The organism is Acidovorax sp. IB03, assembly GCF_016406015.1.
Taxonomy (GTDB): Bacteria; Pseudomonadota; Gammaproteobacteria; order Burkholderiales; family Burkholderiaceae_C; genus Acidovorax; species Acidovorax temperans.
Window position 1 is genome coordinate 1 of record NZ_JAEFCH010000009.1, and the last position, 111382, is coordinate 111382.

Consider the following 111382-nt stretch of genomic DNA (forward strand, 5'->3'; position numbering starts at 1 on the left):
CCGCTTTGAGCGGCTCACATCCCGAATGCCCCCGGCTTTGCCGGGGGATGGTTACTCCACCCAGCATAGCCGTGTCGATAGCGACGATCACGCCTACTTTTACTTCGGCTGCAGCAATCCAACCAAGATTGCGCTCCAACACCCACTGCGCCGTTTGTAGACGCTCATTTTCTGTACTCACACTGATATCCTCAAAATTCTCTGCGAAAGCGTTTTGGTTGATGTGACCGCACCCTGATCATGTTGCAGAAGCCGCCAAAGCCCTTGCGTTCTGAAATCCACCTCTTCTTGAACGGACACGCCGTCCGCTGCAGATAGCCTGACGCGAACTGGCGCGAACGCTCTGCGAAAGGCATGGGTGGAGCCCACGAGCTTGCCGCTCTTGCCCAGCCTAACTATCAGCAACGCGAGAAACGATGAAGCCTGGTCAGGATCATGCATCTCGTCGTGCATGTTCCGAAGGTCAGGCGGGCTGGGCAGTGCCAGAAAGCTGGGATGTGAGTGCCACTCACCCAGGTAGTTGAAGCGCTCGGGATTGTTGCCCGTGAGCAGGCGGAAGCGCCTCATGAATTTGCGATGCTGCAACGGGTCGCGCACAAACGAAGTTGGGGTGCCGTTGCGCTGCACCGAAAGGTCCCTGACCACAAACTGACCGTCGGCGATCTGCTCAGCGGCCATCACGCCGCCAATCTCGTTGCGCCCCGCAATTTTTAACTCCCTCTTGAGCTTGCGCACACACCTAGCGCTAAGAATGACGTCGATCACGCCGCAGCCGCAGGTTGTAGAAGTTCTGGCAAGTCGGTAATGGGCGCCGATCGGCCGGCGTCAATCCCATCCATGGCCAGCGGCGCCTTGAGCAAGATTGGGAATGTCTGAAAAGGCTCTGCGAAGATCCACTCTGCACGCAGCCCGATGACATAGGCCGAATTCGGGTAATCCGACTCGGTGGCTGGAAGCAATGCATCAAGGGCCAAGCGTGTCAAATGTGCGGCGATAACTGACACATCTGCATCATCAGCAATCATGCTCGGCTGGTCGTCAGGCTCGACTCCATAGTCGATGTCGCTGTCTTTGGGCGGCTTTGGGAAGTCTGGATTGGTCATCCAGGTGTATATCTCATGTCGTACATCAAGCGCATTTGCTTCAAGGCCAGGCCGACTGCGTGCAACATAGCCGCCATATCCTCCTCCGAATACGCGCCCCCAAACCATTGGGATGCAATCCATAGTCGCAACCTGGGCAGCCATGCCGAAACCTTGGCCGCTCGCTGTGGTCTCCACGATGAGATCACACCCCGCCAGCTTGCCTAAACATGTGACCAGGTTTGCTGTGGAAAATTGGCCGCCAAGGTTACCTATCCAGCCATCGACTTCGATGCCCGGGTTGATTGCCTGCAAGCGCTCCGTCACACCTTCCACTTTGTGGGCGCCGACTGCTGTCCAGTCGAGATCGTTGCGCACCACGTTGGCAATCTTCATGACATCGCCATCGACAAGGTAGAAGTCTGTGACCCCCGAACGCGCAAGACTAGCGGCGACCTTGCTTCCCATTGAGCCACACCCCACGATGGCCACACGTTTGTCGGCTATCGCCTTGTTGCGCCCCGGTGCTCGTTGTTGATTGTCCATAGGAACCTTGGCAATATCGTAGGCCTTATCTCCCAGCCATTTGGCTAGCACCTGGCCATCCAACAAGCCAACGACGATGCCGTACCCAGAGTACGCTATGGGAGAAAACTGGGCCCAAACCTCCCCGGGAGAGAGACTCTTGTCGACCATTGCGAGATGGCGCGCATCGTCTTTTTGCATCACCGTGATTCGCGCGATCCGATCCGCCTTGGCTCGCAAATGCAGAGGGATCCCCACATCCACCCAGGCGCCATGCTCTGCCGAACCAACTAGTCCAACGGCAAAAAACACGACGCAACCAGCATGATCGATGGCCTTGAGGTCCAGTCCATGGACTTCACCTCCCCGCCGGATGACTTCGGCAATCAAGGCGTCACTGATGACGAGACGCACACCTTTCAAATTCAACAACTGCGCCTGAGTGAACTGATGGATTGCTGGCACCCGCCTTGCATTGCCGGCACTATCCACTTGCGCTTCGGTGCCCAGCAGCTTGCGCGCGCTGAGCAGCATGTCAGCCCCGTTGAAGTCTACGTGCCAGTTGTCTGCGCGCATCTCCAAACACAGTTCCCCGCTGGGCCACTGGTGGGTCGACCAACGTTCCCCTCTCGCCCGCGGCATCACTTGCAAAGGGCAGAAGGGATATACAAACGGATAGACGAGTTGAGCCTCTCGAAGCTTGCCACCCGCTTCAAAATCGACCTCAGCTGATACAGTGCCCGCTGACTCGTCGACTGACCAAACTACTTGCTTCACCCATCCTTGAGCGAGCAGTTCCCCGAGTGCTTGCTTCTCCTGCTCCAGACGGTCCGGAAATCGCTGAAACCAGTTCAAGCAAAGCCTCGTTGGCTATTTGAGGGTTGCGCCGCGACCTTGCCAAAGGAGAAGCCGGCAGCTGCTGCAGTGCCCGTGGCGGGCTGGAGAAGCCCCCCGCTGATTGAGGTTGCCTTCTTCGACTCGGTTTTGGGGGCAAGCGCCTCTTCGGCCGCCGCATAGTCGAAGTCTGCGCGGCGCCGGGTGACACCGAAGAGAGTCTGCAGTGGCTCAGGAACATGCTTGTAGAGTTCTGGCCCCATGGCGGTCTGGCGGCCATTGCACCGCTTCTGCTCGCCCTCGGAGGCGAGTACAGAGCGGCTGATGCAGCACCTGGTGCGCTCACCTTTAATGCCAAGCCGGGTGAGCGACATGATTCCGTGCTCCAAGCCGATCGCCAAGCCGAGATCGCCTGCGTCGATCTCTGCCAACTTCAGTTCGCTCATCGCAAGGTTGAAGCTGCTGCGCATTGCCGCAGCGCACAACAGCGCGTTCTTGGCTGTCTCGGCGTCATCGGTAGTTTGAGCGGTTCCCTCTACCAAGATGCCGTGGATGCAGTCTCCGATGAAGCGGATCTTCCGGCCCGCGAAATCGTCGTAGAGCACCGAATCAAGTTCGCCACGCAGTACGTGTAGGGTCTTAACCACACTTGCTGCACTTTCGTCTTCGTCAATTCGATCGGTGATGTAGCGCGTGAAATTGTCGATGTCGGCGTACACGGATGTACTCTCCTGGCGACGCGAGTTGCCAGGCGTCAACGTCTCCAAGTCGATGCCCTTGAACGGAGGGGTATGGCGAGAGAAATCAAACGACGCGATCGGGTTCTTGGCCAAGTCGGCTTCCCAGTTCTTGACGACGCTGTCGACGCTCACCGAGAGGCTTGCTGCCTTCTGAGCCTCCTCCACCTGCGCTTGGGTCACTGCAGTTGCATCCACATCGATGACTTCGTCCCACCCAAGCACAACACGCGCAGTGTTGGTCATGTAGGTGCCCTCAACCTCGCCGCCTGCTCGCTTAGCAGCCTGATTGGCGGGGTTGCCAAGAAACAGAGGCTCGCGGCTTGAGCGTCGGCCATTGTTCACGGCAAGGGCTGTACCGGAGTCGATGCCGACCCGGGTCTTTGCCGCGGGCAAGGGGTCGTCACCACCTTCCCCAGTCTGGGTAAGAACGTCACGGATCAATTGAGCGGTGGCCACTGCTTTGAGGATGCGGGCTTTCTCATCGCCATATGGCTTTGCAAAGACCGCATGCAGTCGCTGGTTGTGGAAGTCGACCTCAATTGCATCCACATCCAACAGGATATCTCGAACGGCGCGGTAGTGGAGGTTCAGGAATCTGAGGGTACGGCGATGGCTCGTTGTGCCCTCAAAGTCCGTGACATTGAGCATGTCGCCGATGTTCAGGATGTCGACGTACAGGTGCACGCCGTGCACCCGATAGGCTACCCCGTTGCCTATCCCTTGCAGGTCGGTGGTTCGCACGTACTCCTTGATGGTCACCGTCTTCACCTCGGCCATCCGCGCTGCAATGCGCTTTTTCGCCGCATCTGCGCTCCAACTCCGTTTCGCCATGATCGCTCCAACTGGTTGAATGTTCGCCCAACGCGCTTGCCGCCAGGCCGCTCTCCTCGAAGTCGGACATAGGGGCCGTTTTCGCAACTTCAAGTCCGGCGCAAACAAATCGCTGCGGTGGAGCGCATAAGGCGGCACGCGCCGTTGTAGCCCCCATGCACACGAATTGGCATGCTGCCTCTTTCGGGCAGTGCCGATTGAATCAAATTCGCGCGGATCTGCAAAGGGGCGACACGTCAGCCACCTTGTGGCCTCGCTCAGTGATCTGCTTGACCGCTTCGGTCTTGAATTCTTCTGGGTATCGCTGCTTGCTCATGGCACCTCCTATGGGGCCTCAGGTTTGAGGCTCAGAGATGTCTAGAAAACCCGGGGCGATTTGAAGAGGCCCGCGCAGCACTCCTCAAGGGCTGCTCGTAAAGGGCAAAATTTGGGGCGGTTAGGCAGAGGCTGCTGATCAAGATTTGGATTTTTCATCATGTTCTTGTGGCAGCTTCGGCTGCGCCTGAAAGGTATACAGGCGGCGCATCAGTTCCGCTGTTAGCTGCTGGCGCGCAGCATCCGCCGCAGTAGTCGCGGCGAGCAACGCGATCTCCATTCGAGGGCAAGCCAGGATTCGGCAAGTTTTGACTCTTAAGCCTTTTGGTTATTAAAGAATGGTCGTTTATTTCTTCTTGTATTGATGCGTCACCCTTGACTCGTCAGAAGCCTGATCACTTGACCTCTGGCGCTTCACCACCACGCTTTTTACGAGAAGATTTCTGCTTCGGTCTGAACTGCTCCACCAGTTCACGCAAGGTGCCAGCTTCCGCCTTGTGCTGTGCAACTGCCTGAAGAGCTTGCTGTAGCTCGGCCGATTGCGCCTGGTGCGCCCTGGTGATTTCGGCCAAGGAGGCGCGAGCACCGTCTGTTTCTGCTGCCAACCTGCTCTGTGCAGCATTGGCTTCGAGTAGTTTGGCGTGACAGTCGCGTTCGGTCTCTGCTAGCTTGCCTCGCAATTGCTCCAATTGCTTTTCCGCTTGGGCACGCACGGTTCGCTCTCGGTCAATTTCCCGAAGCGCCCGGTGCTCCGCTTCGATAGATCGCTGGGCGGCTTCATCAATAGCTGCACGTCCTTTTTCCAACTCGGCGCTGAAATGCTGCCTGCTCTTCGATTGCTCCTGCTTCAGCTCATCCACCTGCCTGGACAGCGCCTCACCTCTCGCTGTGCTCGCAGCGTGCGCACGCCGTTCTTGCTCAAGCTCTGCAGCAAGGGCCTGAGCTCGGGTCTCCAGTTCGGTGACTTTGGTCTGTGCGGTCTGTATCTGGGTCTCCAGGACGGCGCTTCGCTGCAGAGCCTCCTGCAGGCCTGCCTGTGCACTCTGGGCCTCTGCGTGTGCCTCGACGCGCAGGACAGCTAGCTCCTCGCGCGCCAACTCCGTTGCCTGGGTCCACATCACGCTGACTGTCTGGCCTGCAGCTTGTTTCAACGCGTCCGGAAGGTCCGGGTGGTCAATTTCCACCCGAGCTTTGCCGCGTAGGTCCTCCCAAAATTTGGCCAATGCTTCGGCCGGCGCGCTCATGGAGCCTTTTCGCACGTGCTGATACAGCTTGCTCGCGGTGGGCGTGATGCCGTACCGGAAAAACAGCAACGCGCAAACCTCGCGGTACAACGCTTTCGTGTCGCTGAAACGCTCCCGCAGGGCCTCGACTTCAGCTTGGATTTCTGATTCTTCGCTCATTCTCAAATAATACAACGTATAACGTATAAATCAACGATATTATTTCCAATCTATGGACATAATTACTCTAATGTCCATAGAATTTGGCTCATGAGCAGTTTGATCGTCGCACCGGCCGTTTTGGCGCATCTTGAGCCCTTGGACGGCTTGGTGCTACCCGTTCATCTTTCCGGAGAGCGTGGCCGAAATCGGGCACAGGGCCTGCCCCAGGTTGCGGCCAATGACGATCGCTCTGCAGTTTTGGCTTGGCTGGCGCGCTACAAGGATTCAACAGCCACGTTGGCCAGCTATCGCAAGGAGGCGGAAAGGCTGTTGCTCTGGTGTGTGCACCAGCACGGTAAGGCCCTGTCCGATCTGACCCACGAGGACTTCCTGGCCTACGAGTCCTTTTTGGAAAATCCCCAACCGGTTGATCGATGGGTCATGCAGGTCGCGCAGAAGGCACCGAGGTCCTCGCCACACTGGCGTCCGTTCGCCAAGCCTCTGGATCGGCAGAGCCAGCGCCAGGCACTCTCGATCCTCAACAGCCTCTTCAACTGGCTAGTTCAAGCCGGGTATCTGGCGGGCAACCCCTTAGCTCTGCGCCGTCGCAAATCTGTGGCGCGACCAGCCAAGACCAGCAGGTTCCTGCCACACGAGCACTGGGCGCAAGTACGCGCAACGATTGAGTCCCTTCCCACTGGCACGCCTCGCCTCGCTCTCCAAGCGGCCCGATATCGGTGGCTCTTCTCGCTCCTCTACATCGGTGGCCTGCGGATTTCTGAGGTCTGCAACAACTCGATGGGAGATTTTTACTGGCGCCGAGGAGCTGACGGACGAGAACGCTGGTGGCTGGAGGTTCGTGGCAAGGGAGAAAAAACCAGAGTGATCCCCGCGACAGACGAGTTGGTCTCAGAGCTGATGCGCTACCGAAAGTCGAATGACCTGGGACCTCTACCTCGTGAGGGCGATTCCGCCCCACTGCTCCTGCCGTTGATTGGTGGGTCTAAACCTATGGGACGCAGCGCGGTGCACGAGCTGGTCAAGAATATCTTCCGTGAAACCGCAGCCCGCCTGCGAGCGCTAGGTCCTGACCATGAGGCCGCCGCCTCTCATGTGGAGAAGGCCTCCGCCCACTGGATGAGACATACGGCGGGCACCCATCAGAGCGACAACATGGACCTCAAGGCTGTGCGTGACAACCTTGGTCACGCGAATATTTCCACCACAAGCATTTATGTGCATACAGAAGATGATGCGCGCCATGACCAGACCACAAAAGCTCACAAACTCGGCTGGTCAGTTTGATGGCGAAACAGCGAGCCTGTGAGTCAATTGCGTGAGTGTCCACCGCAATATGGCGCTTGATAACCGAGACTTTCTTGCCCGCGTCATAGCCCTTCAAGGCCGCTGTGTCCGTGTTCTTCACTCTCTGCGCATCCACGATCAAGAACGCGCTTGAGGCGCTGCGCCCTCGATCCAGAGGGAAGCTTACCTAGCTGGGCGCCCCCACCTATCTTCGCAACACTGCCCCTTCACCGCCCCTTCACCGCATTCGTCAGCGCCTGCGTGTTGTGGCGCATCATCGTGATGTAGGTTGCCGCAGTACCGCCGGGCGCCGAGAGCGAGTCGGAATACAACGACCCGGATGGCTTGACGCCTGTTTCCCGGCCAATCTGCTCGATCAAGCGTGCATCGGCGATGTTCTCCACAAACAAGGCCTTGATCTGCTCAGCCTTGATCTGGCGCACCAAGCGGGCGATACCCTGGGCAGAAGCTTGAGCGTCGGTGCTGGTGCCCTGTGCGGCGAGGAACCGCACCTGGTGGTCTCGGGCATAGTACGCAAAAGCGTCGTGCGAGGTGATGACCTTGCGGCTTGCCACCGGGATGGCTGCCCACGCTGTCGCAATGTCGGCATCGAGCCGGGTCAGTTCCGCGCTGTAGTTTTTGGCATTTTGTTTGTACATGTCGCAGCCTTGTGCATCCACCTTGCACAAGGCCTGCGCAATGTTGCTCACGTACTGCTGCGCCAGTTTCACGCTTTGCCAGGCATGTGGATCCGCCTCGCCGTGGGCATGCCCGTGACCATGGTCATTGCCTTGCCCACCGGAGGACTGGCTGATCAGCGGCTTTAAGCCCTGGGTTACGGTCACATGTGTGCCTTTGAAGCTGGCCGACTGCAGCAGCCGTTTCACCCAACTCTCGTAGCCCAGGCCATTTGAGAACACCAACTGGGCCTGCGATACCGTTCGCGCTTGAGCAGTGCTGGGCTGGAACACATGTGCGTCGCCGCCCGCTTCCACCAGCACGTTCACCTGAACGCGCTCGCCTCCGACCTGTCGCACGAAGTCGCCCAGGATGCTGAAGGTAGCCACGGCCTTGACCTCGCCCGCCGCGTGCACAAGGGGGGTGCCGGCAACGACTGCGACGAGCAAAAAGGCGCGTAGCGCGCGCGCTGCCGTGGGGCGAATGGGGTCTGGTGTCATGTCAAGCTTTCAGATGATGCGAGGATCGGGGTTGCAGCAGGCCTTGTTGGCCGAAGACAAGGGAGAGCAGATAAAGAACACCCAGGCAGAGAACGATGGTGGGACCCGTTGGAAGGTCGGCGTGGTACGAGATGAGGAGTCCACTAGCGCTGCCCAACATGGCCATGCACGAAGACAAGAACAGCATGGCGGTGATCTCGCGCACCCAGAAACGCGACGCAGCAGCAGGCAGCACCAGCAGGCCCACCGACATCAGGGTGCCCAGCGCATGAAAACCCGCGACCAGGTTGATGACCAGCAAACCCAGGAAGCCGTAGTGCGCCACCGGGCTCCACCGGCTGACCGATCGCAGAAAGGCAGGATCCAGACATTCCATGACCAGCGGACGGTACAAAAACGCCAGCCCCACCAAGGTGAGGCTGCTGATGCCGCCCAGCAGGATGAGCGCGTCGTTGTTGAGCGCCAGCACTGTGCCGAACAGTACATGCAACAGATCCACGTTGCTGCCGCGCGTAGAGACGATGAGCACCCCCAAGGCGAGCGAAAGCAGGTAGAAGGCCGCCATGCTGGTGTCTTCCTTGAGCACGGTGCTGCGTGCTACTAGGCCTGCGGCCACGGCCACCAGCACGCCCGCAGCGATGCCACCCACGGTCATCGCCCCCAAGGACAGCCCGGCGTAGAGATAGCCCAAAGCCGCACCGGGCAGGATGCCGTGCGCCATCGCATCGCCCATCAGGCTCATGCGTCGCAACATCAGAAAAACCCCCATCGGTGCTGCGCTTAGGGACAAGGCCAGGCAACCGGCCAGCGCCCGCTGCATGAAGCTGAATTCGGTGAATGGCCCGAACAGTGCCGCGTTAAGACCCAACCATACGGCTTCGATCACGGTGCGACCTCCACAGCCGACGCGTGATTTTGCTGGTGCTGTGGTGCATCGCACAGCGGCGCTTTGTCGTCGAAGGCCTCGTGCAAACCCCGGGCGCGCAACAAGTTGGCCGGGGACAGCGCATCGGCGGGCGCGCCCCACGCGATCATTTCGCGCGCGAGCAGCAACGCGTGGTCAAAATGGCGGCGCACGAGGTCTGCGTCATGCAGCACCGCAATCACCGTCTTGCCTGCTGCATGCCAGCCTTGAAGCACCACAGTGAGTTCGCTGGTGGTGCGTTCGTCCACGGCAGCAAAGGGTTCATCCAGCAAGAGCACCGACGCGTCCTGCAGCATGAGACGCGCAAACAGCGCGCGCTGGAACTGTCCACCCGAGAGGGTGTCCAGCGTCCGGTCCCGAAAGTCGTGCAACCCGACGGCGCCCAGGGCATCGATGCAGCGCTGGCGCTGTGACTTGCTCAGTCCACCGAGCGCACCGATCTCATGCCACAAACCCATGGCCACCATATTGAAGACACTGATCGGAAAACTCCGGTCCACCTGCGCCAGCTGGGGCATGTAGGCCACGCGCTGCCGCTCCAGCCCGCGGATGCGGCCCTCAAGGGGTTTGAGCAAACCCGCCAGGCCTTTGAGCAGGGTGCTTTTGCCAGCACCATTGGGGCCCATCACCGCCACCAGAGACCCGGGCTCGATGCGCACGCTCAGGTGGTGCACCGCCGGATGTCGCTCGTATCCCAGCGTGACGTTGTCGATTGAAAGTGCAGTGACCATCGATCACGGCACCCGGACAGCGAGCCAGAGTGCGACCCATAGGACCGCGCATACCAGTGCTACACCCGTCAAGCGGGACCTGGCGGATCCCAAAAGTGTGTCACCGCGATGGTGGCCCGGCGCGCCGTTAGGCCAGCGAGCGCCGTCATTAGGGTGGTGATGGGAGTCGGACATGGAATGCGTTTAATTGCAATAAAGTTGCGTTAGTTGAGCATCTTAATGCAATCGAGTTGCATTAATTGGATTGCCGTCATCATGTACAGGCTCGGTGCCCATTCACGAGATGCCCCGCGTCAGCGGCGTTTTTCACTGCAGGCCGAGCACAACGCCTGCAAGAACAAGGTATCGCCCGAACTTGGCCAGCGTCACCAGCACGAGGAACACGCCGAATGGCTCGCGCATCACACCAGCCACAACGGTGAGCGGATCGCCCACCAAGGGCAGCCAACTCAACAGTAAAGTCCACTTGCCATGACGCTGGTACCAGCGTTGCGCCCGGCCCATCGATTCGGGTTTGACTGGGAACCAGTGTTGATCGCGATAACGTTCAATCCCGCGGCCCAGGAACCAGTTCACCACCGCCCCAAGCACGTTACCCACCGTTGCCACCAGCAGGAGCAGCCAGACCGAGTGAGCCTCGGTGAGGAGCAGTGCAACCAGCACGGCCTCGGATGCTGTGGGCAGCAACGTGGCGGCGACGAATGCACTGACAAACAGTCCGCTGTAGGCACCGAGTTCCGGCATTAACGACCCACGCTGGGCCAGTGTGGATGCTGGTCATCGACCACGAAAGCATGCGCATGACGGGCCTGATCGCCGCTCCCGGCTGAGCCCTGGGTATGCGTGTGTCCGGTTGGCAAGTCCGGGTGTTCGTGCTCGATCACCTCGGGGTCTTGCGCTGGCCAGACCCGAAAAGCCACCCACACGGCCAGTGCACCTGCACCGCCCAGCACCGCAAAAGTCACCGGCATGCCGTACCGCGTGCCCAGCCATCCGGCCAAGGGGTAGAACAACAGCCAGCAGGCATGCGACAGCGCGAACTGCGCGGCAAAAAGTGCCGGACGATCCTCTGGATTCGAGGATCGCCGCAGCAACCGCCCAGAGGGCGTCTGGGCGGTGGAGTAGCCCAGACCAATTGCGAACCACAAGGCCATCAGCGAGATTTGCCCAACCACCAACCAAGTGCCCACGAAAAGACCCACGACCATCAAGCCGATGCCGCCGAGCATTGCTGTGCGATCAGGCAGCTTCTCCAGCAACCGAGGCAGTGCCAGTGCAGCCACTATTGAACCTGCGCCAAAACTGGCCAAGGCCAGAGCTACCGCGCTCTGGGTCAGGCCCAACCCGGCCTGAACGATGACTACCGTGTTGACAAACACCATGGAGCCGGCCGCTGCCACACCCGCACTGATCGCCAGCAGCCCGCGCAGCCGGGGGGTGGCCAAGTAAATGCGCAGTCCGCGTGTGGTGCGGTCGTAAATGCCGCGGCGTTGGGGCGCAGGATGGGCCGGCAAGGCCACCGACACCACCAGAGCGGCCGAGGCCAGGAAGCCGACCACCGTGCCAGCGAACAGGTTGTGAAAGCTGATCACAGTGAGCAACGCGGCCGCCAGCATCGGGCTGACCAGGGTTTCCATGTCGTACGCCAAGCGGGAGAGTGACAAAGCCTTGGTGTAGTCCTTCTCCAGCGGAAGCACGTCGGGAATCGTTGCCTGGAAAGTGGGTGTGAATGCGGCCGAGGCCGCCTGCAGCACGAAGATCAAGACGTAGATCTCCCAGATCTGGGAAACAAACGGCAGCATCAGGGCCACGGCCGCACGCACCAGATCCAGTGTGACCAGCATGGTGCGCCGAGGCAGGCGATCAGCAAAGGCGGCTGCGACAGGTGCCACACCTACATAAGCAATCATCTTGATGGCCAAGGCCGTGCCCAACACCATGCCTGCGTTGTCGCCGGCCAGATCGAAGGCCAACAGCCCGAGCGCCACCGTGGCCAGGCCGGTTCCGATCAAGGCAATCACCTGCGCGGCGAACAGGTGTCGGTAAGTGCGGTGGGAAAAAATGTCCAGCATGTTTGTTGTTCTCGTGGTTCATGCGCTCGGGGCAGCAGGCGCCACGGGCTTAAAGGTAGCGGGTGATTTCTCTGAACTCGTCCATTGCTTTGCGCTGGCCTGCTCCAAGAGGCCCCACAAGGTCTTCAAGACAGTGATCCAAGTGCTCTTGAATCAGCGCCTTTTTGGCTTGTTGAATCGCCTTTTCCACCGCCTGCAACTGTTGCGCGATGTCCAAGCAGTTCCGTCCCTGGACCACCATATCGATGGTGCTGTTCAGATGCCCCCCAGCTCTGCGTAGACGTTTGATGATGGCGGGGTGAGATTCATGTGTATGTGTATGTGTATGCGTTTGTGTCATAGTCTTAGTATCCCCTACGGGGGGTTACTATAATCCGGGGAACGACAACGCATGCAAAAACTTCCCATGACTTCGCGCCTGCCCCATTCCCCTCGCCCCAACCGGGCAACGTTGGGTATGCGATGGCTGGTTTTGGTGGTGATCATGTTCGGAACCATGATCTCCTCTGTGGGGGTTATGAACTCCCATGGCATTGCAGTTATTGCCGAAGCGCTCCACGGCAGTTCAACGACCCCCGACGCGCAGCGTGATCAGGAGTACGGTCATGTGCACGAGGATGGGGATGCGATGGTGAATCATGGCATTGCTGGCGATCACCCCCATCATGGAGGTGACCATTCACACGACAAAGTGCATGCCCTGCCCACGACGTGGAGCATGGCTACGCCGCAGTTACCGGCGTGGCTCGGGCACGTGCGGCAGTTGATTGAAATGATTCAGGTGTCTAGGCTAGAACGCCCGCCCATGGGCTGATTCCTCTCTCGTCTCAGATTCCTCGCTGCGCCAAGCAGCGCTTCATTTCTTTCAAACTATTGGAGTCTTCATGCACAGCCATGTCCAAGACAGGCTGCCACGTTCGCCATGGGCGATCGGGCACCCCCGTATCTTGCTACTTTTCACATTCTTCATCTGCCTCGTGTTCAGCAGTGCAGAGGCTTTCGCCCACGCAGTCACAGCGGGTGACAAGGGTTATATCCAGGAAATTTCGGGCGTCAATCTGCTGCCCTTCGTGTACCTGGGCGCCAAACACATGATGACCGGGTACGACCACATCCTGTTCCTGTTCGGCGTGATCTTCTTCCTCTATCGGATCAAACACATCGGCATCTACGTGAGCCTGTTTGCGTTGGGTCACTCAACCACCATGATCCTGGGCGTTTACTTCAACGTCGGGATCAACAGCTACCTGATCGACGCCATCATCGGTCTGTCCGTGGTCTACAAGGCGCTGGACAACATCGGCGCGTTCCAGCGCTGGCTGGGGGTCCAACCCAACACCAAGGTTGCAACCCTTGTGTTTGGTCTGTTCCACGGCTTTGGCCTGGCCACCAAGATCATCGAGTACGAGATTTCGCCCGACGGGCTGGTTCCCAACCTGCTGGCCTTCAACGTGGGCGTGGAGATCGGGCAGCTGCTGGCCCTCGCCGTCATCTTGATTGGCATGAGCTACTGGCGCCGCACACCCAGCTTTTTTCGCCACGCCTACACCGCAAACGTCGCCATGATGAGCGCGGGCTTCATTTTGGTGGGCATGCAGCTCACCGGCTATTTCGTGTCGTGAACACCCAAGGAACATTCAACATGTACAACAGCGATTCCCCCATCCGCGCAGAACTGCCCTCTTCGAAGCAGCTTTTTCGCTCCACCGTTCTGGCTTTGATCTCAGCCGTCGTCCTCCTTGTTGCCGTTGTGCTACCAGCGGACTACGGCATTGACCCCACGGGAATTGGTCGCATTCTGCGCCTGACCGAAATGGGCGAGATCAAGAAGCAGTTGGCAGCGGAGGCCGCCGCCGATGCAGCTGCCGCCGCAGGAGCTCCAGCACAGGCAACTGGGGCAGCAGTTGGCATGGCTTCGGCCAATGCAGCACAGGCACAAGCTCGTCCGCCCGCTGTCGCAGCCTCTCCTGTTTCCACAGCGCCCAAAGTGGTATGGAAAGACGAGATGCCCTTTACGCTGACCCCGGGCGAAGGCACGGAGATCAAGCTGAAGATGGTTGAAGGCGGCAAAACGCAATATCAGTGGGTTGTGGAAAACGGGGAAGTCAACTTCGACACCCACGGCGACGCACCGGGCAAGTCGATCAGCTACGAAAAAGGCCGTGGCGTTGCGACCGATGAAGGCGTGCTCGAAGCCGCGTTCACCGGCAACCACGGGTGGTTCTGGCGAAACCGGGGCAAAGCTGATGTGAAAGTCATTCTGCGCACAAGCGGTGACTACACCGACATCAAGCGGGTCCAGTGATAGGGCCTGATATCTGCATCCCAGATACAGATATCTTAGAAATCGGGGGCTTGTAGCGCAATGCATTGGTGCACGTGCGCGGTGGAGATGGTGGGAGCCAGCATGCAAGCCTGCGTGCCGGGGCCGCGCTCTACCAGTTCACCTATATGACTAAGTGTCCCATTGCACCCGAGATTCTTGCTCGGATGGGCTCAACTCCGTAGCCCATTGAAGTGCTCTCTTCAATTGCCACAACCCCCCATTTTTTGGGTCTCTCACACTTGATATGAACAAACCCATTTGAAGTAAGTAAGGGCGCCGCTACGATTTTCGTAGGCGCCGCAATCATGCATATTCTTTGATCATCATCTAAATAGACATCACCATGAAAACTCTCAAAACCTTCTTCAGCACGCTTCTGATTGTTGCCTTTTTGTGCTCAATGGTCGGTTGCGAAAAGACCAGCAATTCCGAAAAGAGCGGTCACGGTCACAGCCATGACTGACGGTACCGCAATACGTGCTCACTGATTAGATTGAATCGCCCCGGGGTGATTCACGATCCTCATTTCCGGGGCGATTAAGTTTGAAAAACGCAACAGGTCATGTACGTCGCTCAGAAGACGCCGAGGTTCTCGCCCCACTGGTGTCCGTTCGCCAAGCCGCTGGAGCGGCAGAGCCAACGCCAGGCGCTGTCGATCCTCAACAGTCTCTTCAATTGGCTGGTTCAAGCCCGGTATCTCGCGGGCAATCCCCTTGCCTTACAGCGCCGCAAGTCCGTGGCGCGACCAGCCAAGACCAGCAGGTTTCTGCGTCACGAACACTGGGCGCAAGTGCGTGCGACGATTGAAGCCCTCCCCACCGGCACGCCTCGGGCTACCCTTCAAGCGGCCCGTACCGGTGGCTTTTCTCACTTCTCTACATCGGGGGCCTGCGGATTTCGGAGGTCTGCCACAACTCGATGAGCGTTTTTTACTGGAGACGGGGAACCGACGGCCGGGAGCGCTGGTAGCTGAAGATTCGGGGCAAAGCACAAAAAACCCGAGCTATCCCGGCCACCGACGAGCTGGTATCTGAGCTGATGTGTTGCCGACGGGCGAACGCCCTGGCCCCTCTCCGCGCGAGGGTGATTCGCTACCGTTGCTTCTACCGCCTATTGGGGGAGCTAAGCCTATGGAACGCAGCGCAGTGCAGTGCACGAACTGGTGAAAAGCGTGCTTCGCGACACCTTAACGCGCTTGTGAGCACTGGGCCTTGACCCACGAGGCAGCTGCTTCGCATGCGGAGCAAGCCACCCACTGGATGCGCAACAGGGCAGCAACCCGTCAAAGCTACAACATGAATCTGAATACTGTGCGTGACAACCGAGGCCCCGCGATTATCTCTATCACCAGCATCTACGTGCACACGGAGGATGACGCGCGTCATGACCAAAGCCCAGGCGGGCACAGGCTGGGATGGTCGGACCGGTGTTCGATAGGTGCAAGGAACAAACGCTTGGATCTGAACGCCTAAGATTTAGTCTGTGCGCCAGCATCTGGACGAATTAGTTTCACCAATTCCAGCAACTTCTTGGCCGACCTTCAGCACCTCTGCCCCGGTCGGCGTGAGTTGCGCCCCCGCTACCCGCATTTCCACCGTGCTGCTGTTCGTGGCCCGTGCCAGTGACTCACATTCCTACGTCATAGATGACGAGCACCAGCGCTGGCCGCGGTGATCTCCCGATTCACGTCATATCACTGGTTGAGATGTCGACTCCCACGCGCGTTCTTCCATTGTCCGACGTAGCGATCGGCTGGCCTGCGTGCATACGTGCGATGGCGCTGACAATCGCCAGACCCAACCCGTGATTGACCTGTCCATGGGCCCTGGATGGATCTCCCCTAAAAAAGCGATCAAAAAAGTGGGTCAGGTCCTCGACGTCCACCGTCTGGCCCAAGTTCTCAACGCTGAGAATGACCCGCTGCCGCCCAAGAGCTTCAATACGGACTTGGATCTCCGACCCAACCTTGGCGTAGCGTGTTGCGTTTCCTAGCAGGTTGGAGATCGCTCGGCGCAGCAGCGGAACGTCGAAGTCCCCCGCAGCATCCCCAATGATCTTGGCTTGGAGCCCTGCTTCGGCCAGTGCAGCCTCGTGATAGTCGAGCACCTCCTCGGCCAACGCGGCCAGGCTGGGCGTGTGCACCCTGCGTGCGCCAACGCCACGGTCAGCCTGCGACAGGAACAACATGTCGTTGACGATTCCCGTGAGGCGCTGAAGCTCCTCCAGATTGGATGCCAGCACTTCGCTGATGTCGGTAGCGCCCAAATTCCTCAGAGCCAGCTCGTTGCTCGTCTTGAGCGTGGCCAGTGGCGTGCACAGTTCGTGCGCAACATCGGCGTTGAAGCCTTCCATCTGTGTGTAAGCCTTCTCTATGTGATCGAGGAGACTGTTGAACTGATCGACGAGAGGAACCAGTTCCAAAGGCTGCAAGGCTCCGTCAAGTCGCTGATGCAATCGATTGGCAGAAAGTCCTCGGGTTTGCTCCGCGAGATGTCCGACCGGTGCCAAGCCTATTTTGACCAAAAAGAACCCCCCGAGCGTGATGATGACCGCTCCACCGACCGCGGCGAACAGCAGCGTAAGACGCAGCCGGTACAGCAACAGGTTATCGGTCTGGACGTCTAGCGAGAGCTTGACCCGCAAGACATCAGAGGCCGAGTCCAACGCTTGCCCGACATCGAAAACGCTCTCTCGCAACACGGTGCGCTGATTCTGATTTCTGGTATCCGAAAACAGAACGGCCCCATTTGTGTCCGTGACGTGTAGCGACAGGTCACCGTGGCCTACCAGGAAGTCGCGGAGTTCGTGGGCGAGGTTTTCAGGGCTCTTGTGCTCCTTTCCGTCGACCAGCAGGTGCCGGACGACGGTCTCCTTCTGAGCAAGCGTCTCGTCCTGCCTTTCGTGGAAGTTTGCCTGCGTCACGACATAGACGGCCAAGCACACTAGGCCCAGCCCGGCGAAGCTCTGCAGCGCCAACCACCAGGATAGTCGTTGGCGCAGAGAGTGATGCGCGGCGGCCGGTGTCATGGGAGTCGCTCCTCCATCACATAGCCCATGCCTCGCACCGTGTGGAGCAAAGGCACTCCGAAGGGTACGTCCATCTTGCTGCGCAGGCGGCGGATTGCCACTTCGACGACGTTGGTCTCACTGTCGAAGTTCATGTCCCACACCAATTCTGCCAGCTGCGTGCGGGACAACACCCCTCCCTGGCGCCGCATAAATAGCGTGAGGAGTTGGAACTCCTTGGCAGTCAGGTCGATCCGCTGGCCTGCCCTGGTGGCCTTGCGCTTTATCAAGTCGACCTCCAGGTCTGCCAAGCGCAGCTGCGTCGGCTCTAAGGTCTCGCCATTGGAGCGGGCCCGCCTGGCGATAGCGTCTATGCGCGCCGTCAACTCCGAAAAGGCAAAGGGCTTGACGAGGTAGTCGTCCGCTCCCGTCTGCAAACCAAGTACGCGGTCTTCCACGCTGACCCGGGCGGTCAGCATGAGCACTGAGGTCTGACGAGACTTTCGAAATGCCGTCAGCAGGCTGAAACCGTCTATGCCTGGGAGCATCGCGTCCAGTATCAGCAGGTCGTAGTTGCCTTCCAAGGCCATATGCAGGCCATCAACCCCGTTGTGAACCGTGTCGACGAGATGGCCCGCTTCGCCCAGTCCCTTGCGCAGGTACATGGCCAGCTTTTCCTCGTCTTCGATGAGCAATATCTTCATCGCGCAATTGTCTGGGAGGGCGGGATGGATCGTGATTACAAATTTGTAATATGGAAGTTGGGGCGTTGTCGCCACCCATTTTCTAAAGTTACAGCCATGTCGAAAGGCATAGCCGAGGCGAGTCGCCGAAGGCTCAATCTCAATAAAAAGGACATCATCATGCGCTCTCGCAAATTGTTTCTACTTTCCCTGGCGGCAGTGGCAATCGCCGCGCCGGGCTTGGCGTCCGCGTCTTCGCTGTACCACACCACCGGAGGCGAGATCGGCTACGTCACCCATCCTGAACATCAGCAGAGCACCAAGTCGCGTAGCGAGGTGCTGCAGGCTGTGGAGGTGGCTCGCAAGGATGGAACCCTGGCCATCATGTCGCGTGGCGCGTCGTTGCCAATGAAAATGACGGGGCCTGGAAAAACGCGTGAGCAGGTACAGCAAGAGTACCTGACCATGACCGAAGACGAGCGCAAGTACCGGCAGGAACTGTACGGTGCAGGCGGCTGATCGCCAACGAGTGTGTTGACCGCTCGCACACCCGGGCATTGGCCTCGGGTGTGCAGCGGTCCATGCACTTTGTCCTTTAAGGACCTATCAAAAAATTCACGAGTTGCGGCATAATGGATGCCGCTGCTACATACGGCTCCACATGTCCTTCCCTTCGCGCCATTTTCCTCTCCAGACGAGCCGGTCTCCGGTCTCGCTGGCGCGTGCGCTGTGGATTGCAAAGTGGTTGATGGTGCTCGTTCTGGCCTGGGATCAGATTGCCTCACCCCTTCACCAGCACCACCACGACTCAGGAATCGACGGTTCCTGGATTGGCGCAGTACACGATGGCGCTGGCGCCGATGCGCTGCATGTGGATGACGGGGACACTCTGGCGCTCTTCGCGCACGCCACCATGGCAGTTCAGCCGCAGGCCCTGTTCGGCCAACCGAGTGCCGCTAGCGAACCCGTCGCGCTCTTCTTTGCGTTCGCTGAAGTATTCGATTCCGAACAGGCACGGGAGCCTCATGTCTGGCCGACTTACGTTGCGCCTGCCTTCCCGTCCTTCCGAAGTCTGCCCCCAGGGGGCCGTGCTCCCCCGCTCCACGCCTGAAAAGCCCTTTCTTTCGCTTTTCCTGACCGCACGCCTGATTCCAAGGCTGCGGTCGCTTGTGGAGTTTTCCGATGCTTTACCGTTTTTCCCGGCTGGCGCTTGGTCGCCTGGCCGTGCTCGTCTCCCCCTGTCTGATTGCTGCTGCTCCGCTGGCTGCCATTGCGGCTGACGAGTTTCCCGTCACGGCTGCACAGATGCAGTCCTTGGGCGTGCAAGTGCAACGCCTTGACAAAGCTGGCGACTCTTCTGGGCAGACCTATTCCGCTCGTGTCGTGCTCGCACCAGGCCAGGAACAACTGGCCAGTGCCCCTCTCGCCGGCGTCGTTGACCAACTGCTGGTCGCCGAGAACGACTCGGTCAAAGCCGGACAGCCGCTTTTGCGTCTGATCAGTCCCGAGCTCGGCGAATTGCAATTGAAGCTGATGGAGGCGGATTCGAGCAGTCGCCTCTCACAAAAGACACTGCAGCGTGAACGTCAACTTTTCTCGGAAGGCATCATTCCTGAACGGCGCGTGCAGGAGGCAGAAGCCGCAGCGGCCCAAAACAATGCCCGAAAGCGGCAGGCAGAGGCCGCATTGCGTCTGGCCGGCCTCGACAGTGCACGGATTCGTCGCGTCTCCGAAGGGGGCAACGTCGAGTCGACGGTTACCGTCAGCGCAAAGGCCGCCGGTCAGGTGGCCGAGCTGTCGGTCAAGCCGGGCCAGCGCGTTCAACAGGCAGACATGCTGCTGCGCATTGCAAATCCGAGCAAGCTGGGGCTGGAAATCCAGATTCCGTCTGTGCGCAACTCGCAGGTTGCAACATTAAAAGGCGCACCCATCACTGTGATCGGACGCACCGGCGTACAAGGCGAGGCACTGAGCGTTGGCCAGGCAGTCAGCGACAACCAGATATTGACGCTCAGAGCAGCTATCACCAAAGGATCCGAACAGCTGCGACCGGGAGAAATCGTGCAGGTGCAGGTTCCATTCGCCGACGCGGCCGACGGTTGGTCCATTCCTCTGCAGTCGGTCGCGCGCCAGGGGGATAAGGCGTACGTCTTCGTCCGTACGGACAAAGGTTTCGTTGCAACTCCGGTCACGGTTCTGGCAAGCGCTGGGCAGACGGTACGTGTTGCGGGCGCACTGCAGGCCGGCCAAGAAGTCGCCACGGCCTCCGTGATCGCACTGAAGGCGGCGTGGCAGGGCAAGGGCGGGAGCAACTGAGATGCTTTCACGCCTTGTCCAATTTGCGCTGGCACAGCGGCTATTCATTTTGCTGGCAGCTGCGCTCCTGGCGGGAGCAGGCTGGTTTGCTTTCAAGAACCTGCCCATCGACGCTTTTCCTGACGTGTCCAGCACGCAGGTAAAGATCATCATGAAGGCGCCTGGCATGACTCCTGAGGAGATCGAAAGCCGGGTTGCCATACCGATCGAAGTGGAAATGCTGGGCATTCCAAAGCAGCGCATTCTGAGATCTGTCACCAAGTACGGTTTGGTCGACGTGACGGTGGATTTTGAAGACGGTACCGACATCTACTGGGCACGCCAGCAGGTATCCGAGCGGCTGGCAAACATCAGCGCTGACTTGCCGCCAGGCATCACGGGGGGCATGGCACCTGTGACCACGCCTCTGGGTGAGATGTTCATGTTTACGGTGGAGGCGCCGAACATGACGCTGGAGGAGCGCCGCAGCCTTCTCGACTGGGTGATCCGGCCTGCATTGCGCTCAGTGCCCGGCGTAGCCGACGTCAACGCCCTGGGCGGAAAGGTGCACAGCTTTGAGGTTGTGCTGGACCCCGTGAAGATGTCCGCTTTGGGCCTGTCGGCCGCGAAAATCAAGTCCTCCATCGAGGCGAACAACCGCAACGACGGCGCAGGCCGGCTCGGAGAAGGTGACGAAGTTCTGCTGGTACGCAGCGAAGGAAGTATCCGCACCAAGGACGATCTGAAGGCCATCGTCGTCAAGTACGACAAGGCCGGCAGCGTGCGACTGCAGGATGTGGCGCAGGTGCGGGATGGAAGCGTCACACGCTATGGGGTGGTGACCATGGACGGCAAGGCCGAGGCCGTGCAAGGCTTGGTGCTGGGCTTAGCCGGAGCGAATGCTCAGAAGGTGGTGGAAGGAGTCACCCGAAAGATCGAGGAGATCAAGCCTACCCTTCCTGCGGGCGTTGAACTCAAGGTTTTCTACAACCGCGCGCAGTTGGTTGAGAAAGCCGTGGGCACGGTCTCTCGTGCGCTATTGGAGGCCACCGTGCTGGTACTGGTCCTTCTGGGAGCTTTCCTCGGAAACGTTCGTGCAGCGGTATCTGTTGCTGTGGTGCTCCCGTTGTCCGCGCTGGCTACTTTTCTGCTGATGCGCGCAGCCGGCATGTCCGCCAACCTGATGAGCCTCGGCGGGCTGGCGATTGCCCTCGGCATGCTGGTGGATGCTGCCGTGGTAGTGGTGGAGAACATCGTCCAGCACCAAACCGAGGACAATTCCAAAGGAAAGCTGCCGCGGTTGCACATTGTGTTCCGCGCAGTGCGCGAGGTTGCGGCACCGGTCGCCGCTGGCGTTCTGATCATTGTGTTGGTGTTCCTGCCGCTGTTGACCTTGCAAGGTCTGGAGGGCAAGTTCTTCGTTCCGGTGGCAATGACCATCGTGTTCGCGCTGGCCAGCTCGCTGGTGCTGTCCCTGACCATAATCCCGGTGCTCTCTTCCTTCCTGCTGACCAAGGTGGCGCACCACGAGCCCTGGCTTCCGCGCCAGCTTCTCAAGGCGTATACACCCGCTCTGGCGTTCGCGCTGCGCCGCGAGCGCATCGTATACGCAGTTGCTTGTCTCATGCTGGTGGCAGCAGCGGTGGTGTACTCGTTCGTGGGCAAGACCTTCATGCCTCAGATGGACGAAGGCGACATCATTGTGGGGATCGAGAAGCTGCCCTCTGTGAGCCTTGAAGAAACGGCCGCGCTGGACCTCAAGATCCACCAGGCGCTGATGAAGGAGATCCCCGAGATCACTGGCGTGGTGGCGCGTGCGGGCTCCGACGAGATCGGACTCGACCCCATGGGTTTGAACCAGACTGATACCTTCCTGGTTCTCAAACCGCGCGATGAATGGAAGTTCGAGAACAAGGAGGCGCTGATCGAGAAAATCCGTAGCGTTTTGGACCAATTACCTGGCATCAGCTACAGCTTCACGCAGCCCATCGACATGCGTGTTTCTGAAATGATCATCGGCGTGCGTGGCGACATCGCGATCAAGGTGTTCGGCCCTGACCTGGACAAGCTGAACGAGTTGGCCAGCCAGATCGAAGGCTTGATGAAGCAGGTTCCGGGCAACCAGGATGTCTACACCGTGGAAAACGATGGCGTGCAGTACCTGCGGGTCGTTGTAGACCGGGTCGCAGTGGGCAGATATGGGCTTTCGGTCGAAGATGTCCAGGATGCGCTCAGGGTGCAAATCGAGGGACAGCGCGCTGGTACGGTCATCGACGGCAATCGGCGCATACCCATCGTGCTGCGCGGAGCTGACGGGGTGAAGATTTCCCCGTCGGAGTTCGAGGCGCTCACCATCACTACGCCTGAGGGGCAGAGCGTTCCTCTGCAAGAGCTGGCAAAGCTCGAACGTGAGAGTGGGCCGGTGAAGATCGATCGGGAGATGGGAAGCCGCTACAGCGTGGTGATCTCCAACGTGACTGGGCGGGACCTGGTGGGCTTCGTAGAAGAAGCCAAAGCGAAGGTCGACCAAGCTGTGAAGCTGCCAACAGGCTACCGCATTGCCTGGGGCGGTCAGTTTGAGAACCAGCAGCGCGCCGCAGAACGGCTGACTCTGGTGATTCCACTGTCGCTCGGCGTGATCTTCCTGGTGCTGTTCTCGACCTTCGGCTCGGTGCGACAGGCGCTGCTTGTGCTCAGCAACATTCCGTTCGCGCTTGTTGGAGGGATCTTTGCTTTGTGGCTTACTGGTGAGTACCTGTCGGTGCCTGCGTCCGTCGGGTTCATTGCGTTGCTTGGCATCGCGGTGCTCAACGGGGTGGTTCTGGTCAGCTACTTCAATCAGCTGTACGCCGAAGGTCTATCGCTCGTCGAATGCGTCACGCAGGGCGCGCGCCGAAGGCTGCGCCCCGTGCTGATGACAGCAGCAATCACGGCTTTCGGACTGATTCCCCTGCTGTTCGCAACGGGTCCCGGCTCGGAGATCCAACGGCCTCTGGCCATCGTGGTCATCGGCGGCCTCATCACCGCCACGGCGCTGACGCTGATCCTCCTGCCGATTCTTTACCTGCGCTTCGCCCATCCCAAGAGGACGATCGAAGCTCCTGCACAGGAGGTATCACATGCCTAAACATTGTCTTTCACTGATATGCAGCCCTGAAATTGTCGAGAAGTTGCTTGATGCCTTGCTGACCGCAGTCCCTGACCAGGTCTTCACGAGCACGCCCACTTTTAGCCATGGCACGCCTCACGGCCGCTTGTCTGGGGCCGAGCAGGTCATGGGCCGTGGCGCAGCCGTACAAATCCAATTGATCTTGGACCAAGAGCAACTGAGCAGCACGCTGGAGATGGTGCGACTGAGATTCAAGGGCACTGGCTTGTGCTTCTGGGCTAGCGAACTGAGTGTTGAAGGGGTAGTGGAATGAAACAGTGGATTGCTATCGCGGGATCGGCCGCGTTGATGACTTTGAGCGCGCCGGCCGGCGCGTGGGTAAACGGTTCCGTACCCGAGCTGTTGGCAACACCCCTGGTGCGCCAAGCGTTGGATCAGGATCCAGCCGTGTTGGAAGCGCGCCGTACGCTGGCCGCCAGCGGGCACGGCGCCGCAGCGCTTCGCGCGGGGGCGCATGAGTGGACTACCCGGGCCACTGTGCAAAGCCGACGGTATGGCGCAGGAGGACGCTCCAACGAATGGGAAGCAGGCTTGGAAAGAGCGTTCAGGATTGGGGGCAAGGCCAAGCTGGATGGCGACATCGGCGATGTGGAGATCGGCATAGCCAAGGCCCAAGTAGGGGAGGCGCTGCACGAGTCTGCGCGAACGCTTGCCGACCTTTGGATGGATGTGGTCGCATCGCGCAGGCTCAAGGAAGTGATCACTGAGCAACGCGGGTTCGCTCAGGACAGTCTCAAAGCCGTTGAAAGCCGCCGCAAAGCCGGAGATGCGTCGGTCCTGGAGGTCAATCTCGCTACGACTGATCTCATAGAGGTGGACCGGCAGCTCAATGCGGCCACGACTGCGGAAGCTAAGGCCCAGGCCAAGCTGCGAGCGCGATTTCCCCTGATCACCGAGCTTCCTCAGCCAATTGCCGACCCCCTGCCGCTGGAGACTCCGCAAGCACAGTGGCTTGAGCGCATCCTGGCCGAGAGCGACCCGATCCGGGTGGCCGAGGGCTTGGCCAAAAAGGCTGCGCTTACTGCGGACCGCTTGCGTGCGGACCGGACTCCCGATCCAACGGTCGGAGTATTCGTCGCCTCAGAAGCACGGCGCAGCGAGCGCATCTACGGCGTGAGCGTCAGCATCCCACTTGCGGGAACCTACCGGAACGAACGCATGTTGCAGGCCTTGCAGGAGGCCGAGGCAGCGCGCACCCGACTGGACGGCAAGCGCCGTGAAGTGGAGATGGAAGTGACGGAGACCTATATCGATGCGATGGGCAGCTATGAACGCTGGCGCCTGACCTCCCAAGGCTTGACCGCTACGCAGAACAGTGCCCGCCTTACTCAGAGGGCCTACAGCCTTGGAGAGGTCGATCTGCAGGGCTTGCTGCTTGCCCGCAAACAAGCCCTTGACGCGACCATTGCAGCCGAGCAGGCTCGGGTCGAAGCCTTGCGGGCTCAGAGCCGTCTGATGATCGACGCCCACTTGGTCTGGGATCTGGAGGAGGACTGATCCGCGGCGTGGATCTGGCGCATGCGGCGCGTGCACAGCACGCGCCGCATGCTGCCTCCTCAATCGATAGATCTCACGCTATGGATTCTCAGCAAGTCCTGACTGCGGGCCAAACCGGTCTCCATCTACTACTGATGATTGCCGCGCCCATCGTACTGGTCGTGCTCTTGGTTGGTCTGGTCGTGAGCATTTTTCAGGCAGTTACGCAAATCAACGAGGCCACGCTCTCATTCATCCCGAAGCTGATTGCCGCGATCTTCGCGCTGATCATTGTCGGACCGTGGATCTTGAGCACGCTTGTTGACTATTTGCGCGAGGTGCTCATGTCTATTCCAAGGATGGTTGGATGAACGTACCAGCCCATATCGACGCGATGGCAACTGCATTCGGCAAGAGCGCGCGACAAAGGGGGCTGGTATGACCCGCCTGATGATCAGCGTGCCGGGCAAGCTCGTCTGGGTGATGCTCGCAATGCTAGTGACTGCAGTTGTGGTTTGGTGGATTCGGCGCTGGTGGGTCCAATGCCATCCACAAACGGATCCCCGCATTAAGTACAGCCGCAGGTTAGCGATGCGTTTCAAACAGCGCAGAGTCGATCAACCCAGAGTACGAAAATGCAGGAGCGCGGTACTGCGCAAGCCTCCCGCGGGCCGCAAAATTTGACACCCATGCAATTTCTACGAGAGACGCGTCCGAGCGTTCAACCCCGACCACGCCGACTGCGCTCAGCTGCGACGCACCCATAGTAGATGGCTGCGCACATCGTGTGGAACGCGACGGCCACCTTTGTCGCGGTGATCATCGTCAGTCTGCTGCTGGATGAAGCCGGATTCTTTGAATGGGCGGCGCTGCACTTCGCGCGCTGGGGCGGCGGTCGAGGCCGCAAGCTGTTTGCCTTATTCGTAATTCTGGGGGCTGCAGTGTCTGCCCTATTTGCCAACGATAGAGCCGCGCTGATCCTCACGCCCATCGTAATGGCGATGCTGGTGGCGTTGGGCTTCTCGCCAGCGACCACCCTGGCTTTCGTCATGGCAGCAGGCTTCATTGCCTCCCTCGTCAGCTGGTTGTTGCTAGAAACTACAAGTGGTTATCTGACAAAGCCGAAAAGCAGCAGCGCAGCTTCTCCCCCAGCTCCTGCTGGACTCCGGTGTCTGACAAGCCCGTTGTTCCATCGCATGCGACCAGGTTTTGCCAACAAGAGTCAGGCCAATCCTCCAGATCGTCATCAAGAGCTATCCACTGCCGGGGTTTTCTTCGCTGAGCGTCTTCTTGAATTTGCACGCCCCGGGGGGTGGTGCGGAACATGGACAGGTTCCAGGGATCCACACCATGCACACGCCTGTGGTACGTCCCACCAATGAACCGTGCACGTATGGAAGCAGGAAGGCGTTTGAGTGTTGCGCTGTATCCCGGACGGATGCACCAGGTGCTACTCAGTACCAAGGCAACGGCTGGGTAGGGTTCAAGCACCGACTCAAGGATGGGGATCCATTCGAACAATGAATGTCCTGCAGCCTCATACGGACTCATGTAGATGCCTTTGCGGGGATGCCAGAGCACCTTCTCATGGTGGACAACACCATCGAGGTCGAGATACAGAACGACGTCCGCGCTGCGTGGAGTGGACGCAGGGAGATAAGGGGAGCTCTGGTTAGTGGACATAACCGTATGTCGGGATTCTGTTTGGTGGCGATTTGCCCAGCGGGGATGAAGGCAGGTCCAGATCGGACTCTGAACTTACCAACACCCTGCTTACACCTACGAAAACGTGCCGTACTGGGCCTGCAAGAGCAAGCTTCTCAGAACCTCCAGGCCACCGGGCTCGTTTAGCACATCGAGAGGCCTCCGGTCACCCAATGCTGGGACCACCCCCACGAGCCAGTGATCAAGCCAGGCCTGTGCGTCGAAACCAGTTGGGTCGCCAGACTCATCAACCATGCGCCGCACAAGCATAGTGAGAATAGCGATGTGGTCTTCTAGGGCGGTGAGGGCAGAATTCGTGTCCACGAGTTACCGATCAGTCCCGTTAACAATGGCGTAGCGGCGTCGCATGAGCGTCGGATCTTTGGTTGCATCGCCCGAGCGCGCATATTCCCTTGCGGTGATGACAGGAAGAGCGTGCTTCACCTTGATTGTGATGACGCGCTTCGCCTTGCGGGCAAGCCTGACCTGTGCGGTGCAATTCCATGGCGCGGGGATCTCTCAAGAGCTGTCGCGAGCTTCGGAGAGCGATTTCATCAAAGTACCTCTCAGAAAAACGTCGCCCCCGGGGGCATGCTTTCGCAGAGGTCGCACCGGGGGCTTGCTTTGCGCTAATGATAGTAACGAAGTTCAAACTCATCGCGGGGTTGTATCGGTAGGAGAACCAGCGCTGACTCACCAAAGGCCACGCTTGCTCACTTTTACCAGTGCACTGGTAAGGGCCATCAGCGTCTCTGCATCTGTCAGCACCTCCGCCCCCTTCAACGTGGACGGCAACGAAATTCCAGCGATCTCTTGAGTACGGTTGAGCACCTGCTCCACCAAGCTGGTTCGGGGAACAAACATGTAGTGCACTTCACAGTCCAGGCCATGAGCCAAACGTGTAAGCGTATTCAGCGTGATAGTGCCGTTGGCCTCGGCCTGCTCCAGTTTGCGGACTCCCTGTGCCGTCATGCCCAAACGCTCACCTAGCGCTTTGGAACTCATGCCCAAGGCCAATCTCACCGTCTTTGCCCAGCCACACCTGGGCGTGGCATTTCGCTGCAGCTTCGCGAAATCGCAAAACTGCCGATCAAGTTCGGCCAAGCGGGTGAGATTCAGGCGGTTTTTCACGGGGCAAACGAATGAGACAACAGACTGGTTGCCTCTTTAAGCACATTTGGGCAACCGGTATATTTCCATTGGGAGACGGGCGCACTTGGAACGAAAAAACGCCATCTCTGTTCAGTTATCTTCGCACGCCACGGTCTCGAACGGGACCAATTGGTCTCATATTAACTGGAATAGCGAATGATGCTGCGTTTAGAAAAAGCGACTCTCGGAAAGTTTGGTCCACAGGACATGATGGGTCTGATCACATCACGGGGATGGGAATCCATCTTGCCGGATGCGCTGGATGACAACCACCTTTTGTTGGTGTCAGACCAGCTCCGAGACCTTCTGTCTGGCTCGGGTTGGAGCGGGGATCATGATCCCGCTCGTGCTGCCTTACCGCTCACCCTGTTGCTTCTGACCAAGGCGGGAGCCAAGCGTTCAGGCGACAGCTTGGAAGTGGGTCTGGAAACTCTGCAAGAAGCACTGTGCTTGCTCAGCACTGCCGTGGATCGGGAGATCGTCAATCGGATGCTGCAACGTCAAGATGCCACACCCATTGGCACCGGTCTGATACAAGGGCTTCAAATCCTGGTTCAGCATGCCAAAGAACAGGCCGACTCGGAATGCCACGCCTAGTCTGAAATGATGCCCTTGAAGTCTGCTTTGACGGTCTTGATTAGTTCATTGACCAAGGTCGTGTCCAGGTCTGGGCAGTACGCGGTAGCAATCAAGGTCAAAGGGTGGATCTGCATCTGCTCGGCCAGTACCTCGATGGTGCGAATACTGGGCACTTGATGTCCCTGCTCGATGCGACTGATGTGTCGGCGGCTCGTTGCCAGCAACATGTCTTCCTGAACCAAGCCGCGTGCCGCGCGCAATTGCTGCAGCGCCCGACCAAAGTCGGCTTGGGGTGGAACACGCTTTCGGGAAGACATCCACCCGATTTCCGTCCAATGAGACTAAAAAGACCACGACCAAATAGTCTCATTGGTTCGCTAACTCGGAAAAATATTCAGCCCTGTTGGAAATCTGTTTCTGAAGTAGCACTGTGCCCATACTCTTTCTAGATTTTGATGGGGTCCTACACCCAGAGCATTGCCATGAGTCGAAGCACTTCTGTTGCCTATCGATCTTGGAAGATGCGTTACGACAGGTGCCCGAGTGCCATATCGTGATCACCAGCACCTGGCGGCTGGAACAATCCTATGAGGATCTATTGCGAAGGTTCTCTCCGGACATTGCCGCAATGGTCGAAGGCGTCACCCCCAGATATCGCGATCTAACGAACGTTCCGAATACGCTAGTGGGGTACGAGCGGGACGCCGAGTGCCATGCCTGGCTTTGGGCCAACGATGTGCCACATCGCAGATGGGTGGCGGTGGATGATCGATCGTGGCTCTATCGGCCGTTCTGCAAGTCGTTGTTTTTGGTCGATGGCCGCGCGGGGCTAACTCAGGCTACCGGTTCGCAACTTGCAACTCGTCTTAAAAGCCTTCATTGAAAAGGCAGCCAGGAAGGTAGACGACAGGCCCTCAGATAACAAAGCTGGGGTTCACTGATAGTGAAAATACCTCTCGTCGGAAAAGTGGGGGCCACCTTTCTGCCCCCTCGCTCGGCTCTACTGGAGCTGCGCTTGGCAAGTCGAAGCATGGCTCAGTACGTCAATTCGATCCAGCGCAGTCCATAGCGCTGAATATCGCCCGAATCGGGCCACCAGCCTCCAACTTCCCCTGCATCTGTCTGCGTGAGTTCGAGCCCATCGTCGGTTACCAAGCGGGTGTGCTCTGGGAAATCCAAAACGTAAGCGTCGCCCTCGAAGTCAATGACAGCTTTGACCCCAGACCAACCGAAATGATTGGATCCATTGTTCTTCCCCAGATCAATGAGACCCACCACCTTGCCTACAGATCCCCGAGGCAAGAACTCATCCGGAGCATTCAATTTACGGCCTTCGCCGGAAGCAAAAATCTGCATAGGTGATCTCGTTTGACGCGGTCTGCCCAATGGTAGTCGCAAGTTCTGATTCGCAGGCGCTTCTGGGGAAAGATCGAAGTCTGCTGGATACCTGAAGGCGCGTTGGTGAGTCAAATTTGATTAGTGTACGTTTGTTCACTAAAATATCGAGCATGGCCCGAACCAACCGCGACACGATGCATTTGCTCAGTCTCCGAGCGCTGTATAGGAGTGAGGGATGCTTTCCGTCTTACAGTCGGATCGCTTCCCATCTGGGATTCAAGGCCAAAAACGCCGCCTTCAAGCTCATCGGCCGACTCATCTCAACTGGGCACTTGGTGAAGTCTCCTGGGGGACGCGTGGCACCGAGCGAGAGATTCTTTACGTTGGACCTCAGTGACGACGAGGTGCGCGCAGGATTTGGTGCCGACTTTGAGGCCAATGGCCTTATGCAAGCTCAGGCTCTAGACCAAATGCTGACGGCAAAGCCTTTAAAAACCGTCTTTGTAAAGTTGCGCGGCGATTCAATGGTGGACGCTGGGATCCTGAGCGGGGACATCGCAGCGGTTGAAATTGCGCATCAAGCTGCACCAGGCGAAATCGTGATTGCGGAGGCGGATGGCCACGTCACGGTGAAAGAATTCCAGATGTTCGAGGGACGGCCTCGCCTAGTGCCTCGAAACGCCAGCATGCAGCCTCTAGAACCTCAAAAATCGCTGAGGATCATTGGTGTGGTCAGGGGAATTGTGCGAACTTTTAGACCACCGCCAACTGGCAAGGCTAAGCTAACGAAGTGGGGGGTAACGGTATGACAACGACCAGCAAAATTGAGTGGACAGAGCAAACGTGGAATCCAACAGTGGGTTGCACCAAGATTTCTCCTGGGTGTAAACACTGCTATGCGGAGGCGATGGCAAAACGACTCAAGGCAATGGGCACGCCGGGTTATGAGAACGGATTTGCATTGACGCTCTTGCCGGACCGCCTCAATGATCCCCTCAAGCGTAAGAAGCCGACGGTCTACTTTGTGAACTCAATGTCCGACCTGTTTCATGAGCGGGTACCCAATGAGTACATCGAGAAGGTTTTTGAGGTGATTGCGCAGACGCCTCACCATACGTACCAAATTCTGACGAAGCGGGCCGCCAGGATGGAGCGCTTTTTCCGACATCGCGCTGTTCCGAGCAACGCTTGGCTAGGCGTGTCAGTGGAAGACCGAAAATACGGAGTGCCTCGCATCGATCATCTGCGCAAGGTGCCGGCGAGTATTCGGTTTCTTTCCGTAGAACCGCTTCTTTCCGATGTGGGCGAGCTTGACCTAACAGACATTCACTGGGTCATCGTCGGTGGTGAATCGGGGCCCAAAGCACGCCCTATGAAAACTGAATGGGCGGAGGCTGTGCGTGTTCAATGCCAAGAACAGGAGGTCGCATTCTTCTTCAAGCAGTGGGGTGGCTGGGGTGCAGATGGCAAAAAACGTGCGAAGGCAGCCAACGGACGCGAACTCAACGGACGTACTTGGGACGAAATGCCGACTACTGTTGTTCAACGTGTGACCATTCCCATAAGGCTGGAACAAAGCGCTCAGTTGTGAAGTGTCAAGACCTTGATTCTTGAGCAGCCGAGCTTGGTTAGAGAGGCTCTGCACTCAGTAGCGCGGCGATATCATGCAGCAGGCCCTCAGCAACAACAAAGATGGTGAAACACTCCGATAAGTACGTTTGGGTAGTTGGTTCCTCACCACCACCACTGGACCCCCACAGTGTTGTGAAGCATGAAATCGTCCGGGAGTACCTGAGCCGCTATGTTCAGGTGCTCATGAGCAACTACGTCATTGATCGGCTGGTCCTTTCCATCGTGGATGGCTTTGCGGGAGGTGGAGAGTACAGCGGGGAGAAGGCGGGCGAATTCGTGCCTGGCTCCCCACAAATCGTGATTGACGCGTTGACCGAGCAAGGTGCACTTCTGAACGTGGGTCGCGAGAAGCCGCGTACCCTGGACGTGCGCTACTACTTCGTCGAGAAGACGCGCTCAAACTTTGAATACCTGAACGCGCTTTTGACAGCCCGATATGGGGTTCATCGCAAGGGACAAGACATCATCACTTTGCCAGGGACGTTTCAGAAAAACTTTGCTGGGATCCGGAAGGACATTCAGAGCAGGTCTAGAAAACACCGGTCGATATTCCTCCTTGATCAGTACGCCTGGGACCAAGTCCCAGGCGCATTGCTCAAAGAAATCTTCAGCACCATCGAAGGTGCCGAGGTCATCCTTACTTTCGCTGTCGATAGCCTGATTTCATTTCTCAGCGACAACCATAAGAGCCGCGAGAAGATGGCGCAAATGGGTTTCGCGGAGTACATCGACTGGACAGCGCTCGAATCCTTGCGGGGCACGAGCGGGCCCGCCTGGCGAGCGGCCATTCAGCGCAACTTGGCCAATGCGCTCATACGGACCAGTGGCGCGCGACATTCCACCATCTTCTATGTGACACCGCTCGGTAGCAGTCCTTGGACGTATTGGCTCGTGCACCTGTCGAACAACTACAAGGCGCGCGATGTCATGATGGAAATTCATTGGGGCAAGTCCAACCAATTCACGCACTACCTTGAACCAGACATGTTCACGCTTGGCTACTCTGCAAGCAAGGACGGTGAAGTGACAAGTCAGGACGCGCTCTCGTTTGGCGAAGAGTTTCAGTTCGACAAGCTTGCTGCACACAAGTGCACCTCGGGATTGGAGCGCAAGCTTGTGCCTTGGGTATTTGACAAAGGCGACCAAGCGGTCACCTTTCGCGAGCTGGCCCACCACGTGGGCAGCAACACCCCCGCAACGGAAAAAATGCTCAAGGCATCTCTGGATGAGGCCATCCGCTGCGGCGATATTCTCGTGACGACCAAGAATGGCGGCCAACGCAGGAAGGGCAGTTCATTGGAGGCCGAGGATCAGCTGTCGGCACCAAAACAGCGCTCTCTGATCCATCTCCCATAAGGAATGCGATTGTCAGTGCGAGATGCGCTAGAGCAGGACAAGCCTCTCCGCCTTTTCTGGGTGCAAGGGCCGCGTGTTTCGGGGATGCAGAGCATCCAGATTTTTGAGTTTTCCGGCCTTGATCAGGCGCAGCAGTGAAGCTTGCAAGTCTTGTGGCATCCAGTTTGTCGCCTCCAGAATATCGGCGAAGACGGGCTCACCCACTACCGTTGGAACTTGGCTGAGAGTGGTAAGCCAGTATCGATCCACGTCGTTCGCGTTGTCCAGTCCTGCGGGCGTCATCGGCATCTCGTCGGCAAACATGTCCCGAATACCGCTCGCTTCTTCGCGCGCATCTTTGCGGCGATCAGCGCGCACGCGTTGCTGTATGGCCTCAACTCCATGGGAAATAGTCATGAACTCGATGGTGCCCTTCGGATGGCTACTGAGATAGACCAAGTGATACTTGGCCCGTTCGCGGCTCGGATCAAGGACTCGAACGTAGGCTGTGCGTCCGATGAAGGGACTTCGCTGGGGTGGAAGAGCTGCTTTGAGGCTGCTGCGATAGTGCCCCAGTAGTTTCTCCTCGCGGTCCTGCGGCGAGTGATGCTCAAGCTCTTGCACTGCCTCAATCGGCACTCCCAGGAACTCCGCGATGTCGGACTGCCACTCAGCCATGGATGCAGTGCGATTGATGAAGTCGTAGATGAAGTTGATCAAGAACTCGGAACGCGGCCGTTGGAGGAGTGGTCTGAGCTTGTCAATTCCAATTGACTTCCAGCCCTTCGGGTCGATGAAGAAAAAAGTGAATGCACCGCGTCCGCTCCAAGTGAGGATTTGCTCGCGGAGATCCACAAAGTCCCCATGAAAGCACTTTGCGCTCACCGTATCGGGCGTTGCGCTATCTAGGTACCGTTCAAGGTTTGCGAAAGCTTGGTCATCCCTTTCGATGTAGAGGGCTCGCATTGACGCCGTGACGCCAAGTTCAGCAAGCTTCTGCCGACACTTAGCCATAGTCCTCAAAGATACGGCGATGGATGTGCTCTCCAGTTCGCTCGTGCCCCATGGGCCGGAGAAGCAGTCAACGTAGCAAATCTCTATCGTTCCCTGCCTCTTGGCCGCCATGCCCACGATCAGCATGAGCTTCTCAAGGTAGCTTTCCAGCAGTTGGTGCTTTATCCAAGCCTGCTCTCGACCCCTGTAGCTTGGCGGGACTAATGAGGGCGCAGCTTCAAACGCCCCTGTCATTCAATAACTCCAAACATCCGCACCTATCGCCTCCCGTTTTTTTGCTCAAGATTGGTCTGTGATCCATGTTACGAGAGCATTGCGCAAAGTTGCAAGAAGTCTCTGGACGTGATGGACAGGTATCACCTGCTCGAATGCGCCGTGGCGGGTAATCTCTTGGTCAATGTGGGCAAAGCCGAGTGTCAGCACATGACTGTGGCGCATTGCAAGTTGAGCGCCAACTCCAGCCGACCTAACTGCCCGCCACACTCGGCCCGTGACCTAAGGTCTATCACAGGCGACGAAGCGACCACCGGCACCGTGTAGCGCCTAGTTATCGATGGTGTGGCCTGTAGGAAAGAGATCGTTTCGGCGGTGCATTTCGAACGTCCGGCTCTGACTCTACTTTCCGGTTTTGCACGAAATAAATGAAAAAGCGAAATGGCCAGAAACGCTAAGTCATTGATTCGTATAGAACAGCTTTCCGATTTTGCAAAGAAAAAACTGAAATTGGAAATGCAACGTCGTTTGGGCTCAACTGGCTCGGGCCCGTTTTTGCGCTGCGTGCTCTCGAAGGAGCACGCTCGCGTACCGGTCCACGCTAAAGCTCATCAGGCCCCGAAAATTGATGTGTCCGAAGTGCACAGGGCCGATGCGCCGCAGTACGTTTTCCTCGATGCGTTGACCACCTGACTTCAACCGATCCACGGTTTCCTGCAGCTTCAGGGTGTTCCAGCCGATCACCATATTGGTCAGCAGTGCATGTGCACCAGAGATGGACCTGAGTTCGTCGCGGCGCCGGCCGCGCTCGGCAGTGACACGCCCATAGTAGATGGCGCGTTGGAGCAAGTGAACCGATTCGCCACGATTGAGAAGAGTGTGAATCTCCCGCCGGAAAGCATCATTGGTGAAGTAGTCGCAAAGAAAAACGGAGCGAAGCAGACGGCCGTACTGATCCAGGCAGCGGCGTACGTCATCTCCTGCAGCCGCGCTTCCGTGGCGAGCCAGTGCCCAGGCCACACTGACGCGTCCGGACTTGATCGAGGCAATAAGCCGCATTGTCTGGTCCCAACCATCACGGATGGCTTTTTCGGTAATCGTGGGAATTGCCACTTTCTCCAGGGCGTCGGGCACCTTGATCGAGCGGGGCGTCCAGATTTTGCGGTCTGGTAGGCCCGCCAATTGCGGGCACAGATCGAATCTGAGCAGCTTGGCCACACTCATGCCGGAATAGGTATAGCCGTGTGTATCAACGGCAAGAAGATCGACTTTGATGCGGTCCTCACTGTTGGAGTTGTATGCGTCAATCCCATGCACAGCGGGAGCATCCTGGCGCGTCATCAACACGATAGGTTGATCGAAGATGACGGGGTAGCTGCCAAGAATGTGGGTGTAGATACCTGCGGCAGCGGTCTTTCTACGAGGATCGGTTCGGGCAATAGACAGGTGACGGGTAGCGTCCAGTGCCATCATGTCCGAAGAGGCTTTTGTCCCGTCGCTCCAGAGATTCACGATTGGGAAACGCTGCTGAAACGCGACTACGCTGTCGTTGGCCGCCCGCAGGCGACCAGGTGCTTCCAGCATGCGCATGGCGGCAGAAACGTGACTCACAGGAACGCCTGGAATCATGGAAGCGGCAGCTTTTGCGTCGATCTCGGTGCCGTGGGCTAGCAAGCCTGCATACAGGGCAACAAGCTCCTGGGCAGTCTCAGGCTGACGCCCCAGCAGCGTCGTGCTGATCTGGGTGCGACTGTCGATCTCCAAGATGATGTCTGGCAACTGCGTCGTGCCAATGGTTTCGCTCAAGAACTGGTTCGTGCGGCGCAGCTCTGGCTCTTCCTCCATGGCCCTGATGGCCGGGATCCTGACGGAACCGCCTTCATCGATTTCGAGCAACCCTTTCTCTAGTCCGGCCTCAACATCTGCAAGACCCGCCCGCAGCAATTCGTATTGAAGATCGAGAGCCCTTCTTGGGTCTAGCTCCAGGCCGTAGGCTTCGCAAAGAGCTTCCTTATTTCGATCCCATTCTTCCTGGGGGATTAAGAGACTCTCTTTGCTTTGATAGGTGGCACTGTGATTGACGTAGAGGCTCCCCCCGAGCAGCCCCTTACGAATGCGCAGCAACGCGCATCCCTCAAAAGCCTGAAGAGCTGCTACGCGGTCAGGTACTTCCAGCAAGGGCCGCCATTTCGAATCGACTAGTGATGTGTCAAATTCCGTTGGCAGCTCCTTGGCCCCAGCCGCTTTCAATTTCTGTAGAGCGGCAAGGAGCTTGCAGTCAGGATGCGCTGGATCCGCTTGCAGATCCAGGCACGTCATCCCATTGAGTACAGTACGAACCCTCGTCGTTTGTTCCGTCAGGGTTTCCCTCACAACCTCAGCATGGCTGACAGGAGGGAGCCCCAAGACATCCTCAGCAAGAGCCATGATGGCTGCAAGGCGCTCCTCGGCGTTCATGTCAGTGTTGGCCGCTATGTCCCGCATCGATTCGATAGAGCAGCGGTACTCATGAGCCCGTTGCGCCTGTTTTGCTTGCACGCGTTTGGTTCCCGAACGAACGATGTCGCTGGTATGCCGGTTGTTGCGAAAAATAGCTTCGTCGCTGAGTTCGCCCAGCAGATGCTTGAGAAAACACACTATCTCTACAGAGCGGGTGTCTTCGATTCGGCGCGCGGTCTCCGAGGGCGGTCGGTTGACCACCGCTTGGGCGAAGGCGTGGATGCGTCCGATGGAAAGTCCTTCTAGCTTCCACAAATGGACGCCGAGCGCCTTCAGGGCGTCTATACGCGTGTTGACCTCCTTGAGGGCCTTTAAGCTGTGTTTGCCTGCTGATTGCTTGAGCCACTCAAGGACTGAAATCCCAGGCGCCATGCTCTCCTCGTGCATGACCTTTAGGATCGCGCGAAGGCGCACTGGGGTCACTGCGGCGCGAATGGTGGTCAGCGCCAATTCCTCGACCACCCGGAAGGCCGACCGAGCGAGGTCTTGAAGGTGGCGCTTGCCGGGCAGGACAATCTTGTTGTCGAAAAGCCATTGCTCGGCAGAATTGAAGACCTCATCCACCGAAGCGGCATCGATGGCTTGCTGAGAAAGTGCTGCTCGCAAACGCTCTTCGGCGCTTGTGTCGTAGGCCGCTAGGCCAAGCTTCTCTCGAACCCAGGCCCGATGGTTGGCGAGAGTGCGATCTGCGTTCTGGTACAGCGCCTTGAGAGACCCTATCGCAGTGGTATTGGCGTGGATGCCAAGCTGCTCACACAACAAGCGCAGCATTGCGGTTGGCATTCTGAGTTTGCTGTCTGGATTCCTACCAGTTAGGGCAAGGAAAGAAAGTTGGACAGCAAGCCCGAGGTAGTAGCGCTTTGCATAGTTGCTATCCCGAATCTCCTTGACCAAACGGTCAGGCAGGCGGCAGTGCAACTGCACATCGTCAGCGTTCAGGCCCGATGGAAGTTTCTCGTAGCCGACAAATCTGTACCGGTAGCTCGACATCAGCGTCCTCCCCAATGCAGGAGACACTATAAAACGCTGCTAAGTTGTTGTCGCTAAGGAGTTTTTTGACGCAGGATTCCGATTTTGCATTGAAACCGAGATCACCCCGATGCGGCAATGCCGGACACTGCGCAGGCGTTGATCGACCAAACGGCCATGATCTTGCCGCACGTCAAGATTACCGAGCTTCTGATGGAGGTTGATGATTGGACGGGCTTCACTCGCCACTTCACACACCTGAAATCGGGCGATCTGGCCAAGGACAAGAACCTGTTGCTGACCACGATCCTGGCCGACGCGATCAACCTGGGGCTGACGAAAATGGCCGAGTCCTGCCCCGGAACGACCTACGCCAAGCTCGCCTGGCTGCAAGCCTGGCATACCCGAGACGAAACCTATTCCACAGCGCTGGCCGAGGTGGTCAACGCCCAATTCCGGCACCCCTTCGCCGGGCATTGGGGCGACGGCACCACGTCATCGTCGGACGGTCAGAACTTCCGCACCGCCAGCAAGGCCGAGAGCACCGGCCACATCAACCCGAAATACGGCAGCAGCCCAGGGCGGACTTTTTACACCCACATCTCCGACCAGTACGCGCCGTTCCACACCAAGGTGGTCAATGTCGGCGTGCGCGATTCGACCTACGTGCTTGACGGCCTGCTGTACCACGAATCCGACCTGCGCATCGAGGAGCACTACACCGACACGGCAGGGTTCACGGATCACGTCTTCGCGTTGATGCACCTCTTGGGCTTCCGCTTCGCGCCGCGCATCCGCGACCTGGGCGACACCAAGCTCTACATTCCAAAGGGCGATGCCGCCTACGAGACATTGAAACCGATGATCGGCGGCACGCTCAACATCAAACACGTCCGCGCCCACTGGGACGAAATCCTGCGGCTGGCCACCTCGATCAAGCAGGGCACGGTGACGGCCTCGCTGATGCTCAGGAAGCTTGGCAGCTACCCGCGCCAGAACGGCCTGGCCGTCGCCCTGCGCGAGTTGGGACGCATCGAGCGCACGCTGTTCATCCTGGACTGGCTGCAAAGCGTCGAGCTGCGCCGCCGCGTGCATGCCGGGCTGAACAAAGGCGAGGCGCGCAACGCGCTGGCCCGCGCCGTGTTCTTCAACCGCCTGGGGGAAATCCGCGACCGCAGCTTCGAGCAGCAGCGCTACCGAGCCAGCGGCCTCAACTTGGTCACGGCCGCCATCGTGCTGTGGAACACGGTCTATCTGGAGCGGGCCGCGAACGCCTTACGTGGCCACGCTCAAGCCGTCGATGACGGCCTGTTGCAGTACCTGTCGCCGCTCGGCTGGGAGCACATCAACCTGACCGGCGATTACCTCTGGCGCAGCAGTGCCAAGATCGGCGCGGGAAAATTCAGGCCATTGCGACCGCTGTCCCCGACTTAACCGCAGCACCCACGCTGCTGCTGGATCGGCGGGCATGGCACCGATCCGAACGAACAGAACACGCAGCAATCGCCCGGCTTTGGACGCAGCAGCGTATGGCAGGCCGGGCACTCGTAGTAGAACTGGCAAGCGTCCGTGGGCATGGTTTCCTTTTGTGCGTGGCCGCAGTGCGGACAGGTCAGCACGGATTCGAGGATGACAGTGCTCATCGTGGCGTCACTTCTGCACGGTGGACGGATAGCCTGCGTTCGTCGTGGCCTTGGTCAACGCCTCCGGCTGGGCCTTGTCGGCGTCATAGGTGACGATGGCCGTTTTCCTGTCGAAATCGACCTTGACGGCGCTCACTCCGGGCACTTTCTCCAGCGACTTCTTGACTGTGATCGGGCATAGCTCGCAGGTCATGTTCTGCACGGCCAGCGTGACGGTTTTCGGGGTAGCGGCCAGCACGGTGAGCGGTATGGCTGCCAGCAGAGCAATCAGCAGTCTGCGCATGGGAGTCTCCTTTCAGTAGAACAATGGGGCGAACCACGGCACGGCCAACAGGCCAAGCAGCAGCACGGTGACGATCCAGAACGTCAGGCGCTGCCGCTGGCGTGTGCGCGGATCAGCGCACGGCGTGCCGGGCGTGCAGACCTGCGGCACCAGATAGAGCTTGCGGAAGGCCAGTCCGAGAAACAGCAGCGTCATGCCGATGAAAAAGGGCCGGTACGGCTCGATCGCGGTCAGGCTGCCAACCCATGAGCCACCAATGCCAAGCGCCAGCAGGACAAGCGGCCCGACACAGCACACCGACGCGCCGATGGCGGCCAGTACGCTCGCGATCAACGAGCTTTTTTCAGTGAGTCGTGCCATGTCGTTTTCCTTGAACCTGTTTGCCCAATTGTTACTATAAATCCCGTACTTAAGTACGGAGTCAAGGGGAGTGTGATGGAAACAGTACTGACCATCGGCAAGCTGGCTGACGCTGCCGGTGTGAATATCGAGACGATTCGCTACTACCAGAGGCGCGGCCTGCTGGATGAGCCGCCCAAGCCACTCGGTGGGCATCGGCGCTATGCGCCTGAGCAGGCCAAGCGTGTGCGATTCATCAAGCGGGCACAGGCGCTCGGCTTCACGCTCGATGAGGTGGCCGCACTGCTGACCTTGGATGTGGCGCGCGCCTGCGGCGAGACTCAGGCGCTGGCCGGACGCAAGCTGGGTCTGATCGAGCAGAAGATTGCTGACCTCGCGGCCATGCAGCGGGTGCTGGGGGAACTGGTACAGCAGTGCGACGTGAGGGACGGCCATACGACTTGTCCGATCATCGACGTGCTGGCCAAGGATTGAGCGGGCAGTTGAGGACATGCACGGCCGCTGCAAACCGCTTACCGTGCTTTATTTTCCGAATTCTGACACGACCCCGAACAGGCGGGGCTGGACATTCAACGGGCGCGGGCGGACATCGCAGCCCCTGCATTGGACGCCGTGGTGCTGCAGGACGTGCGAGACCTGACCGACCTCAAGGTCGAAAAGACCCCGACCTTCTTTGTCAACGGGCGCCCGCTACCCAGCTTTGGCCACAAACAGCTGGCCGACCTTGTGGCGCAAGAGGTCTCCAAAACCAAGAAATGAAAGCGGGACATTCAGTAAGCGCTCCGCAAGCCCACCGTGGACTTGGCGCGCACTGACGAACGCTCAGTGGGAATGCGCATGCTCCTTGGTTTCTGAGCGGATTGGCTTGGCGGCTGGCTCCACCCGTGTACCGCGAAGCAGACGCAGCCCGTTGGCCACCACCAGCAAGCTCGCTCCCATGTCCGCGAAGACCGCCATCCACATGGTGGCCGTGCCAACGACCGCCATCACCAGGAAGACGCTCTTGATGCCCAGTGCCAGGGTGATGTTCTGCCAGAGAATGGCGTGGGTGCGCTTGGATAGACGCACTGTCTCGGCGACGCGCTGCAGGTCATCGTTCATGATGACTACATCGGCCGCTTCCATGGCCGTGTCGGTTCCCGCTGCACCCATGGCAAAGCCAATGTCGGCCTGCGCCAGCGCCGGCGCATCGTTGATGCCGTCGCCGGTCATTCCGGTAGCGCCATAGCGCTCTTGCATTGCCTTGATGGCGTCGAGTTTGGCTTCGGGCAGCAGATCGCCACGGGCGTCATCAATGCCGGCCTGGGCAGCGATGGCCTTTGCGGTGGCCGTGTTGTCGCCGGTCAGCATCACCGAGGTCACACCCAGTGCCTTGAGATCGACGATGGCCTGTTTCGATGTCTCACGGATGGTGTCCGCTACCGCGAACAGCGCCAGGACGCCCGAATCGTCAGCCAGGAGGGTTACCGTGCGGCCTTGCTTTTCGTGGATGACCAGCTCCGCCTCCAGCTCCGGATCGCACAGTCCTAGCTCATGTATCAGTCGGTGATTGCCCAGCATCAAGCGCACACCATTGACCATGCCTTCGACGCCGCGCCCAGGCAAGGCCTTGAAGCTTTCTGCTTCTGGACCCTTTACATCCAAGCCCTGGACAATCGCCTTGGAAACCGGGTGGTCGGAACGAGCCGCCAGGCTGGCAGCCATCTGCTGGACTGCTGCCTCGTCACCGGCACCCCACACCTTCCACTTCACCAGCTTGGGTTTGCCTTCGGTGATGGTGCCGGTCTTGTCCAGCGCCACCGCCTTCAGAAGCCGGGCATCTTCCAAGTAGGTTCCGCCCTTGATCAAGATCCCACGGCGCGCTCCTGCGGCCAATCCGCTGACCACCGTGACCGGCGTGGAAATGACCAGAGCGCATGGGCAGGCGATCACCAGCAGGACCAGGGCCTTGTAGAGCGCCTCCAGCCAGGTAAGTCCCATCAGGAAAGGAGTGAGGACCGCCACCGCCACGGCAATGGCGAAGACTGCGGGGGTGTAGATGGAGGCGAACCGATCCACAAAGCGCTGCGTCGGAGCGCGCGTGCCCTGCGCCTGCTCAACGGCTTGGATGATCCTGGCCAGGGTGGTGTTGCTCGACAAGGCTGTGACCTCGAACTCCAGCTCACCAGTCTCGTTGATCGTGCCGGCGAACACCTGGTCGCCAGGTGCCTTGTCCACGGGGATGCTCTCGCCAGTCACGGGGGCCTGGTTGATGGCGCCATTGCCCTTGGTCACCTTACCGTCCAGCGGCACGCGTTCGCCCGGCTTGATGCGCACGGTCGCTCCGATGGCCACCGAAGCCACCGGTGTAGCGGTCCACGCTCCGTTGGTGCCCAGTACCAAAGCCTCTTCGGGCGCCAGTTCCAGCAAGCCCTTGATAGCGTTTCGGGCCCGGTCCACTGCCTTGGCTTCGATGAGCTCCGCAATCGCGTACAAAGCCATCACCATCGCGGCTTCTGGCCACTGACCAATGAGGAATGCGCCGGTGACGGCCACCGACATCAGCGCATTGATGTTCAGCTTGCCGCGCAGCAGCGCCGCAAGGCCTTTTTTGTAGGTGTCGATGCCGGCCAGCCAGATAGCCAGAGCGGCAATCGCCATGCCGGCCACTTTCCAGGCCATCTGGTCGGGCGCGAAGAACGAAAGTACCTCAGCCCCTGTGGCGAACACCAGCGCGGCCACCAAACGGGAGATGCCGCCTGCAAAACCATGCCCATGGTCGTCGCCTTCGGCGGATCCAGCCGCGTGTCCGCCCTCAGTTTCGCCGGCGCCTGCAACTGGTTGCGGATCGAAGCCCGCATTGCGGATGGCGTCGAGTGCCAACGGGTAGGTGCCTTCCTCTGCGTCGATCTTCAGCGTCCGCGCGCCCAGCTGAAAACCCAGAGAGCGGATCCCATCCAGAGGCTCCAGCGCCTGACGAATCTCCGCCTCCTCGGCGCTACAGTCCATCGTCGCAATGCGAAACACCCGGCCTTGGCTACCCTGGGTGTTTGCCGCAGTGGCCACGGGCTGTGGATCGAAACCCGCCTTGCGGATGGCATCGAGCGCAAGGGGCAAGGCGCGATCCTCCGCATCGATCTTCAGCGTGCGCGCGCCGAGCTGGAAACCCAGAGAGCGGATTCCCTCAAGCGGTTCCAGAGCCCGCCGGATCTCCGACTCTTCGGCACTGCAGTCCATGGTGGCGATTCGGAACAGCTTGCCCTGGCCCGGGCTGCTTGTGGCTGCAGGGACCACTGCTGCGGTACTGGAACAGCCCGAGGAGCAGCAGGGGTCAACAGTGGTGGGAGGAGTGCTGGTTTCTGATTTCATAGACCAATTGGAAACCTTGAAGTGGCTTTAAAGTCAAGCAGCAATAGAAATATCGCTGCTTCGTCCTACGTAAATCGGATTCTTGAACGGGCCGCGCTACGTGGCAGCGTCACTAGCGATCCCAGTCTGTCGAAATCGCCATCAATTCGGGCGAATTTCGATTCCCACATTCGTTACCCCATTTTCTGACGATGCGAATGGCCTGCCCTGATGCATGCGTGCAATACCGCCTACTATGGCCAAACCGAGGCCATGGTTGCTCTGCCCATGGCTGCGAGCAGGATCTGCGCGGAAAAATCGATCAAACAGCTGCGGAAGTATCTCGGGATCGATCGTGCTGCCGTAGTTGGTAACACTGATCAGCACACAACCCTCATCGGTGGTTCTGAGGTTGATCTGGACGACTGAGCCAGAGCTCGCGTATCGAGTTGCGTTGCCGAGCAAGTTCGACAGGGCTCGGCGCAGCAACGGCACGTCGAAGGCGCCATGCGCATCACCAACCACTTTAGCTGTGAGACCTGCCTCGGACAGTGCGGCCTCGTGGTAGTCCAGTACGTCAGCAGCCATTGATGCAAGGCTCGCCACGGGGGCGCGGCGCGCTCCCACACCCCGATCCGCCTGGGACAGGAACAGCATGTCATTGACGATGCCGGTCAGGCGGTGCAACTCCTCCAAGTTGGACGCCAGCACCTCGCGAATATCCGCCTGCTCAGGGCGCAGCAAAGCCAGTTCATTGTTGGCAATGAGCGTGGCCAAAGGCGTGCACAACTCATGCGCCACGTCAGCATTGAAGCCCTCCATTTGTAAATACGCCTTCTCAATGCGCGCCAGAAGCGCGTTGAACTGATCGATCAGAGGCACGAGCTCAAGGGGCTGCTCGCCGCTGTCGAGACGTTGCTGCAGATTGTCAGCCGACACTGCGCGCGTCTGACTGGCCAGTCTTCGGACGGGCGCCAGGCCCAAGTTGACCAGGGAGAATCCGCCTAGCGATACAACGACGGCCCCACCGATGGCTGCGACCAGCAAGGTAAGAGCAAGTCGGTGCAACAACTGGTTGTCGGTTTGGATATCCAGCGACAGCTGAACGCGCAAGTTCTTTGAGGGAGTCTGGTCCGTAGTCTGTGCTACTTCGAACTGCCGTTGGCGCCATACCGTCTTCGCATTCTGGTTGCGGGTGTGGGCGTAGAGAACAATCCCGTCCGCCCGCGCGACTTCGAGCGACAGATCTCCGTGCCCAACAAGGAAGTCATCGAGTTTGTGCGCAAGGTCTTCCGAATCCCCATGCTCCTTGCCATCCACTAGCAAGTGCCGAATGACGTTTTCCTTTTGCGCCAGCGTTTCCTCTTGCCGATCACGAAAATTGAACTCGGTCACCAGATACACCGCCAGACAGACCACCCCGAGTCCGGCAAAGCTCTGCAGCGCCAGCCACCAAGACAACCGCTGGCGCAATGAGCGATGTTGGGCCAGCTCCTTCATCCGTTGCGGTCCTCCATCACGTATCCCATGCCGCGAATGGTGTGGAGCAGCGCAGTGTCAAACGGAACATCGATCTTGGTACGGAGGCGCCGGATCGCGACTTCCACTACGCTGGTATCGCTGTCGAAATTCATGTCCCACACCTGCTCAGCGATCTCAGTGCGAGAAAGCACTTCGCCTTTTCTTCTCAGAAACAGAGTCAGCAGCAGAAACTCCTTCGCAGTCAACTCCAAGCGCTGGCCACACCGGGACGCTTTGCGCCGTACCAGGTCTAATTCCAGGTCCGCCAAACGCAGTTGCGTGGGCTCTGCGGCATCCCGCGCGCCATGGGTCCGCCGTAGCAGCACCTGGATGCGGGCGCTCAGTTCGGAAAACGCAAAGGGCTTGACCAGATAGTCGTCTGCACCCGTCTTGAGTCCCAATACCCGATCCTCGACGCTGATCCTTGCTGTCAACATCAAGACCGGAGTCTGCTTGGTCTTGCGAAAGGCCGTTAGAAGGCTGAAACCATCGATCCCCGGCAGCATTGCGTCCAGCACCAGCAGATCGTAAGAGCCTTCAAGGGCCATGTGCAGGCCATCCACCCCGTTGTACGCAATGTCCACCACGTAGCTGGCCTCTCCCAGGCCCTTGCGCAGGTACTCGGCCAGCTTGACTTCGTCTTCGATGAGCAAAATTTTCATGCTGCCATTCTCGAAGAATCCGGCCTGTTCGTAGTTTACGAATTTGTTATCTGGCTGTTGGCACCTTGTCGCACTCGGTTTTTTAAAGTATCCCCGTGGCGAAAGGCAAAGTCCCGGCAGATCGCCGAGGGCTGATTTAAATCAAGGGACAACACCATGACCGTTCGCAAACCCCTCACGCTCACTTTGATTGCCTTCGCTATCGCGGCTCCAGGATTGGCATCTGCCTCGTCGCTGTACCATCCCGCCGACGGCGAAGTGGGCATGACCACCCATCCCGACCACATGCAGAGCACAATGTCCCGTGGCGATGTGCTTCAGGCTGTCGAAGTAGCGCGCCGGGATGGCACGCTGGCGACCCTTTCACGCGGGGGTGCGTTGCCCGTCAAAGCAACGGGCGCAACGAAGACCCGTGAGCAAGTTCAACAGGAATTTCTCAACATGTCGGCAAGTGAAAAGAAGGCTCTTCAGGACCTGAACGGCGGCGCTCGCTGATTTCTAAACTTAGCGCTCCTCAGCGGCCATCCACGCCCGAGCGCGCCCTTCATGACGCATGCTAGACTTCAAAAATGCGCCGCTTGATCGCCGTTCTTATGCTTGCATTGCTTCCGTTCCAGTTCAGCTGGTCTGCGGTGGCTGCTTATTGCATGCATGAGAGCTCAACCTCGCAGTCGCAGCATTTGGGGCATCACGAACACCAGCATGAAGCCAAAGGCGGGAATGGTCAGGCCGAAAAGTCCAGCCAGGGAGCCGATGCATTTGATGTTGACTGTTCAGTTTGCCATGGCGCGGGTATCGGGGCCTTGAGCTGGTCAGATGCAAAGCCAGCCTTTTCCCATGACAGCCGTGTGGAGTGTTCCCCAGGCCAGCGCCTGCTGGCTGTAACGCCCACGCCCCCTGACCGCCCTCAGTGGTCCGTCCTCGCCTGATCGGCGGGGGCATCTCACTTTTCTTTTTCAGTCTTGTCCGCCATCGCGGCGGAAGCAGTTGCGTGTGTTGCAGCTGAAGTGACTGACGAGTTGCCAGGCAGCTGCACGGTTGCCAGCCCGCCGATTCCCTCGTGTTTTGAAATCACTGGAGAATCGGATGTTCAAGGGTACTTACCTTCAAGAGATGCCGCACGCATGGCGCGGCGGTAGAAAGATCAAGCTCGCGGCAGGCGCCGCAGCTATATGGCTGAGCGCCTCGGGCGGTGCCTTTTCCCAGGGCCTGCCACCAGGGCCAGCCGTTGGCGAACGAGCACCTCAGTCTGCTGCAGCGGCCGCAGCTGAGCCTTTGTCGCTGGCCAAGGCCATCGAACTGGCCCTGGAGGGAAATCCGGAGGTGGCTGCGGCAAAGCGCCAATGGGAGGCAACCGAAGGACAGGTTCTTCAAGGACGCTCGCGCCCCAATCCAGAGCTCGCGTACTCGCTGGAAGACACACGCTCCAAAACACGTACGCAAAGCTGGCAACTCAATCTTCCCGTAGAACTGGGTGGAAAGCGTGCGGCACGCACTAAGGCGGCCGAAAAAACGCGCGAGCAAGCACAAGCCCAACTCGCCGAGCTGCAAGCCACCGTGCGGGCCAATGTCGCTGCCGCTTACTTTGATGTTCTGACTGCGCAGGAACGATTGGTACTGGCCAGAGACAGCGCAGCGCTGGCCAAATCCTCAACGGATACCGTCTCAAAGCGTGTAGCCGCTGGCAAAGTATCCCCTGTGGAAGAGTCCAAGGCCCGGGTTGCAGAAGCCGGCGTTCGCGTCGAACTCGCCCAGGCCGCGAGCGAACAACGCAATGCTCTGTCCCGCCTGTTCGCGCTGTTGGGACGGATCGATGCGCCTTACACCGTGCTGGAGGGCAAGGCCGAGAACCTGCCCTCGGTCCCGAGCCTCGCCGATCTCCAGCCCTTGATTTCTTCTGCGCCAGGCGTGGTACTTGCGCGAATCGAGGTGGATCGGCGCAAGGCATTGACCGCCCTGGAGCAAAGCAAGCGCGTGCCCGATGTCACCGTCAGCGTCGGCATGCAGCACAGCAACGAAACGCAGCGCAACGTCCTTCTTTTCGGGGTCTCTGTGCCTCTTCCCATCTTCGACCGCAACCAAGGCAACCTCCTGGAGGCGCTGAAACTTGAGGACAAGGCCCGCGATGAGCTGCAAGCAGCCACCGTGCGCCTGCACAGCGAAGTGGCGCAGGCACGAGAGCGCCTTTCCACGATCACCGCAGAGGTTCAGTCACTGCAGCAGGAAGTTCTGCCCGGTGCGAAGTCGGCCTATGACGCCGCCACCATTGGGTTCGAGAACGGTAAGTTCAATTTCCTGGAAGTGCTCGATGCCCAACGCACTTACTTCACCGCCAAATCCCAGTACCTCAAAGCCCTTGGCGAAGCACACCGTGCAGCGGCTGATATCGACCGCCTGCTCGGGGCCAGCATGGTTCCCGGCCTGATCGCAACGCAACACTGAGCATGACCATGAACATGAACTCCAGCAAATCCACCATCAGTAAAAAACACCTGATCGCCATTGCAGTAGTCCTCGCAATAGGGGTCGGTGCGGGAACCTTCATCTTGCAAGGTGGCGGCAAGCCCAAAGCCGCAGCCACCGAGGACGATGGCCACGGTCACGGCGGCCACACCGAGGCCAAGGGGCACGGCGACGGCGAGCACCATGGCAAGGGTGGCGAAAAGGGCCACGACGATGACAAGGGGCATGCCGATGGTGAACACCATGAAAAGAGCGAAGCCAAGGGACCACATGGCGGTACCGTGTTCAAGGAAGGCGACTTCAGCTTGGAAGCATTGTTGTCTGAAGACGGTGGCGAGCCTCGACTGCGAATCTGGCTGTCCGACAAAGATAAACCGCTGCCCCTGAATGCTGCAACGGTCACGGCAACTGTGACCCGCCCGACAGATGAAAAGCAGAAACTGACGTTTGCCGCTGAAAAAGACAGTCTTGTCAGCCGAGAGATCGTTGCTGAACCCCATGCTTTCGACATCGAGATCATTGCGCAGACTGCCACAGAGCCTTTCATGTTCGTGATGAGCAAGGAAGAAGGAAAGATCGAACTGACCGATGCCCAGATTAAGGCTGCATCCATCAGCCTGGACAATGCGGTCAAAGCCAACATCAAGACGGCGTTGCTCCTTCCCGGGGAGATACGCTTGAACGAAGATCGCACGTCTCACGTTGTTCCCCGGCTTGCGGGAGTCGTGGAAAGCGTCAATGCCAGCTTGGGCCAAGTGGCCAAGAAAGGACAAGTTTTGGCGGTGATCGCGAGCCCGACTGCTTCCGAGCAACGCAGCGAGCTGCAGACGGCCCAAAAGCGCTTAACGCTGGCAAAGACCACCTACGAGCGAGAAAAAAAGCTGTGGGAGCAGAAGGTGTCTGCCGAGCAGGACTACCTGCAGGCCAAGCAGGCCTTGAGCGAAGCAGAGGTCGCAGTAGCCAACGCCAATCAGAAACTGAGCGCGATGGGCCTGTCCGCCTCGTCGGTAGCAGGACTGAACCGTATCGAGTTGCGAGCGCCCTTTGATGGCATTGTCATCGAGAAGCACCTTAGTCTCGGCGAAGCCGTGAAGGAAGATACTGCGGTTTTCACCATCTCGGACCTTTCTCAGGTTTGGGCTGAGATCAACGTTCCGGCGAAGGATCTGCCATCGGTGCGCGTGGGCGAAAAGGTCACGATCAAGGCCACAGCCTTTGACGCCTCGGCCACAGGCACTGTCGCTTTTGTAGGAGCGCTCATTGGCGAGCAAACCCGCACGGCAAAAGCCCGCGTGGTTCTTGACAACCCCAAGGGCGCTTGGCGCCCCGGCCTGTTCGTCAATGTTGAGGTGGTGTCCGAAGAAACGGCAGCGCCTGTAACCATCTCGGCCGACGCCGTCCAAAACGTCGGGGAAAAGCCGGTGGTCTTCCTCAAGGTTGATGGAGGCTTTATCGCTCAACCCGTGAAGCTGGGCCGAAGCGATGGCAAGCGGGTCGAAGTCCTCTCGGGTCTCAAAGCCGGTATGCCCTACGCCTCGACCGGCAGCTTCGTCGTGAAGTCTGAACTCGGCAAGGGATCTGCCGAACACACGCACTGATCGCGGAGCGCATACATGTTTGAAAAACTCATTCGATTCTCGATCGAACAGCGATGGTTGGTGCTTCTAGCGGCCCTGGGCATGGCGGCGCTTGGCGTCTTCAGCTACCAAAAGCTGCCTATCGATGCGGTCCCTGACATCACGAACGTCCAGGTTCAGATCAACACCCAGGCCGCAGGCTACTCGCCTTTGGAGACTGAGCAGCGGGTTACATACCCCATCGAGACGGTCATGGCTGGCCTGCCAAACCTGGAGCAGACCAGGTCGCTTTCGCGGTACGGTCTGTCGCAGGTGACCGTCATTTTTAAAGACGGAACCGACATCTATTTTGCTCGGCAGCTCGTCAACGAGCGTATCCAGGAGGCGCGCGACAAGCTGCCTGCCGGCATCACGCCAGCGCTGGGGCCCATCTCGACCGGGCTGGGCGAAATCTATCTCTGGACTGTCGAAACCAAGGACGGGGCGAAGAAGCCCGACGGCTCGCCCTATACCGCGACAGACCTGCGCGAGATTCAGGACTGGATCATCAAGCCACAGCTGCGAAATGTTCCTGGCGTGACCGAGATCAATTCCATTGGCGGCTTTGCCAAGGAATACCAGATCGCGCCCATCCCTGAACGCCTGGCTTCTCTGGGCGTGACACTGCAGGATGTGGTCACTGCGCTGGACCGCAACAACGGCAATGTGGGCGCGGGCTATATCGAAAAGCGTGGCGAGCAGTATCTGATTCGTGCACCTGGTCAGGTGAAGTCGCTGGAAGACATCGGTAACGTGATCCTCAGCAGCGCCAACGGTGTTCCTGTGCGCGTTCGCGACGTGGCAGAAGTTGGCATTGGCCGGGAACTGCGCACCGGTGCAGCAACCGATAACGGGCGCGAAGTGGTCCTCGGCACGGTGTTCATGCTGATCGGCGAGAACAGCCGGACTGTCTCGCAGGCGGTGGACAAGAAGATGTTGGAAGTCAACAAGAGCCTCCCAGAGGGGGTGCACGCGGTGACTGTCTACGACCGTACCGTGCTTGTTGACAAAGCCATCAGTACGGTGAAGAAGAACCTGCTGGAAGGCGCGGTTCTGGTGATCGTGATCCTGTTCCTCTTTCTGGGCAACATCCGTGCCGCCATCATCACGGCAATGGTCATCCCCTTGTCGATGCTTTTTACCTTCACGGGTATGGTTCAGTACAAGGTGAGCGCCAACCTGATGAGCCTGGGAGCGTTGGACTTCGGCATCATCATCGATGGCGCTGTGGTGATCGTTGAGAACTGCGTACGGCGCCTTGCCCATGCACAAGCGCACCACGGTCGGCCACTGACGCGGGCCGAGCGCTTCCATGAGGTGTTCTTGGCATCCCAGGAGTCAAGGCGCCCATTGCTGTTCGGCCAGCTCATCATCATGGTGGTGTACCTGCCCATCTTCGCGCTCACGGGGGTGGAAGGAAAGATGTTCCACCCCATGGCCTTCACTGTGGTCGCTGCTTTGGTGGGCGCAATGATCCTGTCGGTAACCTTCATCCCCGCAGCGGTAGCCTTGTTCATCGGCAATCGGGTCAGCGAGAAGGAGAACTTCCTGCTGGGCCATGCCAAGCGCTTGTATGGTCCACTGCTCGACCGTGTCATGGCCGCCAAGGCGGTCGTACTGACCGCAGCTGCAGTTGCGGTGATCTTGTGCGGGTTGATCGCCACGCGTATGGGCAGCGAGTTTGTACCCAATCTCAATGAAGGCGACTTTGCGATCCAGGCGCTGCGCATCCCAGGCACCAGCCTTTCCCAGTCAGTCCAAATGCAGCAGCAAATTGAAAGGACCTTGAAAGAGAAATTCCCCGAGATCGAGCGCATCTTCGCCAGAACCGGTACTGCGGAGATTGCCTCGGACCCCATGCCGCCGAACATTTCGGACGGGTACATCATGCTCAAGCCAATGGCCGAATGGCCCGAACCTCGAAAAACCCGCGACGAATTACTCGCGGCGATTCAGGAAGTCACCGGGAAAATCCCGGGCAACAACTATGAGTTCTCCCAGCCCATTCAGCTGCGCTTTAACGAGCTGATCTCCGGGGTGCGCAGTGACGTAGCCGTGAAGATCTTCGGTGACGACATGGATGTCCTGAACAAGTCCGCAGAAGAAGTCTCCGCAATGCTGCAGAAGATTCAGGGCTCCTCTGAGGTGAAGGTTGAGCAGACGACGGGGCTTCCGATGCTCACCGTGAACATCGACCGCCAGAAGGCTGCTCGCTATGGTCTGAACGTTGCCGACATTCAAGACACCGTGGCCACCGCTATCGGTGGACGCGAGGCCGGCACTATGTTCGAGGGCGACCGCAGATTCGACATCCTGGTTCGTCTGCCTGAATCCCTGCGCAACGATCTCGAAGGGATGAAGCGCCTTCCTATCCCGCTGCCGCGTTCTGCCAATGGGACAGAGGCCAAAACGAACTTCATCCCGCTGGGCGAGGTAGCAACATTCGAGCTTGCTCCTGGCCCCAACCAGGTGAGCCGAGAAAACGGCAAGCGCCGCATCGTCGTGAGCACCAACGTGCGCGGGCGCGATGTGGGCTCTTTCGTCGCAGAGGCTGAGAAAGGCCTGGCCCAGATCAAGATTCCTACCGGCTATTGGACGAGCTGGGGCGGAACCTTCCAGAACTTGCAGTCGGCCACGCAGCGCCTGCAGATCGTCGTGCCGGTGTCCCTGCTGCTGGTTTTCGTGCTGCTGTTCGCTATGTTCGGCAACGTCAAGGATGGTCTGCTGGTCTTCACTGGCATCCCATTCGCTTTGACGGGGGGCATCCTGGCGCTTTGGCTTCGCGACATTCCGATGTCTATCTCTGCGGCTGTCGGCTTCATCGCGCTTTCTGGGGTGGCCGTGCTCAATGGTCTGGTGATGATTTCGTACATCCGCAGCTTGAGGGAAGGCGGTGTTGGTCTTGACGAAGCAATCCGTGACGGCGCGCTCACCCGGCTACGGCCGGTTCTGATGACTGCCCTGGTGGCCTCGCTGGGCTTCATTCCAATGGCCATTGCGACAGGCACCGGCGCTGAAGTCCAGCGTCCCCTGGCCACCGTGGTGATCGGCGGAATTCTCTCGTCCACGCTGCTCACGCTTCTCGTGCTGCCGATTCTTTACCGTCTGGCCCACCGGCCCGATGAGGAAGATGAGGACGTGTCCGCTGAGCCCTCGCATCCCCCAGACGTGTCCGCGTCCGCGTAGTTGAAACGGTCCCGCTCGCTGATCGTGGGGCCGTCCCTTTTCTCCACCCCCAAAGGAACTGTCATGAAACTCTCCCAACTCATTCTCGCAGTGGCGGTGTCGGCCTGCGGCACGGCGTTCGCTGCTGACAACCATGGTCACGACATCAAACCGATGCACGGTGGTGCTGTCGCCGAAGCCAAGGAGGTCGAGTACGAACTCGTCGCCAGCGCCGACAAGCTGCAGCTCTATATGCGCGACCATGGAAAGCCAGTTGCCGTGGCGGGAATGACCGCCAAGGTCACGCTGCTGGCAGGCAGCGAGAAACAGGATGTCCAGCTCCAAGCCGGTGACGGCAAGCTGGAAGCCGCGGGCAGCTTCAAAGTCCCCGCCGGTACCAAAGCCGTCGTCGCTGTCTCGAAGGCCGGCAAGTCGGTTGCCTCTGTTCGTTTCACGCTGAAGTAATACGAAGCCTGGCTGGGGGGATCGCCCTCGCGACGCCCCAGTGTTGATCCACTTTCAGCAGTCCGTTCACGTCAAAGAAACTGACTACATAGTTGCGAGTTCGGTCAGCCCATCGGCAATATGCCTTTGCTGGATGCAAAAAGGAGCGATCCATGTCAATGCAGGCGGCACAGGTCGCGCCTTTTGCCAAACTGTTCTGGATTTGGATCGGCTTGTTGACCTCCGTGTTTGTGTTTTGGAGGCTGCGGCGTATCTGGCTCAAACGCCACCCGCCAATGGCGGTGAGAGTCAAGTACAGCCGACGCTTGGCCAAGAGACTGAGGGATCGACAGGCAATGCGTTTGAAATACCGAAATACACCGAAATCGCGGCACCGCCAGATGCAATCCAAGGAGGCAGACCGTGGGTGACGGTACCGGAGTCGCTGATGAAGCTTCAGGCAATACGCAACAACCTCCACAGCAAAAGAACAGATCCATGACAAAAATACCTGCATATTCAGGCACCCGCCACCTCTGCGTGATCCTGACCTCTGTGCTGGCAGCTAGCCTGCTGGCGGGTTGTGCTACCTCTACTGGGGCCGATACCTCCGCCGAAGCGCCATACTGCTACAAGACCAGTAAGGGCAGAGTAGTCGCGTGCACTCGGGTGCCCGCCCCCAGCCTGAATGCCGACGCTCAGGCGAAGCGCTTTACTCCCGATCCGAATGCGCTCACCGTCTACGTCGTACGGAGCAACTGGGGAGATGGCGGGCGCTTTGTGAAGATCAGCGCGGATAACGCAATGGCCGCCGAGACTCTCCCCAACACGATGGTGCGCTTCAAGTTGAAGCCAGGAACGCATACGTTCACCTTGGATTTCGAAGGAGAGCGTCAAGTCGCAACCGTGGATGGTAAAGCTGGTGACCTACGATTTCTTCGGATCGATGGAACGGTTTGGGCATGGAAGAGCACGTTTGTATGGGCGACTGACGGCGAGGATGCAATTCGGGAAAGGGCTTACAAGGCTCGCCTGGTCGCCGACCTGACGGTCAAGTGACCTCGGGGGAGCAGACAAAAAAATACCGGGGGTTCAGTGAACGTGTTGATGGTGCACGTCAGGAGCATGGGGATGGGCGTGGGTCATAGGTTCATGGGTGTGCTTGTGACTGTGGCTGCCCTTTGGCATCACATCGTGCAAATGTGAATGGTGCCCATCGTCGTGCCGGTGGGCATGCTCATGCTCAAGCACTTCGTGTGTGTGCTCGTGACCATGGCTTTCCGCCAAGTGCAGTACCACTCCTGCCAGCATCAATACCCCGCCCAGCAGCATCAACAATCCCGCAGGGCGGTCCCCGAAACCGAAGGCCACGGCAGCACCGATGAAGGGCGCGAAAGCAAACACCGAGCCTGTGCGCGCCGCGCCAAACGCCCGCTGGGCAAGAAGGTAAAAGCGCAGACTCAGGCCGTAGCCAGTGGCTCCCACGGCGAGAAGTCCTAGTGCTGCGGATAACGAAGGCCAAGGCTCCCCAGTCGAAACCGCCAATGCAGCCGTCACTACGGCTCCCAAGGTAGCCTTGGCCATCACCACCTGGCTGGGGTCGCGCTCTGCCAGTCCACGGGACAAAGTGTTGTCCACCCCCCAGGCGACCGTGGCCAGCAACACGGCAAGCAACCCCATCAGCTGAACTCCTCCCTGTAGGCCCTGGTCCAAAACAAGCGCCATTCCTCCTGCGAGCAGCAAGAGCATGGCGGCCCACACGCGGCGGTCCATGGTTTCGCTGTACAGCCAGGCCTGCAGGAGGCTCTGCAGCGAAGCGCCGTCCTGGAGACCCAGATACAGACCGCACAGACCAAAGTCACCGAACTGGAGACCCGAGCTCAGGCCCTTGCTGCAGAGCTTGAGCAAGAACGGCGTGCGCACGCTGCGAGCACAGCGAGAGGTGAGGCGCTGTCCAGGCAGGTGGATGAGCTAAAGCAGGAGCAATCGAAGAGCAGGCAGCATTTCAGCGCCGAGTTGGAAAAAGGACGTGCAGCTATTGATGAAGCCGCCCAGCGATCTACCGAAGCGGAGCACCGGGCGCTTCGGGAAATTGACCGAGAGCGAACCGCGCGTGCCCAGGCGGAAAAGCAATTGGAGCAATTGCGAGGCAAGCTGACAGAGACCGAACGCGACTGTCACGCCAAACTACTCGAAGCCAATGCTGCACAGAGCAGGTTGGCGGCAGAAGCAGCCGGTGCTCGCGCCTCCTTGGCCGAAATTACCAGGGCGCACCAGGCGCAATCGGTCGAGCTACAGCAAGCTCTTCAGGCAGTTGCACAGCACAAGGCCGAAGCTGGCACCTTGCGTGAACTGGTGGAGCAGTTCAGACCGACGCAGAAATCTTTTCGTAAAAAGCGTGGTGGTGAAGCACCAGAGGTCAAGTGAGCAGGCCTCTGGCGAGTCAAGGGTGACGCGTCGATACAAGAAGGAATAAATGATGATTCTTTAATAACCGAAAGGCTTATGAGTCAAAACTGGCCGTATCCTGGCTTGCCCTCATATAGAGGCGATGAACGAGACCCTCGCATTTGCTCACTACGCAAGACGAGCCAGAAATGTGCTTAGATTCCTCAGGAAAAGTGCGCCAATCGATATTTTCGAGAGCATTTCCACTGACGATCATCGGGCCCTGGCGCGAGTCAGCGATATCGTTGAGGGCAAGCTCTCCTATCCGCGTCAGAACGGACTGGCCGTTGCACTGCGCGAGCTGGGGCGCATTGAGCGCACGCTGTTCATACTGGATTGGCTGCAAAGCGTGGAGCTGCGCCGCCGCGTGCAGGCCGGACTCAACAAAGGCGAGGCGCGCAACGCGCTGGCCAGGGCGGTGTTCTTCAACCGACTGGGCGAAATCCGCGACCGCAGTTTTGAGCAACAACGCTACCGGGCCAGCGGCCTCAATCTGGTAACGGCGGCCATCGTGCTTTGGAACACGGCCTATCTGGAACGGGCAACCAATGCTTTGAACGGGCACGGCAAACCGGTAGACGAGACGCTGTTTCAATACCTGTCACCGCTGGGGTGGGAACACATCAATCTGACCGGCGATTACCTCTGGCGCAGCAGCACCAAGGTCGGCGCAGGCAAGTTCAGACCGTTGCGACCACTGCCACCGGCTTAACGTGCTTTATTTTCCGTTTTCTGAGACGACCCCCCCATGACCACATCCACCCTTGCCCCAGCGCCCCGCTACTGGCTCATGAAGTCCGAGCCCGACGAGTGTTCCATCGACGACGCCCTGGCCGCGCCCAACGCCACCGTGCCCTGGACGGGCGTGCGCAATTACCAGGCGCGCAATTTCATGCGCGACGGCATGCAGGTGGGCGACGGCGTGCTGTTCTACCACTCCAGCTGCCCCGAGCCAGGCATTGCCGGCATTGCCCGCGTGGCCAGCGGCGCCCGCCCGGACCCTACGCAATTCGACCCCGCCTCACCCTACTTCGACCCCAAATCACCCGCCGATGCGCCCCGCTGGCTGCTGCTGGACGTGCAGGCCCTGCGCAAAACGCGCCTCATCAGCCTAGCCGAGCTGCGCAGCACCCCGCTGCTATCGCAGATGCGGGTGCTGCAAAAGGGCAGCCGGCTGTCCATCACGCCGGTGGAGCCCGAGGAATGGGCCGAGATTACAGAGCGGCTGGCCCGCTAGGGGCTGGGCCCGCCGCGTTGGGCTGGGGCAGATCGGGCATGGCGTACACCAGCACCTTCAGCGCCCTGCCCTCGTCCACATCGGCAAACACGGCGGGGTTGGCCACGCGTTCCACAAACTGCAGCTCGGGTGCCAGTTCCTGCATCTGGCTTTGCAAAAAGTCCACGCCCAGCTCGGGCGCGTTCAGGCACAGCAGGGCGTGGCCGCCGGGTGCCAGCAAGTCGGGCAGACGGCGCATCAGGCGGGCGTAGTCTTTGGTGGCGACGAAGCTGCCCTTTTGGTAGCTGGGTGGGTCCACGATGACGAGGCCGTAGGGGCCGCTGCGGGTGATCTTGCCCCAGCTGCTGAAAATGTCGTGCGCTAAAAAGCTGGCCCCGGTGGTGATGCCATTGAGCTGGTGGTTTTGCTGGCCAATGGCCATGGCGCCGTGGCTCATGTCCACGTTGACGACCTGTTTGGCCCCACCCTGCAATGCCACCACTGAAAACGCGCAGGTGTAGGCGAACAGGTTGAGCACCTTGAGGCCGTAGCGGTCTTGCCTGCGGGCCTCGGCGTACTGGCGCACCCAGCGGCGGCCTTCGGCCATATCGAGAAATAGACCATGGTTCTGGCCGCGCAGCACATGGGCTTTGAAGCGCGCGCCGTTCTCGGTCACTACGTGCGGGTCAGGCACCTCGCCTTGCATCAGCCGCGTTTCGGTGCGGCCCTGGGTGCGCAGCGCTTCGTTACGGCACTGGAAGACCCAGTTCAGCGGTTGCCCTGGGGCCAGCACGGCCCAGCGCTCGGCCAGGGCCTGGCCAATGGCGGCCAGTTGCGCGTCGGTCTCGTCGGTGGCTGGCAAAAAGCTGGTGAGCACGAACACGGGCGGGTAGGCGTCCAGCGTCCACTGCTCGCAGCCGGGGTAGCGGCCCCCACGGCCGTGGAAGATGCGCTGCGCATCGGTGGGCAGGGGCATGGAGGCGATGGCGCTGAGCAAGGCTTGCATAGAGGAAGCGATATGGAACGGTCATGCCCCCGCCAGGGTGCAGCGCGGGTGCAAGCGAATGGATGGATCGAGTGGCCGGGGGCAACAACGCCACCCGCATGGGGAGGCAGGGTTTTATACAAAAATGGGCGCCAGCGCAATGCTAACAAGCGCAGGTAGCTATGTTTTTTGAAGCAAGTGGAAAGTAGCTGCGCCTTGCGCCCCACCGTTCCACTGGCTGCAGCGGCTGCAGCCAGTGAGTGAGCCGCCTGCCCCAATGCGGCACGCACGGTAGCACCATTCGCTTTTGGCGAATGCACGCTGTGGAAATGGGCAAGGGTGGGGACTGCGGGTTTGCCCCATCATCACGTCTACTCAACGAAGGCAGGTACCTGATCGCCCGCCTCGCACTTTCTGGATTGCACCCCCCCACTGATGCCCTGGAAACACTGGTCCGCCGAGCGCCTCGGCATTGCCCTCGCCATTCTGGCGGCGCTGGGTTTTTCCTTCAAAGCCATTTTTGTGAAGCTGGCCTATGCGGTGCCGCAGGCCGTGCCTGTGGATTCGGTCACGCTGCTGGCGCTGCGCATGGTGTTTTCGCTGCCCGCGTTTGCCTGGGTGGGCTGGAAGGCCAGCCGCAACCTGCCCCCGCTCAGCCTGCGCGAATGGGGCTGGGTGACGGCGTTGGGGCTGCTGGGCTACTACGGGGCCAGCATTCTGGACTTCATGGGCTTGCAGTACATCACGGCCAGCCTGGAGCGGCTGATTCTGTTCACCTACCCCACCCTCACCATCCTGATCGGCGTGGTCTTTCTCGGCAAAACCGCATCGCGCCGCGAAATTGGTGCCCTGCTTCTGTCGTACGCAGGCATTGGCCTGGCGTTTGCGCACGACTTGCACATTGCGGGCGAGATGCGGGCGGTGCTGATTGGCGCGGCGTTTGTGCTGGGCTCTTCGGTGTCTTACGCCTTCTACCAGGCGGGCAGCGAGCCCGTGATACGGCGCCTGGGCGCGGCGCGCTTCACCGCGCTGGCGATGCTGGTGTCTACCGTGGCCACCTTGCTGCACTTTGCCGTGAGCCAGCCCCTGCAGGCGCTGGCGCAACCGGCTCCGGTGTACCTGCACGCGGTGGGCATGGCGGTGTTTTCTACCGTGCTGCCGGTGTTCATGACCTCGGCCGCCATTCGGCGTATTGGCGCGGCGCGCACCGCACTCATCGGCACGCTGGGGCCCATGCTCACCATCTTCTTCGGCTATTGGCTGCTGGCCGAGCCCATGTCGGTGTGGCAAATGATGGGCGCGGGGCTGGTGCTGGCGGGGGTGCTGCTCATCAGCCGCCGCAAGGTGTGATTCAAGCAAAAAATGGCTGTATCGCTTACTGGCAAAGCGCCAACAGCTATTGATTTAATAGCGAATTGTGGCGACCTAGCGCTGCAGCAGCTTGCGCCGCTCCAGCCACACCTTGCGCACAAACGGGTCGGCCACGGTGTAGATGCCGTGGCCGGGGCGTGCAATCAGGTTGGCGCTGATCATTTTTTCGGCCAGCTTTTGCACCTGCGACGTGGGCACCTTGCCACCCGTGCGGGCCGCGTAGCTGGCCATGGCTTCTTCGCCAAACAGGCCCGACACTCCGGTTTCGCTGCCTTGGGCAATAAAGTCAAACACCGCCTGGCCCAACTCGCCAAATTCTTCAATGGCGCGCAGCTCCACATCGGCCGCGGCCGATGCCAGCGTGGCGCAGATGATAGGGAACGCCTGGTCGGCCGGCGCCTGGGCGCTTTGCAACTGCACCAAGGCCTTGAGCATTTCTTCCGGCCGATGGCCCAGCGCCTCAAACCCTGCCCAGGCCGTGGCAGCGCTGGGCAGCACCACGCCCGGTGCACTGGCAATGCGCTGCAGTTGCCACTGCACAAAATCCTGCCCCAGCGGCTCATACGCCGTGGTCAGTGCGCCGGTGAAGGGTTGTGAATGGCGCGTGGCCATGTCAGTGATGAGCGACTTGTGCGAGCCGGTGCCCAAAAACAGAAAGTGCCCTGGTGTGCCCGGTTGGGCGTTCACCGCGTCCCGCGCGGCCTTCAGGGCGTGCAGCAGGCTGGTACCGTCTTCGGTGCCCAGCGCTTGCTGCACCTCGTCCACGATCAGCACCACATCCACCCTGGCTTTGGCCACCAGTTCAAAGAACGCCTGCGCCAGCGTGGCACCGCCGGGCGTGCCCAGGTGTTCGATCTGGAAGCCCAGGGTCAGGCCCACGGCCCCCAGGTTCAGCCCCTTGAAGCGCTGCAGCAGGCCCGAGCCGGGGGTCTGCATCTGCTGCAGCGTGGCGCGCACGGCGTCCAGCACCAGGGTTGCCGGGCTCTTGCTGCGGTCAGCCCACAGGTCCACATACACCACGAGTGCACCGCGCGCTTCCAGCGCGGGCACCAGGTCCTGCCGCAGGAAGGTGGTTTTGCCCACGCGGCGTGTGCCCGACAGCAGCACGCCCGAGCGCACGTTCATGTGCAGTGGCGACGGCTGTAGCAGTTGCTGCGCCATCTGCTCGGCGTAGGCGGTGCGGTGAAAAACGTCGGTGGCCATGCTTACCTCTTTTTATCTTTTACAGGTTAATTATCTGTTTTGGATAAAAAAAGATAAAGTGCCATGCTGCAACCCCTGATCCCCCTACAGGCCCCCACGCCCACAAAAAAGCCCGCGCAAGGCGGGCTTGAGGCGGGCAAAGCCTGGGATCAGACGCGAGGCACAGGGGTGCCTGAATTGACGCACAGTGCCATGTTCAGCGCCTTCACGGCGGTCTTGTAGTCTTCGCGCTCGATCACGAACTGCATGTTCACCTGGCGCAGGGTCTGAGAGACGCAGTTCACGTTGACGTGGGCATCGGCCAGCGCCTGCGCTGCCTTGGCCAGCACACCGGGGATGCTGATGTTGGAGCCGATGGCGCAAACGATGGCGCTGGGCTTGATGGTCACGACCTGGTAGGTCTCCTCCAGCTCGGCCACCAGTTCCTGGGTGGCTTGGCTGTCCCACACCAGGTGGGCGATGGAGTTGGCGTTGGTGGCCTTGAGGATGTAGCTCACGCCGTGCTTGCAGAACACTTCCATCAGGCCAGCGTCAAAGCCCACCGTGCCCACCATGCTGGGGTCGTGGATCTCGATCAGCGTGACCTTGTCGGTGCCGGTCACGATCTCGACGCGGGCGCGCTCGCCCACGAAATCTTTGGTGATGAGGGTGCCGGGGTGGTCGGGCTCGAACGTGTTCTTCAGGCGGATCGGAATGCCTGCCAGCTCCATCGGCTTGGCGGCCTTGGGGTGGATGGCCTCCATGCCCACGTCGGCCAGCTGGTCTGCCACGTCGTAGTTGGTGGCGCCCACCACGATGGCGTTTTCCAGGCCCACGAGGTTAGGGTCGGCCGACGAGAGGTGGAATTCCTTGTGGATCACGGCCTCGGCGGGGCGCACTTCCACGGCGATCTTGCTGAACGTGACTTCGGAGTAGCCCCGGTCAAACTCGCGCATGATGCCTTCGGTGCCCTTGGTGTAGCCGGTGGCCACCACCACCTTGTCGCTCAGGTCCAGGCCCTTGAAGCTGTGGGCAATGCGCTCGTCAATGGTCCAGGCTTCGTTGTCGTCAAAACCAGCCAGATCCATCAACACGGCGTTGACGCCGTTGGCCTTGAGGATCTCGACCGAGTTGAACGCGCTGTGCGATTCGCCAATCGATGCCAGCACTTCGCGCGCTGCCAGCAGCACATCCTTGCGGCTGAGGTAGCCGCTGGCCAGCACATGGTGCATGGCGTTGAGGTATTCGCGGGCCTGGCCAATGCGCTGGTCCACAAAAGCGTCGGCCACATCCAGCGGCAGGCCCAGGTCGGCGTAGCCTGCGTTGAGCTTTTTCAGGCTGGTGGCCAGGTTGGCCAGTGCGTCCTGATAGCCCTTGCCTTCGGCAAACAGGGCGTAAATGCCGCGCTCGCCCGTCTTTTTGTGCTCCAGCAACTGGTTCGTCACGCCCGAGTAGGCAGACACCACGTAAATGCGGCCGTAAATCCGAGAACGGTCGTACAACATGATGTGGCGCAGCACATCGCCAAAGGCGGTCATGGAAGTGCCGCCGATCTTCTCGACAGAGATCTTGGAGTTTTGAACGTCTTGCATGGACAGGCTCAGGAGAGCAAAAAAGTGGAAAGCCGGGGCGATTGCGCTGCCCCTGGCGCGCAGTGGCAACGAACCCGGTATTTTCCACCAGTTTTCGCCAGTGCCGTTTTGATGCAGGACCAATTGCTGGGACGGCCAGCGCCGCTGGTGCCAACGCATCTGCCGCCACAAAATAAAAAGTCGCACAGTCGTAAAAACCGTGCGACTTTTGATTTTGGCTTGCGCTGCCAGGCCTCAAGGCTTGGGCGGAACCTCGGGAGCGGGGGCAGACGCTGCCAAGGCTTCGTCAGCATCCAGCCCCCACTGATCCCAGTCATCCCCAAACAGCTCTGCCGGGTGCTGGGTTCGGTCGGAGCCATTGCCACACCGCATGTCTTTGGCCGGGCAGTACAAGTTGCAGCCCCAGCACACCCGCTCGGGGTGGGCGGGGGCTTTGGGAAACTTCTTGACGGCTGCCATGGCGTTTCTCCAGACGGTGCGGCCGGGCTCCTGTGCAACAGCGCGTTATTTGCGCTGGGGCGGCACGTCGGTGCAACTGCCGTGGGCAATTTCCGCTGCCATGCCAATGCTTTCGCCCAGCGTGGGGTGCGGGTGAATGGTCTTGCCGATGTCCACGGCGTCGGCACCCATCTCAATCGCCAGGGCGATCTCGCCAATCATGTCGCCAGCGTGGGTGCCCACGATGCCGCCGCCCAGAATCTTGCCGTGGCCATGGGCTTCCGGCGAGTCATCGAACAGCAGCTTGGTGTAGCCCTCGTCGCGGCCATTGGCGATGGCGCGGCCCGAGGCCGACCAGGGGAACAGGCCCTTCTTGACCTTGATGCCCTGGGCCTTGGCCTGGTCTTCGGTCAGGCCCACCCATGCCACTTCGGGGTCGGTGTAAGCCACGGATGGGATCACGCGGGCGTTGAAGGCGGCGCTGGCAAGTTCCTTGTTGCCCTGCAGTTCACCGGCGATGACTTCGGCCGCCACATGCGCCTCGTGCACCGCCTTGTGCGCCAGCATGGGCTGGCCCACGATGTCGCCAATGGCGAAGATGTGCGGCACGTTGGTGCGCATCTGGATGTCGACGTTGATGAAGCCACGGTCTGTGACGGCCACACCAGCCTTGTCGGCGGCGATCTTCTTGCCGTTGGGCGTGCGGCCCACGGCCTGCAGCACCAGGTCGTACACCTGGGGTTCAGGCACTGTCACGCCATCCTTGGCGGGCGCAAAGCTCACCTTGATGCCTTCGGGTGTGGCCTCGGCCGCCACCGTCTTGGTGTTGAGCATGATGTTGTCGAAACGGTGGGCGTTCATCTTCTGCCACACCTTGACCAGGTCGCGGTCAGCGCCTTGCATCAGGCCGTCCATCATCTCGACCACATCGAGGCGTGCGCCCAGCGTGCTGTACACCGTGCCCATTTCCAGGCCGATGATGCCGCCGCCCAGAATGAGCATGCGCTTCGGAATACCCTGCAGCGCCAGCGCGCCGGTGGAATCGACCACGCGTGGGTCTTCGGGCATGAACGGCAGGCGCACGGCCTGGCTGCCCGCAGCGATGATGGCGCGCTTGAACGCCACCACCTTCTTGGTGCCCGTCTTGTCCTGGCTGGTGCCGGTGGTTTCTTCCACTTCGAGGTGGTTGGCTCCCACAAAGTGGCCGTAGCCACGCACCACGGTCACCTTGCGCATCTTGGCCATGGCGGCCAAGCCGCCGGTGAGCTTGCCGATGACCTTTTCCTTATGGCCGCGCAACATGTCCACGTTGACCTTGGGCGCGCCAAAGTCGATGCCAGCGGCAGACAGGTGCGACACCTCGTCCATCACCGCCGCCACATGCAGCAGCGCCTTGGAGGGGATGCAACCCACATTCAGGCACACGCCGCCCAGGGTGGCGTAGCGCTCGACCAGAATGACCTTGAGGCCCAGGTCGGCAGCGCGGAACGCCGCCGAGTAGCCGCCAGGGCCGCCGCCCAGCACGAGCACATCGCAGTCCAGATCCGCAGAACCGCCGAAGCTGGCTGCTGCAATATTAGGAGCTACTGGCGCTTGTGCAGCGGGCGCTGGAGCCGGTTTTGACTCAGAAGCCGGGGCTGCGGGGGCGGGTGCTGCAGCCGGTGCCGCACCGGCAGCGCCCTGCACTTCCAGCGTCAGCACCACAGCGCCTTCGGCGATCTTGTCGCCCAGCTTCACTTTCAGTTCCTTCACCACACCAGCATGGCTGGAGGGGATCTCCATGGAGGCCTTGTCGGACTCCACGGTGATCAGGCTCTGCTCAGCCTTAATGCTGTCGCCAGGCTTGACCAGCACTTCGATCACACCGACTTCGGCGAAGTCGCCAATGTCGGGCACTTTGATGTCGATGATTGCCATGTGTCGGGCCCTCGCGTTACATCACGATGCGGCGGAAGTCCGCCAGCAGCGAGGCAAAGTACACGTTAAAGCGCGCGGCGGCGGCGCCGTCGATCACGCGGTGGTCCCAGCTCAGGGAAAGGGGCAGCATCAGGCGCGGGGCGAACTGCTTGCCGTCCCACTTGGGTTCGATGCTGCTCTTGCACACGCCCATGATGGCGACTTCCGGCGCATTGATGATGGGCGTGAAGTAGCGGCCACCGATGCCGCCCAGCGAGCTGATGGAGAAGCAGCCGCCCTGCATGTCTGCCGGGGCCAGCTTGCCTTCGCGCGCCTTGGCGGCGAGTTCGCCCATTTCCTTGCTGATCTGCACGATGCCCTTCTGATCGGCATCCTTGATGACGGGAACCACCAGCCCGTTGGGCGTGTCGGCCGCAAAGCCGATGTGGAAGTAGTTCTTCATCACCAGCTGATCGCCGTCGAGCGAGCTGTTGAACTCTGGGAACTTCTTGAGCGCGGCCACAGCGGCCTTGATCATGAAGGCCAGCATGGTGACCTTCACGCCGCTCTTCTCGTTCTCTTTGTTGAACTGCACACGGAAGGCTTCCAGGTCGGTGATGTCCGCGTCGTCGTGGTTGGTGACGTGCGGGATGACGACCCAGTTGCGGTGCAGGTTGGCGCCGCTGATCTTCTTGATGCGCGAGAGGTCCTTGCGTTCCACCGGGCCGAATTTGGCGAAATCGACCTTGGGCCAGGGCAGCAGGTCCAGACCCACGCCAGAACCACCGGCTGCCGGTGCAGGTGCCTTCGCAGCTTGAGCCTTGGTTTGCGCAGCGCCGCTCATCACCTGTTTGGTGAAGTTCTGGATGTCGTCCTGGGTGATGCGACCCTTGGGGCCGCTGCCCTTGACTTCTTCCAGCGGTACGCCCAACTCGCGGGCGAACTTGCGCACCGAGGGGCTGGCGTGGGGCAGGCCCAGCGTGGCAGAGCCGGGCTGGTGGGCGGGGGCTGCTACCGTAGCCGTAGCCACCACTGGGGCTGCGGCTGCCATGGCGGGAGCTGGAGTCGAGGTTGATGCGGGCGCAGGGGCTGCTGCAACAGGTGCGGTGGCAGCAGGCGCAGCGGCGCTGGCCACGCCTTCCAGAACAGCCACCAGGTCGCCAATGTTCACGGTGTCACCGATCTTGACCTTGAGTTCCTTGAGCACGCCAGCGGCGGGCGAAGGAATCTCCATGGAGGCTTTGTCGGATTCGACGGTGAAGAGTGATTGCTCCAGCGCTACGGTGTCGCCGGGCTTGACCAGCAGCTCGATCACGGCCACGTTCTTGAAGTCGCCAATGTCGGGCACGCGCACTTCCACGGGGCCTGCGGCTGCTGGCGCAGGTGCGGCGGCCACAGGGGCGGCCGTTGCAGCAGCCGGGGCGGCTGCGGGGGACGCGGCAGGTGCGGGCGCAGCCGCTGGGGCTGCGGCAGTGGCGCCAACGGCTTCCACCACGGCAATCACCGACCCTTGCTTGACCTTGTCGCCCAGCGCCACCTTGAGTTCCTTGACCACGCCAGCGTGGCTGGAGGGAATCTCCATGGAGGCCTTGTCGGACTCCACCGTGATCAGCGACTGCTCGGCCTTGACGGTGTCACCCACCTTCACGAGCAACTCGATGACGCCGACTTCGTCGAAATCCCCGATGTCCGGGATTTGAATGTTGACCAATGCCATTGTTGTCTCCGTCTCGGGTTAGGCGTACAGCGGGTTGATCTTGTCGGCGTTGATGCCGTACTTGGCAATGGCTTCTGCCACCTTGGACACGTGCACCACGCCGTCGTCGGCCAGCGCCTTCAGGGCGGCGATCACGATGTAGTGGCGGTTCACCTCGAAGTGCTCGCGCAGCTTGCTGCGGAAGTCTGAGCGGCCGAAACCGTCGGTGCCCAGCACGCGGTAGCTGCGGCCCTTGGGCACGAAGGGGCGGATTTGCTCGGCATAGGCCTTCATGTAGTCGGTCGATGCCACCACGGGGCCGCTGCGGCTGCCCAGCTGGCGGGTAACGAACGGCACGCGTGGGGTTTCCAGCGGATGCAGCAGGTTCCAGCGGTCAGCGTCCTGGCCTTCACGGGTCAGTTCGTTGAAGCTTGGGCAGCTCCACACGTCGGCCTGCACGCCCCAGTCGGCGGCCAGCAGGGTTTGGGCTTCCAGCGATTCACGCAGGATGGTGCCCGAGCCCAGCAACTGCACGCGCTTGTCGCCATCGGCGCCAGGCTTGCACAGGTACATGCCCTTGATGATCTGCTCTTCCGTGCCGGGCAGCAGGCCAGGCATGGCGTAGTTCTCGTTGAGCAAGGTGATGTAGTAGAAGACGTTTTCCTGGCGCTCCACCATGCGCTTCAAACCGTCGTGCATGATCACCGCGACTTCGTGGGCGAAGGTCGGGTCGTAACTCACGCAGTTCGGGATGGTGTTCGCCAGGATGTGGCTGTGGCCGTCTTCGTGCTGCAGGCCTTCGCCGTTCAGCGTGGTACGGCCCGAAGTGCCGCCCAGCAAGAAGCCACGCGCCTGCATGTCACCCGCCGCCCAGGCCAGGTCGCCAATGCGCTGGAAGCCGAACATCGAGTAGTACACGTAGAACGGGATCATGATCCGGTTGTTCGTGCTGTACGAGGTGGCCGCTGCAATCCAGCTGGCCATGCCGCCGGCTTCGTTGATACCTTCTTGCAGGATCTGGCCGGCTTTGTCTTCCTTGTAGTACATCACCTGGTCGCGATCGACCGGGGTGTAGAGCTGGCCCTTGGGGTTGTAGATACCGATCTGGCGGAACAGGCCTTCCATGCCGAAGGTACGGGCTTCATCCACCAGGATGGGCACCACGCGGGGGCCCAGGGCCTGGTCGCGCAGCAGCTGCGTGAGGAAGCGCACATAAGCCTGGGTGGTGGAGATTTCACGGCCTTCCGCCGTGGGCTCCAGGATGGCCTTGAAGGTGTCGAGTGACGGCACCGTGAAGCTCTCATCGGCCTGGGGACGGCGCTGGGGCAAATAGCCGCCCAGGGCCTTGCGGCGCTCGTGCAGGTACTGCATTTCGGGCGTGTCATCGGCGGGCTTGTAGTACGGAATGTCGGCCAGCTGGCTGTCCGGGATCGGAATGTTGAAGCGGTCGCGGATGTACTTGATGTCCTCGTCCGACAGCTTCTTGGTCTGGTGCACGGTGTTTTTGCCTTCACCGGCCTTGCCCATGCCGTAGCCCTTCACGGTCTTGACCAGCAGCACGGTGGGCTGGTTCTTGTGCTCGTTGGCGGCGTGGAAGGCGGCGTACACCTTGGCGGGCTCGTGGCCACCGCGGCGCAGCTCGAAGATTTCTTCGTCGGTCATGTGCTCGACAAGCTTGGCGGTCTCGGGGTACTTGCCGAAGAAGTTCTTGCGAACAAAAGCGCCGTCGTTGGCCTTCATGGCCTGGTAGTCGCCGTCCAGGGTTTCCATCATCAGCTGCTTGAGCTTGCCGGTCTTGTCGCGGCGCAGCAGCTCATCCCAGCCGTTGCCCCACAGCAGCTTGATCACGTTCCAGCCTGCACCGCGGAACTCGCCTTCGAGTTCTTGCACGATCTTGCCGTTGCCACGCACGGGGCCGTCCAGGCGCTGCAGGTTGCAGTTGATGACGAACACGAGGTTGTCGAGGTTCTCGCGCGCGGCCAAGCCAATCGCGCCCAAAGATTCGGGTTCGTCCATCTCGCCGTCGCCGCAGAACACCCAGACCTTGCGGTTCTCGGTGTTGGCAATGCCACGGGCGTGCAGGTACTTGAGGAAGCGGGCCTGGTAGATCGCCATCAGCGGGCCCAGGCCCATAGAGACGGTAGGGAACTGCCAGAACTCGGGCATCAGCTTGGGGTGCGGGTAGCTGGACAGGCCCTTGCCATCCACTTCCTGGCGGAAACTGTCGAGTTGCTCTTCGCTCAGACGGCCTTCCAGATAAGCGCGAGCGTAGATGCCGGGGGCGCTGTGGCCCTGGATGTACAGCAGGTCACCACCATGGTTTTCGCTGGCGGCGTGCCAGAAGTGGTTGAAGCCGGCACCGAACATGCTGGCCACGGAAGCGAAGGAGCCAATGTGGCCACCCAGATCGCCGCCGTCCGCAGGGTTCAGGCGGTTGGCGCGCACCACCATGGCCATGGCGTTCCAGCGCATATAGGCGCGCAGGCGCTTTTCAATGGCGATGTTGCCGGGGCAATGGGCTTCCTGCTCAGGCTCAATGGTGTTCACGTAGCCGGTGTTGGCAGAAAACGGCAGGTCGATGCTGCTTTGCCGGGCATGTTCCAGCAGTTGCTCTAGCAGGGAATGGGCGCGCTCGGGGCCCTCTTTTTCAATGACGGCGGACAGGGCATCCATCCATTCGCGGGTTTCTTGTTGATCCGCGTCGGTGCCGATACCGAGGCCGGCCTGTGGGTCGGGCTGAGCTGACATGCTTTGTCTCCTGTGAGTTGCAGCTGGCAAAAATTGTGGCGTAGTTTCGCACAATTCGCCTTCATTTCAAATGGTGCCCGTATGTTTCATATTGCGATAAATTGCTGCAAACGCACATAATTTCAGCTGCTGAAAAGGGCATGGCCGTCCCCTACACTTCAGTCATGGAAACGACAAGCCCAGAGACCACACCAGCCCCCGAGCCATCGGCCATTGCCGCGCCCGCACGCTGGTGGCGCAAGTGGTGGCGCAGCCTATCGCCCACGCGCCAGGACCGGTTTGCCGCCCTGGCACCCCTGGCTGCGGTGATGATGTTTCTGGCCGCCATCGTGGCCGCGTTCTGGTATCTGCGCGCGGAGGAGGCCGAGCGCGAGCAAGAAGCCCTTCGCCGTGACGTGGAATATGCGCAGCAGCGGGTTCGCCTGCGCCTGCTGGAACGCCAGGAACAACTGATGCGCATTGCCCGCGACATTTCCAACCAGGAGCTGGAGCGTGCGGAATTTGTGAACAGGGCCGAGGCCCTCATCAGCCAATACCCCGAATTGCAGGCCATCACCTGGATTGATGAGCGCCGAAAGATTCGTGCCAGCCATGCAGCGCCCACGCTGCCCAGCCAGCAGTTGCGGGTGGCCGGCGAGCTGCTCAAGCCTGGAGAGACCGCAGACACCTATGGCTTGGCTCGTGACCTGCAGCAACCGGTTTACGCACAGCCAGCCGCCGCGAAGGGGGATGCGTCGCCCTTGCTGCAATTGCAGGTGCCTTTGAACAACCAGGGCAAGTTCGCAGGCGTCGTGCTGGGCGAGTACTCCATCGACAGCCTGCTGCGCTATGGCACTCCTACCGAAGTGCTGGCGCGCTATGCAGTTACGTTGATGGACGCCCGTAACCAGGTGCTGGCAGGCACCCCCCTGCCCCCGCGCAACCCCGCCACCCAGTTGCTGCCCTGGACGCCCAAGGCCAACGAATACGAAGTGCCGGTGTCCCCCGTTGGCAATGGGTTGGTGCTGCGTGCGCAGGCTTACCGAACCTCGCTTGGCGTGGTGGGGAGTGGCTTGTTCTGGCTGGTGGGCACGCTGAGTGCCATGACGGCCTGGATGCTGATTGCCACCTGGCGCCACACCCGCAGGCGCATGCAGGCGCAGCAAGCCCTGGTGGCTGAGACCAACTTCCGTCGCGCCATGGAAAACTCCATCCTGACCGGGATGCGCGCGCTGGACATGGAAGGACGCATCACCTACGTGAACGCGGCGCTGTGCCAGATGACCGGCTGGAGCGAGGCCGAACTGGTGGGCCTGAAGCCCCCCTACCCCTACTGGCCCAAGGAAGACCATGAATCCCTGCACGCCAAGCTGCGAGACGAGCTGAGCGGCCGCAGCGTGACCGGCGGATTCCAGGTGCGCGTGCAGCGCAAGAATGGCACGCTGTTCGATGCCCGCTTGTATGTCTCGCCCCTGATTGACGCCCACGGCCAGCAAACCGGGTGGATGACGTCGATGACCGACATCACCGAGCCCAACCGCGTGCGCCAGCAGCTCACTGCTGCGCATGAGCGGTTCACCATCGTGCTGGAGTCGTTAGACGCCTCGGTGTCGGTGGCGCCGCTGGGCAGCGAAGAGCTGCTGTTTGCCAACAAGCTCTATCGCCAATGGTTCGGATCCCAGACGGCGGGGCACCTGCAGCTGGTGGCCCAGGCCGGAGTGCTGCCGGTCGCCAGTAACAGCGGGGTGGATGACGAGGATGGCCTGATGGGTCTGCCCACCGACCCTTTGACCAGCGCCCGGTCTGAAAACGCCGAGATTTACCTGCCCGACCTGGGCAAATGGCTGGAAGTGCGCTCACGCTACCTGAACTGGGTGGACGGCCGCTTGGCGCAGATGGTGATTGCCACCGACATCACGCCCCGTCGCCTGGCCGAAGAGCAGGCCGAGCGCCAGGCGGAGCGAGCCCAATCGGTCAGCCGCCTCATCACCATGGGTGAAATGGCCTCCAGCGTGGCCCATGAACTCAACCAACCGCTCACGGCCATCAACAATTACTGTTCGGGCATGGTCTCGCGCATCCAAAACGGGCAGATCACCGAAGAAGCGTTGCTTTCGGCACTGCAAAAAACCGCCCACCAGGCGCAGCGTGCGGGCCAGATCATCCAGCGCATCCGTGCCTTTGTGAAAAAGAGCGAACCCAACCGCACTTTGGCCGACGTGCACAGCATGGTGTCTGAAGCCGTGGAGCTTGCAGACATTGAACTGCGCCGTCACAACGTGCGCCTCACCCACTACATTGCCGCTCGCCTGCCGCCCGTGATGGCCGACACCATCCTGATCGAGCAGGTGCTGGTCAACCTGATGAAGAACGGCGCCGAGTCCATCCAGCATGCGCAGCGCCCTCCTTCGGGCCGCAGTGTGGAGTTGCGCGTGGTTCCCAAGCACACGGAAGAGGGGGAAGTGGTTGAGTTTTCGGTGCAGGACACGGGCAAAGGCCTGGCCCCTGAAGTACTGGAGCGGCTGTTTGAAGCCTTCTTCTCCACCAAGCAGGAAGGCATGGGCATGGGCCTGAATTTGTGCCGCAGCATCGTCGAGTCCCACCAGGGAAGGATGCAGGCGCAGAACATCTACAATGGAACGGACGTCGTTGGCTGCCGGTTCTCCTTCTGGCTTCCGCTGGCAAAGCCTGCCGATGACACTACAAACTCTGTAGCAAACGAGCAAACTCCGAGGACAATTGCATGAGCTTGATTCCGAAAAAAGGCACGGTTTACGTTGTAGATGATGACGAGGCCGTGCGCGATTCGCTGCAATGGCTGCTGGAGGGCAAGGATTACCGCGTACGCTGCTTTGATTCGGCTGAGACCTTCCTCTCGCGCTATGACCCGCGCGAAGTGGCCTGCCTGATTGTGGACATCCGCATGGGCGGCATGACGGGCCTTGAATTGCAAGACCGGTTGATCGAGCGCAAGTCGCCACTTCCCATCGTTTTCATCACCGGCCACGGCGACGTGCCTATGGCGGTGAACACCATGAAAAAAGGCGCGCTGGATTTCATCCAGAAGCCTTTTGATGAAGAAGAACTGCTGGGCTTGGTTGAGCGCATGCTGGACCATGCCCGCGAAGCGTTTGCAGGCTTTCAGCAAGCCGCCAGCCGCGATGCCCTGCTCTCCAAGCTCACCAGCCGCGAAGCGCAGGTGCTGGAACGCATCGTTGCCGGCCGCCTGAACAAGCAGATCGCCGACGACCTGGGCATCAGCATCAAGACCGTGGAGGCGCACCGCGCCAACATCATGGAAAAGCTCAATGCCAACACCGTGGCCGACCTGCTGAAAATTGCCCTCGGCCAGAACGCGCCCAAGGCCTGATTGCTCCTATTTTCATAGCTGCCTGCGCTTATCCAATCTGCGCTGGCAGCTGTTTTTAGGCTCTTCTAGCGAATGCTAGTGATGCACTCGATAAATGTCGTACGTCGAAATCGTCGTTTACAGACGTGCGGCGATTTCCATCACTACTATTCGCTAGAAGAGCCTGTTTTTATTTGTAAAACAGAATGACTGCTCAACTCATCGACGGCAACGCCCTCTCCCGCCAACTGCGCACCCAAGTGGCCGAACGTGCCGCTGCCCTCAAAGCCAGGGGCGTGACCCCCGGTTTGGCAGTGATCCTGGTCGGCGACAACCCGGCCAGCCAGGTGTACGTGCGCAACAAGGTCAAGGCCTGCGAAGACAGTGGTTTGTACTCTGTGCTGGAAAAGCACGATGCCAGCATGACCGAGGCAGAGCTGCTGGCGCGTGTAGAGGCGCTGAACAACGACCCCAGCATCCACGGCATCCTGGTGCAATTGCCGTTGCCTGCCCACATTGATGCACAAAAGGTGATCGAAGCCATCTCCCCCGCCAAGGACGTGGACGGGTTCCACATTGCCAGCGCAGGCGCACTGATGACCGGCATGCCTGGCTTCTGGCCCTGCACGCCCTACGGCTGCATGAAGATGCTGGAGAGCATTGGCTACGACCTCAAGGGCAAGCACGCGGTGGTGATTGGCCGCAGCAATATCGTGGGCAAGCCCATGGCCTTGATGCTGCTGCAAAAAGACGCCACCGTCACCATTTGCCACTCGCGCACGGCTGACCTCAAGGCCCAGACCCTGCAGGCTGATGTGATCGTCGCCGCCGTGGGCAAGCGCAACGTGCTGACTGCCGACATGGTCAAGCCCGGCGCCGTGGTGCTGGACGTGGGCATGAACCGCAACGACGAAGGCAAGCTCTGCGGTGATGTGGACTTTGAAGGCGTGAAGGCCGTGGCCGGCCACATCACCCCTGTGCCCGGTGGTGTGGGCCCCATGACCATCACCATGCTGCTGGTCAACACCATGGAAGCCGCAGAGCGCGCTGCCGGTTAATTCGGGCAGAAAGCCTTTTCGGCTGTATTGCAACTTGAACCTGCGCGCTGCGCCGCTATCTACATCCGCATGAGCAACGCCCTTCTCGACTTCTCCGCCCTGCCCGCGTTTGATCGCATCCAGCCTGCCGACGTCGGCCCCGCCGTCGATGCGCTGCTGGAAAAAGCGAACGCAGCGCTTGAAACCGTGACCGCGCCGGACTTTCCGGCCGAATGGAACGCCATTGCCAAGGTGCTGGATGTTGCCACCGAGCAATTGGGCATTGCCTGGGGCAGCGTGAGCCACCTCAACAGCGTGGCCGATACGCCGGAGCTGCGTGCGGCCTACAACGCGGCACTGCCACAGGTCACCGAGTTTTGGACACGCCTGGGTGCGGATGAGCGCCTGTACGCCAAGTACAAGGCCATTGACCCCGCCACGCTCAACGCCGAGCAGCAGCGTGCTCACCACAACGCCATTCGCAATTTTGTGTTGAGCGGCGCTGAACTGACTGGCCCCGCCAAAGAGCGCTTCGCGCAAATCCAGGAGCGCCAGGCAGAGTTGAGCCAGAAGTTCAGCGAAAACGCCCTGGATGCGACGGATGCCTTTGCCTACTACGCCACTGCCGAAGAACTGGAAGGCGTACCGGCCGATGTGCAGCAGGCTGCGCTGGCCGCTGCCAAGGCCGAGGGTAAAGATGGCTACAAGCTCACGCTGAAGATGCCTTGCTACCTGCCGGTCATGCAATTCGCCCAACGTGCGGATCTGCGTGAAAAGCTCTACCGCGCTTTCGTGACACGCGCTTCCGAACAAGCCGAGGGCGATGCCCGCAAGTTTGACAACACTGCGCTGATCAATGAAATCCTGGCACTGCGCAAGGAAGAAGCGCAGCTGCTGGGCTACGCCAATTTTGGCGAGGTGTCGGTGGTGCCGAAGATGGCGAAGTCGCCCGCCGAAGTCATTCACTTCTTGCGTGACCTGGCCCACCGTGCACGCCCTTACGCTGAAAAAGACGTGGCTGACATGCGCGAATTTGCCCGCACTGAGCTGGGTCTTGTGGCGCCTGAAGCCTGGGATTGGCCCTACATTGCAGAAAAGCTCAAGGAAGCACGCTATGCCTTCAGCGAGCAAGAGGTCAAGCAGTACTTCACAGCACCCAAAGTGCTGGCGGGGCTGTTCAAGATCATCGAAACCCTGTTCGAGGTAGCGATTCGCCGTGACAGTGCACCCGTGTGGCATCCCTCGGTGGAGTTCTACCGCATTGAACGCAACGGTGAACTGGTAGGCCAGTTCTACCTGGACCAGCCCGCCCGTACCGGCAAGCGCGGCGGCGCCTGGATGGATGACGTGCGCACCCGCTGGTTGCGCCCGGATACCGGCAAGCTGCAAACCCCCGTAGCCCATCTGGTCTGCAACTTTGCCGATGGCGTGGATGGCAAACCTGCGCTGCTGACGCACGACGACGTCATCACCCTGTTCCATGAGTTTGGCCACGGCCTGCACCACATGCTCACGCAGGTCAACGAGCGCGACGTGTCGGGCATTGGCGGTGTGGAATGGGATGCAGTGGAGCTGCCCAGCCAGTTCATGGAGAACTTCTGCTGGGAGTGGGATGTGCTCAAGCACATGACGGCTCACGTCGAGACCGGAGAGTCGTTGCCCCGCGCGTTGTTTGACAAGATGATTGCCGCCAAGAATTTCCAGGCAGGCATGCAGACACTGCGCCAGATTGAATTTGCCCTGTTTGACATGCTTCTGCACACCGAGCACGACCCGGCCAATGATGTGATGCCTTTGCTGGCCAAGGTGCGCGATGAAGTGGCCGTCTTGCAGCCTCCGGCTTTCAGCCGCACGCCCCATACCTTCAGCCATATTTTTGCGGGCGGCTACGCGGCGGGCTATTACAGCTACAAGTGGGCCGAGGTGTTGAGTGCCGATGCCTACGCAGCCTTTGAAGAAACAGTGGGGGCTGACGGCCAGCCGAGCATTGAAACAGGTCGCCGCTATCGCAAGGCAATTCTGGAAGCCGGCGGTAGCCGCCCAGCCATGGAGTCATTCAAAGAATTCCGTGGCCGTGAGCCGCAACTGGACGCCCTGCTGCGCCACCAGGGAATGAGCCAATAAGCCCCATTCCTGGGATACAGCCCTTCTTGAGGAGAAACCATATGCTGCCCAAAGTTTTGTCTTTGTCCCTGATGCTTGCATTGCTGTCGGTGGGAGCCCATGCTCAAACCGTCTACCGCATCGTTGGCCCTGACGGGAAGGTGACGTTCTCTGACCGGGCCCCCGATACGGCCGCCAAACCGGCGCAAACGACAGCAGGTACGCCCGGTAGCTCCTCTGCTGCGGGCGCAGGTCTGCCTTTTGAACTGGGCAAAGTGGCAGCGCGTTTTCCGGTCACTTTGTACACCGGCCAGAACTGCGCACCCTGCGATACGGCACGGCGCATGCTGGAAGCCCGGGGTGTGCCTTTCTCTGAACGCACGATCAACACGTCGGAAGACCTGCAAGCCCTGACAAAGCTGGGCAGCGATTCGAGCTTGCCTTTCGCCACCATTGGCGGGCAGCAGCTTTCGGGCTATTCGGATTCGGAATGGAACTCCTACCTTGACGCAGCGGGTTACCCAAAGACTTCGCAGTTGCCCAGCAACTACCGCCGTCCTGCAGCAACTCCGCTGACACCACCCAAGCCAGCGCCTGCTGCGGCAGCGGCTGATACGGCTCCTGCTGCGACCGAAACTGTGCGTCGATTGGCCCGCCCCCCTGTGGCCGCACCCGATCCGAATGCCCCCAACCCGAACAACCCTGCGGGAATCAAGTTCTGATAACACTCAGGTTGTAAACAAAAAGGGGTGCCCGAAGGCACCCCTTTTTTATAGCTGACTGCTGATCGGCTCAGATCAATAAGTCAAGGTTTGCACCCCTTGGGCGGTACCCAGCAAGCACACGGCCGCCTTCTGGTGGGCAAAAACGCCCACAGTCACTACGCCAGGCCACTGGTTCACTTGCGATTCAAATTCCAGCGGGTTTTGAATGGAAAGGCCCGTGACATCCAGGATGTGCTGCCCGTTGTCGGTCACGAGGGGCTTGCCATCTTTCAGCCGCACCTTGGCCACCCCGCCCATGGCTTCAAAGCGGCGGGCAATGTGCTGTGTGGCCATGGGGATGACTTCCACCGGCAACGGAAACTTGCCCAGCGCCTCCACGCGCTTGGACTCGTCTGCGATACAAACAAACCGCTGCGCCAGGGCAGCCACGATCTTTTCACGGGTCAAGGCGGCACCACCGCCCTTGATCATGTTGCCGTTGCCGTCGATTTCGTCTGCACCATCGATATACACCGCCAACGACTGCACTTCGTTCGCATCAAACACCGGAATACCCAGAGCCTGAAGACGCTCTGTGCTGGCCACAGAGCTGGATACAGCCCCCTTGATGGTCGACTTGATACTGGCTAAAGCATCAATGAACTTGTTGACGGTGGAGCCCGTGCCCACGCCCACGATGTCGCCGGGCACCACGTATTGCAACGCGGCTTGGCCTACCAGGGTCTTGAGTTCGTCTTGGGTGAGTGAGGAAGGTGTCGTCATGGGAGAAAATCGAAGGTAATTCTTCAATTATCGTTCCATGTCTCTCATCCCCTACTCCCTCACCCGCTCCTTTCTGTTTGGCATGGACCCGGAGGCCGCGCATGACCTGACCATGGACATGCTGGCCAAGGGGCAACGAACCCCGTTGCAGTGGGCCTGGTGCCAAACGCGTGTGGACGACCCTGTGGAACTGGCCGGTTTGCGTTTTCCGAATCGGGTGGGAATGGCTGCCGGGCTGGATAAAAATGCCAGGTGCATCGACGCCTTGGGCGCCATGGGCTTTGGCTTTGTCGAGGTGGGTACCGTCACCCCCAAGCCCCAGCCAGGCAACCCCAAGCCGCGCATGTTCAGACTGCCCGAGGCCCGTGCACTGATCAACCGCCTGGGGTTCAACAATGAGGGCCTTGATGCATTCATCCACAACGTGCAGCGGGCTCAGTTCCGCAAGCAGCATTGCGCAACACCCATGTTGCTGGGGCTGAACATTGGCAAAAACGCCAGCACGCCCATCGAAAATGCCACCAGCGACTATCTTGCGTGCCTGGATGGCGTATACCCGCATGCCGATTACGTGACCGTCAATATCAGCTCGCCCAACACGCAAAACCTGCGGGCTCTGCAAAGCGACGAAGCACTGGATGCTTTGTTGGGAGCCATTGCCGAGCGGCGTGAGTGGCTGGCGAACCAGGAGTTGCCACACGCAGGTAGCGCTGGACGCACCAAACGCAGGGTCCCTATTTTTGTGAAGATTGCTCCCGATCTGGACGAGGTACAGGTCGGGGTGATTGCCAGCACCCTGCAACGCCATGGCATGGACGGAGTGATCGCCACCAACACCACCATCGCGCGCGATGCCGTGCAGGGCATGCCCCACTCCACAGAAACGGGTGGTCTCAGCGGAGCGCCGGTGCTGGAGGCCAGCAACCGTGTGATTCGTCAGCTCAGAGCAGCGCTGGGCCGTGACTTTCCGATTGTGGGTGTCGGCGGCATCATGAGTGCCAAAGATGCCGTTAGCAAAATCGAGGCGGGTGCCGACGTGGTGCAGATCTACACCGGGCTGATTTATGAAGGCCCTGCACTGGTAGAGCAGGCCGCCAAGGCCATCAAGGCTTCACGGATTAAACGCTGAAGTTAGCAGTGCAGTGGTGGGTCTGTGGAAAGACCCGGCTGCATGCGAATTGCTGGCCGCAACACTGGCCTGGCCTCACTTGCAGCGGGCGCCCTGTTCTGGCGTGATCAGCGGCGAAAGCGCAATATCCAAGGCAGCGCGACGCTGGCCCAGCGCACGAGGCGGCTGGGGCCAAGTGCCATTGCAGCGCCTGCCAAAGCGACCACTGCCGCTGGATGCTGCTTGGCAAATGCCACACAGCGCAGTACGAGTGAATCGTCGCCAATTCCAGCAGCACCGGCCTCCGCAGCGCTGTTGGCTTGCGCATAGGCCTTGCGGCGGGCCTGAATCCGTTCCCGTTGCGCAGCAATCCGATGGAGGATCTTTTGCTGTGCAGGCGTGGCAGGCCCCTGAGGCTCCTCTGGATGCATAGAAGGGGTTGGGTCACTCATAGCATATCCTTGATGTCACGCCAGTCCTGCGCAAGCTCGCGGCGCGTTAAAGGAAATCCGTCTTCCGCCCGCTGTACGCTGCGCAGTAGCGCGACGAGCAGGCCAAGCCAAGCGGCCAACCAAACCCCGGCCACCACCCAGCCCGCAACGCTGCGGTACGGGGTGTCCCAAAACTGGACGAGCACGGCCATGGAAACCATGACCATGCTCACCACGGTCAATCCAGCCACCGCCATGGCCAGCACCAATACGCGCCGGATGTAGCGTTTCTGGTCTTGCCACTCCAGCTTGGCCAGCTCCATGCGATCTTCCACCGCGATGGCGCCTTCGATCGCCGCCACGCGCCAACGGGCGACGATCACATCCAGCCCTAACAAAGCCAGCCAATTCATAGCATGCCGTAGATCGAAAGAGTGGAAGCCACCGCGCTTTAACGGCGAGCCAGCAAAAAGCCCACGAGGGCGCCGACAGCCAAGGCGGCACCGGCCACGCGCCAAGGTTCGTCATGGGCGTAGCGGTCGGCAGCAATCGCTGCGTCCTTGGCTTGGCGAGCGGCGTCTTGCGCTGCACGAATGGCGGATTCACGGGCGGAGTGGATGCCGTCGTCCAGGCGTTGACGCAGCAGCTTGATCTCGGGAACGACGTCCAGGTCTTTGTTGGCCAGCAAGCCGCGCAAGTCAGACACCAGTTTCTCCAGTTCGCCTTGAGTGGTGAAGTGTTCAGATGTGTTCATGGCATTTCCTTTTTAAAAAGACAAGTTGAGACCTAAACCTGCAAAGCACCAACGGTGTCCGCATTGGATGCTGACATCAATGAGGTAACCATTGGAAGTGTCCGTGTGAAAGCATCTTAGCGCCGCTACACCCTGCCAGCCTGTAGGACATCGTCGCGTAGGGTTACAAACTTTGCAGGGAGTTGATCACCCACCCTGGCCGAGTAACTCTGCAACATGGTCAGCAATTGCCAGTGAACTGGTCAAGCCAGGGGATTCGATGCCGAAGAGGTTCACCAGGCCCGCGATGCCATGGTCTTGAGGGCCCTGGATACAGAAATCAGGCGCAGGCTCTCCGGGGCCATGAATTTTGGGCCTGATGCCCGCATAGCCGGGGACCAATGCACCGTCGGGCAGCGCAGGCCAATATTTGCGCACTTCGGCGTAAAACGCATCGCCCCGGCGAGGATCGACTACCAGGTCATCTGCGGAGTCCACCCACTGCACATCTGGCCCAAATTTGGCCTGCCCGCCCAAGTCCAGCGTCAGATGTACGCCCAAGCCCGCCGCCTCGGGCACAGGGTAAACCAAATGGCTGAAGGGGGCCTTGCCAGAGAGGGTGAAGTAGTTGCCTTTGGCAAACCGTGGCTCGGGCACATGAACCGGATCCAAGCCGGCAAATTGCCGCGCAAGTTGAGGGGCGTGCAGCCCCGCCGCATTGATGAGCAAGCGGGTTCTCAAACGGGTACCATCAATCGCTACTAAATCAATAGCGCCTTGCGTAATACCGGCGTGCGCCAAGGCCGAATTCAATGCAACAAGCCCCCCCGCGTTCTCCAGGTCCCCCTGCAGCGACAACATCAGCCCGTGGCTGTCGATGATGCCGGTGCTGGGCGAAAACAAGGCAGCGACGCATTCCAGCGCGGGTTCCATGACCTGCGCCTGGGCTCGATCCAGCCATTGCAAGTCCGTGACACCATTGCTGAGCGCACGGTCGTAAATGCTTCGGAGGCCTTCGCGCTGCTCATCTGAAGTAGCCACCAGCAACTTGCCGCACCGCCGGTGCTCCACGCCACGCTCCTGGGCATAGGCATAAAGCTGCTGACGGCCTGCAACGCACAAGCGCGCCTTGAGCGAGCCGGTGGGGTAATAAAGGCCCGCATGGATGACTTCGCTGTTGCGGGAACTGGTACCTGTGCCGATGGCATCTGCAGCTTCCAGCACCATCACTTCGAGCCCTTGCAAAGCAAGTTTTCGCGCGATAGCCAAACCCACTACACCCGCCCCGACCACCACACATTCCACTTGATCCATCGTTCCTCACCTTTTCTGTGGGTTCTGCTGTTTGTGGCTGCGGTCTCACCGATCCGCTTCAAAGCCGTGAATGACCTGGAGGGCGTTGGCCCCCAGCTCGGTGGCTGCATACCCACCTTCCAGCACCAGGACTGTCGGCAAGCCCAGGGCTGCCAACCTGCGGCCCAGGGTTGAGAAGTCTTCCGTGGTCAGCGCAAATTGCGAGATGGGATCACCCACATAGGTGTCCAGCCCCAACGACACCACCAAGGCATCGGGAGCATATTGAGAAATGCGAATGCAGGCCGCATCTAGGGCCGCAAACCACTTCGCGACGGAGCTGCCTGCGGGCAGCGGCAGGTTCAGGTTGAAACCCAACCCGGCGCCCTCGCCCTGCTCATCCGCATGCCCCAGATAAAAAGGATATTCGGTCAGCGGGTCGCCATGGATGCTGATGAAAAGCACATCTGCGCGCTGGTAGAAGATGCTCTGCGTGCCGTTACCGTGGTGGTAGTCCACGTCGAGCACAACCACCCGTTTGGCTCCTTGGTCTAACAAAGTCTGGACGGCCACCGCTGCGTTGTTCAGAAAGCAGTAGCCGCCCATGAAATCAGGGCCGGCATGGTGGCCCGGTGGTCGGGTGCAGCAAAATGCTGCGGGCGCGCCTGCGGCTATGCGCATGGCGGCACTGGCTGCGGCATCTGCGCCCGCTTTGGCGGCTTCCCAAGTGCCTTGGGCCAAGGGCGTTCCGTTGTCCATCGAGTAGAGGCCCAGCTTGGCAATGAAGTTGGTGGGTTCCACATCACTGCGCAATGTGCGCACGGGCCAGACCGATGGGAATGGTTGCGTGGTGGCGTTGACCGGGTCCAGCGCCACCCACTGCACCCAGGCGGATGCCAAAAAGTCGAGGTAGCGCTGACTATGTACCTTTTTTAGCGCTCCTGTGGCATCTGTGTCGGGGGCCAGCAGCTTGTAGCCCGCCTGGCGCAGTGCCTGCTCCACGTAATCGGCGCGCGCGGGTTTCTCAAAGCAGTCCACGCGATTGCCACGAAAAAACTCGTGTGCCGGCGCGTGCAGGTGATGTAGTGGGTTATGAAAGCTGATCATGTGGTGGCTCCGCCGCGATTGGCACCCAGTAGCCCTTCTGAGCAGGCGTGCATCTGGTGCAAAACGAAAGCGAACATTTGTTGAGACAGGCGCTTGATCATTGTGCCTGCAACCTGCCCCTGTCCCGAGCACGCCAACGTGTCTCTGTGAAGACACAAAGAAAAAAGCGCCTTGCAATGCTGCAAGGCGCTTTTGAATTTGGTGGGTGATACATGGATCGAACATGTGACCCCTGCCGTGTGAAGGCAGTGCTCTACCGCTGAGCTAATCACCCGTTGCGCTGCCCCAAGATTTGGGCAACACATCAATCAAAACTGCAAATGGTGGGTGATACATGGATCGAACATGTGACCCCTGCCGTGTGAAGGCAGTGCTCTACCGCTGAGCTAATCACCCGTTGCGCTNNNNACATGTGACCCCTGCCGTGTGAAGGCAGTGCTCTACCGCTGAGCTAATCACCCGTTTGCGTCAAGCCTTAGATTATGGCACAAATTAAACGGTCGCCGACAATTTTCGCCAAATTGTTTTGCCACCGCTGGATTTATCGATCTGCGTCATGACGTCTTCATGCGCGGCCAATTCCTGCTCATTGGCCGTGATGACCTGCAGCGTGAAACGGCTCAGGTCGACTTGTGCCGAGGCTCCGCCCTCCGCGCCTTCCTGCGCGTCGTCCACGATGAGCAACGCATCCTGGCCGCGGGTCAGGTTGATGTAGACGTCGGCCAACAGTTCTGCGTCCAGCAAGGCTCCGTGCAGCGTGCGGCCCGAGTTGTCGACGCCAAGGCGGTCACACAGTGCATCCAGGGAGTTGCGCTTGCCCGGATACATCTCCTTGGCCATGGCCAGGGTGTCCGTGATGCTGGCCACATAGGTGCTGAAGGGCGCCCGCCCGGTCAACTCCAGTTCCTTGTTGAGGAAGCCCACGTCGAACGCCGCGTTGTGGATGATGATCTCGGCGCCCTGCAAATAGTCCAAGATTTGGGGGGCCACATCGGCGAACTTCGGCTTGTCCTTCAGGAACTCGTTGCTGATGCCGTGAACCTTGAGCGCATCTTCATGGCTGTCGCGCCCTGGGTTGAAGTACAGGTGCAGGTTGTTGCCCGTGAGCTTGCGGTTGAGCAGCTCCACGCACCCCAATTCGATGATGCGGTCACCACCCTCGGCCGAAAGGCCGGTGGTTTCCGTGTCCAGAACAATCTGGCGGGACATCAGTGGTTTTCCTTGGCGTGGTTGATCGTGTACTTGGGAATCTCGATGACCAGGTCTTTCTGGGCCAGGATGGCCTGGCACGACAGGCGCGACTGCGGCTCCAGACCCCACGCGCGATCCAGCAGGTCTTCTTCCTCTTCTTCCGCTGCGTTCAAAGAAGCCAGCCCCTCGCGCACGATCACATGGCAGGTGGTGCAGGCGCAACTCATATCGCAGGCGTGCTCAATGTTGATCTGGTTGTCCAGCAAAGCCTCGCAAATGGATGTACCTGCGGGGGCCGTGATTTCGGTACCTGCTGGGCAGTATTCTGGATGGGGAAGAATTTTGATGACGGGCATGGCGTCTGGTTCAGTGCTTGAAATTAGAGGGATTGGACATTCTTGCCGGCCAGTGCCTGCTGAATGCCACGGTTCATCCGTTGTGCAGCAAAAGGCTCGGTGCCTTTGGCCAACGCTTCGGTCGCCGCTTCGATGACTGCTGCATCCTCCGCTTGGAGCTGATCGCGCAGGGCCTGCATCAGCGCGTTGATGCCAGCACGCTCCTGCGCTGTGAGCAGATCGCCATCGGCATCCAGTGCACTTTGGGTGGCCATCAGCATGCGGTCCGCGTCTACCCGGGCTTCCACCACGGCGCGGGCGCGCATGTCTTGCGCAGCGGTGGCAAAGCCGTCTTGCAGCATGCGCGCGATTTGCTCATCCGAGAGGCCATACGAGGGCTTCACATCAATGCGCGCTTCCACACCACTGCCCTGCTCTTTCGCACTGACGGACAAAAGGCCATCCGCATCCACCGTGAACGTCACCCGAATGCGGGCGGCACCGGCAGCCATGGGCGGAATGCCCCGCAGTTCGAAGCGCGCCAGGCTGCGGCAGTCTTGCACCAGATCGCGCTCACCTTGCACCACATGGATGGCAAGGGCGGTTTGCCCATCTTTGTAGGTGGTGAAATCCTGTGCCTTGGCCGTGGGGATGGTTTCATTGCGAGCCACGATCCGTTCCACCAGGCCACCCATGGTTTCAATGCCCAGCGACAGCGGGATCACGTCCAGCAACAGCAAGTCGCCTGCGGTGTTGTTCCCTGCGAGCTGGTTGGCCTGGATGGCTGCGCCAAGCGCCACGACCTCGTCAGGGTTCAGGTTGGTCAGTGGCTCACGGCCGAAAAATTCGGCCACAGCACGTTGCACCTGCGGCATGCGGGTCGAGCCGCCCACCATCACCACGCCCTTCACTTCTTCACGTTCAAGCTGGGCGTCACGCAGTGCTCTACGCACGGCTGCCATGGAGCGCGCGGTGAGAGCTGCAGTGGCCGCATCGAAATCTGCGCGATTCACATCAAATTGCACGTTACCGCCCGACAGATCAGCGCTAAACGCTACTTTTTCTGTAGCAGTCAAGGCTTCCTTGCAAGCGCGCGCTGCCAGCCGAATGGCTGCTTTGTCTGCAGGGCTCTGGACCGTGCAGCCAGTTTGGGCCACCACCCAATCGGCCAACGCCGCATCGTAGTCGTCCCCCCCCAAGGCAGAATCGCCGCCGGTGGCAATCACTTCGAACACACCCTGCGTCAGGCGCAGGATCGAAATATCGAAGGTACCGCCGCCCAGGTCATACACCGCGTACACACCCTCGCTGGCATTGTCCAGCCCGTAGGCAATGGCAGCGGCAGTGGGTTCGTTGATAAGGCGCAGCAGATTGATGCCTGCCAGCTTGGCTGCATCCTTGGTCGCCTGGCGCTGGGCATCGTCGAAGTAAGCAGGCACCGTGATGACAGCGCCGTACAAATCATCGTTGAAGGTGTCTTCGGCCCGGTAGCGCAGCGTTGCCAGGATCTCGGCGCTGACCTCTACGGGGGTTTTTACGCCGTCGGCCGTGGAAATGCTGACCATGCCGCCTTCTGCTGGCTGCACAAATTCGTAGGGCAATTGTCCAGCTTGTGCCACATCTTGCAAACCGCGGCCCATGAAGCGCTTGACCGACGCAATCGTGTTGCCCGCATCACTGGCCTGGGCGGCAACAGCCTGGTAGCCAATCTGGCGCCCACCTTGCCCCAGATAACGCACTACGGAGGGGAGTAGCACGCGTCCTTCGCTGTCGGGCAGGCATTCAGCCACGCCGTTGCGAACGGCTGCCACCAGGGAGTGCGTGGTTCCCAGATCAATACCCACCGCAATGCGGCGCTGATGGGGGTCGGGGGACTGTCCGGGCTCGGAGATCTGCAAAAGCGCCATGGAATTCTTGTGTTCTACGTGAGTGACCCTGGCGCGTTGGCCAAAGGTCGATAAGGTAACAGCTGCTATTGTCCCAGTTGCTCGCGTCGGCGATCGATGTCGTCGGCAAATCGCGCAATGAACATGAGGGCTCTCACTTGCTGCGCGGCCGCCGGGTAATCGCCTTGTTGGTCGATCAGCGCTTCACACCGCGCCAAACCTGCTTTGCGGGCCTGCATGACCTCATCTTCCAGAGCATCCACAGCAGCAGGGGTGGAGGCATCTTCCAGGGCTTCGCGCCATTCCATTTGCTGCATCAGAAACGCAGGGGGCATGGCGGTGTTGTCGTGGGCCTGGATAGACGCCCCATGGAGCTCGCACAGGTAGGCTGCGCGCCGCAGCGGATCTTTCAAGCGCTGGTACGCCTCGTTGATGCGCACTGACCACTGCATCGCCACCCGCTGGGCTGCGACACCTTGCGCCGCAAATTTGTCGGGGTGGGCTTCTTTCTGGAGTTCTTTCCAGCGGGCATCCAGGGTCGCCCGGTCTTGAGCAAAGCGCTCAGGTACACCAAAGAGTTCAAAGTCATTGGATTGCAGGTTCATGCTGCAGTGCTCGCAGAAAGATCAGTCGTGCTCAAGAAAAAACCGCCAACACACAGTGCGCTGGCGGTTTCATGGGGGACAGCCAAGCCGGAAGGCCTGTGTGTCAAACGCGGAAGCTCTCTCCACAGCCGCAGCGGTCGCGCTCGTTGGGGTTGTTGAACTTGAACCCTTCGTTGAGGCCTTCACGCACAAAATCCAACTCTGTCCCGTCGATGTAGGCCAAGCTCTTGGGGTCGATCAACACCTTGACGCCGTGGTTCTCAAAGACCACGTCCTCAGGCTCCGACTCGTCCACGTACTCCAGCTTGTAGGCCAAGCCCGAGCAGCCAGTGGTCTTGACTCCAAGGCGCACACCCAGGCCCTTGCCGCGGCGGGCAAGGTACCGGCTGACATGGCGTGCCGCCGCTTCTGTGAGGGTAATGGCCATTGCTTCAGGCTGCAGGGGTAGCGTGCTTGGCTTTGTAATCGTTCACGGCTGCCTTGATGGCATCTTCCGCGAGGATGGAGCAGTGGATCTTCACGGGCGGCAGCGCCAACTCTTCAGCGATCACGCTGTTCTTCAGGGCCGCTGCTTCGTCCAGGGTCTTGCCCTTCACCCACTCCGTCACCAGCGACGAAGAAGCAATGGCAGAGCCGCAGCCGTAGGTCTTGAAGCGCGCGTCTTCAATCACGCCCGTCTGGGGGTTCACCTTGATCTGCAGCTTCATCACGTCACCGCAGGCAGGCGCACCCACCATGCCGGTGCCCACCGACTCATCACCCTTGTCGAAAGAACCCACGTTACGGGGGTTCTCGTAATGGTCAACCACTTTTTCAGAATAAGCCATGGCAAGTCCTCTTAGGTCGTTTCGGGGCGCGATCAGTGCGCAGCCCACTGGATGGTGCTGAGATCGACGCCATCCTTGTACATCTCCCACAGGGGGCTGAGTTCACGCAGACGGGCTACGTTTTCGCGGATGGTGGAGATCGCGTAATCAATTTCTTCTTCGGTCGTAAAACGGCCGATGGTCATGCGCAGGCTGCTGTGTGCCAGCTCGTCGCTGCGGCCCAGGGCGCGCAGCACATAGCTAGGCTCAAGGCTTGCCGAGGTACAGGCAGAGCCCGAAGACACAGCCAGACCCTTGATACCCATGATCAACGATTCGCCTTCGACGAAGTTGAAGCTCATGTTCAGGTTCTGCGGCACACGGCGCTCCATGCTGCCGTTGATGAACACTTGCTCGATGTCCTTCAGACCGTCGAGCAGACGCTGCTGCAAGGCGCGGGCCTTGGCATTGCTCTCGGCCATTTCTTCCTTGGCGATGCGGAAGGCTTCACCCATACCCACGATCTGGTGCGTAGGCAAGGTGCCCGAGCGCATGCCGCGCTCGTGACCACCACCATGCATCTGGGCTTCCAGACGCACGCGAGGCTTGCGGCGCACGTAGAGGGCGCCCACGCCCTTGGGGCCGTAGGTCTTGTGGGCGGTCATGCTCATCAGGTCGATGGGCAGCACGTTCATGTCAATCTCGACGCGGCCTGTGGCCTGCGCTGCATCCACATGCAGCAAGATGCCCTTATCGCGGCAGAGGGCGCCGATCGCAGGAATGTCCTGGATCACACCGATTTCGTTGTTCACGAAGAGGATGCTGATCAGGATGGTGTCAGGGCGGATGGCAGCCTTCAGGGCGTCCATGCTCACCAGGCCATCTTCCTGCACATCCAGGTAAGTCACTTCAAAACCTTGGCGTTCCAGTTCACGCATGGTGTCCAGAACAGCCTTGTGTTCTGTCTTGAGCGTGATCAGGTGCTTGCCCTTGCCTTTGTAGAACTGGGCAGCGCCCTTCAGGGCCAGATTGATCGATTCAGTAGCGCCACTGGTCCACACGATTTCACGGGGGTCCGCACCGATCAGGTCGGCCACTTGGGCGCGCGCCTTCTCCACGGCCTCTTCCGCTTCCCAGCCCCAGGCGTGGCTGCGGGAAGCGGGGTTCCCAAAGTGCTCGCGCAACCAGGGGATCATCGCGTCCACCACGCGAGGGTCCACGGGGGTGGTGGCGCCGTAGTCGAGATAAATAGGAAAGTGTGGGGTCATGTTGATGGCTGGCTCAGTAGCGTTTCTGGCTGGCAGCAAAAACGGTTGTCAAAAACAGGTAAACGTACAGGGCGATGCTGGCCTTGAAGGCCGCGCACATCGCATGGCTGTCAGGATTTGGCGAATGCGTTGCCCAGCGCGAACACGGAGTTCGGGGCGTTCACGCGGATCGGTTTGACCACAGGCGTGGTGGAAATAGCGCGGCGCACGATGGGCTTGTCTTCAATTTGCACGCCCTTGGCAAGCTGCTCGTCCACCAGCTTTTGTAGCGTGACGGAGTCCAGAAACTCCACCATGCGCTGATTCAGCGAAGCCCACAGCTCGTGGGTCATGCAACGGCCAGCTTCACCCAGGCAGTTCTCTTTGCCGCCGCACTGTGTGGCGTCGATAGGCTCGTCCACCGAGACAATGATGTCAGCCACGGTGATCTCACCAGCCTTGCGGGCCAGCGTGTAGCCGCCGCCGGGGCCGCGGGTGGACTCGACCAGTTCATGACGGCGAAGTTTGCCGAACAACTGTTCAAGATAAGAAAGGGAGATTTGCTGGCGCTGGCTGATGGCTGCCAGCGTGACGGGACCATTGTTTTGGCGCAGGGCCAAGTCGATCATCGCGGTGACCGCGAAACGGCCTTTGGTGGTGAGACGCATGGAAAGCTCCTTGTGCTGAGGCTCGTTCGTTAAAGAAACTGCCTGCGCTGGCGAATGGTCAGCACGGGCACCGTCTCCGCCCCTTACTCCGCTCAGCCTTGCCTGTCACGGAGCCCTTCATCGTTGGGCTTTGTTGTTGAGTATTTTGTAAGAGTATATCACAAATCCCTATCGAATTGCTCAGGTTAAAAAACCAACGGGTCACAATTCCCCCTGACCCGTATTGACCTCGGCAAAGCGGATCAGGCCGTGATCGGATCGCTTCCAGGCGCACCAAAGGCGCGGTCCTTGAGTTTGGTCAGTTGATCGCGTACGCGCGCTGCCTGCTCGAACTCGAGGTTGCGAGCGTGTTCCAGCATCAGCTTTTCCAGGCGCTTGATCTCGCGCGAAATGTCCTTCTCGGACATCTCTTCCACCTGCGCCCTCTGCATGGCCTCTTGTTCCAGGCGCTCCGCGTCTTTGCCCGCTTTTTCGCTGTAAACGCCGTCAATCAGGTCTCTTACCCGCTTGACAATGCCGCGTGGCGTAATGCCGTGGGCTTCGTTGTGGGCGATCTGCTTGGTGCGCCGCCGCTCGGTTTCGTCCATGGCCTTTTTCATGGAGTCGGTGATGCGGTCGGCATACAGAATGGCCCGGCCATTCAGGTTGCGCGCCGCGCGGCCAATGGTTTGGATCAGGCTGCGCTCCGCGCGCAAAAAGCCTTCCTTGTCCGCGTCCAGAATCGCCACCAGCGACACCTCGGGAATATCCAGCCCCTCACGCAGCAGGTTGATGCCCACCAGCACATCGAACGCGCCCAGCCGCAGGTCGCGGATGATTTCCACCCGCTCCACGGTGTCTACATCACTGTGCAGGTAGCGCACCTTCACGCCGTTGTCGGTGAGGTAATCGGTGAGCTGCTCGGCCATGCGCTTGGTCAGTGTGGTGATCAGCACGCGCTCGTGCTTTTCCACGCGGATGCGGATTTCCTGCAGCACGTCGTCCACCTGATGGGTGGCGGGCCGCACCTCCACCACCGGGTCCACCAGCCCCGTAGGACGAACCACTTGATCCACGATCTGGCCAGAGTGGGTTTTCTCGTAGTCGGCTGGAGTGGCCGTTACGAAAATCGCTTGCCGCATGCGCTGCTCAAATTCCTCGAACTTGAGCGGCCGGTTGTCCAGCGCCGAAGGCAGGCGAAAGCCATATTCCACCAATGTGGTCTTGCGCGCGCGGTCGCCGTTGTACATGGCCGAAAGCTGCCCAATCATCTGGTGGCTCTCGTCCAGGAACATGATGGAGTCCTTGGGCATGTAGTCGGTCAGCGTGCTGGGCGGGTCTCCCGGCGCTGCACCAGACAGGTGGCGCGTGTAGTTTTCAATGCCCTTGCAGTGCCCTACTTCGCTGAGCATTTCCAGGTCAAACCGGGTGCGTTGCTCCAGCCGCTGGGCTTCCACCAATTTGCCGTCGGCCACCAGTTGCTGCAGGCGCTCGGCCAACTCCAGCTTGATGGTCTCCACCGCTGCCAGCACCTTGTCACGCGGGGTGACGTAGTGGCTGCTGGGGTACACGGTAAAGCGTGGGATCTTCTGCTTGACGCGCCCCGTGAGCGGGTCGAACAGCTGCAGGCTCTCGATCTCATCATCAAACAGCTCGATGCGAATGGCCAGCTCGGAGTGTTCTGCCGGGAACACGTCGATCGTGTCGCCACGCACCCGAAACTTGCCGCGCGAAAAATCGGCTTCATTGCGCTGGTACTGCATGCGGATGAGCTGCGCAATCACGTCGCGCTGGCCCAGTTTGTCCCCCACGCGCAGCGTCATCACCATGCGGTGATAGCTCTCGGGCTCGCCAATGCCGTAGATGGCCGACACGGTGGCCACGATCACCACATCGCGCCGTTCCATCAGGCTCTTGGTGCAACTCAGGCGCATCTGCTCGATGTGCTCATTGATCGCGCTGTCTTTCTCGATGAACAGGTCGCGCTGCGGCACATAGGCTTCGGGCTGGTAGTAGTCGTAGTAGCTGACGAAATACTCCACCGCGTTCTTGGGGAAGAACTCTCGAAACTCGCTGTACAGCTGTGCCGCCAAGGTCTTGTTGGGCGCAAAAACGATGGCCGGGCGGCCCATGCGGGCGATGACATTGGCCATGGTGAAGGTCTTGCCCGAGCCGGTCACGCCCAGCAGCGTCTGGAAGGCTTCCCCATCCCGCAGCCCCTCCACCAGCTTGTTGATGGCCTCAGGCTGGTCGCCAGCAGGAGGGTACGGCTGAAACAACTCAAACGGCGAGTCTGGGAAGCGGACGAACTCGCCGTCTTGCTTTTCAGGAATGACTTCGGTGATATCTGGCATGGGGCGTGGTCAACAGATGGAGCAGGCCGCCCGTTAAAATTGGCGGAACCCGGCACAGTACACCACGCCCGGATTCTTCGCTACTGACAACCTTTCAAGGATTTTCATGTCTCTGTTCACCGCCGTCGAAATGGCCCCCCGCGACCCTATCCTGGGTCTGAACGAACAATTCAACGCCGACACCAACCCCAATAAGGTCAACCTGGGCGTGGGTGTGTATTTCGACGACAACGGCAAGCTGCCTTTGCTGCAATGCGTGCAAGCCGCTGAAAAGAGCATGATGGAAAAGCCCACCGCCCGTGGCTACTTGCCCATCGACGGTATCGCTGCCTATGACGCAGCCGTGAAGGGCCTGGTGTTCGGTGCGGATTCCGAAGTCGTCAAGAGCGGCCGCGTGGCCACCGTGCAAGCCATCGGCGGCACCGGCGGCCTGAAGATTGGTGCCGACTTTCTCAAGAAGATCAGCCCCAACGCCACCGTGCTGATCTCCGACCCCAGCTGGGAAAACCACCGTGCGCTGTTCACCAACGCCGGTTTCACCGTTGACACCTACCCCTACTTCGACCAGAGCGCCAACGGCGGCCTGGGCGGCATCAACTTCGACGGCATGCTGGCCAAGCTGAAGGCAGCCGCCGCCGGCACCATCGTGCTGCTGCACGCCTGCTGCCACAACCCCACCGGCTACGACATCACCCCCGCCCAGTGGGATCAGGTGATTGCCGTGGTGAAGGAACGCAACCTCACCGCCTTCCTGGACATGGCGTACCAAGGCTTCGGCTACGGCATTGCTGAAGACGGCGCCGTGATCGCCAAGTTCGTGGCTGCTGGCCTGAACATCTTCGTGTCCACCAGCTTCTCCAAGAGCTTCAGCCTGTACGGCGAGCGCGTGGGCGCACTGAGCGTGGTCGGCAGCAGCAAGGAAGAAACCGACCGCGTGCTCAGCCAGCTCAAGATCGCCATCCGCACCAACTACTCCAACCCACCCACCCACGGTGGCGCCATCGTGGCCGCCGTGCTGGGCAACCCCGAGCTGCGCGCCCTGTGGGAAAAGGAGCTGGGCGAAATGCGCGTGCGCATCAAGGCCATGCGCCAAAAGCTGGTTGATGGCCTGAAGGCCGCCGGCGTGACCAAGGACATGTCCTTCATCACCACCCAGATCGGCATGTTCAGCTACTCCGGCCTCTCTAAGGACCAGATGGTGCGCCTGCGCACGGAATTCGGCGTGTACGGCACCGACACCGGCCGTATGTGCGTGGCCGCCCTGAACAGCAAGAACATCGACTACGTCTGCCAAGCGATTGCCAAGGTCATCTGATCTACCCCCTTGCGCTTGACCACAACAAAAAACCGCCTTCGGGCGGTTTTTTGCTTTTTATGCCTCTAGCGCTCATCCATCAAGCGCCAGCAGCTATCAATTCAATAGCTAACCCCACAACACAGATCGCATGGAGATCGACGCCGACTGGTAGCCCGTGTTGAAGAACCGGGGCATTTCGGAGGGCTGCACGGCCCCTGCGGCATACAGCAGCGGCAAGTAGTGCTCGTGCGTGGGGTGGGCTTGCTTGGCCACCGCGCCCAAGTCCATGAAGCTCGGTAGCGCCGCCAGTTGGCCCTTCTTGATCTGGTCTTGCACCACGGTGTCGAACTCTGTGGCCCAGTCATATGCCTCGTTGGCGGCGGTTCCACGGCGGGTGGCGCGCAGGTTGTGCACGATGTTCCCGCTGCCCACAATCAGCACGCCCCGCTCGCGCAGGCGCTGAAGCTGCTGGCCCAGCGCATAGTGCTCGGCAGGCGGGCGGCTGTAGTCCATGCTCAATTGCAGCACCGGTAACAATTTATGTATAACCCTTTGAAGGAGGCTGCGGGCAAAGTTCCGCAATCCCCAGCGATCACTCCCCCTACCCGCCCTTTCAACCGCCGCATGCCACCCATGTCCTCTTCCGCTCCCCAGCCGCTGAACGGCACCCGCGTTCTGAGCCTTGCGCTGAATCTGCCCGGCCCAGCCGCCCTCATGCGCTGCGCGCGCATGGGCGCCGCATGCACCAAGCTCGAACCCCTGGCCGCCGCGCCCCACACCAGCGCAGACCCCATGGCGCTTTACAGCCCACAGGCTTACACCGACATGCACCAGGGCATTCGCGTGGTGCAGGCCCACCTCAAAACCGAGGAAGGCCAGGCTGCCCTGCACGCCGAGCTGGAGTGCACGGACGTATTGATCACCTCCTTCCGCCCCTCCGCCCTCACCAAACTTGGCCTGGGGTGGGATGCCTTGCACACCCGCTACCCGCGCCTGTCCCTGGTGCGCATCGTGGGTGCCGCGGGTGAACGGGCCGAAGAGCCCGGCCACGACCTGACCTACCTGGCCGACGCTGGCTTGGCCACGGGCACGGAAATGCCCCCCACGCTCTACGCCGACATGGGCGGGGCCCTGATGGCGAGCGAGGCCGTGCTGCAAGCCCTGCTGGTTCGCACCCAAACCGGCCAGGGCACCTTGCTGGAGGTGGCACTGGCCGACACCGCCGCCTGGCTGGCCCAGCCCCGGCACTGGGGCCTGACCACGCCCGACGGCGATGTGGGCGGCGCCCACGCTGGCTATCGCATCTACCCCTGCGCCGATGGCCGCGTGGCCGTGGCCGCGCTGGAACCCCACTTTGCTGCCCGCCTGTGCGCAGCCGCAGGGCTGCCCGCCGTGGGCGACGGGCCCACCTTACGCGCCCCTGCCACGCACGAGGCGGTGGCGAATTTCATCCGCACCCAAACCCGCGCGCAACTGGACGCGCTGGCGCTGGCCCAGGACATTCCACTGCACACGCTGGCGTGAAAGGCTGAGCGCAACCCATGCAAAAGACAGGGCAAATCACCCGCTGGGATGCCGAGCGCGCCTTCGGCTTCATCCGCAGCCCAGACTCTGTGGCCGATGTGTTTTTTCATCTGCGCGACTTTCAAGGCCCTGCCGCACCGCGCATGGGCATGGCGGTGGTTTTTGAAGAAATCCATGTGGGCGGCAAAGGGCCACGGGCCATGGCGGTGCGCCCCAGTGCGCAGGCGGTGGGCGCGCCGGGCCGCGCAGCCGACCCGCGCGGTGCCCGTAGCGCCGCCTCGCGCGAAGCACCCCAGTCTGCGCGCCGAGGCCCTTCCGCTGCGCAGCGCACCACCGGGGCACACCCGCGCGCGGCCTCGCGGCCAGCTGCCCAGGTGCGGTGGCGTACCCAGCGGGTAACGTCCTTGCCTGCCGGGGAACTACTGCTCATCAGCGCTATGGCTGTGGTGTGGATGGCCATGCTGGCCTGGGCCGTTTGGGCACAGCGCCTACCCCTGTGGGCGGTGGGTGTAGCCCTGGGGCTGAACCTGTTCACTTTTTTGGTCTACGCCTCTGACAAAAGCGCAGCGCAGCGTGGCATGTGGCGCACCAAGGAAAGCCATTTGCACCTGCTGGCCTTGGTGGGTGGCTGGCCAGCCGCCTGGCTGGCGCAGCAAACGCTGCGGCACAAGTCTCAAAAAGCAGCGTTTCGCGCCGTCTACGCCCTGACGGTGGTGGCGCATTGCGGCGCCCTGGCAGCCTGGCTGCTGGGGCTGGTTGGATGAGCTGACTTGGGTGGCAAGCCCGGGCAGAGTGAGCACGCAAGCACTTCAAAAATCATAGCTGCTAGCGCTTGATGGATGGGCGCTAGAGGTAATTTTGATGGGAATCTCGGATACCGAGTGCTGCGTTCCCCGCAGTTCGCAGTCAAACCGCTGGCTGACACCCGAAGGGCCCCGGCGCCTACACCCAGCCTTCTACGCACAGGCTTCAATGGCAGTGTTTTCAACACCACGGGAACCGCTCCATGAAGCCACTCATCCTCGACTCCAGCATGACCAACATGTCCGGCGTGTTCTACCCCACCGGCCATGTGTTTGCGCTGTTCCCCGATGAGGACTGCGCGCGCCAGGCGGCCGCCGCGCTGCACAGCGCCCGCCATCAGGGCGAGCTGGCACACGCCAGCCCTGAATTCATCCTGCAAGAAATCGTGCGCACGTTGGGGGGCACCGACATTCCCCTGCCCTCAGTGGGTGCGGAAGGCGACATGGTACGGCGCATTGCCGACCTGGCGGGCACCGGTCACCACGGTGTGCTGATCTGCATGGCCGACAAGGACGCACCCGAACGTGTGGTGGCGGCCATTGCGCCCGAGGGCGCCGCTGCGGCGTTTTACTACCGCACGTTCATCATTGAAGACCTGGTGCCACAGGCGCCGGAGCAGGAAAGCCAATCAGTGGTGGTGGGAACACACGCGGGGCCGGTCTAGCGGAGCCGCGCGCGACCCGCCCCATCAACGTGGCTTGCGGGCTGCTGCCTTGAAGGACGGCTTGCCGCTGCCCGTCACCCGGGGTGGAAGGCCCGTGTGCTGCGTCAGCAATCGGCCCTTTTGGGGCTGACCCGGCTTGGCGGCCTGCCCCTGCGGCTTGGCCGCTGCAGCCTTTTGCCCCACGGGGGTGGAGTTCTTGCTGCGCGCACTTTGGTAGCCGCCGTCCGTCAACGGCTGGAAGGTCGGAATCAGGTGGTGCTTGCCGTTGCCGATCAGATCCGCGCGGCCCATGGCCTTGAGCGCTTCGCGCAACAGCGGCCAATTGTTGGGGTCGTGGTAGCGCAAGAACGCCTTGTGCAGGCGGCGGCGCTTTTCACCGCGCACGATATCCACCGTCTCTTCCGCCTCGTCGCGCATCTGGCGGCGCACACGGGTCAGGGGGTTGCGGCCCGAGTGGTACATGGCCGTGGCCGTGGCCATGGGGCTGGGGTAGAAGGTCTGCACCTGGTCGGCACGAAAGCCGTTCTTTTTCAGCCAGATGGCGAGGTTCATCATGTCCTCGTCGCTAGTGCCAGGGTGCGCAGCGATGAAGTACGGGATCAGGAACTGCTTTTTGCCCGCCTCTTCGCTGAACTTCTCGAACATCTGCTTGAACTTGTCATAGCTGCCGATGCCCGGCTTCATCATCTTGGTGAGCGGGCCCTGCTCGGTGTGTTCGGGCGCAATCTTCAGATAGCCGCCCACGTGGTGCTGCACCAGCTCCTTCACGTACTCGGGCGACTTCACGGCCAGGTCGTAGCGCAGGCCTGAGCCAATGAGAATCTTCTTGATGCCCTTCAATGCACGGCCACGGCGGTAGATCTTGATCAGCGGGCCGTGGTCGGTCGTGAGGTTCTGGCAGATGCCCGGGTACACGCAGCTGGGCTTGCGGCAGGCGGCCTCGATCTCGGGCGAGCGGCAGCCCAGGCGATACATGTTGGCCGTGGGGCCGCCCAGGTCGGAGATGGTGCCGGTGAAGCCCTTGACCTTGTCGCGGATGTCCTCGATCTCCTGGATGATCGAATCCTCGGAGCGGCTCTGGATGATGCGGCCTTCGTGCTCGGTGATGGAGCAGAAGGTGCAGCCCCCAAAGCAGCCGCGCATGATGTTGATCGAAAACCGGATCATCTCCCACGCAGGGATCTTCGTCGCGCCGTCGTGGCTGCCGTTCTCGTCGGCATAGCTGGGGTGCGGAACACGCGCGTAGGGCAGATCGAACACATGGTCCATCTCGGCCGTGGTCAGCGGGATGGGCGGCGGGTTGATCCACACGTCGCGCGCCGTGGCGCCTTCGCCATGAGCCTGCACCAGGGCGCGGGCGTTGCCGGGGTTGGTCTCCAGATGCAGCACACGGTTGGCGTGGGCGTAGAGCACGGGGTCGCTTTTGACCTGCTCGTAGCTGGGCAGGCGGATCACGGTCTTCTCGCGCGGAGGGACCTTGAGCTTGACCTTGAGTGCGGGGTTGAGAACGAACTGGATCGGCTGGATGGCGGGATTGGGGCTATTTTGGTCGGTAGCGCTAGTGATATCTGCGGCAATCGCTACAGAATCAGTAGCACTTTCATCGTCTTTGCTGCAGGTACTGCCTTGCGCGGCGGCCTGCTCGCTGGTGGTCATGTAAGGGTTGATGTGCGCTTCCACACGACCGGGCTCATCCACGGTGGTGGAGTCGATCTCGAACCAACCTTTGCCGCTTTCATCGTCGGGACGGCGCACAAAGGCCGTGCCGCGCACGTCGGTGATTTTCTCGACCGGCTCGCGCGCAGCAATGCGGTGGGCCACCTCGACCAGCGCACGCTCGGCATTGCCGTACAGCAGCAGGTCGCACTTGCTGTCCACCACGATGGAGCGGCGCACCTTGTCGCTCCAGTAGTCGTAGTGGGCGATGCGGCGCAGGCTGCCTTCGATGCCGCCCAGGATGATGGGCACGTCTTTGTAAGCCTCACGGCAGCGCTGGCTGTAGACGATGGCGGCGCGGTCGGGGCGCTTGCCGCCCACGTCGCCGGGGGTGTAGGCGTCATCGCTACGGATCTTCCGGTCGGCGGTGTACCGGTTGATCATCGAATCCATGTTGCCCGCCGTCACGCCCCAGAACAGGTTGGGCTTGCCCAGCACCTTGAAGGGCTCGGCGCTCTGCCAGTCAGGCTGGGCGATGATCCCCACGCGAAAGCCCTGGGCTTCCAGAGTGCGGCCGATCACGGCCATGCCGAAGCTGGGGTGGTCCACATACGCGTCGCCCGTCACCAGGATGATGTCGCAGCTGTCCCAGCCCAGTTTCTCCATCTCGGCGCGGCTCATTGGCAGGAACGGGGCCGTGCCAAAGCGCTTGGCCCAGTACGGACGGTAGCTGGTCAAGGGCTTTGCGGCGCGCGCAAAAAAGGAGACGTCAACGGGGGCGTTCATGCAATGGGGAATGGCCGCCGAAGAAGCTTGGCGGCCACCGTCATATCGTGGGGAGGCCGCGATTTTACGGCGCCCGCCGGTTTTTGTCGCTGCATGGGCCGATGGCCCCTTGGCTTGGCGGCCTGTTTCTATACTGCAGGCAGCCCCATCCCTGATTCTTGCCATGACGCACCCCATGCCTCAAAGCCCCATCACCCTGCGCGCACTGGCCCCGGGCGACCTGGGCTGGGTGGTGCAGCAGCACGGTGAGGTGTACGCCCGCGAGTACGGCTGGAACGAGCAGTTTGAAGCGCTGGTGGCCGATATTGCAGCCCGGTTTGTGCGCAAGTTTCAGCCCGAGTGGGAACGCTGCTGGATCGCCGAACAAGGCGGCGAACGCCTGGGCGCCGTGTTTGTGGTGCGCAAAAGCCGCACGGTGGCCCAGCTGCGCATGTTGATCCTGGCGCCCTCGGCACGCGGCCTGGGGCTGGGGGAACGGCTCACCGACGAGTGCATCAGCTTTGCCCGAGCCAAGGGCTACAAAAAAATGGCGCTGTGGACCAACAGCTGCCTGACCACCGCCCGGCACATCTACGCACGGCGGGGATTTGTGCTGGTGAAGTCCGAGCCCTACGAAGGCTTTGGGCAGCATCTGGTGGGGGAGACCTGGGCGCTGAAGCTGTAGGCCTGCCTGCGCAGGGCAGACTGCCCCCTGATTCGCCGCCGTACACTTGCGCCCCCATGCCCTACACCCTGGCCGAACCCACCCACAGCGAACTCATCATCAAGAAAAGCCGCTTCATCGGCTGCGTGCAGCCCATGGCCGACCGTGCCAGCGCCCAGGCCGTGGTGGATGCGCTCTGGAAGCAGCACCCTGGCGCTGCCCACATCTGCTGGGCATTGCTGGCGGGTGGCCAGTCAGCCGCAGTGGACGATGGCGAACCGGGCGGAACCGCAGGGCGGCCCATGCTGGACGTGCTGCGCCACCAGGATCTGGAAGGCGTGCTGGCCACCGTGGTGCGTTACTTTGGCGGGGTGAAGCTGGGCGCGGGCGGCCTGGTGCGGGCCTACACCGATACGGTGGCACAGGCGCTGCTCACAGCCCCCAAGATCACCCTGCAACGCATGAAAACCCTGCAATGCCAGGTGCCCTACGCATTGGAAGGCATGATTCGCCGCGAAGTGGAAGCCGCAGGAGCGCAGCTGCTCGATGTGCAACACGGCTCGCTCGTCAGCCTGCAGCTGCGTTTGCCCGAAGTGCAGGCGCCAGCCTTCGTACAACGCATCAACGACCACGGGCAGGGCCGCGTGGGGTGGGTCACACCCTAGCGCAGCTCACCCAATTTGGGCTGTAGGCCTACACGCGCCCAGCCACGGGCCGCCCACACTCGCTGCTCTCACCTCAATTTGGAGAAGGGCACATGGGGGCACCCCTGGACACCATCATCATCGGCGCGGGCACTGCGGGGCTGGCGGCCCTGCGCGAGGTGCGCAAGCGCACCGACCGCTACCTCATCGTGAACGACGGTCCCTGGGGCACCACGTGCGCCCGGGTGGGCTGCATGCCTTCCAAGATGCTCATCGAGGCGGCCAGCACGTTCCACCGGCGCCATGCCTGGAATGAACTGGGTCTGCGCGGCGCCACGGCGCTGGTGGCCGACCTGCCTGCCGTGCTGCAGCGGGTGCGCACACTGCGCGATGAGCTGGTCGCCGGGGCCTTGAAGGCCACCCAGAACCTGGGCAGCGCGCAAAAGTCGGGCCGTGCCACGCTGCTGGGGCCCGGGCTGGTAGAAATTGGCGGAAAAGCCCATGCCACGCGCAGCATCATCATCGCCACCGGATCGCGCCCCCTGCTGCCCGACGCATGGCTGGCCTTTGGCGACCGCATGCTCACCACCGACACGCTGTTTGAACAGCCCACGCTCGGCCCACGCATCGCCGTGATCGGCATGGGCCCGCTGGGGGTGGAAATGGCCCAGGCCCTGGCTCGGCTGGGGCTGCAGGTGTCCGCCTTCAGCACAGGCGAGCACTTCGCGGGCATTCGCGATGCCGCCATCAACACCGAGCTGGCCCAGGTGCTCAAAGCCGACATGCGGCTGTACACCGGCGCGCCCGCCGAGCTGCGGGAGGTGGCAGGCGGCATCGAGGTGCGCAGCGGCAACCAGGCCGTGGTGGTCGATCAGGTGGTGGCGGCCATGGGGCGCACGCCCAACATCGAACACCTGGGGCTGGAAACCCTGGGCGTGCCGCTGGATGAACGGGGCCTGCCGCCCGTAGACCCGCAAACTCAGCAGATCGGCAACCTGCCCGTGTTCATGGCGGGCGATGCCAATGGCCACCTGCCCTTACTGCACGAAGGGGCAGACGAAGGCCACATCGCAGGCATCAACGCGCTGGCCAGTGCACCGCGCAAGTTCCGGCGCCGTACGCCGCTGGCCATTGTTTTTTCAGACCCGCAGGTGGCTGCCGTGGGCCGCCGGTGGGCGGACCTGGACGCCCACACCACCATCACCGGTTGCGCCAGTTTTCATGACCAGGGGCGTGCGCGCACTGCCCTGCGCAACGCGGGGCGGCTCTGCATTTACGCCGACCAAGCCACGGGCCGCCTGCAGGGCGCGGAGATGTGCACCCCGCAGGCAGAGCACATGGCACATCTTCTGGCGCTGGCGGTTCAGCAAAAACTCACGGTGCGAGATCTGCTGGGAATGCCCTTCTACCACCCCACTTACGAGGAAGGGTTGCGCACGGCCCTGCGTGATGCCGCTCGGCAACTGCCGCAGCCTGCGGATTCCGACCTGGCCACCTGTGGCGGCATCGGTGTGCCGGCACTGGAATGAGCGCGACAGATGTAACAACGGTCAAGTGCATGGCAAAAACAGCCGATAGGGCTGTGTAACCCAGCAGGAGCCCTTCATGGACGTCGCCCTCTCCAACAGCATCGTGGCCACCGCCACCAACCTTGCCAGTGCGCAGACCTCTGACGCCTTGAACATGGCAGTGCTGAAAAAAGCGCTGGACGTTCAGGCATCAAGCGCCGCCACCATGATCGACGCCATGCAGCAATCCATGCCCCAGCCCGCGCTGGCTACTTCGGGCACGCTGGGCACCCAGGTCAACACCTTCGCGTAAGAAACTGCTCAAATGGTCGGCCGGGCGCGCCCCGCACCGCCCTCAACGCAACCTGGCTGGCGACAGCCCCTGCGGCTCAACGCCTTCAGCCTCCAGCTCGGGGCCTAACGGCTCGCCCCGCAGCAATCTTTTGGCCAGCAGTGACGCGCCTGCCGCGCTCTGGATGCCGTACCCACCCTGCCCCGCCAGCCAGAAAAACCCGGGTACGTGGTTGTCCCAGCCAATCACCATGTCGCCGTCGGGCACGAACGAGCGCAGCCCTGCCCAGGTGTGCGAGGGGCGGCGGATTTGGAACGTGGTCAATTCTTCAATGTGGTAGATGCCCGTGGCCACGTCCAGCTCTTCGGGCACCACGTCGTGTGGATGGGTGGGGTCGGCATTGGCGGGCGAGCCCAGCAACTGGCCGGCATCGGGCTTGAAGTAAAAGCTCTCGTCAATGCCAATCACGGCAGGCCAATGGCTGGCGTCCATCCCCTCGGGCACGGCAAACGTGAAAGCGGTGCGCCTGCGCGGCTCCAGCCCGATGGGTGGCACGCCCGCCATGGCGGCCACCACATCCGCCCACGCGCCTGCAGCATTGACGATGGTGCTGCCCCGCAATTGCCGGCCATCGGCCAGCGCCACGTGCCAGGCATCCCCCTCTTTTCGCAAGCCCACCACCTCTGCCTGGGTCAGCACCTGCCCGCCCTGCTGGCGCAGGCCGCGCAGGTAGCCCTGGTGCAGCGCATGCACGTCGATGTCGGCCGCTTCGGGCTCGCTCATGCCAGCGGCCACGGCCTCGGGTTTCAGGCAAGGCAGCTGGGCCAGCAGCGCGGGCTTGTCCACCCACTCCACATTGGGGGATGCCGCACGGGCATCGTCGTAGGCCCGTTTGAGCAGATCCAGCTGGTCTGGCCCCGCCACGTAAATCACGCCACGCGGCGAAAGGATGGGGTCTGCGCCAAACTCCGGCGGTGGCGCGTCGTAGAACGCACGGCTGGCGCGCGTCAGGGCCTGGATGTTGGGCGTGCCATACGTGGCCATGTACAGCGCAGCCGAGCGCCCGGTGGTGTGATAGCCGGGCTGCGATTCCCGCTCCAGCAGCAGCACGCTGCTGCGCCCGTCTTGTACAAGCTGCCAGGCGATGGAAGCGCCTGCAATACCGGCGCCGATGACGATGTAGTCTGCTGTCTGCATGGGTTGCGTCGCTGTGGTGTGGTGCGTTAGGAAGGCGCCCAGCGGATGCGCTGGGGCCGCATGGGCAAATGGTAGCGCGGCGTGCGCATGCCGATGGGACAACCAAACGGCTCGCTTGTCCAGCCGGTGGACCAGGATTAGCGCTTGCGCGGTACCCTGATGGGCATCGTTCGGGTGCTGACCCGTGGCATCCATTCACCCCATCACAGGAACTGACCCATGGCACAAGTGCTCGTCGTGAAGTACGAAGCCCAGGCGGATCTGCGCATCTTCAAGGTCAAGCACCTGGCGCAGGCGGGCTGGCGCACGCAGGGGCATGTGCTGGAAGGCAAACTGGGGAAGTGAGCGGCTGCGGCCGGGGCGCGCCATTCATCGCCCCGGCCTTGCCGCAATGCGAAGGGCAACCGAGCGCTCGGCCCTGCTTTGCGGGCTAACATCGCAGGCTTGACGCGGCTTGGCTCTGCGCCGCCCGGAAAGGCCAGCCGAGTCGCAGATTTGCTCTTGATTTGATAGCTGCTTGCGCTTGATGGATAAGCGCTAGAGGCCAATTTTGCCCCAACCCATGGCCGACGCCCCTGATGTGACTGCTGCTGGCACCGACCCCGCCGCCCCCCGCCCCCAACCGCGCGACTGCGCCGATCTGTTCTGGTCCTTCACCTGGCTGGCGCTGCAAGGCTTTGGCGGCGTACTGGCCGTGGTGCAACGCGAACTGGTCGAGAAAAAACGCTGGATGACCAACGACGAGTTCGTGGAAGACTGGGCCGTGGCCCAGATCATGCCCGGCCCCAACGTCGTCAACCTCTCCATCATGATTGGCGAGCGCTACTTTGGCTGGCGCGGCGCCGTGGCGGCCCTGGCGGGCATGTTGACCTTCCCACTCATTCTGGTGCTGGCGGTGGCCGTGGTGTATGCCCAGTTTGCCTCCCAGCCCGCCGTGGCTGGCGCGTTGCGGGGCATGGGGGCGGTAGCCGCCGGGCTGATTGCTGGCATGGGCCTCAAGCTCTCGTCCACCTTGCGCAAACACCCGCTGGGCCTGGCGGTGTGCGTGGGCCTGGTCGCGCTCACGGTGATTGCCATGGCGGTGTTGCGCTGGCCCCTGTTCTGGACCTTGCCCAGCGTGGGCCTGCTCGCCTGCGTGCTGACCTGGAGAAAGATCGCCCCATGACCACCGCTGCGCCCGCCATCGTGGCCCTTTCTTCGTGGGACTGGTTGCAACTGTTCCTGTACTACCTGTCGCTGTCGCTGCTGGCGGTGGGCGGGGCCATCAGTACCGCGCCGGACATGCACCGTTTTCTGGTGGAGCGCAACGCCTGGCTCACCGATCCACAGTTCAACGCCTCCATCGCCATCGCGCAGGCCGCGCCGGGCCCCAATGTGCTGTTCATTGCCCTGCTGGGGTGGAACATCGGCATCAACGCCGGTGGCCCGGGCGCCGCAGGCTGGGCGCTGGGCCTGCTGGGCATTCTGGTGTGCATGGTGGGTGTGATGTTGCCTAGCAGCCTGCTGACCTGGCAGGCCACCCGCTGGGGGCACCGCAACCGCAACCGGCGCAGCGTGCGCGCCTTCAAGCAGGGTATGGCTCCGGTGGTCATTGGCTTGCTGCTGGCCACGGCATGGGTGCTGACACGTGCCCATGGCGCTGAAATGGTCAACTGGCCGCTGTGGGCCATCACGGCCGCCACCACCCTGCTGGTGTGGCGCACCAAGCTGCACCTGCTGTGGATGCTGGGGGCCGGCGCCGTGGCCGGGGGCATGGGCTGGATCTGAACGGCCTGGGCCGCCAGCCCTGGCCCAAGCCGGTAGCAGGGCTACCAACCTTGGGCGGGTTTACAGCGAACGCTGTCGCAGTGCCTCGTACAGGCACACACCGCTGGCCACCGAAACATTCAGGCTCTCGACCGCACCCTTCATCGGGATGGAGACCAGTTCATCGCAGGTTTTGCGGGTGAGCTGGCGCATGCCGTCACCCTCCGCGCCCAGCACCAATGCCACCGGGCCTTTGAGGTCTACCTGATAGACGGTTTTGGGCGCGTCATCGCTGGTGCCGATGCACCAGATGTTGCGTTCCTTGAGCTCGTTCAGGGTGCGCGCCAGGTTGGTCACCATGAAGTAGGGCATGGTTTCAGCCGCGCCGCTAGCCACCTTGGCCACGGTGGCGTTGATACCCACGGCATGGTCCTTGGGGGCAATCACTGCGTGTGCACCAGCACCGTCTGCCACGCGCAGGCACGCGCCCAGGTTGTGCGGGTCGGTCACACCATCCAGCACCAGCAGCAAGGGCTGCTCGACGCCTGCGGCTTCCAGGTTCTCCAGCAGCTCGTCCAGCGAGGTAATCTGGGCCACGGGCTCCACCCGCGCAGCCACGCCCTGGTGGCCGTGGCTGCCGGCCAGCTTGGCGATGCGAACGCTGTCGGCTTCGATCAGGCGGGCACCGGCCTCTTTGGCACGGTCCAGAAACTGCCGCATGCGCGCATCGCGGCGCGTGGCTTCGTAATAAATCTCGATGATCGATTGGGGCGCGGTCTTCAGGCGCACGCCCACGGCATGAAAGCCGAAGAGAACTTTGGGGGAGGACATGCGGGGATTATCGTTGCCCTGGCTCCGCCCACTTCCAGGGCCACGCAGCCAAAACGCTGGCATTTCACTTTGCGCAAAGAATTGCTATTAAATCAATAGCTGCTTGCGGTTGATGGACAAGCGCCAGGGGCAAAAAATCCATCAACCCTCAGCCACACGCCCTGCGTCGATGGTGATGCGCCGCTCACACTGCGCGGCGATAGCCCGGTCGTGGGTCACGAGCACCAGCGTGGTTCCCAATTCGCGGTTGAGTTCAAACATCAGCCGCATGATGGATTCACCCGTCGCAAAGTCCAGGCTACCGGTCGGCTCGTCGGCCAGTAACAGCGCTGGCTGCACCACAAAGGCGCGTGCCAGCGCCACGCGCTGCTGCTCGCCCCCCGATAGCACTTTGGGGTAATGCCCCAGGCGCTGGCCCAGGCCCACACGCTCCAGCATTTCGGCAGCGGCCTTGCGGGCATCGCGGCGTTCGGCCAGTTCCAAAGGCAGCATCACGTTTTCGAGTGCGGTGAGGTTGCCCATGAGCTGAAAGCTCTGGAAGACGAAGCCCACCTTTTGCGCCCGCAGGGCGGCCCGGTCGTCCTCGCTCAGCGCGAACAGGTCTTGCCCATCCAGCCGCACCGTGCCGCGTGTGGGGGTGTCCAGCCCGGCAATGATGGACAGCAGCGTGCTCTTGCCCGAGCCCGAGGCCCCCACGATGGCCGCCGTCTCCCTTGGCGCCAGACGGAAATCAATATCCCGCAAAATGTCCAGCGTCCCGGTGGAGTCCGTCACCGACTTGAACACATGCTCGACAGCAATAATGGGCGTTACGGGCAACGAGGGGGATTCAGGCATGAAAGGCTCTTTACTTTGATTCGCGATCTGCATCGGCGTCACTTTATCCTCACCGCCTCCATGGCTGCCGTCATGGGGATTTACGCGCCTGGCATCGGGGCCCAAACCACGGCGCGCGCGGCTCCCAAAGCAACCAAGGCTGCGGTCATTCTGGTGCTGGGCGACTCGTTGAGCGCCGAGTACGGTCTGCCGCGCGGCTCGGGCTGGGTGGCCCTGCTGGAAAAGCAATTGGCTGCGGACAAGATCAGCGCGTCTGTGGTCAACGCCAGCGTGAGCGGCGAAACCACCTCGGGCGGCCGCTCGCGCATAGCGGCGCTGCTCCAGCAGCACCAGCCCACCCATGTGGTGATTGAACTGGGAGGCAACGACGCGCTGCGCGGGCTGCCGCTGCAAAACACCCAGGACAACCTGACCTTCATGACCCAGGCCGCCCAGAAAGCGGGGGCCAAGGTGCTGCTGGTGGGCATGCAGGTGCCGCCTAACTACGGCACGGATTACGCCAACCGCTTTGCCGCGCTGTTCGAAACGGTGGCCAAGGCGCAGAAAGCGGCGGTGGTGCCGTTCTTCCTCAAAGGTGTGGCCGATGGAGCCGACCCCACCCGCATGTTCCAGCCCGACCGCATTCACCCCAAGGCCGAGGCCCACCCGCTCATGCTGGCCAATGTGTGGCCAGAGCTGAAGAAAATGCTGCGCTGACGCGCCAAAACAAAAAGCCCTGCAAACGCTGAAACCAGCGGTTGCGGGGCTTGTGAGCGAGACTTTGCCGGGGCGCCAGAAATAACCTTTTGCGCGCCGGGCGCAAAGTGTCAGTTGTTCGTGCCTTCACTGGGTGCTGCGGAGGGCGCTGCATCCTGCTCGCCCTCAGCGTTTCCCGTCTGCGGATCGTCCGGCCGGCGTTGTGCTTTGGCTCTCAGCTTCTCTTCTTTTTTTTGTTTTTTAGCGAGTTCGCGCTGGCGTTTTTCGTATCCGTAGTTAGGTGTTGCCAAGGTGTTTGCTTTCTGAAGTAGAGGCCCACTGTAACAGCTTGGCTTTCGGGGCCAAGGCTCAAGCCAATTCGGGCTGCATGGCAGCGGCAGGCACGCGCTGCACAGCGGCGCGGTAGGCATGCCAACTGGCATGGCCCAGCAGCGGCCCCACCAGCACCAATGCCACACTGCCTGCCCACAATGACGCGCCCACCAGCAAAGTGATGAGGGCACCCCACAGCAGCATCGTCAAGGGGTTCTCCAGCACCACGCGAATGCTGGTGATCCCAGCCGTCAGGGCATCGGTGTCGCGGTCAAGGATCATGGGAATGGACACCACCGAGGTGGAGAACACCAGTGCCGCAAACACCCCGCCCACTGCCGAGTACACCGCAACAAAGCTCCAGTTCTCAGGGTTGAACACCGCCTGCAATACGCCCGTGGTGGACGGCATGCCGGTATTGAAGAACACGGCGAACACCACCAGCGACGCCCGGCCCCACAACAACTCCAGCACGATGAGCACCAAGATCAACATGCCCATGCTGCCCATGTGGCTGTCCCAGCAGGTCAGTGACTCGCTGAGCTGTGGCGGAATGCCTGCCTCACGTCGGCGGCTGGTTTCGTACAGCCCCATCGCCAGGAAGGGCCCTACTAGCAGACAGCCACTGGCCAGGGACATCGTGTATTCCGGCCGCGTGCGGAACACCCAGCCCAGCACCATCGCCATGAACCAGAAACACAGGCCGTAAAACACTGCAATACCCGGTGCAGCGCGCAAATCCTGCATGCCCTGTGCCAGCCAGCGGAAGGGGTCTGCCAGCGTGAGGCGCTGCAGAACGATGGGGGCAGCATCGCGGGTGGGAGAAACCTCGGGGACGGGGGTGTCGGACATGGGTGGCACTGCGAGGTAAAACGAGGACTTAACCCACATCAAGTGGGCGCTGACCACACCGTAATGCAGCCCGCCATGCTTTACCACTGAGGAAACTACCACCCCGCCCCTCCCCCCGCCCTCCGCGCGCCCCTGTATCTCTGCGCAAGATGCCTGGGGGGTTCCGTGCCGTGGTGATCAGGCTGGAGTGCGCTCCATCACCTCAAGCGCCTGCGCAAGGTCGGCACGCAAATCCTGGGCGGCTTCCAGGCCAATCGCAAAGCGCACCAGGGTACCCGGCTTCAAGTGCGGTGTGGGGCCGCTGCGCATGCTCGGCAGGTGGTAGGGCACCACCAGGCTGATCGGGCCGCCCCAGCTGTAACCCAGCTTGAACAAACGCAGCGCATCGCAGAACGCATCCACCTGCGCCTGGCTGTAGCGTGCATCGATCATCACACTGAACAACCCGGCTGCCGCGCCCTGCCCCGCGTTGGCTGCGCCGCACAAGGCGCGCCAATGTTCATGGCCGGGGGAACCTTCAAGGGCCGGGTGCAGCACCTGTGCAATGGCGGGCTGGGTTTGCAGCCAGTGGGCCAATTCGCGGGCCACGCGGTCGTGCGCGGCATAGCGCAGCTCCACGCTGGGCAGTGAACGCAAAACCGCCTCCACGTCGTTCGCCCCCACCCCCAAGCCCAGCCGCATATGCGTGAGCTTGATCTTCATGTGCAAAGCGTTCGACCGGGTCATCACACTGCCCATCAGCACGTCACCACCGCCGCTGGGGTATTTGGTGAGCGCGTGGGCAGACACATCCACACCCAGAGAGCCATCGCCCAGCAAATCAAACGGGGCAAAAGCCAACCCGGCTCCCCAGGTGTTGTCGAGAGCCGTGAGGACACCCCGTTCGCGGCAAATGCGCACCTGGGCAACAAGATCAGGAAACTCCATCGTCACCGAGCCAGGGGCTTCCAGCCAGACCAGCCGCGTTTTGGGCGTGATGCGCTGGGCCAGATCGTCAGGATTCAAGGCATCGAAAAATGCGTGGGTGATGCCATAACGTGCCAGCTCCACCAAGGCAAAGTCTTTGCCCGGGCCGTACGCGTTGTCGGGGATCAGAACTTCATCGCCCGCTTTCAGCAACGCCAAACCCACGGTAGCAATGGCAGCCAGGCCACTGGGCACCAGCACGCATTCGGTGCCGCCTTCCAGCTCGCACAAACGTTCTTCCAGCAAAAAGGTGGTGGGCGTGCCGTGCAGGCCGTAGGTGTAGCCGGTCTTGTCTTTCCAATCGCGGGCGCGCATGGCGGCCACGTTGGGGAAGATGACGGTGGAGGCCTTGAACACGCCCGGTTGGGGCGCTGCAAACTCAGCGGGGGGCGTGTAAGCGTGGTGGATGAGGCGGGTGGAGATTTCGGATGCAGGGGCTGGTGCTTTCATGCGTGCATGTTAGCGCCACCTGCACCGACCCATGGCAGTCTTTAACCGCCAGAAATCACCAGCAAATTCGTCACGGAAGTGACGCCCTTGATGCTCCTGGCGATGGTCTGTGCGCGGTCTTTGGCGGCCAGGTTGGGCGCAGGGCCATTAAGGGTGACAGCACCGTTTTGGGTGTCCACGTTGATCTTGACGGCACTTAGATCCGGGTCCTTGGCCAGCCCGGCAGACACCTGGGCGGTGATGGTCGCGTCGTCCACCTTGTCCATCGCGGTGTTGGCGGCCTGCTTGGCAGATTCACCCAGGTCCTTTGCCATGGCTTCAGCACGCTCAGCGCTTTGGTCCATGCGGGCATCGGCCTTGTCCATGGCAGCCTCGGTTTTCGCCCTGGCATCTGCCGCAGCTTGCTCTGTCTTTTCGACAGCAGAGTCCAGGCGCTGCCCCACGGTGGGCTCTTCGTTGCGGCCACAGGCGGTCAAGCCCAGGGCCAGCGCGCTCACGGCCAGAATGGAGGCGATGCGCGCACCCTTGCTGAATTGGGAGCGAGAGGTGGTGACTTTCTGTGGGTTCAATCCGGTGATGTTCATGACAAGTTCCTCGTGATGACAAAGATGGACAGACTGTAGGCAGGCCTGGCCCACGGCCGTGTGGGATGCCTGCCAAAACCGTGTAGGACGCGGCTGAAGCCACGCGTCAGCCCAAGAACGCGTCCGCTCAGCGGATCGATGTGTGCCGCCACCGGCAAAAGAGAGTCCCTCACGCACACCGAGAAGGCTGCTACAACGACAATCCCTCCCCATGCTGCGCACCGTTCTCCGATCCTGGCTCCCGTTTTTATCCTGGCCTCGGCCATCTGCCTCTTTGCTGCGTGGTGAGTTCCTGGCAGGCATGACGGTGGGCTTGATGCTGGTGCCCCAAGGGGTGGCCTATGCTGCGCTGGCGGGTATGCCGCTGATCACAGGCATTTACGCATCGCTGCTGCCCGCCTTGGTGGCTGTGCTGTTCAGCTCCTCCACCCGCCTTGGAGTGGGCCCCACGGCGCTGACCAGTCTGCTCATCGGGGCTTCGCTCACGGGCCTTGCCGAGCCGGGCAGCGCTCAATGGGTTCAGATGGCGGTGTGGATCGCGCTGCTGTCAGGTGCCTTGCAGTGCGTGATGGGGCTGGCCCGCTTTGGCTGGGTGGTGAACATCGTCACGTCGCCGGTGCTCAACGGCTTTACCCAAGCGGCGGCATTGTTGATCCTGGCTTCTCAGCTAGGGGCCCTCACGGGGCTGCGGTCGAACTGGGGGGCGTTGCTGGCCACCCCGTCCTTGGGGCTTTTTGACCTGGCTGCGCTGGCCTTTGGTGTCGGTAGCGTGGGGGCGCTGCTTCTGGCCAAAAAGCTGAAGCCGACGTTTCCCGCCGCCATCGCCGTGGTGGGCGCTACGGGCGCCATCAGCTGGGCCACCGGTTATGCCGACGCAGGCGGCGCGGTGGTGGGGCATCTGCCCCAAGGCCTGCCCACGCTGCATTGGCCCGGCTGGCTGCCCTGGTCTGACCTGGGCTCGTTGCTGATGCCGGTGCTGGTCGTGACACTGGTGAGCTTTCTGGAAACTGCTTCCAGCGCCAAAGTGGAAAGCCAGCGTTCCAGCGAGCGCTGGAACGAAAACCAGGACCTGATCGGCCAAGGCCTGTCCAAAATCAGCAGCGGTCTGTGCGGCAGCTTTGCCACCAGCGCATCCTTTTCGCGCTCTGCCATCAACCTGTATGCGGGCGCACAAACGGGTTGGGCCACGGTGTTTTCGATTGGCGTGGTGCTGGTGGTGCTGCTGTGGCTCACACCTGCGCTGTACTACGTGCCCACCTCGGCGCTGGCAGCGATTGTGGTCACCGCCGTGTTCAGCCTCATCAAGCCCTCTTCCATCACCCGGCTCTGGCGTGTGTCGCGTGTCGAGTCGTTGATTGCCATCGTCACGTTCGGCCTCACCCTGGCCACTGCGCCACGCATGTACTGGGGAGTGCTGGCGGGTTTGCTGATGAACCTGTGCCATTTTCTGTACCAGCGCCTGCACCCACGCATCATTGAGGTGGGCCTGCACCCGGACGGAAGCCTGCGTGATCGGCACCTTTGGAGCCTGGAGCCACTGGCACCGCACGTGCTGGCCCTGCGCATGGATGCCGAACTCGACTTTGCCTCGGCCAGCGCGCTGGAACAGAGGGTGGCGCAAGACCTTGGCGCGCACCCCGACGTCAGGCACCTGTGCCTCCTGGCCCAGCCCATCAATCGCATCGACGTGACGGGCCTGGAGGTATTTGCCCAGCTGCACGCGCTGATGCTGGCCCGCGGCGGCTGTCTGCATGTGAGCGGGCTCAAACTGCCGGTGGAAACAGCGCTGCGCAAAGCGGGGGTTCTACCCGCTGCGGCAGGTCTGGTCACCTACCGTACAGACGCCGAAGCACTTATAGCCTTGCAGCAACTGCCGAGTGGCCGTTAACCCTGTTACCCACGCCCTGATTGCGTTACGCAGGGCATGCCCGCTGCTACACTCGAACCAACTTTAGAAGCAACCATTTGTGTCTGATTCGGCGGCCCCTCACCTTGTAGACCTGCGCGATTTGCGCCTGGACACTGCCCACGCCCTGGTATCCCAGGTCAACGGCGGCGGGCCAGCTACCGCCTCTGACTACGCCCATCCACGGCAGTACCTGCAAGGCCTGATTGACGGGCTGTGCGAGCTTTCTCTGAAAGACCCCCTGACAGGCTTGGCCAACCGCAGGCATTTCCGTGCGGTGCTGGAACGCGAAATTGACCGGGTGACGCGCTCCGGTGAAGCGGCACTGCTGCTGATGCTGGACATTGACCACTTCAAGAAGGTGAACGATGTGCACGGACACTCTGCGGGTGACCTGGTGCTGCAATCGGTAGCGCGCACCCTGAGCGCCTGTGTGCGTCCCATGGACACTCTAGCCCGCTATGGCGGTGAAGAGTTTGCGGTGGTGCTTCCCGCCTGCCAGTCGGCGTTTGGACACGCAGTTGCCGAGCGTATCCGCCGTGCCGTGGCCAACACGCCGATTCGGATATCGCCCTCTGTCGAGCTGAATGTCACCGTCAGCGTTGGCGGCGCATTTGCGTTGCAATGGATCCGGTCTACCACCCTGCTGTGGATTGATCGGGCTGACAATCAGCTCTATCAGGCAAAATCGCAAGGACGCAACCGCGTGAGCATCGAGGAGCAGCCCGACAGCACTGTGAGTGCTGAAGAAAAGAGCTTGTTGTTTGGCCCGCTGTATTCTCCTTCGGGCTGGGGCGACCTGCCGCCCCCGCTGGATGCAACAGGCAGCGCCTACTGAAAGTTAGATGATGAGCGACGCGCTGTCCCCCCAACCCATGACGCCCAACGCAGCGCCCGTACAGGCCGGTCCTGTCGCGGGAGCGCGCATCATTGCCATCACCAGTGGCAAAGGTGGCGTCGGAAAAACCTTTGTTTCAGCCAACCTCGCGGCGGCGTTGACCCGCAGAGGCCAGCGCGTCTTGGTGTTGGACGCTGACCTCGGCCTCGCCAACCTGGACGTGGTGCTTAACCTTCACCCCAAGATCACGCTGCACGACGTGTTCACGGGCAAGGCACGACT

105 protein-coding genes, 2 tRNA genes and 7 pseudogenes (1 of these 114 cut by a window edge) are annotated in these 111382 nt (G+C 60.8%); 51 read left to right on the forward strand and 63 right to left on the reverse strand.

The genetic code is table 11. The annotated features are described in order from the left end of the window. The 7 genes and pseudogenes from IHV84_RS20370 to IHV84_RS07135 form a co-directional block, all read right to left on the reverse strand. Positions 1-181, reverse strand: a 181-nt coding sequence (locus IHV84_RS20370; RefSeq protein ID WP_233099873.1) for a hypothetical protein, incomplete at its 3' end; no start/stop codon positions are given. Beyond that, positions 178-765 carry a Mov34/MPN/PAD-1 family protein gene (locus IHV84_RS07110; protein WP_198846342.1) on the reverse strand — a complete coding sequence of 196 codons (588 nt, stop codon included), beginning with the start codon at positions 763-765 and terminating at the stop codon, positions 178-180. The genes IHV84_RS07110 and IHV84_RS20370, both read right to left, overlap by 4 nt. Continuing rightward, positions 762-2462 (reverse strand): ThiF family adenylyltransferase, encoded by a 1701-nt coding sequence (locus IHV84_RS07115; protein WP_198846343.1) that lies wholly within the window; start codon positions 2460-2462, stop codon positions 762-764. The genes IHV84_RS07110 and IHV84_RS07115 overlap by 4 nt, the downstream gene beginning before the upstream one ends. Continuing rightward, complete coding sequence (locus IHV84_RS07120; protein WP_198846344.1) at positions 2459-4012, reverse strand: adenylate/guanylate cyclase domain-containing protein; 1554 nt, start codon at positions 4010-4012, stop codon at positions 2459-2461. The genes IHV84_RS07115 and IHV84_RS07120 overlap by 4 nt, the downstream gene beginning before the upstream one ends. Positions 4013-4241: 229 nt before the next feature. After that, a pseudogene (locus tag IHV84_RS07125) lies at positions 4242-4328 on the reverse strand (transposase); the annotation flags it as partial. 138 nt (positions 4329-4466) lie between these two features. Continuing rightward, positions 4467-4607, reverse strand: coding sequence for a hypothetical protein (locus IHV84_RS07130; RefSeq protein WP_198846345.1), 141 nt, complete (start codon positions 4605-4607; stop codon positions 4467-4469). Between the two features lie 115 nt (positions 4608-4722). After that, positions 4723-5730, reverse strand: a complete 1008-nt coding sequence (locus tag IHV84_RS07135) for a DNA-binding protein (RefSeq protein ID WP_198846346.1) — start codon at positions 5728-5730, stop codon at positions 4723-4725. A gap of 90 nt (positions 5731-5820) precedes the next feature. On the opposite strand from IHV84_RS07135, the gene IHV84_RS07140 reads away from it, so the two are divergent. Then, positions 5821-7017 (forward strand): tyrosine-type recombinase/integrase, encoded by a 1197-nt coding sequence (locus IHV84_RS07140; RefSeq protein WP_198846347.1) that lies wholly within the window; start codon positions 5821-5823, stop codon positions 7015-7017. On the opposite strand, the pseudogene IHV84_RS07145 reads toward IHV84_RS07140, so the two are convergent. From IHV84_RS07145 to IHV84_RS07175, 7 genes and pseudogenes are all read right to left on the reverse strand, one after another. Continuing rightward, positions 7001-7174 (reverse strand): annotated as a pseudogene (locus IHV84_RS07145) (transposase); the annotation flags it as partial. The gene IHV84_RS07140 and the pseudogene IHV84_RS07145 sit on opposite strands and share 17 nt — an antisense overlap. Positions 7175-7244: 70 nt before the next feature. Further along, on the reverse strand, positions 7245-8195 hold the full coding sequence (locus tag IHV84_RS07150; protein WP_198846348.1) for a metal ABC transporter solute-binding protein, Zn/Mn family: 951 nt from the start codon (positions 8193-8195) through the stop codon (positions 7245-7247). Position 8196: 1 nt separating this feature from the next. Continuing rightward, positions 8197-9063 (reverse strand): metal ABC transporter permease, encoded by an 867-nt coding sequence (locus IHV84_RS07155; protein WP_370541221.1) that lies wholly within the window; start codon positions 9061-9063, stop codon positions 8197-8199. A gap of 14 nt (positions 9064-9077) precedes the next feature. After that, a complete protein-coding gene (aztA, locus tag IHV84_RS07160) occupies positions 9078-9851 on the reverse strand; it encodes a zinc ABC transporter ATP-binding protein AztA (RefSeq protein WP_198846349.1) in 774 nt (257 codons plus the stop codon). Positions 9852-10157: 306 nt separating this feature from the next. Then, positions 10158-10595 (reverse strand): YqaA family protein, encoded by a 438-nt coding sequence (locus tag IHV84_RS07165; RefSeq protein WP_198846350.1) that lies wholly within the window; start codon positions 10593-10595, stop codon positions 10158-10160. Further along, positions 10595-11923 carry an MFS transporter gene (locus IHV84_RS07170; protein ID WP_198846351.1) on the reverse strand — a complete coding sequence of 443 codons (1329 nt, stop codon included), beginning with the start codon at positions 11921-11923 and terminating at the stop codon, positions 10595-10597. Before IHV84_RS07170 ends, IHV84_RS07165 begins: the two co-directional genes overlap by 1 nt. A 49-nt stretch (positions 11924-11972) precedes the next feature. Then, positions 11973-12263 (reverse strand): metal-sensing transcriptional repressor, encoded by a 291-nt coding sequence (locus IHV84_RS07175; protein ID WP_198846352.1) that lies wholly within the window; start codon positions 12261-12263, stop codon positions 11973-11975. Positions 12264-12314: 51 nt separating this feature from the next. On the opposite strand from IHV84_RS07175, the gene IHV84_RS07180 reads away from it, so the two are divergent. From IHV84_RS07180 to IHV84_RS07190, 3 genes are all read left to right on the forward strand, one after another. Next, a complete protein-coding gene (locus IHV84_RS07180) occupies positions 12315-12737 on the forward strand; it encodes a hypothetical protein (RefSeq protein ID WP_198846353.1) in 423 nt (140 codons plus the stop codon). A gap of 70 nt (positions 12738-12807) precedes the next feature. Then, complete coding sequence (locus IHV84_RS07185; protein ID WP_198846354.1) at positions 12808-13545, forward strand: HupE/UreJ family protein; 738 nt, start codon at positions 12808-12810, stop codon at positions 13543-13545. A 20-nt stretch (positions 13546-13565) separates the two neighbouring features. Further along, the gene (locus tag IHV84_RS07190) at positions 13566-14228 is read left to right on the forward strand and encodes a transmembrane anchor protein (protein ID WP_198846355.1); all 663 of its coding nucleotides are present in this window, start codon (positions 13566-13568) and stop codon (positions 14226-14228) included. A 1704-nt stretch (positions 14229-15932) separates the two neighbouring features. Here IHV84_RS07190 and IHV84_RS07195 read toward each other — a convergent pair. Together IHV84_RS07195 and IHV84_RS07200 are read right to left on the reverse strand one after the other, a co-directional pair. Further along, positions 15933-17276 (reverse strand): heavy metal sensor histidine kinase, encoded by a 1344-nt coding sequence (locus IHV84_RS07195; protein ID WP_198846356.1) that lies wholly within the window; start codon positions 17274-17276, stop codon positions 15933-15935. Continuing rightward, positions 17273-17959, reverse strand: a complete 687-nt coding sequence (locus IHV84_RS07200) for a heavy metal response regulator transcription factor (protein WP_198846357.1) — start codon at positions 17957-17959, stop codon at positions 17273-17275. The genes IHV84_RS07195 and IHV84_RS07200 overlap by 4 nt, the downstream gene beginning before the upstream one ends. Positions 17960-18055: 96 nt before the next feature. Between IHV84_RS07200 and IHV84_RS07205 the strand changes: the two genes are divergently transcribed. Continuing rightward, complete coding sequence (locus tag IHV84_RS07205; protein ID WP_233099875.1) at positions 18056-18457, forward strand: DUF4148 domain-containing protein; 402 nt, start codon at positions 18056-18058, stop codon at positions 18455-18457. A 289-nt stretch (positions 18458-18746) separates the two neighbouring features. On the opposite strand, the gene IHV84_RS07210 is transcribed toward IHV84_RS07205, so the two are convergent. Further along, positions 18747-18965, reverse strand: coding sequence for a hypothetical protein (locus IHV84_RS07210; RefSeq protein ID WP_198846358.1), 219 nt, complete (start codon positions 18963-18965; stop codon positions 18747-18749). A gap of 155 nt (positions 18966-19120) precedes the next feature. Here IHV84_RS07210 and IHV84_RS07215 point away from each other — a divergent pair, with 155 nt between their 5' ends. From IHV84_RS07215 to IHV84_RS07240, 6 genes and pseudogenes are all read left to right on the forward strand, one after another. Continuing rightward, positions 19121-20254 (forward strand): efflux RND transporter periplasmic adaptor subunit, encoded by a 1134-nt coding sequence (locus IHV84_RS07215; RefSeq protein ID WP_086914283.1) that lies wholly within the window; start codon positions 19121-19123, stop codon positions 20252-20254. A 1-nt stretch (position 20255) separates the two neighbouring features. Next, positions 20256-23360 carry an efflux RND transporter permease subunit gene (locus tag IHV84_RS07220; RefSeq protein WP_086914282.1) on the forward strand — a complete coding sequence of 1035 codons (3105 nt, stop codon included), beginning with the start codon at positions 20256-20258 and terminating at the stop codon, positions 23358-23360. Next, positions 23353-23655: a DUF3240 family protein gene (locus IHV84_RS07225; RefSeq protein WP_086914281.1), complete on the forward strand. Its 303-nt coding sequence runs from the start codon at positions 23353-23355 to the stop codon at positions 23653-23655. Before IHV84_RS07220 ends, IHV84_RS07225 begins: the two co-directional genes overlap by 8 nt. Then, complete coding sequence (locus tag IHV84_RS07230) at positions 23652-24899, forward strand: TolC family protein (RefSeq protein WP_198846359.1); 1248 nt, start codon at positions 23652-23654, stop codon at positions 24897-24899. Before IHV84_RS07225 ends, IHV84_RS07230 begins: the two co-directional genes overlap by 4 nt. Positions 24900-24979: 80 nt before the next feature. After that, the gene (gene fliQ / locus IHV84_RS07235) at positions 24980-25249 is read left to right on the forward strand and encodes a flagellar biosynthesis protein FliQ (protein WP_198846360.1); all 270 of its coding nucleotides are present in this window, start codon (positions 24980-24982) and stop codon (positions 25247-25249) included. 408 nt (positions 25250-25657) lie between these two features. Continuing rightward, positions 25658-25972, forward strand: a pseudogene (locus IHV84_RS07240) (ArsB/NhaD family transporter); the annotation flags it as partial. 4 nt (positions 25973-25976) lie between these two features. Here the strand turns inward: IHV84_RS07240 and IHV84_RS07245 are convergent. Both IHV84_RS07245 and IHV84_RS07255 read right to left on the reverse strand, forming a co-directional pair. Then, positions 25977-26561, reverse strand: a complete 585-nt coding sequence (locus tag IHV84_RS07245) for an HAD domain-containing protein (RefSeq protein ID WP_198846434.1) — start codon at positions 26559-26561, stop codon at positions 25977-25979. Between the two features lie 714 nt (positions 26562-27275). Further along, positions 27276-27713, reverse strand: a complete 438-nt coding sequence (locus IHV84_RS07255) for a helix-turn-helix domain-containing protein (RefSeq protein WP_056745031.1) — start codon at positions 27711-27713, stop codon at positions 27276-27278. A 180-nt stretch (positions 27714-27893) separates the two neighbouring features. On the opposite strand from IHV84_RS07255, the gene IHV84_RS07260 reads away from it, so the two are divergent. Then, positions 27894-28331, forward strand: coding sequence for a hypothetical protein (locus IHV84_RS07260; protein WP_233099882.1), 438 nt, complete (start codon positions 27894-27896; stop codon positions 28329-28331). On the opposite strand, the gene IHV84_RS07265 is transcribed toward IHV84_RS07260, so the two are convergent. After that, positions 28328-28630 carry a helix-turn-helix domain-containing protein gene (locus tag IHV84_RS07265; RefSeq protein ID WP_082564961.1) on the reverse strand — a complete coding sequence of 101 codons (303 nt, stop codon included), beginning with the start codon at positions 28628-28630 and terminating at the stop codon, positions 28328-28330. The two genes, IHV84_RS07260 and IHV84_RS07265, sit on opposite strands and share 4 nt — an antisense overlap. A 113-nt stretch (positions 28631-28743) precedes the next feature. Between IHV84_RS07265 and IHV84_RS07270 the strand changes: the two genes are divergently transcribed. After that, complete coding sequence (locus IHV84_RS07270; RefSeq protein WP_198846362.1) at positions 28744-29196, forward strand: HAD domain-containing protein; 453 nt, start codon at positions 28744-28746, stop codon at positions 29194-29196. A gap of 152 nt (positions 29197-29348) precedes the next feature. Here IHV84_RS07270 and IHV84_RS07275 read toward each other — a convergent pair whose 3' ends face one another. Next, positions 29349-29669 carry a hypothetical protein gene (locus tag IHV84_RS07275; protein WP_198846363.1) on the reverse strand — a complete coding sequence of 107 codons (321 nt, stop codon included), beginning with the start codon at positions 29667-29669 and terminating at the stop codon, positions 29349-29351. A 152-nt stretch (positions 29670-29821) separates the two neighbouring features. Here IHV84_RS07275 and IHV84_RS07280 point away from each other — a divergent pair, with 152 nt between their 5' ends. From IHV84_RS07280 to IHV84_RS07290, 3 genes are all read left to right on the forward strand, one after another. Further along, positions 29822-30460: a LexA family transcriptional regulator gene (locus tag IHV84_RS07280; RefSeq protein WP_198846364.1), complete on the forward strand. Its 639-nt coding sequence runs from the start codon at positions 29822-29824 to the stop codon at positions 30458-30460. Beyond that, on the forward strand, positions 30457-31242 hold the full coding sequence (locus tag IHV84_RS07285) for a DUF5131 family protein (protein ID WP_198846365.1): 786 nt from the start codon (positions 30457-30459) through the stop codon (positions 31240-31242). Before IHV84_RS07280 ends, IHV84_RS07285 begins: the two co-directional genes overlap by 4 nt. A 173-nt stretch (positions 31243-31415) precedes the next feature. Beyond that, complete coding sequence (locus IHV84_RS07290) at positions 31416-32639, forward strand: three-Cys-motif partner protein TcmP (RefSeq protein ID WP_198846366.1); 1224 nt, start codon at positions 31416-31418, stop codon at positions 32637-32639. 27 nt (positions 32640-32666) lie between these two features. On the opposite strand, the gene tcmP is transcribed toward IHV84_RS07290, so the two are convergent. Beyond that, entirely contained in the window at positions 32667-33866 is a 1200-nt protein-coding gene (tcmP, locus tag IHV84_RS07295; protein WP_198846367.1) for a three-Cys-motif partner protein TcmP, read from the reverse strand. Positions 33867-34379: 513 nt separating this feature from the next. Then, positions 34380-37334 (reverse strand): Tn3 family transposase, encoded by a 2955-nt coding sequence (locus IHV84_RS07300; protein WP_198846368.1) that lies wholly within the window; start codon positions 37332-37334, stop codon positions 34380-34382. Between the two features lie 108 nt (positions 37335-37442). On the opposite strand from IHV84_RS07300, the pseudogene IHV84_RS07305 reads away from it, so the two are divergent. Further along, positions 37443-38747: pseudogene (locus IHV84_RS07305) on the forward strand (Tn3 family transposase); the annotation flags it as partial. Here IHV84_RS07305 and IHV84_RS07310 read toward each other — a convergent pair. Genes IHV84_RS07310 through IHV84_RS07320 form a run of 3 tightly spaced genes read right to left on the reverse strand, consistent with a single transcriptional unit; the run spans position 38744 to position 39599 of the window. After that, positions 38744-38956, reverse strand: coding sequence for a GDCCVxC domain-containing (seleno)protein (locus IHV84_RS07310; protein WP_084601576.1), 213 nt, complete (start codon positions 38954-38956; stop codon positions 38744-38746). The pseudogene IHV84_RS07305 and the gene IHV84_RS07310 overlap by 4 nt on opposite strands. A gap of 7 nt (positions 38957-38963) precedes the next feature. Beyond that, on the reverse strand, positions 38964-39239 hold the full coding sequence (gene merP / locus IHV84_RS07315; RefSeq protein ID WP_198846369.1) for a mercury resistance system periplasmic binding protein MerP: 276 nt from the start codon (positions 39237-39239) through the stop codon (positions 38964-38966). Positions 39240-39251: 12 nt separating this feature from the next. Next, entirely contained in the window at positions 39252-39599 is a 348-nt protein-coding gene (locus IHV84_RS07320) for a mercuric transporter MerT family protein (protein WP_198846370.1), read from the reverse strand. Positions 39600-39674: 75 nt separating this feature from the next. Here IHV84_RS07320 and merR point away from each other — a divergent pair, with 75 nt between their 5' ends. Continuing rightward, positions 39675-40073 carry an Hg(II)-responsive transcriptional regulator gene (gene merR / locus IHV84_RS07325; RefSeq protein ID WP_044402355.1) on the forward strand — a complete coding sequence of 133 codons (399 nt, stop codon included), beginning with the start codon at positions 39675-39677 and terminating at the stop codon, positions 40071-40073. Positions 40074-40202: 129 nt separating this feature from the next. After that, complete coding sequence (locus tag IHV84_RS07330) at positions 40203-40358, forward strand: hypothetical protein (protein WP_233099885.1); 156 nt, start codon at positions 40203-40205, stop codon at positions 40356-40358. A 63-nt stretch (positions 40359-40421) separates the two neighbouring features. Here the strand turns inward: IHV84_RS07330 and IHV84_RS07335 are convergent, their stop codons facing one another. From IHV84_RS07335 to IHV84_RS07345, 3 genes are all read right to left on the reverse strand, one after another. Next, positions 40422-42872 (reverse strand): heavy metal translocating P-type ATPase, encoded by a 2451-nt coding sequence (locus IHV84_RS07335; protein WP_370541222.1) that lies wholly within the window; start codon positions 42870-42872, stop codon positions 40422-40424. Positions 42873-43088: 216 nt separating this feature from the next. Beyond that, entirely contained in the window at positions 43089-44426 is a 1338-nt protein-coding gene (locus tag IHV84_RS07340) for a heavy metal sensor histidine kinase (RefSeq protein ID WP_198846372.1), read from the reverse strand. Then, entirely contained in the window at positions 44423-45109 is a 687-nt protein-coding gene (locus tag IHV84_RS07345; RefSeq protein WP_198846373.1) for a heavy metal response regulator transcription factor, read from the reverse strand. The genes IHV84_RS07340 and IHV84_RS07345 overlap by 4 nt, the downstream gene beginning before the upstream one ends. Positions 45110-45265: 156 nt before the next feature. Between IHV84_RS07345 and IHV84_RS07350 the strand changes: the two genes are divergently transcribed. From IHV84_RS07350 to IHV84_RS07375, 7 genes are all read left to right on the forward strand, one after another. Further along, entirely contained in the window at positions 45266-45604 is a 339-nt protein-coding gene (locus IHV84_RS07350) for a DUF4148 domain-containing protein (protein WP_198846374.1), read from the forward strand. 74 nt (positions 45605-45678) lie between these two features. After that, positions 45679-46038, forward strand: a complete 360-nt coding sequence (gene czcI, locus IHV84_RS20770) for a cation efflux protein, CzcI family (protein WP_082758766.1) — start codon at positions 45679-45681, stop codon at positions 46036-46038. 157 nt (positions 46039-46195) lie between these two features. Further along, a complete protein-coding gene (locus IHV84_RS07355; RefSeq protein ID WP_198846435.1) occupies positions 46196-47551 on the forward strand; it encodes a TolC family protein in 1356 nt (451 codons plus the stop codon). Positions 47552-47553: 2 nt separating this feature from the next. Beyond that, complete coding sequence (locus IHV84_RS07360) at positions 47554-49170, forward strand: efflux RND transporter periplasmic adaptor subunit (RefSeq protein WP_370541218.1); 1617 nt, start codon at positions 47554-47556, stop codon at positions 49168-49170. 15 nt (positions 49171-49185) lie between these two features. After that, on the forward strand, positions 49186-52374 hold the full coding sequence (locus IHV84_RS07365; RefSeq protein ID WP_198846376.1) for a CusA/CzcA family heavy metal efflux RND transporter: 3189 nt from the start codon (positions 49186-49188) through the stop codon (positions 52372-52374). A gap of 63 nt (positions 52375-52437) precedes the next feature. Beyond that, positions 52438-52818, forward strand: coding sequence for a hypothetical protein (locus IHV84_RS07370; protein WP_056744980.1), 381 nt, complete (start codon positions 52438-52440; stop codon positions 52816-52818). A gap of 402 nt (positions 52819-53220) precedes the next feature. Next, a complete protein-coding gene (locus IHV84_RS07375) occupies positions 53221-53856 on the forward strand; it encodes a hypothetical protein (RefSeq protein WP_349238331.1) in 636 nt (211 codons plus the stop codon). 33 nt (positions 53857-53889) lie between these two features. On the opposite strand, the gene IHV84_RS07380 is transcribed toward IHV84_RS07375, so the two are convergent. Continuing rightward, the gene (locus IHV84_RS07380) at positions 53890-54720 is read right to left on the reverse strand and encodes an EamA family transporter (RefSeq protein ID WP_338820502.1); all 831 of its coding nucleotides are present in this window, start codon (positions 54718-54720) and stop codon (positions 53890-53892) included. A gap of 39 nt (positions 54721-54759) precedes the next feature. Here IHV84_RS07380 and IHV84_RS07385 point away from each other — a divergent pair, with 39 nt between their 5' ends. From IHV84_RS07385 to IHV84_RS07395, 3 genes and pseudogenes are all read left to right on the forward strand, one after another. Beyond that, positions 54760-55224 (forward strand): hypothetical protein, encoded by a 465-nt coding sequence (locus IHV84_RS07385; RefSeq protein ID WP_233099887.1) that lies wholly within the window; start codon positions 54760-54762, stop codon positions 55222-55224. A 280-nt stretch (positions 55225-55504) separates the two neighbouring features. Next, a pseudogene (locus tag IHV84_RS07390) lies at positions 55505-55957 on the forward strand (Tn3 family transposase); the annotation flags it as partial. Positions 55958-55993: 36 nt separating this feature from the next. Further along, positions 55994-56482, forward strand: coding sequence for an EVE domain-containing protein (locus IHV84_RS07395; protein ID WP_198846377.1), 489 nt, complete (start codon positions 55994-55996; stop codon positions 56480-56482). Here the strand turns inward: IHV84_RS07395 and IHV84_RS07400 are convergent. Beyond that, positions 56460-57467, reverse strand: coding sequence for a class I SAM-dependent methyltransferase (locus IHV84_RS07400; RefSeq protein ID WP_066783789.1), 1008 nt, complete (start codon positions 57465-57467; stop codon positions 56460-56462). The two genes, IHV84_RS07395 and IHV84_RS07400, sit on opposite strands and share 23 nt — an antisense overlap. Before the next feature lie 414 nt (positions 57468-57881). Between IHV84_RS07400 and IHV84_RS07405 the strand changes: the two genes are divergently transcribed. After that, on the forward strand, positions 57882-58796 hold the full coding sequence (locus IHV84_RS07405) for a DMT family transporter (RefSeq protein ID WP_066783791.1): 915 nt from the start codon (positions 57882-57884) through the stop codon (positions 58794-58796). 75 nt (positions 58797-58871) lie between these two features. Here IHV84_RS07405 and IHV84_RS07410 read toward each other — a convergent pair whose 3' ends face one another. The 6 genes from IHV84_RS07410 to aceE all read right to left on the reverse strand — a co-directional run bounded on the left by IHV84_RS07410 (position 58872) and on the right by aceE (position 68369). After that, positions 58872-60020 (reverse strand): ATP-binding protein, encoded by a 1149-nt coding sequence (locus IHV84_RS07410; protein ID WP_198846378.1) that lies wholly within the window; start codon positions 60018-60020, stop codon positions 58872-58874. A 149-nt stretch (positions 60021-60169) separates the two neighbouring features. Further along, positions 60170-61591 carry an aspartate kinase gene (locus IHV84_RS07415; protein ID WP_066783797.1) on the reverse strand — a complete coding sequence of 474 codons (1422 nt, stop codon included), beginning with the start codon at positions 61589-61591 and terminating at the stop codon, positions 60170-60172. Positions 61592-61825: 234 nt separating this feature from the next. Further along, positions 61826-62050 carry a DUF3079 domain-containing protein gene (locus IHV84_RS07420; RefSeq protein ID WP_198846379.1) on the reverse strand — a complete coding sequence of 75 codons (225 nt, stop codon included), beginning with the start codon at positions 62048-62050 and terminating at the stop codon, positions 61826-61828. Positions 62051-62095: 45 nt separating this feature from the next. Then, positions 62096-63946, reverse strand: coding sequence for a dihydrolipoyl dehydrogenase (lpdA, locus tag IHV84_RS07425; RefSeq protein ID WP_198846380.1), 1851 nt, complete (start codon positions 63944-63946; stop codon positions 62096-62098). A 16-nt stretch (positions 63947-63962) separates the two neighbouring features. Beyond that, positions 63963-65642, reverse strand: a complete 1680-nt coding sequence (gene aceF, locus IHV84_RS07430; protein ID WP_198846381.1) for a dihydrolipoyllysine-residue acetyltransferase — start codon at positions 65640-65642, stop codon at positions 63963-63965. Between the two features lie 18 nt (positions 65643-65660). Beyond that, positions 65661-68369 carry a pyruvate dehydrogenase (acetyl-transferring), homodimeric type gene (aceE, locus tag IHV84_RS07435; RefSeq protein WP_198846382.1) on the reverse strand — a complete coding sequence of 903 codons (2709 nt, stop codon included), beginning with the start codon at positions 68367-68369 and terminating at the stop codon, positions 65661-65663. A gap of 164 nt (positions 68370-68533) precedes the next feature. On the opposite strand from aceE, the gene IHV84_RS07440 reads away from it, so the two are divergent. From IHV84_RS07440 to IHV84_RS07460, 5 genes are all read left to right on the forward strand, one after another. Then, positions 68534-71095: a PAS domain S-box protein gene (locus tag IHV84_RS07440; protein WP_198846383.1), complete on the forward strand. Its 2562-nt coding sequence runs from the start codon at positions 68534-68536 to the stop codon at positions 71093-71095. After that, entirely contained in the window at positions 71092-71718 is a 627-nt protein-coding gene (locus tag IHV84_RS07445; protein WP_044396750.1) for a response regulator transcription factor, read from the forward strand. Before IHV84_RS07440 ends, IHV84_RS07445 begins: the two co-directional genes overlap by 4 nt. Positions 71719-71903: 185 nt before the next feature. Continuing rightward, positions 71904-72755 carry a bifunctional methylenetetrahydrofolate dehydrogenase/methenyltetrahydrofolate cyclohydrolase FolD gene (gene folD / locus IHV84_RS07450; protein WP_044396751.1) on the forward strand — a complete coding sequence of 284 codons (852 nt, stop codon included), beginning with the start codon at positions 71904-71906 and terminating at the stop codon, positions 72753-72755. A 69-nt stretch (positions 72756-72824) separates the two neighbouring features. Continuing rightward, positions 72825-74858 (forward strand): M3 family metallopeptidase, encoded by a 2034-nt coding sequence (locus tag IHV84_RS07455; protein ID WP_198846384.1) that lies wholly within the window; start codon positions 72825-72827, stop codon positions 74856-74858. Positions 74859-74899: 41 nt separating this feature from the next. After that, entirely contained in the window at positions 74900-75559 is a 660-nt protein-coding gene (locus IHV84_RS07460; protein WP_198846385.1) for a DUF4124 domain-containing protein, read from the forward strand. 75 nt (positions 75560-75634) lie between these two features. Here the strand turns inward: IHV84_RS07460 and rpiA are convergent, their stop codons facing one another. Then, the gene (gene rpiA, locus IHV84_RS07465; protein WP_198846386.1) at positions 75635-76324 is read right to left on the reverse strand and encodes a ribose-5-phosphate isomerase RpiA; all 690 of its coding nucleotides are present in this window, start codon (positions 76322-76324) and stop codon (positions 75635-75637) included. A gap of 37 nt (positions 76325-76361) precedes the next feature. On the opposite strand from rpiA, the gene IHV84_RS07470 reads away from it, so the two are divergent. Continuing rightward, on the forward strand, positions 76362-77453 hold the full coding sequence (locus IHV84_RS07470) for a quinone-dependent dihydroorotate dehydrogenase (RefSeq protein ID WP_067512462.1): 1092 nt from the start codon (positions 76362-76364) through the stop codon (positions 77451-77453). A 107-nt stretch (positions 77454-77560) separates the two neighbouring features. On the opposite strand, the gene IHV84_RS07475 is transcribed toward IHV84_RS07470, so the two are convergent. From IHV84_RS07475 to uvrB, 16 genes are all read right to left on the reverse strand, one after another. Then, on the reverse strand, positions 77561-77884 hold the full coding sequence (locus IHV84_RS07475; protein WP_233099888.1) for a hypothetical protein: 324 nt from the start codon (positions 77882-77884) through the stop codon (positions 77561-77563). Next, a complete protein-coding gene (locus IHV84_RS07480) occupies positions 77881-78276 on the reverse strand; it encodes a phage holin family protein (RefSeq protein ID WP_198846387.1) in 396 nt (131 codons plus the stop codon). The genes IHV84_RS07475 and IHV84_RS07480 overlap by 4 nt, the downstream gene beginning before the upstream one ends. A gap of 38 nt (positions 78277-78314) precedes the next feature. Next, a complete protein-coding gene (locus IHV84_RS07485) occupies positions 78315-78617 on the reverse strand; it encodes a DUF883 domain-containing protein (RefSeq protein ID WP_067512465.1) in 303 nt (100 codons plus the stop codon). 186 nt (positions 78618-78803) lie between these two features. Further along, complete coding sequence (locus tag IHV84_RS07490; RefSeq protein WP_198846388.1) at positions 78804-79910, reverse strand: NAD(P)/FAD-dependent oxidoreductase; 1107 nt, start codon at positions 79908-79910, stop codon at positions 78804-78806. Between the two features lie 45 nt (positions 79911-79955). Then, positions 79956-80996: a histone deacetylase family protein gene (locus tag IHV84_RS07495; RefSeq protein ID WP_198846389.1), complete on the reverse strand. Its 1041-nt coding sequence runs from the start codon at positions 80994-80996 to the stop codon at positions 79956-79958. 199 nt (positions 80997-81195) lie between these two features. After that, a tRNA-Val gene (locus tag IHV84_RS07500) sits at positions 81196-81270 on the reverse strand. 47 nt (positions 81271-81317) lie between these two features. Further along, positions 81318-81392: transfer RNA gene (locus IHV84_RS07505), tRNA-Val, on the reverse strand. 96 nt (positions 81393-81488) lie between these two features. Continuing rightward, complete coding sequence (gene dnaQ, locus IHV84_RS07510) at positions 81489-82205, reverse strand: DNA polymerase III subunit epsilon (RefSeq protein WP_066691882.1); 717 nt, start codon at positions 82203-82205, stop codon at positions 81489-81491. After that, a complete protein-coding gene (fdx, locus tag IHV84_RS07515) occupies positions 82205-82543 on the reverse strand; it encodes an ISC system 2Fe-2S type ferredoxin (protein WP_066691884.1) in 339 nt (112 codons plus the stop codon). The genes dnaQ and fdx overlap by 1 nt, the downstream gene beginning before the upstream one ends. 23 nt (positions 82544-82566) lie before the next feature. Further along, complete coding sequence (gene hscA, locus IHV84_RS07520) at positions 82567-84429, reverse strand: Fe-S protein assembly chaperone HscA (protein WP_198846390.1); 1863 nt, start codon at positions 84427-84429, stop codon at positions 82567-82569. A 65-nt stretch (positions 84430-84494) separates the two neighbouring features. Further along, complete coding sequence (gene hscB, locus IHV84_RS07525; protein WP_198846391.1) at positions 84495-85013, reverse strand: Fe-S protein assembly co-chaperone HscB; 519 nt, start codon at positions 85011-85013, stop codon at positions 84495-84497. Positions 85014-85116: 103 nt separating this feature from the next. After that, positions 85117-85440 carry an iron-sulfur cluster assembly protein IscA gene (iscA, locus tag IHV84_RS07530; protein WP_066691893.1) on the reverse strand — a complete coding sequence of 108 codons (324 nt, stop codon included), beginning with the start codon at positions 85438-85440 and terminating at the stop codon, positions 85117-85119. 4 nt (positions 85441-85444) lie between these two features. Continuing rightward, the gene (gene iscU / locus IHV84_RS07535) at positions 85445-85840 is read right to left on the reverse strand and encodes a Fe-S cluster assembly scaffold IscU (protein WP_044395246.1); all 396 of its coding nucleotides are present in this window, start codon (positions 85838-85840) and stop codon (positions 85445-85447) included. A gap of 32 nt (positions 85841-85872) precedes the next feature. Continuing rightward, the gene (locus IHV84_RS07540; protein WP_370541223.1) at positions 85873-87093 is read right to left on the reverse strand and encodes an IscS subfamily cysteine desulfurase; all 1221 of its coding nucleotides are present in this window, start codon (positions 87091-87093) and stop codon (positions 85873-85875) included. Between the two features lie 104 nt (positions 87094-87197). Next, positions 87198-87734 (reverse strand): Fe-S cluster assembly transcriptional regulator IscR, encoded by a 537-nt coding sequence (gene iscR / locus IHV84_RS07545; RefSeq protein WP_044395244.1) that lies wholly within the window; start codon positions 87732-87734, stop codon positions 87198-87200. A gap of 242 nt (positions 87735-87976) precedes the next feature. Continuing rightward, positions 87977-90067 (reverse strand): excinuclease ABC subunit UvrB, encoded by a 2091-nt coding sequence (uvrB, locus tag IHV84_RS07550; RefSeq protein ID WP_233099889.1) that lies wholly within the window; start codon positions 90065-90067, stop codon positions 87977-87979. Positions 90068-90173: 106 nt separating this feature from the next. On the opposite strand from uvrB, the gene IHV84_RS07555 reads away from it, so the two are divergent. Further along, positions 90174-91382: an amino acid aminotransferase gene (locus tag IHV84_RS07555; RefSeq protein WP_198846393.1), complete on the forward strand. Its 1209-nt coding sequence runs from the start codon at positions 90174-90176 to the stop codon at positions 91380-91382. 108 nt (positions 91383-91490) lie between these two features. Here the strand turns inward: IHV84_RS07555 and IHV84_RS07560 are convergent. Next, positions 91491-91895 (reverse strand): annotated as a pseudogene (locus IHV84_RS07560) (dioxygenase); the annotation flags it as partial. A gap of 102 nt (positions 91896-91997) precedes the next feature. Between IHV84_RS07560 and IHV84_RS07565 the strand changes: the two are divergent. From IHV84_RS07565 to IHV84_RS07575, 3 genes are all read left to right on the forward strand, one after another. After that, the gene (locus IHV84_RS07565) at positions 91998-92888 is read left to right on the forward strand and encodes a CaiB/BaiF CoA-transferase family protein (RefSeq protein WP_198846394.1); all 891 of its coding nucleotides are present in this window, start codon (positions 91998-92000) and stop codon (positions 92886-92888) included. Between the two features lie 17 nt (positions 92889-92905). After that, positions 92906-93652, forward strand: a complete 747-nt coding sequence (locus IHV84_RS07570) for a cold shock and DUF1294 domain-containing protein (protein ID WP_198846395.1) — start codon at positions 92906-92908, stop codon at positions 93650-93652. A gap of 242 nt (positions 93653-93894) precedes the next feature. Next, on the forward strand, positions 93895-94356 hold the full coding sequence (locus IHV84_RS07575; protein WP_198846396.1) for a hypothetical protein: 462 nt from the start codon (positions 93895-93897) through the stop codon (positions 94354-94356). 24 nt (positions 94357-94380) lie between these two features. Here the strand turns inward: IHV84_RS07575 and IHV84_RS07580 are convergent, their stop codons facing one another. After that, complete coding sequence (locus IHV84_RS07580; RefSeq protein ID WP_198846397.1) at positions 94381-96798, reverse strand: YgiQ family radical SAM protein; 2418 nt, start codon at positions 96796-96798, stop codon at positions 94381-94383. 196 nt (positions 96799-96994) lie between these two features. Here IHV84_RS07580 and IHV84_RS07585 point away from each other — a divergent pair. From IHV84_RS07585 to IHV84_RS07600, 4 genes and pseudogenes are all read left to right on the forward strand, one after another. Next, positions 96995-97462, forward strand: a pseudogene (locus IHV84_RS07585) (GNAT family N-acetyltransferase); the annotation flags it as partial. A gap of 56 nt (positions 97463-97518) precedes the next feature. After that, a complete protein-coding gene (locus tag IHV84_RS07590) occupies positions 97519-98106 on the forward strand; it encodes a YigZ family protein (protein ID WP_044395231.1) in 588 nt (195 codons plus the stop codon). Between the two features lie 92 nt (positions 98107-98198). Continuing rightward, positions 98199-99614, forward strand: coding sequence for a dihydrolipoyl dehydrogenase (locus tag IHV84_RS07595; RefSeq protein WP_198846398.1), 1416 nt, complete (start codon positions 98199-98201; stop codon positions 99612-99614). A 76-nt stretch (positions 99615-99690) separates the two neighbouring features. Further along, on the forward strand, positions 99691-99906 hold the full coding sequence (locus IHV84_RS07600; protein ID WP_198846399.1) for a YjfB family protein: 216 nt from the start codon (positions 99691-99693) through the stop codon (positions 99904-99906). Between the two features lie 42 nt (positions 99907-99948). Here IHV84_RS07600 and IHV84_RS07605 read toward each other — a convergent pair whose 3' ends face one another. Continuing rightward, complete coding sequence (locus IHV84_RS07605) at positions 99949-101082, reverse strand: FAD-binding oxidoreductase (protein WP_198846400.1); 1134 nt, start codon at positions 101080-101082, stop codon at positions 99949-99951. Positions 101083-101301: 219 nt separating this feature from the next. Here IHV84_RS07605 and IHV84_RS20630 point away from each other — a divergent pair, with 219 nt between their 5' ends. The 3 genes from IHV84_RS20630 to IHV84_RS07615 all read left to right on the forward strand — a co-directional run bounded on the left by IHV84_RS20630 (position 101302) and on the right by IHV84_RS07615 (position 102849). Next, the gene (locus IHV84_RS20630) at positions 101302-101427 is read left to right on the forward strand and encodes a hypothetical protein (RefSeq protein ID WP_255523542.1); all 126 of its coding nucleotides are present in this window, start codon (positions 101302-101304) and stop codon (positions 101425-101427) included. A gap of 217 nt (positions 101428-101644) precedes the next feature. Continuing rightward, the gene (locus IHV84_RS07610; RefSeq protein WP_198846401.1) at positions 101645-102247 is read left to right on the forward strand and encodes a chromate transporter; all 603 of its coding nucleotides are present in this window, start codon (positions 101645-101647) and stop codon (positions 102245-102247) included. After that, positions 102244-102849, forward strand: a complete 606-nt coding sequence (locus IHV84_RS07615) for a chromate transporter (RefSeq protein WP_044395220.1) — start codon at positions 102244-102246, stop codon at positions 102847-102849. Before IHV84_RS07610 ends, IHV84_RS07615 begins: the two co-directional genes overlap by 4 nt. Before the next feature lie 60 nt (positions 102850-102909). On the opposite strand, the gene rlmB is transcribed toward IHV84_RS07615, so the two are convergent. After that, positions 102910-103659 (reverse strand): 23S rRNA (guanosine(2251)-2'-O)-methyltransferase RlmB, encoded by a 750-nt coding sequence (gene rlmB, locus IHV84_RS07620; protein ID WP_198846402.1) that lies wholly within the window; start codon positions 103657-103659, stop codon positions 102910-102912. A 141-nt stretch (positions 103660-103800) separates the two neighbouring features. Further along, positions 103801-104496 carry an ABC transporter ATP-binding protein gene (locus tag IHV84_RS07625; RefSeq protein ID WP_066784428.1) on the reverse strand — a complete coding sequence of 232 codons (696 nt, stop codon included), beginning with the start codon at positions 104494-104496 and terminating at the stop codon, positions 103801-103803. A 60-nt stretch (positions 104497-104556) separates the two neighbouring features. Between IHV84_RS07625 and IHV84_RS07630 the strand changes: the two genes are divergently transcribed. Then, positions 104557-105192 carry an arylesterase gene (locus IHV84_RS07630; protein WP_198846403.1) on the forward strand — a complete coding sequence of 212 codons (636 nt, stop codon included), beginning with the start codon at positions 104557-104559 and terminating at the stop codon, positions 105190-105192. Between the two features lie 110 nt (positions 105193-105302). On the opposite strand, the gene IHV84_RS07635 is transcribed toward IHV84_RS07630, so the two are convergent. From IHV84_RS07635 to IHV84_RS07650, 4 genes are all read right to left on the reverse strand, one after another. Further along, positions 105303-105482 carry a hypothetical protein gene (locus tag IHV84_RS07635; protein WP_082758626.1) on the reverse strand — a complete coding sequence of 60 codons (180 nt, stop codon included), beginning with the start codon at positions 105480-105482 and terminating at the stop codon, positions 105303-105305. Positions 105483-105540: 58 nt separating this feature from the next. After that, entirely contained in the window at positions 105541-106356 is an 816-nt protein-coding gene (locus tag IHV84_RS07640; protein WP_198846404.1) for a DUF2189 domain-containing protein, read from the reverse strand. Positions 106357-106533: 177 nt separating this feature from the next. Further along, on the reverse strand, positions 106534-107772 hold the full coding sequence (locus IHV84_RS07645; RefSeq protein WP_198846405.1) for a PLP-dependent transferase: 1239 nt from the start codon (positions 107770-107772) through the stop codon (positions 106534-106536). A 41-nt stretch (positions 107773-107813) separates the two neighbouring features. Continuing rightward, the gene (locus tag IHV84_RS07650; protein WP_198846406.1) at positions 107814-108356 is read right to left on the reverse strand and encodes a BON domain-containing protein; all 543 of its coding nucleotides are present in this window, start codon (positions 108354-108356) and stop codon (positions 107814-107816) included. A gap of 211 nt (positions 108357-108567) precedes the next feature. Between IHV84_RS07650 and IHV84_RS07655 the strand changes: the two genes are divergently transcribed. The 3 genes from IHV84_RS07655 to IHV84_RS07665 form a co-directional block, all read left to right on the forward strand. Then, positions 108568-110244 carry a SulP family inorganic anion transporter gene (locus IHV84_RS07655; protein WP_198846407.1) on the forward strand — a complete coding sequence of 559 codons (1677 nt, stop codon included), beginning with the start codon at positions 108568-108570 and terminating at the stop codon, positions 110242-110244. Between the two features lie 79 nt (positions 110245-110323). Then, complete coding sequence (locus IHV84_RS07660) at positions 110324-111100, forward strand: GGDEF domain-containing protein (RefSeq protein WP_198846408.1); 777 nt, start codon at positions 110324-110326, stop codon at positions 111098-111100. A 10-nt stretch (positions 111101-111110) separates the two neighbouring features. Next, positions 111111-111382 carry the 5' portion of a MinD/ParA family protein gene (locus IHV84_RS07665; RefSeq protein WP_198846409.1) on the forward strand. The gene runs 571 nt beyond the window's last position, so 272 of the gene's 843 nt are visible here — the first part of the coding sequence; it begins with the start codon at positions 111111-111113; its stop codon lies off the right edge, out of view.

Bases quoted from the DNA above. Each gene is read 5' to 3' on its own strand.
- IHV84_RS07650 (WP_198846406.1), bottom strand. From the start codon at position 108,356: ATGAACATCACCGGATTGAACCCACAGAAAGTCACCACCTCTCGCTCC.
- IHV84_RS07615 (WP_044395220.1), top strand. From the start codon at position 102,244: ATGACCACCGCTGCGCCCGCCATCGTGGCCCTTTCTTCGTGGGACTGG.
- hscB (WP_198846391.1), bottom strand. From the start codon at position 85,013: ATGAACCTGCAATCCAATGACTTTGAACTCTTTGGTGTACCTGAGCGC.
- IHV84_RS07165 (WP_198846350.1), bottom strand. From the start codon at position 10,595: ATGCCGGAACTCGGTGCCTACAGCGGACTGTTTGTCAGTGCATTCGTC.
- IHV84_RS07265 (WP_082564961.1), bottom strand. From the start codon at position 28,630: ATGTCTTCCCGAAAGCGTGTTCCACCCCAAGCCGACTTTGGTCGGGCG.
- rlmB (WP_198846402.1), bottom strand. From the start codon at position 103,659: ATGTCCTCCCCCAAAGTTCTCTTCGGCTTTCATGCCGTGGGCGTGCGC.
- iscR (WP_044395244.1), bottom strand. From the start codon at position 87,734: ATGCGTCTCACCACCAAAGGCCGTTTCGCGGTCACCGCGATGATCGAC.
- IHV84_RS07440 (WP_198846383.1), top strand. From the start codon at position 68,534: ATGGAAACGACAAGCCCAGAGACCACACCAGCCCCCGAGCCATCGGCC.
- IHV84_RS07640 (WP_198846404.1), bottom strand. From the start codon at position 106,356: ATGTCCGACACCCCCGTCCCCGAGGTTTCTCCCACCCGCGATGCTGCC.
- iscA (WP_066691893.1), bottom strand. From the start codon at position 85,440: ATGGCCATTACCCTCACAGAAGCGGCGGCACGCCATGTCAGCCGGTAC.
- uvrB (WP_233099889.1), bottom strand. From the start codon at position 90,067: ATGCCAGATATCACCGAAGTCATTCCTGAAAAGCAAGACGGCGAGTTC.
- IHV84_RS07185 (WP_198846354.1), top strand. From the start codon at position 12,808: ATGCACAGCCATGTCCAAGACAGGCTGCCACGTTCGCCATGGGCGATC.
- merP (WP_198846369.1), bottom strand. From the start codon at position 39,239: ATGCGCAGACTGCTGATTGCTCTGCTGGCAGCCATACCGCTCACCGTG.
- IHV84_RS07285 (WP_198846365.1), top strand. From the start codon at position 30,457: ATGACAACGACCAGCAAAATTGAGTGGACAGAGCAAACGTGGAATCCA.
- IHV84_RS07600 (WP_198846399.1), top strand. From the start codon at position 99,691: ATGGACGTCGCCCTCTCCAACAGCATCGTGGCCACCGCCACCAACCTT.
- IHV84_RS07490 (WP_198846388.1), bottom strand. From the start codon at position 79,910: ATGGATCAAGTGGAATGTGTGGTGGTCGGGGCGGGTGTAGTGGGTTTG.
- dnaQ (WP_066691882.1), bottom strand. From the start codon at position 82,205: ATGTCCCGCCAGATTGTTCTGGACACGGAAACCACCGGCCTTTCGGCC.
- IHV84_RS07630 (WP_198846403.1), top strand. From the start codon at position 104,557: ATGGCTGCCGTCATGGGGATTTACGCGCCTGGCATCGGGGCCCAAACC.
- aceE (WP_198846382.1), bottom strand. From the start codon at position 68,369: ATGTCAGCTCAGCCCGACCCACAGGCCGGCCTCGGTATCGGCACCGAC.
- IHV84_RS07455 (WP_198846384.1), top strand. From the start codon at position 72,825: ATGAGCAACGCCCTTCTCGACTTCTCCGCCCTGCCCGCGTTTGATCGC.
- lpdA (WP_198846380.1), bottom strand. From the start codon at position 63,946: ATGGCAATCATCGACATCAAAGTGCCCGACATTGGCGACTTCGCCGAA.
- IHV84_RS07370 (WP_056744980.1), top strand. From the start codon at position 52,438: ATGAAACTCTCCCAACTCATTCTCGCAGTGGCGGTGTCGGCCTGCGGC.
- aceF (WP_198846381.1), bottom strand. From the start codon at position 65,642: ATGGCATTGGTCAACATTCAAATCCCGGACATCGGGGATTTCGACGAA.
- IHV84_RS07175 (WP_198846352.1), bottom strand. From the start codon at position 12,263: ATGACACAAACGCATACACATACACATACACATGAATCTCACCCCGCC.
- IHV84_RS07210 (WP_198846358.1), bottom strand. From the start codon at position 18,965: ATGAGGCTCCCGTGCCTGTTCGGAATCGAATACTTCAGCGAACGCAAA.
- IHV84_RS07230 (WP_198846359.1), top strand. From the start codon at position 23,652: ATGAAACAGTGGATTGCTATCGCGGGATCGGCCGCGTTGATGACTTTG.
- IHV84_RS07180 (WP_198846353.1), top strand. From the start codon at position 12,315: ATGCAAAAACTTCCCATGACTTCGCGCCTGCCCCATTCCCCTCGCCCC.
- IHV84_RS07360 (WP_370541218.1), top strand. From the start codon at position 47,554: ATGACCATGAACATGAACTCCAGCAAATCCACCATCAGTAAAAAACAC.
- IHV84_RS07480 (WP_198846387.1), bottom strand. From the start codon at position 78,276: ATGAATTGGCTGGCTTTGTTAGGGCTGGATGTGATCGTCGCCCGTTGG.
- IHV84_RS07365 (WP_198846376.1), top strand. From the start codon at position 49,186: ATGTTTGAAAAACTCATTCGATTCTCGATCGAACAGCGATGGTTGGTG.
- IHV84_RS07355 (WP_198846435.1), top strand. From the start codon at position 46,196: ATGTTCAAGGGTACTTACCTTCAAGAGATGCCGCACGCATGGCGCGGC.
- IHV84_RS07655 (WP_198846407.1), top strand. From the start codon at position 108,568: ATGCTGCGCACCGTTCTCCGATCCTGGCTCCCGTTTTTATCCTGGCCT.
- IHV84_RS07590 (WP_044395231.1), top strand. From the start codon at position 97,519: ATGCCCTACACCCTGGCCGAACCCACCCACAGCGAACTCATCATCAAG.
- IHV84_RS07280 (WP_198846364.1), top strand. From the start codon at position 29,822: ATGGCCCGAACCAACCGCGACACGATGCATTTGCTCAGTCTCCGAGCG.
- IHV84_RS07170 (WP_198846351.1), bottom strand. From the start codon at position 11,923: ATGCTGGACATTTTTTCCCACCGCACTTACCGACACCTGTTCGCCGCG.
- IHV84_RS20630 (WP_255523542.1), top strand. From the start codon at position 101,302: ATGGCACAAGTGCTCGTCGTGAAGTACGAAGCCCAGGCGGATCTGCGC.
- IHV84_RS07400 (WP_066783789.1), bottom strand. From the start codon at position 57,467: ATGCAAGCCTTGCTCAGCGCCATCGCCTCCATGCCCCTGCCCACCGAT.
- IHV84_RS07225 (WP_086914281.1), top strand. From the start codon at position 23,353: ATGCCTAAACATTGTCTTTCACTGATATGCAGCCCTGAAATTGTCGAG.
- IHV84_RS07130 (WP_198846345.1), bottom strand. From the start codon at position 4,607: ATGGAGATCGCGTTGCTCGCCGCGACTACTGCGGCGGATGCTGCGCGC.
- IHV84_RS07405 (WP_066783791.1), top strand. From the start codon at position 57,882: ATGCCCTGGAAACACTGGTCCGCCGAGCGCCTCGGCATTGCCCTCGCC.
- IHV84_RS07580 (WP_198846397.1), bottom strand. From the start codon at position 96,798: ATGAACGCCCCCGTTGACGTCTCCTTTTTTGCGCGCGCCGCAAAGCCC.
- IHV84_RS07260 (WP_233099882.1), top strand. From the start codon at position 27,894: ATGCTGCGTTTAGAAAAAGCGACTCTCGGAAAGTTTGGTCCACAGGAC.
- IHV84_RS07195 (WP_198846356.1), bottom strand. From the start codon at position 17,276: ATGACACCGGCCGCCGCGCATCACTCTCTGCGCCAACGACTATCCTGG.
- IHV84_RS07140 (WP_198846347.1), top strand. From the start codon at position 5,821: ATGAGCAGTTTGATCGTCGCACCGGCCGTTTTGGCGCATCTTGAGCCC.
- IHV84_RS07570 (WP_198846395.1), top strand. From the start codon at position 92,906: ATGCAAAAGACAGGGCAAATCACCCGCTGGGATGCCGAGCGCGCCTTC.
- IHV84_RS07610 (WP_198846401.1), top strand. From the start codon at position 101,645: ATGGCCGACGCCCCTGATGTGACTGCTGCTGGCACCGACCCCGCCGCC.
- fliQ (WP_198846360.1), top strand. From the start codon at position 24,980: ATGGATTCTCAGCAAGTCCTGACTGCGGGCCAAACCGGTCTCCATCTA.
- IHV84_RS07120 (WP_198846344.1), bottom strand. From the start codon at position 4,012: ATGGCGAAACGGAGTTGGAGCGCAGATGCGGCGAAAAAGCGCATTGCA.
- IHV84_RS07275 (WP_198846363.1), bottom strand. From the start codon at position 29,669: ATGCAGATTTTTGCTTCCGGCGAAGGCCGTAAATTGAATGCTCCGGAT.
- IHV84_RS07310 (WP_084601576.1), bottom strand. From the start codon at position 38,956: ATGAGCACTGTCATCCTCGAATCCGTGCTGACCTGTCCGCACTGCGGC.
- IHV84_RS07200 (WP_198846357.1), bottom strand. From the start codon at position 17,959: ATGAAGATATTGCTCATCGAAGACGAGGAAAAGCTGGCCATGTACCTG.
- IHV84_RS07190 (WP_198846355.1), top strand. From the start codon at position 13,566: ATGTACAACAGCGATTCCCCCATCCGCGCAGAACTGCCCTCTTCGAAG.
- rpiA (WP_198846386.1), bottom strand. From the start codon at position 76,324: ATGACGACACCTTCCTCACTCACCCAAGACGAACTCAAGACCCTGGTA.
- IHV84_RS07415 (WP_066783797.1), bottom strand. From the start codon at position 61,591: ATGCAAGACGTTCAAAACTCCAAGATCTCTGTCGAGAAGATCGGCGGC.
- iscU (WP_044395246.1), bottom strand. From the start codon at position 85,840: ATGGCTTATTCTGAAAAAGTGGTTGACCATTACGAGAACCCCCGTAAC.
- IHV84_RS07605 (WP_198846400.1), bottom strand. From the start codon at position 101,082: ATGCAGACAGCAGACTACATCGTCATCGGCGCCGGTATTGCAGGCGCT.
- IHV84_RS07460 (WP_198846385.1), top strand. From the start codon at position 74,900: ATGCTGCCCAAAGTTTTGTCTTTGTCCCTGATGCTTGCATTGCTGTCG.
- IHV84_RS07410 (WP_198846378.1), bottom strand. From the start codon at position 60,020: ATGGCCACCGACGTTTTTCACCGCACCGCCTACGCCGAGCAGATGGCG.
- czcI (WP_082758766.1), top strand. From the start codon at position 45,679: ATGCGCCGCTTGATCGCCGTTCTTATGCTTGCATTGCTTCCGTTCCAG.
- IHV84_RS07595 (WP_198846398.1), top strand. From the start codon at position 98,199: ATGGGGGCACCCCTGGACACCATCATCATCGGCGCGGGCACTGCGGGG.
- IHV84_RS07485 (WP_067512465.1), bottom strand. From the start codon at position 78,617: ATGAACACATCTGAACACTTCACCACTCAAGGCGAACTGGAGAAACTG.
- aztA (WP_198846349.1), bottom strand. From the start codon at position 9,851: ATGGTCACTGCACTTTCAATCGACAACGTCACGCTGGGATACGAGCGA.
- IHV84_RS07395 (WP_198846377.1), top strand. From the start codon at position 55,994: ATGACCACATCCACCCTTGCCCCAGCGCCCCGCTACTGGCTCATGAAG.
- IHV84_RS07300 (WP_198846368.1), bottom strand. From the start codon at position 37,334: ATGTCGAGCTACCGGTACAGATTTGTCGGCTACGAGAAACTTCCATCG.
- IHV84_RS07495 (WP_198846389.1), bottom strand. From the start codon at position 80,996: ATGATCAGCTTTCATAACCCACTACATCACCTGCACGCGCCGGCACAC.
- IHV84_RS07135 (WP_198846346.1), bottom strand. From the start codon at position 5,730: ATGAGCGAAGAATCAGAAATCCAAGCTGAAGTCGAGGCCCTGCGGGAG.
- IHV84_RS07245 (WP_198846434.1), bottom strand. From the start codon at position 26,561: ATGTCCACTAACCAGAGCTCCCCTTATCTCCCTGCGTCCACTCCACGC.
- IHV84_RS07575 (WP_198846396.1), top strand. From the start codon at position 93,895: ATGAAGCCACTCATCCTCGACTCCAGCATGACCAACATGTCCGGCGTG.
- IHV84_RS07205 (WP_233099875.1), top strand. From the start codon at position 18,056: ATGTCGAAAGGCATAGCCGAGGCGAGTCGCCGAAGGCTCAATCTCAAT.
- IHV84_RS07555 (WP_198846393.1), top strand. From the start codon at position 90,174: ATGTCTCTGTTCACCGCCGTCGAAATGGCCCCCCGCGACCCTATCCTG.
- IHV84_RS07350 (WP_198846374.1), top strand. From the start codon at position 45,266: ATGACCGTTCGCAAACCCCTCACGCTCACTTTGATTGCCTTCGCTATC.
- IHV84_RS07215 (WP_086914283.1), top strand. From the start codon at position 19,121: ATGCTTTACCGTTTTTCCCGGCTGGCGCTTGGTCGCCTGGCCGTGCTC.
- IHV84_RS07625 (WP_066784428.1), bottom strand. From the start codon at position 104,496: ATGCCTGAATCCCCCTCGTTGCCCGTAACGCCCATTATTGCTGTCGAG.
- IHV84_RS07345 (WP_198846373.1), bottom strand. From the start codon at position 45,109: ATGAAAATTTTGCTCATCGAAGACGAAGTCAAGCTGGCCGAGTACCTG.
- tcmP (WP_198846367.1), bottom strand. From the start codon at position 33,866: ATGACAGGGGCGTTTGAAGCTGCGCCCTCATTAGTCCCGCCAAGCTAC.
- IHV84_RS07220 (WP_086914282.1), top strand. From the start codon at position 20,256: ATGCTTTCACGCCTTGTCCAATTTGCGCTGGCACAGCGGCTATTCATT.
- IHV84_RS07320 (WP_198846370.1), bottom strand. From the start codon at position 39,599: ATGGCACGACTCACTGAAAAAAGCTCGTTGATCGCGAGCGTACTGGCC.
- IHV84_RS07470 (WP_067512462.1), top strand. From the start codon at position 76,362: ATGTCTCTCATCCCCTACTCCCTCACCCGCTCCTTTCTGTTTGGCATG.
- merR (WP_044402355.1), top strand. From the start codon at position 39,675: ATGGAAACAGTACTGACCATCGGCAAGCTGGCTGACGCTGCCGGTGTG.
- fdx (WP_066691884.1), bottom strand. From the start codon at position 82,543: ATGCCCGTCATCAAAATTCTTCCCCATCCAGAATACTGCCCAGCAGGT.
- hscA (WP_198846390.1), bottom strand. From the start codon at position 84,429: ATGGCGCTTTTGCAGATCTCCGAGCCCGGACAGTCCCCCGACCCCCAT.
- IHV84_RS07445 (WP_044396750.1), top strand. From the start codon at position 71,092: ATGAGCTTGATTCCGAAAAAAGGCACGGTTTACGTTGTAGATGATGAC.
- IHV84_RS07420 (WP_198846379.1), bottom strand. From the start codon at position 62,050: ATGGCAGCCGTCAAGAAGTTTCCCAAAGCCCCCGCCCACCCCGAGCGG.
- folD (WP_044396751.1), top strand. From the start codon at position 71,904: ATGACTGCTCAACTCATCGACGGCAACGCCCTCTCCCGCCAACTGCGC.
- IHV84_RS07565 (WP_198846394.1), top strand. From the start codon at position 91,998: ATGTCCTCTTCCGCTCCCCAGCCGCTGAACGGCACCCGCGTTCTGAGC.
- IHV84_RS07340 (WP_198846372.1), bottom strand. From the start codon at position 44,426: ATGAAGGAGCTGGCCCAACATCGCTCATTGCGCCAGCGGTTGTCTTGG.
- IHV84_RS07150 (WP_198846348.1), bottom strand. From the start codon at position 8,195: ATGACACCAGACCCCATTCGCCCCACGGCAGCGCGCGCGCTACGCGCC.
- IHV84_RS07645 (WP_198846405.1), bottom strand. From the start codon at position 107,772: ATGAAAGCACCAGCCCCTGCATCCGAAATCTCCACCCGCCTCATCCAC.
- IHV84_RS07475 (WP_233099888.1), bottom strand. From the start codon at position 77,884: ATGAGTGACCCAACCCCTTCTATGCATCCAGAGGAGCCTCAGGGGCCT.